The sequence below is a fragment of the Stutzerimonas stutzeri KOS6 genome, from assembly GCF_000307775.2.
GTDB classification, from domain to species: Bacteria; Pseudomonadota; Gammaproteobacteria; order Pseudomonadales; family Pseudomonadaceae; genus Stutzerimonas; species Stutzerimonas stutzeri_B.
Map to the genome: position 1 here is coordinate 41,470 of NZ_KK020677.1, position 88,750 is coordinate 130,219.

General features: G+C 64.8%; 85 protein-coding genes, 1 pseudogene and 2 riboswitches. Of the genes and pseudogenes, 57 read left to right on the forward strand and 29 right to left on the reverse strand.

The genetic code is table 11. From position 1 onward, the window contains the following. The 7 genes and pseudogenes from B597_RS40650 to B597_RS40680 all read left to right on the forward strand — a co-directional run. Window positions 1–650, forward strand: a pseudogene (locus B597_RS40650) (tyrosine-type recombinase/integrase); the annotation flags it as partial. Further along, window positions 643–2,652, forward strand: coding sequence for a hypothetical protein (locus B597_RS40655; RefSeq protein ID WP_003293111.1), 2,010 nt, complete (start codon window positions 643–645; stop codon window positions 2,650–2,652). The pseudogene B597_RS40650 and the gene B597_RS40655, both read left to right, overlap by 8 nt. A gap of 3 nt (window positions 2,653–2,655) precedes the next feature. Next, the gene (locus B597_RS40660) at window positions 2,656–3,069 is read left to right on the forward strand and encodes a hypothetical protein (protein ID WP_003293109.1); all 414 of its coding nucleotides are present in this window, start codon (window positions 2,656–2,658) and stop codon (window positions 3,067–3,069) included. Beyond that, window positions 3,069–3,509, forward strand: a complete 441-nt coding sequence (locus B597_RS40665; RefSeq protein ID WP_003293107.1) for a VPA1267 family protein — start codon at window positions 3,069–3,071, stop codon at window positions 3,507–3,509. Before B597_RS40660 ends, B597_RS40665 begins: the two co-directional genes overlap by 1 nt. Continuing rightward, window positions 3,506–5,827, forward strand: coding sequence for an ATP-dependent DNA helicase (locus B597_RS40670; RefSeq protein WP_024162378.1), 2,322 nt, complete (start codon window positions 3,506–3,508; stop codon window positions 5,825–5,827). Before B597_RS40665 ends, B597_RS40670 begins: the two co-directional genes overlap by 4 nt. 258 nt (window positions 5,828–6,085) lie before the next feature. Further along, entirely contained in the window at window positions 6,086–6,970 is an 885-nt protein-coding gene (locus B597_RS40675) for a sugar nucleotide-binding protein (protein WP_003293106.1), read from the forward strand. After that, window positions 6,963–7,892 carry an NAD-dependent epimerase/dehydratase family protein gene (locus B597_RS40680; RefSeq protein ID WP_024162379.1) on the forward strand — a complete coding sequence of 310 codons (930 nt, stop codon included), beginning with the start codon at window positions 6,963–6,965 and terminating at the stop codon, window positions 7,890–7,892. The genes B597_RS40675 and B597_RS40680 overlap by 8 nt, the downstream gene beginning before the upstream one ends. A 73-nt stretch (window positions 7,893–7,965) precedes the next feature. On the opposite strand, the gene B597_RS40685 is transcribed toward B597_RS40680, so the two are convergent. Further along, on the reverse strand, window positions 7,966–8,634 hold the full coding sequence (locus B597_RS40685) for an OmpW/AlkL family protein (protein ID WP_003293103.1): 669 nt from the start codon (window positions 8,632–8,634) through the stop codon (window positions 7,966–7,968). Window positions 8,635–8,818: 184 nt separating this feature from the next. On the opposite strand from B597_RS40685, the gene B597_RS40690 reads away from it, so the two are divergent. From B597_RS40690 to B597_RS40715, 6 genes are read left to right on the forward strand one after another with little or no spacing between them, the layout of a single operon-like run. Then, window positions 8,819–9,604, forward strand: coding sequence for a DUF3450 domain-containing protein (locus B597_RS40690; RefSeq protein ID WP_003293101.1), 786 nt, complete (start codon window positions 8,819–8,821; stop codon window positions 9,602–9,604). Continuing rightward, a complete protein-coding gene (locus B597_RS40695; RefSeq protein ID WP_003293100.1) occupies window positions 9,601–10,947 on the forward strand; it encodes a MotA/TolQ/ExbB proton channel family protein in 1,347 nt (448 codons plus the stop codon). Before B597_RS40690 ends, B597_RS40695 begins: the two co-directional genes overlap by 4 nt. Next, complete coding sequence (locus B597_RS40700; RefSeq protein WP_003293098.1) at window positions 10,940–11,485, forward strand: MotA/TolQ/ExbB proton channel family protein; 546 nt, start codon at window positions 10,940–10,942, stop codon at window positions 11,483–11,485. Before B597_RS40695 ends, B597_RS40700 begins: the two co-directional genes overlap by 8 nt. Window positions 11,486–11,496: 11 nt before the next feature. Further along, on the forward strand, window positions 11,497–11,910 hold the full coding sequence (locus B597_RS40705; protein ID WP_024162380.1) for an ExbD/TolR family protein: 414 nt from the start codon (window positions 11,497–11,499) through the stop codon (window positions 11,908–11,910). Then, window positions 11,910–12,623, forward strand: coding sequence for an energy transducer TonB (locus B597_RS40710; protein WP_003293095.1), 714 nt, complete (start codon window positions 11,910–11,912; stop codon window positions 12,621–12,623). Before B597_RS40705 ends, B597_RS40710 begins: the two co-directional genes overlap by 1 nt. Before the next feature lies 1 nt (window position 12,624). Further along, on the forward strand, window positions 12,625–13,716 hold the full coding sequence (locus B597_RS40715; RefSeq protein ID WP_003293092.1) for a tetratricopeptide repeat protein: 1,092 nt from the start codon (window positions 12,625–12,627) through the stop codon (window positions 13,714–13,716). Window positions 13,717–13,757: 41 nt separating this feature from the next. Here B597_RS40715 and B597_RS40720 read toward each other — a convergent pair whose 3' ends face one another. Genes B597_RS40720 through B597_RS40735 form a run of 4 tightly spaced genes read right to left on the reverse strand, consistent with a single transcriptional unit; the run spans window position 13,758 to window position 16,891 of the window. Then, a complete protein-coding gene (locus tag B597_RS40720) occupies window positions 13,758–14,270 on the reverse strand; it encodes a DUF3299 domain-containing protein (protein WP_003293090.1) in 513 nt (170 codons plus the stop codon). Window positions 14,271–14,278: 8 nt separating this feature from the next. Then, a complete protein-coding gene (locus B597_RS40725) occupies window positions 14,279–15,544 on the reverse strand; it encodes an ABC transporter permease (protein ID WP_003293088.1) in 1,266 nt (421 codons plus the stop codon). Window positions 15,545–15,548: 4 nt separating this feature from the next. Further along, window positions 15,549–16,253: an ABC transporter ATP-binding protein gene (locus B597_RS40730; protein ID WP_003293086.1), complete on the reverse strand. Its 705-nt coding sequence runs from the start codon at window positions 16,251–16,253 to the stop codon at window positions 15,549–15,551. A gap of 17 nt (window positions 16,254–16,270) precedes the next feature. After that, window positions 16,271–16,891, reverse strand: a complete 621-nt coding sequence (locus B597_RS40735) for a DUF2796 domain-containing protein (RefSeq protein ID WP_003293085.1) — start codon at window positions 16,889–16,891, stop codon at window positions 16,271–16,273. Window positions 16,892–16,983: 92 nt separating this feature from the next. Between B597_RS40735 and B597_RS40740 the strand changes: the two genes are divergently transcribed. Beyond that, window positions 16,984–17,334 carry a hypothetical protein gene (locus B597_RS40740; protein ID WP_003293084.1) on the forward strand — a complete coding sequence of 117 codons (351 nt, stop codon included), beginning with the start codon at window positions 16,984–16,986 and terminating at the stop codon, window positions 17,332–17,334. 27 nt (window positions 17,335–17,361) lie between these two features. Here B597_RS40740 and trxA read toward each other — a convergent pair whose 3' ends face one another. After that, window positions 17,362–18,231 carry a thioredoxin gene (gene trxA, locus B597_RS40745; RefSeq protein ID WP_003293083.1) on the reverse strand — a complete coding sequence of 290 codons (870 nt, stop codon included), beginning with the start codon at window positions 18,229–18,231 and terminating at the stop codon, window positions 17,362–17,364. Window positions 18,232–18,437: 206 nt separating this feature from the next. Here trxA and yedE point away from each other — a divergent pair, with 206 nt between their 5' ends. Together yedE and yedF are read left to right on the forward strand one after the other, a co-directional pair. After that, window positions 18,438–19,664 (forward strand): selenium metabolism membrane protein YedE/FdhT, encoded by a 1,227-nt coding sequence (gene yedE, locus B597_RS40750; RefSeq protein WP_003293081.1) that lies wholly within the window; start codon window positions 18,438–18,440, stop codon window positions 19,662–19,664. Next, window positions 19,633–19,872 carry a sulfurtransferase-like selenium metabolism protein YedF gene (gene yedF, locus B597_RS40755; RefSeq protein ID WP_003293080.1) on the forward strand — a complete coding sequence of 80 codons (240 nt, stop codon included), beginning with the start codon at window positions 19,633–19,635 and terminating at the stop codon, window positions 19,870–19,872. The genes yedE and yedF overlap by 32 nt, the downstream gene beginning before the upstream one ends. A 30-nt stretch (window positions 19,873–19,902) precedes the next feature. On the opposite strand, the gene thpR is transcribed toward yedF, so the two are convergent. From thpR to B597_RS40770, 3 genes are all read right to left on the reverse strand, one after another. Further along, the gene (gene thpR / locus B597_RS40760) at window positions 19,903–20,424 is read right to left on the reverse strand and encodes an RNA 2',3'-cyclic phosphodiesterase (RefSeq protein ID WP_024162382.1); all 522 of its coding nucleotides are present in this window, start codon (window positions 20,422–20,424) and stop codon (window positions 19,903–19,905) included. 63 nt (window positions 20,425–20,487) lie between these two features. Then, complete coding sequence (locus tag B597_RS40765) at window positions 20,488–21,138, reverse strand: class I SAM-dependent methyltransferase (RefSeq protein WP_003293077.1); 651 nt, start codon at window positions 21,136–21,138, stop codon at window positions 20,488–20,490. Continuing rightward, window positions 21,138–21,563, reverse strand: a complete 426-nt coding sequence (locus tag B597_RS40770) for a YbaY family lipoprotein (protein WP_003293075.1) — start codon at window positions 21,561–21,563, stop codon at window positions 21,138–21,140. Before B597_RS40770 ends, B597_RS40765 begins: the two co-directional genes overlap by 1 nt. Window positions 21,564–21,676: 113 nt before the next feature. Between B597_RS40770 and nrdR the strand changes: the two genes are divergently transcribed. From nrdR to B597_RS40830, 12 genes are all read left to right on the forward strand, one after another. Then, complete coding sequence (gene nrdR / locus B597_RS40775) at window positions 21,677–22,144, forward strand: transcriptional regulator NrdR (protein WP_003293074.1); 468 nt, start codon at window positions 21,677–21,679, stop codon at window positions 22,142–22,144. Then, window positions 22,141–23,244 carry a bifunctional diaminohydroxyphosphoribosylaminopyrimidine deaminase/5-amino-6-(5-phosphoribosylamino)uracil reductase RibD gene (gene ribD, locus B597_RS40780; RefSeq protein WP_024162383.1) on the forward strand — a complete coding sequence of 368 codons (1,104 nt, stop codon included), beginning with the start codon at window positions 22,141–22,143 and terminating at the stop codon, window positions 23,242–23,244. Before nrdR ends, ribD begins: the two co-directional genes overlap by 4 nt. Window positions 23,245–23,370: 126 nt before the next feature. Continuing rightward, a riboswitch (FMN riboswitch) is annotated at window positions 23,371–23,657 on the forward strand. Window positions 23,658–23,778: 121 nt separating this feature from the next. Further along, a complete protein-coding gene (locus tag B597_RS40785; protein ID WP_003292238.1) occupies window positions 23,779–24,441 on the forward strand; it encodes a riboflavin synthase in 663 nt (220 codons plus the stop codon). A gap of 11 nt (window positions 24,442–24,452) precedes the next feature. Beyond that, the gene (gene ribBA / locus B597_RS40790) at window positions 24,453–25,532 is read left to right on the forward strand and encodes a bifunctional 3,4-dihydroxy-2-butanone-4-phosphate synthase/GTP cyclohydrolase II (protein ID WP_003292239.1); all 1,080 of its coding nucleotides are present in this window, start codon (window positions 24,453–24,455) and stop codon (window positions 25,530–25,532) included. A gap of 58 nt (window positions 25,533–25,590) precedes the next feature. Further along, window positions 25,591–26,067, forward strand: coding sequence for a 6,7-dimethyl-8-ribityllumazine synthase (ribE, locus tag B597_RS40795; RefSeq protein WP_003289143.1), 477 nt, complete (start codon window positions 25,591–25,593; stop codon window positions 26,065–26,067). Beyond that, window positions 26,064–26,549 (forward strand): transcription antitermination factor NusB, encoded by a 486-nt coding sequence (nusB, locus tag B597_RS40800; protein WP_003292240.1) that lies wholly within the window; start codon window positions 26,064–26,066, stop codon window positions 26,547–26,549. Before ribE ends, nusB begins: the two co-directional genes overlap by 4 nt. Window positions 26,550–26,561: 12 nt before the next feature. Next, window positions 26,562–27,524: a thiamine-phosphate kinase gene (gene thiL / locus B597_RS40805; RefSeq protein ID WP_031323696.1), complete on the forward strand. Its 963-nt coding sequence runs from the start codon at window positions 26,562–26,564 to the stop codon at window positions 27,522–27,524. A gap of 53 nt (window positions 27,525–27,577) precedes the next feature. Continuing rightward, complete coding sequence (locus B597_RS40810; protein WP_003292242.1) at window positions 27,578–28,075, forward strand: phosphatidylglycerophosphatase A family protein; 498 nt, start codon at window positions 27,578–27,580, stop codon at window positions 28,073–28,075. An 85-nt stretch (window positions 28,076–28,160) separates the two neighbouring features. Then, the gene (locus B597_RS40815; protein ID WP_003292243.1) at window positions 28,161–28,808 is read left to right on the forward strand and encodes a retropepsin-like aspartic protease family protein; all 648 of its coding nucleotides are present in this window, start codon (window positions 28,161–28,163) and stop codon (window positions 28,806–28,808) included. 110 nt (window positions 28,809–28,918) lie between these two features. Beyond that, window positions 28,919–29,536, forward strand: a complete 618-nt coding sequence (gene ribA / locus B597_RS40820; protein ID WP_003292245.1) for a GTP cyclohydrolase II — start codon at window positions 28,919–28,921, stop codon at window positions 29,534–29,536. Further along, window positions 29,533–29,940 carry a hypothetical protein gene (locus B597_RS40825; RefSeq protein ID WP_003292246.1) on the forward strand — a complete coding sequence of 136 codons (408 nt, stop codon included), beginning with the start codon at window positions 29,533–29,535 and terminating at the stop codon, window positions 29,938–29,940. The genes ribA and B597_RS40825 overlap by 4 nt, the downstream gene beginning before the upstream one ends. Then, window positions 29,940–30,740, forward strand: coding sequence for a cobalamin-binding protein (locus tag B597_RS40830; protein WP_024162384.1), 801 nt, complete (start codon window positions 29,940–29,942; stop codon window positions 30,738–30,740). The genes B597_RS40825 and B597_RS40830 overlap by 1 nt, the downstream gene beginning before the upstream one ends. Window positions 30,741–30,762: 22 nt before the next feature. Here B597_RS40830 and B597_RS40835 read toward each other — a convergent pair whose 3' ends face one another. The 4 genes from B597_RS40835 to B597_RS40850 form a co-directional block, all read right to left on the reverse strand. Further along, window positions 30,763–32,628 (reverse strand): TonB-dependent receptor domain-containing protein, encoded by a 1,866-nt coding sequence (locus tag B597_RS40835; RefSeq protein ID WP_003292248.1) that lies wholly within the window; start codon window positions 32,626–32,628, stop codon window positions 30,763–30,765. Window positions 32,629–32,724: 96 nt separating this feature from the next. Continuing rightward, window positions 32,725–32,941, reverse strand: a riboswitch (cobalamin riboswitch). 308 nt (window positions 32,942–33,249) lie between these two features. Beyond that, the gene (locus B597_RS40840) at window positions 33,250–36,903 is read right to left on the reverse strand and encodes an AAA family ATPase (protein WP_003292249.1); all 3,654 of its coding nucleotides are present in this window, start codon (window positions 36,901–36,903) and stop codon (window positions 33,250–33,252) included. Continuing rightward, window positions 36,900–38,135: an exonuclease SbcCD subunit D C-terminal domain-containing protein gene (locus tag B597_RS40845; protein ID WP_003292250.1), complete on the reverse strand. Its 1,236-nt coding sequence runs from the start codon at window positions 38,133–38,135 to the stop codon at window positions 36,900–36,902. The genes B597_RS40840 and B597_RS40845 overlap by 4 nt, the downstream gene beginning before the upstream one ends. A gap of 292 nt (window positions 38,136–38,427) precedes the next feature. Continuing rightward, window positions 38,428–39,300 carry a helix-turn-helix transcriptional regulator gene (locus tag B597_RS40850; RefSeq protein ID WP_003292251.1) on the reverse strand — a complete coding sequence of 291 codons (873 nt, stop codon included), beginning with the start codon at window positions 39,298–39,300 and terminating at the stop codon, window positions 38,428–38,430. A 321-nt stretch (window positions 39,301–39,621) separates the two neighbouring features. Between B597_RS40850 and B597_RS40855 the strand changes: the two genes are divergently transcribed. Next, window positions 39,622–39,837, forward strand: a complete 216-nt coding sequence (locus B597_RS40855) for a hypothetical protein (protein WP_003292252.1) — start codon at window positions 39,622–39,624, stop codon at window positions 39,835–39,837. 6 nt (window positions 39,838–39,843) lie between these two features. Here the strand turns inward: B597_RS40855 and B597_RS40860 are convergent, their stop codons facing one another. Genes B597_RS40860 through B597_RS40875 form a run of 4 tightly spaced genes read right to left on the reverse strand, consistent with a single transcriptional unit; the run spans window position 39,844 to window position 42,441 of the window. Continuing rightward, entirely contained in the window at window positions 39,844–41,157 is a 1,314-nt protein-coding gene (locus B597_RS40860) for a sensor histidine kinase (RefSeq protein ID WP_003292253.1), read from the reverse strand. Continuing rightward, window positions 41,154–41,819: a response regulator transcription factor gene (locus B597_RS40865; protein WP_003292254.1), complete on the reverse strand. Its 666-nt coding sequence runs from the start codon at window positions 41,817–41,819 to the stop codon at window positions 41,154–41,156. Before B597_RS40865 ends, B597_RS40860 begins: the two co-directional genes overlap by 4 nt. Continuing rightward, window positions 41,819–42,124 (reverse strand): PepSY domain-containing protein, encoded by a 306-nt coding sequence (locus B597_RS40870; protein WP_003292255.1) that lies wholly within the window; start codon window positions 42,122–42,124, stop codon window positions 41,819–41,821. Before B597_RS40870 ends, B597_RS40865 begins: the two co-directional genes overlap by 1 nt. Window positions 42,125–42,132: 8 nt before the next feature. Further along, on the reverse strand, window positions 42,133–42,441 hold the full coding sequence (locus B597_RS40875; RefSeq protein WP_003292256.1) for a PepSY domain-containing protein: 309 nt from the start codon (window positions 42,439–42,441) through the stop codon (window positions 42,133–42,135). A gap of 175 nt (window positions 42,442–42,616) precedes the next feature. Here B597_RS40875 and B597_RS40880 point away from each other — a divergent pair, with 175 nt between their 5' ends. From B597_RS40880 to B597_RS40895, 4 genes are all read left to right on the forward strand, one after another. After that, window positions 42,617–42,973 carry a copper-binding protein gene (locus B597_RS40880; protein WP_003292257.1) on the forward strand — a complete coding sequence of 119 codons (357 nt, stop codon included), beginning with the start codon at window positions 42,617–42,619 and terminating at the stop codon, window positions 42,971–42,973. Between the two features lie 105 nt (window positions 42,974–43,078). Continuing rightward, a complete protein-coding gene (locus B597_RS40885; RefSeq protein WP_003292258.1) occupies window positions 43,079–43,342 on the forward strand; it encodes a PepSY domain-containing protein in 264 nt (87 codons plus the stop codon). 104 nt (window positions 43,343–43,446) lie between these two features. Then, a complete protein-coding gene (locus tag B597_RS40890; protein WP_024162385.1) occupies window positions 43,447–44,331 on the forward strand; it encodes a pseudouridine synthase in 885 nt (294 codons plus the stop codon). Window positions 44,332–44,398: 67 nt separating this feature from the next. Further along, complete coding sequence (locus tag B597_RS40895) at window positions 44,399–45,229, forward strand: DNA-formamidopyrimidine glycosylase family protein (RefSeq protein ID WP_003292260.1); 831 nt, start codon at window positions 44,399–44,401, stop codon at window positions 45,227–45,229. A gap of 50 nt (window positions 45,230–45,279) precedes the next feature. Here B597_RS40895 and B597_RS40900 read toward each other — a convergent pair whose 3' ends face one another. Both B597_RS40900 and B597_RS40905 read right to left on the reverse strand, forming a co-directional pair. Further along, window positions 45,280–46,050, reverse strand: coding sequence for a 3-hydroxybutyrate dehydrogenase (locus B597_RS40900; RefSeq protein ID WP_003292261.1), 771 nt, complete (start codon window positions 46,048–46,050; stop codon window positions 45,280–45,282). A 135-nt stretch (window positions 46,051–46,185) separates the two neighbouring features. Continuing rightward, window positions 46,186–47,577, reverse strand: a complete 1,392-nt coding sequence (locus tag B597_RS40905) for a GntP family permease (protein WP_003292262.1) — start codon at window positions 47,575–47,577, stop codon at window positions 46,186–46,188. A gap of 459 nt (window positions 47,578–48,036) precedes the next feature. Between B597_RS40905 and B597_RS40910 the strand changes: the two genes are divergently transcribed. After that, complete coding sequence (locus B597_RS40910) at window positions 48,037–48,450, forward strand: DUF192 domain-containing protein (protein ID WP_003292263.1); 414 nt, start codon at window positions 48,037–48,039, stop codon at window positions 48,448–48,450. A 246-nt stretch (window positions 48,451–48,696) separates the two neighbouring features. Here the strand turns inward: B597_RS40910 and B597_RS40915 are convergent, their stop codons facing one another. Further along, complete coding sequence (locus tag B597_RS40915) at window positions 48,697–49,167, reverse strand: Lrp/AsnC family transcriptional regulator (RefSeq protein ID WP_003292265.1); 471 nt, start codon at window positions 49,165–49,167, stop codon at window positions 48,697–48,699. 205 nt (window positions 49,168–49,372) lie between these two features. Between B597_RS40915 and B597_RS40920 the strand changes: the two genes are divergently transcribed. The 8 genes from B597_RS40920 to B597_RS40955 all read left to right on the forward strand — a co-directional run bounded on the left by B597_RS40920 (window position 49,373) and on the right by B597_RS40955 (window position 61,136). After that, window positions 49,373–52,858 (forward strand): indolepyruvate ferredoxin oxidoreductase family protein, encoded by a 3,486-nt coding sequence (locus B597_RS40920; protein WP_003292266.1) that lies wholly within the window; start codon window positions 49,373–49,375, stop codon window positions 52,856–52,858. A gap of 204 nt (window positions 52,859–53,062) precedes the next feature. After that, window positions 53,063–54,157, forward strand: a complete 1,095-nt coding sequence (locus B597_RS40925; protein WP_024162386.1) for a Glu/Leu/Phe/Val dehydrogenase dimerization domain-containing protein — start codon at window positions 53,063–53,065, stop codon at window positions 54,155–54,157. A gap of 432 nt (window positions 54,158–54,589) precedes the next feature. Further along, window positions 54,590–55,690 (forward strand): 4-hydroxyphenylpyruvate dioxygenase, encoded by a 1,101-nt coding sequence (hppD, locus tag B597_RS40930; protein WP_003292268.1) that lies wholly within the window; start codon window positions 54,590–54,592, stop codon window positions 55,688–55,690. A 156-nt stretch (window positions 55,691–55,846) separates the two neighbouring features. Then, the gene (locus B597_RS40935) at window positions 55,847–56,986 is read left to right on the forward strand and encodes a homogentisate 1,2-dioxygenase (protein WP_003292269.1); all 1,140 of its coding nucleotides are present in this window, start codon (window positions 55,847–55,849) and stop codon (window positions 56,984–56,986) included. Further along, window positions 56,986–57,969 (forward strand): fumarylacetoacetate hydrolase family protein, encoded by a 984-nt coding sequence (locus B597_RS40940; protein WP_003292270.1) that lies wholly within the window; start codon window positions 56,986–56,988, stop codon window positions 57,967–57,969. Before B597_RS40935 ends, B597_RS40940 begins: the two co-directional genes overlap by 1 nt. 120 nt (window positions 57,970–58,089) lie before the next feature. Continuing rightward, window positions 58,090–58,740 carry a maleylacetoacetate isomerase gene (maiA, locus tag B597_RS40945; RefSeq protein WP_003292272.1) on the forward strand — a complete coding sequence of 217 codons (651 nt, stop codon included), beginning with the start codon at window positions 58,090–58,092 and terminating at the stop codon, window positions 58,738–58,740. A gap of 81 nt (window positions 58,741–58,821) precedes the next feature. Then, the gene (locus B597_RS40950) at window positions 58,822–60,282 is read left to right on the forward strand and encodes a sodium-dependent transporter (RefSeq protein WP_003292273.1); all 1,461 of its coding nucleotides are present in this window, start codon (window positions 58,822–58,824) and stop codon (window positions 60,280–60,282) included. 170 nt (window positions 60,283–60,452) lie between these two features. After that, on the forward strand, window positions 60,453–61,136 hold the full coding sequence (locus tag B597_RS40955) for a type 1 glutamine amidotransferase domain-containing protein (protein WP_003292274.1): 684 nt from the start codon (window positions 60,453–60,455) through the stop codon (window positions 61,134–61,136). A 9-nt stretch (window positions 61,137–61,145) separates the two neighbouring features. On the opposite strand, the gene B597_RS40960 is transcribed toward B597_RS40955, so the two are convergent. After that, window positions 61,146–61,958: a S6 modification regulatory phosphodiesterase RimA gene (locus tag B597_RS40960; RefSeq protein ID WP_003292275.1), complete on the reverse strand. Its 813-nt coding sequence runs from the start codon at window positions 61,956–61,958 to the stop codon at window positions 61,146–61,148. Between the two features lie 192 nt (window positions 61,959–62,150). On the opposite strand from B597_RS40960, the gene B597_RS40965 reads away from it, so the two are divergent. Continuing rightward, window positions 62,151–63,476 (forward strand): RNA helicase RhlE1, encoded by a 1,326-nt coding sequence (locus B597_RS40965; protein ID WP_003292276.1) that lies wholly within the window; start codon window positions 62,151–62,153, stop codon window positions 63,474–63,476. Window positions 63,477–63,593: 117 nt separating this feature from the next. After that, entirely contained in the window at window positions 63,594–64,214 is a 621-nt protein-coding gene (locus B597_RS40970; protein ID WP_003292277.1) for a glutathione S-transferase family protein, read from the forward strand. 141 nt (window positions 64,215–64,355) lie between these two features. Here the strand turns inward: B597_RS40970 and B597_RS40975 are convergent, their stop codons facing one another. Both B597_RS40975 and B597_RS40980 read right to left on the reverse strand, forming a co-directional pair. Next, complete coding sequence (locus tag B597_RS40975) at window positions 64,356–64,943, reverse strand: LysE family translocator (protein WP_003292278.1); 588 nt, start codon at window positions 64,941–64,943, stop codon at window positions 64,356–64,358. Window positions 64,944–65,058: 115 nt separating this feature from the next. Next, window positions 65,059–65,898 carry an AraC family transcriptional regulator gene (locus tag B597_RS40980; protein ID WP_003292279.1) on the reverse strand — a complete coding sequence of 280 codons (840 nt, stop codon included), beginning with the start codon at window positions 65,896–65,898 and terminating at the stop codon, window positions 65,059–65,061. A gap of 210 nt (window positions 65,899–66,108) precedes the next feature. Here B597_RS40980 and adhP point away from each other — a divergent pair, with 210 nt between their 5' ends. Beyond that, complete coding sequence (adhP, locus tag B597_RS40985) at window positions 66,109–67,131, forward strand: alcohol dehydrogenase AdhP (RefSeq protein ID WP_003292280.1); 1,023 nt, start codon at window positions 66,109–66,111, stop codon at window positions 67,129–67,131. A gap of 24 nt (window positions 67,132–67,155) precedes the next feature. Here the strand turns inward: adhP and B597_RS40990 are convergent, their stop codons facing one another. Continuing rightward, a complete protein-coding gene (locus B597_RS40990; protein ID WP_024162387.1) occupies window positions 67,156–68,409 on the reverse strand; it encodes a TIGR03862 family flavoprotein in 1,254 nt (417 codons plus the stop codon). A gap of 54 nt (window positions 68,410–68,463) precedes the next feature. After that, entirely contained in the window at window positions 68,464–69,384 is a 921-nt protein-coding gene (locus B597_RS40995; protein WP_003292283.1) for a histone deacetylase family protein, read from the reverse strand. 71 nt (window positions 69,385–69,455) lie between these two features. Here B597_RS40995 and B597_RS41000 point away from each other — a divergent pair, with 71 nt between their 5' ends. Genes B597_RS41000 through B597_RS41010 form a run of 3 tightly spaced genes read left to right on the forward strand, consistent with a single transcriptional unit; the run spans window position 69,456 to window position 71,549 of the window. Beyond that, on the forward strand, window positions 69,456–70,046 hold the full coding sequence (locus B597_RS41000; RefSeq protein WP_003292284.1) for a GNAT family N-acetyltransferase: 591 nt from the start codon (window positions 69,456–69,458) through the stop codon (window positions 70,044–70,046). A 40-nt stretch (window positions 70,047–70,086) separates the two neighbouring features. Further along, on the forward strand, window positions 70,087–70,956 hold the full coding sequence (tesB, locus tag B597_RS41005) for an acyl-CoA thioesterase II (RefSeq protein ID WP_003292285.1): 870 nt from the start codon (window positions 70,087–70,089) through the stop codon (window positions 70,954–70,956). After that, on the forward strand, window positions 70,953–71,549 hold the full coding sequence (locus B597_RS41010; RefSeq protein ID WP_003292286.1) for an HAD family hydrolase: 597 nt from the start codon (window positions 70,953–70,955) through the stop codon (window positions 71,547–71,549). Before tesB ends, B597_RS41010 begins: the two co-directional genes overlap by 4 nt. 376 nt (window positions 71,550–71,925) lie before the next feature. Here B597_RS41010 and B597_RS41015 read toward each other — a convergent pair whose 3' ends face one another. After that, window positions 71,926–72,360, reverse strand: a complete 435-nt coding sequence (locus B597_RS41015) for a DUF411 domain-containing protein (protein ID WP_003292287.1) — start codon at window positions 72,358–72,360, stop codon at window positions 71,926–71,928. 184 nt (window positions 72,361–72,544) lie between these two features. Between B597_RS41015 and B597_RS41020 the strand changes: the two genes are divergently transcribed. After that, window positions 72,545–73,081, forward strand: coding sequence for a DUF4345 domain-containing protein (locus B597_RS41020; RefSeq protein ID WP_003292288.1), 537 nt, complete (start codon window positions 72,545–72,547; stop codon window positions 73,079–73,081). Between the two features lie 6 nt (window positions 73,082–73,087). Here B597_RS41020 and B597_RS41025 read toward each other — a convergent pair whose 3' ends face one another. The 3 genes from B597_RS41025 to B597_RS41035 form a co-directional block, all read right to left on the reverse strand. Then, a complete protein-coding gene (locus tag B597_RS41025; RefSeq protein ID WP_003292289.1) occupies window positions 73,088–73,777 on the reverse strand; it encodes a Crp/Fnr family transcriptional regulator in 690 nt (229 codons plus the stop codon). Between the two features lie 330 nt (window positions 73,778–74,107). Next, window positions 74,108–74,716 (reverse strand): two-component system response regulator NarL, encoded by a 609-nt coding sequence (gene narL, locus B597_RS41030; protein WP_003292290.1) that lies wholly within the window; start codon window positions 74,714–74,716, stop codon window positions 74,108–74,110. Further along, window positions 74,694–76,643 (reverse strand): ATP-binding protein, encoded by a 1,950-nt coding sequence (locus B597_RS41035; RefSeq protein WP_003292291.1) that lies wholly within the window; start codon window positions 76,641–76,643, stop codon window positions 74,694–74,696. The genes narL and B597_RS41035 overlap by 23 nt, the downstream gene beginning before the upstream one ends. Before the next feature lie 294 nt (window positions 76,644–76,937). Here B597_RS41035 and B597_RS41040 point away from each other — a divergent pair, with 294 nt between their 5' ends. The 8 genes from B597_RS41040 (at window position 76,938) to B597_RS41075 (ending at window position 88,598) form a co-directional block, all read left to right on the forward strand. Beyond that, complete coding sequence (locus tag B597_RS41040) at window positions 76,938–78,539, forward strand: MFS transporter (protein WP_003292292.1); 1,602 nt, start codon at window positions 76,938–76,940, stop codon at window positions 78,537–78,539. Between the two features lie 15 nt (window positions 78,540–78,554). Continuing rightward, window positions 78,555–79,013, forward strand: a complete 459-nt coding sequence (locus tag B597_RS41045; protein ID WP_003292293.1) for a universal stress protein — start codon at window positions 78,555–78,557, stop codon at window positions 79,011–79,013. A 14-nt stretch (window positions 79,014–79,027) separates the two neighbouring features. Then, the gene (locus tag B597_RS41050; RefSeq protein WP_003292294.1) at window positions 79,028–80,515 is read left to right on the forward strand and encodes an MFS transporter; all 1,488 of its coding nucleotides are present in this window, start codon (window positions 79,028–79,030) and stop codon (window positions 80,513–80,515) included. Between the two features lie 104 nt (window positions 80,516–80,619). After that, window positions 80,620–84,375 (forward strand): nitrate reductase subunit alpha, encoded by a 3,756-nt coding sequence (locus tag B597_RS41055; protein ID WP_003292296.1) that lies wholly within the window; start codon window positions 80,620–80,622, stop codon window positions 84,373–84,375. A 100-nt stretch (window positions 84,376–84,475) separates the two neighbouring features. Beyond that, a complete protein-coding gene (narH, locus tag B597_RS41060) occupies window positions 84,476–86,014 on the forward strand; it encodes a nitrate reductase subunit beta (RefSeq protein WP_003292297.1) in 1,539 nt (512 codons plus the stop codon). 3 nt (window positions 86,015–86,017) lie between these two features. Beyond that, a complete protein-coding gene (narJ, locus tag B597_RS41065) occupies window positions 86,018–86,773 on the forward strand; it encodes a nitrate reductase molybdenum cofactor assembly chaperone (protein ID WP_003292298.1) in 756 nt (251 codons plus the stop codon). Continuing rightward, a complete protein-coding gene (narI, locus tag B597_RS41070) occupies window positions 86,766–87,557 on the forward strand; it encodes a respiratory nitrate reductase subunit gamma (RefSeq protein WP_003292299.1) in 792 nt (263 codons plus the stop codon). The genes narJ and narI overlap by 8 nt, the downstream gene beginning before the upstream one ends. 81 nt (window positions 87,558–87,638) lie before the next feature. Beyond that, on the forward strand, window positions 87,639–88,598 hold the full coding sequence (locus B597_RS41075; RefSeq protein ID WP_003292300.1) for a peptidylprolyl isomerase: 960 nt from the start codon (window positions 87,639–87,641) through the stop codon (window positions 88,596–88,598). Window positions 88,599–88,750: the final 152 nt, after the last annotated feature.

Genomic DNA, 88,750 nt, shown 5'->3' on the forward strand with positions numbered 1-88,750 from the left:
CCCTAGAGGAGTTGCTCTCAGGTGATTTCTTACATGCGCCGACTTCAGCGATCACATACGCAATGAATACCGTTAAGTCTCAGGTGGCTGTAATTAGCGAGCGGACAGGCGCTATTACTCACATGAACCCTACTCGCTTCCGATACACCCTCGGAACTAACCTCGCCAGAGAGGGCAAAGGGGAATACGTCATCGCCGAGGCGCTAGATCACTCAGATACTCAAAACGCGAGCGTGTACGTTAGAAACATCCCTGAATTCGTCGAGCAAATCGACAAGGCTGTGGCCTTGCAGCTTGCACCTCTCGCCCAGGCGTTCAGAGGGGTGCTTGTGGTCAATGAGGCTGCTGCTCATAGAGGAGGGGATCCCACCAGCCGGATATACAGTTCGGGTGGCAATGTCGGCAGCTGTGGAAGCTTTGGCTTCTGTGGTGCACTGGCTCCTGTCGCCTGCTACACATGCGCCCACTTCCAGCCGTGGCTGGAAGGCCCTCATGAACTCGTGCTGGATCAGCTGATCAGCGAGCGAGACAGCGTTCTTCAGGCAACAGGTGACCCAAAGGTCGCTTCTGTGAACGATCGGCTCATTCTAGCGGTTAGTGATGTTGTCACTCGCTGTAACGCGATGAAGAGCGAGCCTGTGCATGTCTAACGTCTTCCTATTCGTCCCCAAAACCCAGCTAACCTGCCGCGAGAACCTCAACGAGTTCGTGCTCAGGTGCCGAGATCAGCTCACAGTCTTCGGTGAGGATCTCAATTGGCACAGCCACGCCTGGCCTGGTGTCGGTAACTTCACTAAGAAAGGAGCGCCTTCTCGCGGCTACACAGAAGCTCAGCTGTTGAGCGCCGACATCATGTCCTTCGCTAAGGCATATGTGCGCTATCAACAGGGGCATAACCCCAACAAGCTGAAGAACGAGTTCAAGGCTATCCGCTGTATTGAGGAGGCGCTCTTAACGGTCAAGGGATGTGCAGACATCACGCTGACAGATCTGAGTGTGCTGGATGAGGCCGGCAGGGTCGCTGCGGCGTATGGATCCTCCAGCTATCAGGCGAGCATCAATCTGGTGAAGCTGGTTGAGTTCCTTAACGAGAGCGGGATCATTGCAGCCCCGCTTGTTTGGAAGAACCCCATCAGAAAGCCGCAGGAAATTCATCGCACGGACGCGATTGCAAAGCAGAAGCGCGAAGAAAAGATGCCCCCAGAAGGCGCTCTAGAGGCCATGGCGGAGATGTTCTTTAACGACCTACAAGCGCCAAGGGATCGCTTCACAACGTCGATTTTCGCCTTGTGTGCCAGCGCGCCGTCGCGAATTACCGAGGTTCAAGAGCTACCGTTGAACTGCCTCCACCGGGAGCGTGATCCTAAGACCGGGATGGAACGAGTCGGACTCCGATTCTATGCCGGTAAAGGCTATGAGTCCGATATCAAGTGGATTCCGACCGTCATGATTGAGGTCGTCGAAGAAGCTGTTCGACGTCTCACTGAATTGTCGGCGCCAGGCCGGAAACTGGCTCAGTGGCTAGAGGCTCATCCTGATAAATTTTATCGACATGAGGACTGTCCCAATGTCGGCGAGCATCACCCATTAACGCCCGTCCAGGCATTGGCTGCTCTGGGGCTTTTGCCGGGGAATTCCCCTCAGAGTGCTTTGAAGCAAATGCTGAAGTCTTATGCGCCGTTCAAGGAGTTCTACGCCAAAAACGGCTTCGTCACTTTGGCATTTCTGAATGAGTTTGTTCACAGCAGGTTACCGAAAGGCTGGCCATGGCTGAATAAAGAGCGCCACATCAAGTATAGCGAAGCGCTTTGCTGCTATAGGCGGAACGAGTTACGAGACGATCTATCCACGAGCCGCGTTATTGTTTGGGCCCCTGGGAAAAGTACGTTCACCACGGACATCAACTACATCGACGGCCAAGAGCGCAGCATCTGGGAGCGCTACGGCTACAAGAACGTCGACGGAACCCCCATCTCGATGGCTTCGCACCAGATCAGGCACTTCCTGAACACCATCGCTAATCGAGGCGACATGGGGCAGTTGGCCATTGCCAAGTGGTCGGGCCGCAAAAACATTCACCAGAACGCTACCTACAACCACATGAGCGACGAAGAGCACGTCGAGATGGCTAGGGACGCTGGGATCGGCACTGCTCTGGGAAAGGTTAGGCAGAACTTACCAGTAACACTGGCTGATCTCGAAGCGGTTGGCGATGGCGTAGCCCACGTCACCATCTTCGGTTTCTGTGTGCATGACTACTCAATGCTTCCCTGCCAGAAGCACCGGGACTGCTTGAACTGCACCGAGCATGCTTGTGTGAAGGGCGAGGCCGTTAAGCTGGAGCGTTTGAAGGCGCATCGTGATGCAATTTGGGATCAGCTTGTTAAGGCCCAGAGTGCAAATGAGGACGGAATCTACGGGGCTGATCGGTGGAGCGCACACCAGATCAAAACACTTGAAAGGGTTGATCAGCTCATCGCAATCCTGGAATCGAAAGAGACCCTTGATGGGACGATCATCCGCCTGAACAGTGATCAAGAGTTCAGTCCGCTTAAGCGCGCTATTGCTGCTCGCTCAGCCGCCCCAAGCCTGCCAGCACCTAAGGAGGCCGAGCCAGGCATGGACGAGCTTCGTGCTCTGCTGGGGGTTTAATCAATGGCCAAACATCTGAGCGCGAAAGATCTTGATCTGATTGTGAAGCTGATCGATGGCTGGGAAGGGAAGCTGGGGTGGGAGGCTCTTTGCGATGCTGTTGAGCCGCTGATTGGGTCTCGGCCCACCCGTCAGACACTGAACTCACACGAGCGAATCAAGAGCGCTTTCACCCACCAGAAGGCCCGCTTGAAATCAGGGTTCGTTTCAACGAAGCGTCCACCAAGCCTCAGTATTGCCGAACAAAGGATTCGCCGGCTGGAGGCTGAGAACTACAGGCTGGAGCGTGAGAACGCCCGGCTGTTGGAGCAATTCATGCGTTGGCAGTACAACGCCCACAAGCACAACGTCTCGCAAGAGAAGCTGGACGCTCCGCTGCCGTTTGTTGACCGTAACTCATCGGAGAAGAAGTCCTAATGGCCAACGGACAGCAGATCGCCGAAGAAAACCTGGCCGCGTTCCTCGCCTGGTCGACCTCCAAGTCTGATGGCGACTTCCTTGAGTACGTGCATCGCGGCAAGCTGAAGCGTTCTGAGATCGCTGCTGAGTGCGGGTTCGGCAAGAGCGCGCTGACGCAGAACCCCGCAATTCGCCAGGCGCTAGAGGCGCTGGAGAACGAGCTGCGAGCTGCCGGGGTTCTAGCCCCTCTCGTGGCCTCTCTGCCTGCTGGACAGAAGGTCGAGCCTCCACTGCGTGACGGCGATGCCAAGCAGCGGCGGCAAGACGGCCAGCGCCTGAACTCATTGGAGCAAGAAAATGCAGCCCTGCGTGCCGAGCTCCAGGCTGCAAAGCAGATGCTCACTCGCTACACGCTTATGACCGAGTTCTTAGAAGAAACCGGCAGGATGCCCCGGTGAACGCCGTTGTCCCCAACTTGATCAATATCAGCGTGCGAGTCACCAGCATTCGCTCTGTTAATCGCAAGGGGTGCATTGCATACGGTCACCGTATGGACATCCAGAAGGGCATTAATGACCGCTCCAGCCCTGTGGTCATCAAGGTTGCGGATGCCATCGCCAGGCGTTCTGATATCTCTGTAGGTGGAATATTCGATGTATACGGCGAGGCCAGTACTGTCCTGAGGAAGCATGGCGCCTTCGCGATCAACGAGATGACGGTTGATGCTCAAGATATCCGGCTTGTCCGCCCTAGTGGATCCCAGCTCATCCAGTGGATAGGCGATAACGTCAAGGGCGTGGGGGAGGTTAAGGCCACGCGGCTTTGGGATGCCCTCGGAGAGCGGCTGTACAACGCACTGGATGAGGCCGATCACTGCGCTATCTCGATGATCATCCCCACCGAGGAAGTGCGGGAAGGGATGTTCTCGCGCTGGAGTGAGGACGGTGACGCCAAGACACTCCGCTTCGTTCAGGACAAGAAAATCCCCCTGGTGCTCGCCAGGAAGGCTATTCGCTTCCACAAAAAGAACACCATCGCTGCCTTGCTCGCAGACCCGTATCGCCTTCTCAGCTTTGCAGGCGATTGGGCTGTGGTGGATAGCGTCGCCAGGGATAGCTTTGGCCTGACCCTGGATGATCCTCGCAGGATCACTGCGGCGCTGGAAGAAGCCCTGTACCGGGCTTCTGAGAAGGGACACACCTGTAGCTCATTGGCAGACCTCCATTCCACTGTCCGCCAGTTGATCAAGCCTCATGCTGCGCCTAGTGAAGCGCTAGCCAAAGCCCTAATGGATGGGGGCGCAGCTGGGCAGTTTGTGTTTCAGGATCTGGCGCTGTTGGGCCCAATGCTCTTCGCTCCGGGATCCTGGCTCATGGAGCGTCGTTGCGCCGAGTTCATCCGGGATTTGATAGTCACCCCATCACTTCAACCCCAGCTGTTCCCTGTGGATGTCAGTGAAGTCATCGCGCAGTTTGAGGAAGGGGAGAGGGCGTTCCTGGGGCTACCGTCGTTCGGTCTGAACCAAGCTCAGCGCGACGCCGTGAATACGTCGTTTTCGACGCGCTTCAGCGTGATCACCGGTGGTGCTGGCGTCGGCAAGACAACCGTGCTTAAGGCCCTGTATAGGGCCTTGGATACGACTGGCCTCCCACGCTTCCAGATGGCGCTTTCTGGCCGGGCTACTGCACGGATGATCGAGGCTACTGGCGAGGAAGCGACGACCATTGCCGGGTTCTTGAAGAGGGTGACCGAGAAGGACATGGGGCCAGCGCCAATCATTGTCATCGACGAGGCATCAATGCTTGATCTGGTCACCTTCTTCCGGTTGGTTCAGAAGCTGCCGCCCGATTGCCAGGTGATTCTCGTGGGTGATCCATACCAATTGCCCCCAATCGGAGCCGGGCTGATCCTACACGTGCTGTGCAGGCTTGCTGGAGTGCCGACGACTGAGTTGGTTGAGGTAAAGCGCCAAGCTAAGGAATCCTCAATTCCTGTTGCGGCGCGACGCATCCGGGAAGGGTTGCGTCCTTCGTTCAGTGCCGACGAGCACGATGATGTGGTGTTCCTGCCATGCCCTGACGCAGAGATACTTTCGACAGTAATCAGGCTGTACGAGCAAGACGCGGGGAACACCCAGATTCTCTCGGCTACCAAGTCTTGCGGCTTTGCTGGCGTGGATGCGATCAATCGGGTCTGCCACGGCAAATACGCGGATCACAGCCAGCCACTGCTCGCTGAGAATCCAGAAACAGGTGAGATCGAGGCGACAGGCCTATGTGCTGGCGATCTGGTGATGTTCACGGCCAACGATTGGGCGCGGAACCTCCAGAACGGCTCGCTTGGGCAGCTCAACGTGGTCTTTGATAGCCCACGAGAAGTGAACATCGGGAGTGATGAGAACCCTCGCATCGTCTCTGCGCTGGGCAGAGCCACCTTTGAGGGCGTGCAACACTACATCTTAGATACCGATGTCGACTCGCTGGAACTCGCCTATTCCATCACCGTCCACAAAGCTCAGGGCTCTCAGTTTAGGCGCGTGATCATTCCCGTCCGGAAGTCGCGTATTCTGGACAGAACCTTTGTTTACACAGCAGCTACTCGCGCCCAAGTGCAGGTCATCTTCGTGGGGGATTTCGAAGCGGTAGAAGAGGCTATTGAGCTACCTCCCAAGGCCTTCTTACGGCAGGTTGGTTTGCAAGCCCTGCTAGAAGCTGAGCTCTCCAGGCCTGCTGCGCAGTCAAAGACGGAGATCGAAAGTCGCAGCAAGCCAGGGTAGTGGCTCGCGTCCTTACCGCTCGTCGGAATTAATCATCTCTCTGTGTGGTGCTCGAACGCAAAGTCACCCAGGGTATTTTGTAAAGTTTATGGGTGCTAAACTGTAACTATATGGCAAAAATTTACAGAAATTTTTACGAAAGTGTCCATAGTTCAATGGGGCGCAGCATGCTAGGTGCCAAAGAATACGCCCTCCCACTCACTCACTCGGTCACCCATTTGGGTTTCCGGTGTTTATAACCGTTCTAGGTTTTTGCGAATGCGAATGCGCCTGATGCTGTTGGGCGGCGGCAATGCCCTGGGCCAGGCGCTCATCCGCCTCGGTGCCGAGGAAGACATCGGCTTCCTCGCGCCGCGTCCGCCGGCCCAGGGCTGGGATGCCGCCAGCCTGACTCAACTTCTCGACGACAGCCGCCCGGATGTCGTGATCAACCTTGCCTACTACTACGACTGGTTCCAGAGTGGGCAGGCCAACGAGTCCGTGCTCACGGCCCAGGAGCGCGCCGTCGAGCGGCTTGCCGAGCTTTGTCAGCATCATGATTTCGTCCTGTTGCAGCCGTCGAGCTACCGGGTATTCGACGGTGCGCGTACTACCGCCTACAGCGAAAAGGACGAAGTGGCACCATTGGATGCGCGGGGCAGGGCGCTTTGGCGTCTTGAGCAAAGCGTGCGCGCGCTATGCCCGCGGCATGTGCTGCTGCGTTTCGGCTGGCTGCTTGATGACAGCCGCGACGGTGTTCTGGGGCGTGTGCTGCAACGGCTCGAGCAGAGCGAGCCAATCCTTCTGGCGGACGATCGACGCGGCAACCCGACGCCCGTGGACGATGCCGCCCGGGTGATTCTCGCGGTGCTCAAGCAGCTCGATTGCCAGGCGCCCCTGTGGGGTACCTATCATTATGGCGGGCACGAAGCCTCCACGCCTTTGCTGGTCGCCCAGGCATTGCTTGGCGAGGCCGGCAAGTATCGCGATGTGGCGACAGCCAAGCTGACGGCGGTAGCCCATGCCGACTGCTCGGATGCTGCGGCCGAACCGCAGCATGGGGTGCTCGCCTGTAAGAAGATTTTCACCACTTTCGGTATCAAGCCGCGTGCTTGGCGCACTGGCCTGCCGAGCCTGCTGGAGCGCTACTACCGTCATGGCTGATGCCCCGATCCTGGTGACCGGCGGAGCCGGCTTCATTGGCTCCAACCTGGTCGATGCTCTACTGGCGCGTGGCGATGCCGTGCGTGTGCTGGACAACCTTTCGACCGGCAAACGCGAGAATCTGCCGCGGGACGCTCGCGTCGAGCTGATCATCGGTGATGTGGCCGATGCCGACTGCGTGCGTCGTGCCGTGCAGGGGTGTCGTGCAGTGGTGCATCTGGCTGCGGTGGCATCGGTGCAGGCGTCGGTGGACGATCCCTTCGCGACTCATCAGAGCAATCTGATCGGCACGCTGAATCTGTGCGAGGCGATGCGCGAGGCTGGCGTGCGTCGGGTACTGTTCGCCTCGAGCGCGGCTGTCTATGGCAATAACGGCGAAGGCCTGGCCATTGACGAGGACACGCCGAAGGCGCCGTTGACGCCTTACGCCGCGGATAAGCTGGCCAGCGAGCATTACCTGGATTTCTACCGCCGCCAGCATGGGCTCGAGCCGGTGGTCTTCCGCTTCTTCAATATCTTCGGGCCGCGACAGGATCCGTCTTCGCCATATTCCGGGGTGATCAGCATCTTCACCGAGCGGGCGCAGAAGCGTTTGCCGATAGCGGTGTTCGGTGATGGCGAGCAGACCCGGGATTTCGTCTACGTCGGCGACTTGGTCGAGGTGCTGGTGCAGGCGCTCGAGTCGCCCGAAGTAGCAGAAGGGGCGGTCAATGTCGGGCTGAATCAGGCTACTTCGCTGAATCAGCTGCTCGAAGCCATCAGCGATGTGCTGGGGGGGCTGCCCGAGGTGAGTTACCAGGCGGCGCGCTCGGGGGACATCCGCCATTCGCGGGCGAACAATGCGCGGCTGTTGCAGCGCTATGGTCTGCCGCAGCCGCCGACCGGCATGCGTGAAGGGTTGGCGAAGCTGCTGGGTTTGTAGGTTACGAACTCTGAAAACACAAAAGGCGCCCTGGGCGCCTTTTGTTTGTCTGCGATCCGGCTGGGCTGGTTCGTCAGAACTTGTAGCCGAGACCGACCATGTAGACGAAGGGGTCTACGTCCACGTCGACTTTGATTTTGGTATTGCCGGAGTAAGTCGTACCAGTGGTGTCGATATCGATATAACGAACCTGGGCGTTCAGCATGACGTTATCGGTCAGCATGTAGTCCATACCGACTTGGGCAGCCAGGCCCCAGGAGTCTTTCATATCGAGACCGCGGAGTTGCAAGGCAGAATTTTCAGCCTCGCTGGTCAGTTTGTCATCGAAGAACCAAGTGTAGTTGATACCGGCGCCAACATAGGGCTGGAACGCGGAGTTCTTCTCGAGCGGGTAGTAAACGACGCTCAGGGTCGGCGGCAAGTGTTTGACCTCGCCGAGCTTGAGGCCGCCCAGGCCTTTAGTGCCTACGTCGTGGCTGAACGGAGTGGCGGCCAGCAGTTCAATACCGATCTTGTCCGTCAGCATGTAAGCAAAGTTCAGCCCCAGCTGAGTATCGCTATCCAAGGTCGCGCCCGTGCCAGCCAATGCTGTGCCGCCAGCTTTTATGTTGCCGCTATCCTCGTGCGGATCAACGGTAACCGCACCCGCGCGGACAATGATGTCCCCTGCCTCGAAAGCCTGGGCGAAGGGTGCGGCCAGCGCCAGGGCCAGCGCGGAAGCGGTGAACAGGGTCTTGCGCATGATGATGCTCCGTTTGTTGGAATGCGATTGGGCGCCATGGTAGGGAGTGAGCGCCGGGGCTTTTTGATCCAGCTCAATGAAAGCCGTCTCGCCAGCTGCGACGTAATGCCCGGGTTGCTTTGCGTCAATTCACAGATGATAATGTTTCTCTTTTGAGTTAACGACCGTCTGCAAGGACCCTTCCATGCCTTCCTTCATTTCCCGCCTGTTGGCGGTTGCGGTGCTGCCATGCTGGTTGCAGCTGTATGCCGGGGTGCTGTCTGCGGCCCCGCTGGATGCTGCACTCGATGAGAGCGAGCGCCTGTCTGCCGAGGCCAAAGCTTCGCAAGCACGGATCGAGCAGCTCGACGACGCCACGCGCGAGATGCTCAACGAGTACCGCAGCGCGCTGCAGCAGGCCGAAGCGCTGAAGGCCTACAACAAGCAGCTGGAAGAGCTGACCGCGGCGCAACGCAAGGAGCTGGTCGGGTTCCAGCGTCAACTGGACAGCATCGAGCGCACCCAGGAGGCGGTGACACCACAGATGAGTCGTATGGTCGAGGTGCTCGGCGAGTTCATCGCGGCCGACCTGCCGTTCCTGCCTGACGAGCGCGCCGACCGCCTGGCGGGTCTGCAGGATCTGCTCCCGCGTGCCGACGTCAGCCTGGCGGAAAAGTACCGGCGCATCCTCGAGGCCTACCAGATCGAAAGCGACTACGGCCGCACGCTGGAAGCCTGGCGCGGCGAGCTGGCCGGCGATGCTGGCTCGCGCAGCGTCGAATTTTTCCGGCTGGGTCGGGTGATGCTCTATTACCAGACTCTCGATGCCCACGAGAGCGGTTGGTGGAATCCGCAGACGCGCAGTTGGGAGGTGCTCGACGGCAGCGCCCGGCGGCCGCTGACGCAGGCCATAGCCATTGCCCGCCAGCAACAGGCGCCGGCCTATCTGCAACTGCCCGTGAAGACCCAGGCCGAGGAGGCCGTGCAATGAGCCGTATGTTTCCCCTCTTCCTAGTCGCGCTATTGCCGTTCACGGTGCATGCGGCAGAGCCGCTCAGTCCCGACCAGTTGCTCGAGCGTATTCGCAGCGACCGCGCGGCGGAAGTCAGCGCCATGCAGGCCCGCGAACAGGCTTTTCTCGCGGACCGCAGCGAGCAGCAGCAACTCCTGTCCCGCGCACGTGCCGCGCTGGCCGAGCAGAAGGCCGAGGCCGAACGGTTGAAAGCCGATTTCGACCGCCAGGAAGCCGAACTGCTTGAGCAGGAAAAGCTGTTGACGCAGCGTGTCGGCCATCTGGGTGAGCTGTTCGGTGTGGTGCGCCAGAGCGCGGGCGACATCGCCGGCCAGTGGCAGGACAGCCTACTCAATGCCCAGTATCCCGCGCGCTTGGGGCAGCTGCGCAGCCTGGCGGAAAGCCGCACGCTGCCGTCGGCCGAGGACCTGGACGCGTTCTGGATGACGCTGCTGGAAGACCTGGCCGCCAGCGGGCGTGTGGAGCGCGTCCAGCTGCCGATAGTGGCCGCCGACGGAACGCGCAGCGAGCAGCCGGTATTGCGTGTAGGCAGTTTCTCCGCTTTCACGGGCGATGCTTTCCTGCGCTACGACGCCGATGCCGGCGAGTTGCTGGTGCCGGCACGTCAGCCGTCCGGCCAGGGACTGGTCGAGGACTACCTGCAAAGCTCCGATGCCCTGGCCACGCTACCCGTGGACCCGAGCCGCGGCACCTTGCTCGCCCAACTGCAGCGCCAGCCGGAACTGTGGGACCGGATCAAGCAGGGTGGTCTGGTGGGCGGCGTGATCCTGGTGCTCGGCGCGCTCGGCCTGCTGCTGGCGATCTGGCGAATGGTCTACCTCGGCGGCATCGGTCGCAAGGTCGGCAGCCAGATGCGCGAACTGAACCATCCGCGCGACGACAACCCGCTCGGCCGCATCATTGGCGTGCTCGGACCGAAGCCTCAGCTGTCGGACCTGGAGACGCTGGAACTCAAGCTGGACGAAGCCATCCTTCAGGAAACGCCACCACTGGAGCGTGGCCAGCCGTTGCTCAAGCTGCTCGCCGCAGTGGCCCCGCTGCTCGGTCTGCTGGGTACGGTCACCGGCATGATCATCACTTTCCAGGCGATCACCCAGAGTGGTGGTGGCGACTCGCGACTGATGGCCGACGGCATTTCGCAAGCGCTGGTGACCACGGTGCTGGGCCTGGTTGTGGCGATTCCGCTGCTGTTCCTGCACAGCCTGCTGGCCAGTCGCAGCAAGGCGTTGATCCAGTTGCTGGAGCAGCAGAGCGCAGGACTGATCGCGCTGCATCTGTCTGGAGCGCCTCGCCGTGACTGATCTGCGCGCCCACTGGCTGGGACTGGTCGACAGCGGATATGCGCTGCTCGACTTCATGGCCGCGGGCGGTGTGGTGATGTGGGCGCTGGCCGGCCTGTGCGTGCTGTATTGGACACTTGTCTTCGAGCGCCTGTGGTTCATGCGGCGGGTCTTCCCGCACTGGGTCGAGTCACGCCGCCAGGCCTGGGCACAGATGGCCGATGAGCCTGGCAGCTGGCAGCGGGCGGTGCGCGCGGCCTGGCTGGCGCAGGCGCAGCAGCAGCTGTCCGGGCCACTACGGCTGAGCAAGACCCTGGTAGCGATGTATCCGCTGCTCGGCTTGCTCGGTACGGTCAGCGGCATGATCGCCGTCTTCGATGTGCTGGCGCTCAGTGGCACCGGCAACCCCCGCGGCATGGCCGCCGGGGTCTGGCAGGCCACCCTGCCGACCATGGCCGGCATGGTGCTGGCCATCACAGGATTGTTCAGTCTGGCGCGCCTCGAGCGGATTGCGCGCCAGTCTCTCGACCGGCTGGCCGACCAGCTGCGTCACGACTGAGGATTAGCGGGATGCGTATGCGCCGTCACCATTACCAGCAGGAAGAGGACACCGGCATCGACCTTACGCCGATGCTCGATGTGGTCTTCATCATGCTGATCTTCTTCATCGTCACCAGCTCCTTCATCAAGGAGTCCGGGGTCGAGGTCCAGCGTCCGCAGGCGGACACAGCCAGCGCCCAGGACAAGGGCAATATTCTCATCGCCGTCACCGCCGACGGCCAGGTCTGGATCGACAAGCAGGCGGTGGACGTGCGCAGCGTGCGAGCGCATGTGGAGCGCCTGCGGGTGGACCAGCCGGAGGGCGCAGTGGTCGTGCAGGCTGACCAGGATGCCCGCACCGGTCTGGTCGTCCAGGTCATGGACCAGGCCCGGCAGGCCGGCGTGCAGGACGTCGCGCTGGCCGCCAGCACGGGGTCGCGCTGATGCAACCGCGGCTGGTCCGTTTCAGTCTGGCCTTCATCGCTGCCTGTCTGGTGGCATTGCTGCTGTTCGCCCTGATGCTGAGCATGGTCAATTCACCGCGCAGCAAGATTCAGGAGGACCCCTTGGCGATTGCCAACTTCGTGCGCATGGACGGGCGCAACGAGGACACCGCCACGCGTTCCCGCCAGCAGGTGCCGCAACCGCCGCAGCCGAAGACGCCGCAACCGCCTACGCCGCCGACGCCGAACATGGCGTCCCCCGATGCCAACCTGCCGAAGCTCGATCTCGACCTGCCGCGCATCGATGCCGGCATATCGGTGGCGACCGCGCCGGCGCCGAGCCTGTCCGGCCTGACGGCGGCGCAAAGTGCCCCGGCCGCTGCGCCGGCACCGGCCAGCGCTGCAGTCGAAGCGGCGGGCAAGCCTGGCGGCCCCGAGCAGGAGGTCATGCCGCTCAATGACGTGCGCCCGGAATACCCCTACCGCGCGCGGCAGCAGGGCATCGAAGGGCATATCAAGCTGGCCTTCACCATCAACCCGCAGGGGCGGGTGGAGAACATCCGCGTGCTGGAAGCCTCACCCCGTAACGTGTTCGACCGCGAGGCGCGGCGCGCCGCATCCCGCTGGCGTTTCGCGCCACGTACCGAAAACGGCGCGCCGGTATCCCGCGAGGCCGTGAAAACCCTGCACTTCCGCCTGCAAGGAGAACGCTGAGATGCTTCGTCTGCTGCTTGTGCTGTCCCTGTTTCTCGGTGCTTCGGCACAGGCTGCCCAGACCATCGCTCCGGCGGTGTTCGTCGCGCTCGAACGCGCGCAGAGCGCGCAGAGCAAGGGTGACTACAGTGCAGCGCGCAAGGCACTGGACAGTGTCAGCGCCAAGGCCGGCAGCAGTGAAGAGGCCTTGCTCTGGCGTAGCCGCGGCTACCTGGCCTGGGCCGAAGGCAATAATCGCCAGGCGCTGGAGTGGCTGGACAAGGCCGTGGCCAGCGGCAAGCTGGATGAAGAATTGCTGGCGGGCGAGCGGATGAACCTGGCGCGGCTGAACCTGGCCGAGGGGCGCTACGCCAAAGTGGTCAGTCTGCTCGGCTCGGCCAATCAGGCCGACGAGCAGGTGCTGCAAATGCTGGTGCAGGCTTACCAGGGCCTTGGCCAGCACGCCAAGGCGCTGCCGCTGGCCGAGCGTTATGTGCAGGCCAATCCGCAGGCGGGCGATACCTGGCTGCAGTTTCTGGTTGCCGGCAACGCCGAGCTCAAGCGTTATCAGGCTGCCGAACGCTGGCAGCAGCGACTGCTGTTGCGCGATCCCGATCAGGTCAAGGCCTGGCGTCAGCTGGCCGGCCTGCAGCAACTGGCCGGCGCGGAAGATCGCGCGCTGGCGACGCTACGCACAGCGCACGCGAAGGGCTTGCGCTTCAGTGAAGCGGAACTGGACAACCTGGTCGCCCTGGCCAGTGCTGCCGGCCAGCCCTGGCAGGGGGCCAAATTGCTCGAAGGCATGCTGGCGTCACGCTTGCTGCCGGATAGTGCCAGCCGCCAGGAGCGCATGGGCATGCTTTGGTGGCAGGCGCGCGAGCGCACCGAGGCCGCGAAGATCTATCGCCAGCTGGCGACTCAGACCGGCAGCGCGAAGTTCTGGATGAATGTGGCGCAGCTCGAGCTGGAACAGGCTCGCTGGCAGGCCGGGCTTGATGCGCTGAAGCGGGCCGAGCGGGCCGGCGCCGAACGCCGTCGCGTGCGCGAATGGCGCGAGTGGGCCGAAGGCGAGCTCAGTTTCGAGCGTGAGAAGCAGATCGCCAGCGCGCATTGATCGGGCTGGCAATGCGTAATGGCCGCGCTGCCGTCTTGCGATTAGTGCAACTCATAGGGATAGATCTTCTGCGCCTGCATGCGGTAACCCGCTTCCGCCAGTTCGCTGCTGGCGTGTTCCACGCTCAGCGGCCCCTCGATCCAGAACGGCTCATATAGCGCATCGACCCGAACGCCCAGTTCGCTGGTGGCATGCACGATCTGGTTGGAAGGCGGTGGCGGCACATGAATGCAGGCACCGAAGTAGGGTACCAGCAGGAATTCGATGACGCGGCCTTCCTCGGTCATATCCAGCGGCACGATATAGCCCGGCAGCTTGACCATCTGGCCATCGAGTGCTTCGACGACAGGCGCGGCTGGCGACTGTTGCGCGGCAGCCGGCCCGGCCTCGGCAGCGAGCGCATCGGCCAGCTGCGACATGTCATGCATGGCCAGGGGTGGCGGCGTTGGCGGGGCGCCTTCAGGGATCAGCTCCGCCCATTGCAGCTCGCGGACATCCGCGCCATGCACGGGAAGTGCGCAGAGCAGCAGCAGGGTGATCAGCAGGCGCGCCATCGGGTTCCTCACAGTCGAATCGACAGGCCGTCGGCCAGCGATTGGCGATAGGCCCGCCAGGCCGGCACGCTGCCCATCAGCAGTGCAGCCAGCAGGATAGCGCCGAGCAGACTCCACTCATAGGTGCTCGGCCAGGCCAGTGGCAAGTACAGACCGTACAGGCTCTGCAAGGACGACTGCGCCGCGGCGATGCCGACATACAGCAGCACCAGCCCAAGCAGCACGCCGGCCAGGGCCAGGCCGAACGCCTCGATGATCAACAGCGCTGCGATATGCCAGGGGCGAGCGCCCACCGAGCGGAGGATCGCCATCTCCCGTCGGCGCTCATTGAGGCTGGTGAGGATCGCCGTGAGCATGCCGATCAGGCCGGTCAGCACGACGAACAGCGAAACCACGAACAGCGCCTTCTCGGCCGTGCCCATCAGGCTCCAGAGCTCCTGCAGGGCAACGCCGGGGAGAATCGCCAGCAGCGGCTCGCCACGGTACTGGTTGATTTCCCGTTGCAGCGCAAATGTCGCGATCTTGCTGTTCAGGCCAAGCAGAAAGGCGGTGATTTGCTGCGGCTGAAGATCGAGTTGGCGCGCATGCTCGGCGTCGATCCGTGCTGCGCCGCGCGCCGGCATGCCGTTCTGCCAGTCGACGTGCAGCGCTTCCATGCCGGCCAGGCTGATGTGCAGAGTGCGGTCGACGGGCGTGCCGGTGCGCTGCAGCACGCCGACCACGCGGAACGGCTTGTCATCGTGCTGCACCAGGCTGACGCGGGCGACACCGTGGGCCAGCACGATGCTGTCGTCGAGCTGGTAGCCCAGCGCGCTCGCCACTTCGGCACCGAGCACCACTTCGAACGGATCGCGTTCGAACGCGCGGCCTTCGGCCAGTTGCAACGGCTGCTTGCGGCCGTAGCGGTAATGCTCGAAATAGGCGGTGCTGGTGCCCATCACGCGAAAGCCGCGATGGGAATCGCCCAGGGAAATCGGAATCGCCCAGTCGACTCGCGGGTGTTCAGCGAAGTGCTGGTAGCTGTCCCAGCGAATATTGTTGGTCGCATTGCCGATGCGAAACACCGAGTACAGCAACAGATTGACCGAGCCGGAGCGCGCGCCGACCACCAGATCGGTGCCGCTGATGGTGCTGGCGAAGCTGGCGCGGGTTTCGTTGCGCACCCGTTCGACGGCGAGCAGCAGGCACACCGACAGTGCGATGGCGAATACCGTCAGCAGGGCGGTGAAGCGGCGATTGTTCAGGCTCGCCAGGGCCAGGCGCAGGAGATACATCGCTTTACTCCGCTACGTGCGCGGCGCGATTGAGCTCGGCCTGCGACAGGTGACGGTCGAACAGCGGCGCGAGGCTCTGATCATGGCTGACGAACAGCAGGCTCGCCCCGGCTGCACGACACTCGGAGAACAGTAGCTGCAGGAAGGTTTCGCGACTATCCGCATCCAAGGCGGAGGTCGGCTCATCGGCGATGACCAGTTCCGGCTGGCCGATCAATGCGCGGGCAGCGGCAACGCGCTGCTGCTGGCCGATGGAAAGTGCGTCGGCACGACGTGCGAACAACTCAGGTGTCAGTCCCAGATGCTCCAGCAGGCTGGCCGCAGCGGCATCCGTGCTGCCGTGACGCTTGCGCGCACGTTCGGCACGCAGGCGTGAGAAGTGGCAGGGCAGGGCCACATTTTCACGTACCGAGAGAAATGGCAGCAGATTGAATTGCTGGAAGATGTAGCCGGTGTGATCGACGCGCAAGCGGTCACGCGCACCGCCCGAAAGGCTGCCGAGATCGCGGTCGAGCAGGCGGATGCTGCCGCGGCTGGCCTTCTGCACGCCGCCGATCAGCCCGAGCAGGGTGGTCTTGCCGCTGCCCGACGGCCCCTTTAGAAACAGGCTCTCGCCGTGTTCGAGGCGAAAGGACGGGATATCCAGCAGTTCGGCCTGGCGCGGCCAGGCGAAGCCAAGGCCTTCGATTGCAAGTAACGGAGCGGTCATCGAGGTCCAGTGTCGTTTCAGAATGGCAGATGCGAGCGCGCCGGGGTCAGCTCCACGCCACGCTGGCCGTTGGGGCCGATCAGTTGTACCTGAATCTTCTCCGTGCCGGGGAAGCTTTCGAATATGTCCTTGAGGTCCAGCTGCTGCAGCGCTTCGGGGCTGCTGCAGTCGAACTGGTAGTGCGCCTCGATATCGCTGTGGCCGCTATCGTTGTGTGCGTGTTCGTCCGTGGGCGCCTGGCCGTGTTCGTCACGGCGCTGATAACCTGCATGGGTAGAGCCGAGCAGTTCCCCGTGAAACTGTTGCTCACTTAGCGTACAGCCGGCGGCAGGCGGCAGCCCGAACAATGCCTGGGGCTGTTCCAGCCGCGAGCGGGTGTCGGCGATCTTTGCCTCATCCGCTGCGCTGGCTGGTGCATGTTCGAAACCGAGTAGATTCATCGCCGGGCTGATCAACTCCAACTCCAGTCGACTACCATCCAGCGCGGCGTTGAGGGTTGCCGCACCGTGCTCGTGGGCGGCCAGGCTGGCGGCGTTTTCAGGCTCGTGGTGGTGGTGCTCTTCATGTGCCTGGCTGTAGCTCAAGGGCAGCAGAAGCACGGGCACGGCAAGCAGCAGGTGGCGCATGGTCGGCTCCATTTGTGGGTTTGTTACGTTATAACAAGTTTTGCGCGGCGCTGACCAGCCCGTGTCGCTCGTGTGAGTGAAATGCGCACAACCGAGGAGGCAGCATGATTCGAGTTCGCGGACGTGTAGGAGATTGGCCGGTCGATCTGCAGATCGAACTGGATGAACAGGACTGGTCGAACCTGGCGCGCAGCGTGAGTGTCGTCGAGGCGACGACGAGTCCGCCGCTGTCGAGTGCCTCACCCGCTGCCGACGCGCTCTGGCACAGCGCCCGGGAACGGCTGCGCTGCGCCGGCAAGCTGGACGGCCCGCAGTTGTTCGCCGAGCTGGAAGCGCTCGCCGGCGACGCGCAGCTGGCCAAGCGACTGCTGGTGCGCCTGCGTCATTGTGACGAGGTACGAGTCGAACACGGTCCTGACTCGGCTTGCTATCACTGGGTCGGCGAGCCGTCCTGAGCCGCTCGCCTTTGCAAAGCCGGGCGGTCAGTAGATCGCCTGATACAGCTTGCGACGATAGAGCGTCACCAGCGGATGGTCGTTGCCCAGCAGATCGAAGACCTGTAGCAGTGTCTTGTGCGGCTGCCCATCGGCGTAGCCGCGGTTGCGCACGAACAGCCTGAGCAGGCCGTCCAGCGCCGCCTCGTATTGCTGGCGAGCCAGTTGCTGGATGGCCAGTTGGAAAGCCGCCTCGTCATCCTCGCTGTTCTGCGCCAGGCGGCTCTTCAGGGTGGCCGCATCCGGCAGGTCGTTGGCCTGGCGCAGGAAGGTCAGCTGCGCGCGCGCACCGGCCAGTGCCTGCTTGTGCTCGTCGCCTTTCACCGCATTGAGCAGCGTTTCCGCCTCGCCCAGTTCACCCCGTTCGGCCAGGCAGCGGGCATAGAGAATCAGACCGGCTGCATTCTCGTTGTCTTCGCTAAGCAGTTGCTGCAGCTGCGCCTCGGCCTCGGCGAAACGGCCTTCGGCAAAGGCGGCCTGGGCGCTTTCCAGCAGGTTGCCCTGTGGCGTCTCAGGGGCCTGCACGTGGGGCTCGAGCATGGCGCGGATGGCCGATTCCGGTTGCGCACCGGCGAAACCGTCCACCGGCTGGCCGTCCTTGAACAGCACCACGGTCGGCAGACTGCGGATGCCGAAGCGGGCGACGACCTCCTGCTCGATGTCGCAGTTGACCTTGGCCAGCAGCAGTTCGCCCTGGTATTCCTCGGTGATCTTCGCCAGCAGCGGCATCAGCGCCTTGCACGGCGCGCACCATTCGGCCCAGAAGTCGACCAGCACCGGCTTGTGAAACGAATTCTCGAGTACCAGCTGTTCGAAGCTGGCGGAGGTGGCATCGAAGATATAGGGCGTCTGGCTCATCGGGATTCTCGTGGACGACGAATGTCAGGAAAGGCGTGCATGGTATGTGGGGTCGCCTGGCGCGGGAAGCAAGGGCTCGCATGACGGTTGCCGTTGGTCTATGGTTGCGCCCGCCAGGTGTCGCGGCTGCTTGCCCGCTCATTGAGGCACAACCCTTTTCCTAGACCGGTGCGGCGTTTGCAGTCGCGCGTCATAAGGAGCTTCACATGTCTGTTCTCTCCGACTTCCGGGAGCGCTACCTCGTGCGCTTCTGGTCGCCGTTGCCCGCGCTTGTCGCGCTGGGCGTCGCTTCCGCTTACTACTTCGCCATTACCGGCACCTTCTGGGCCGTCACCGGTGAGTTCACCCGCTGGGGTGGCCATGTCATCGCCTGGTTCGGTTTCCGGCCCGAGGAGTGGAGTTACTTCAAGCTGATCGGCTTGTCCGGCACGCCGCTCGATCGTATCGATGGCGTGATGATCATCGGTATGTTGCTTGGCGCACTGTGTGCGGCGTTGTGGGCAAACAACGTCAGCCTGCGCTGGCCAACCAGCAAGCGCCGCCTGCTACAGGGGCTGCTCGGCGGGGTTATCGCCGGATTCGGCGCGCGGCTGGCGATGGGCTGCAACCTGGCGGCCTTCTTTACCGGGATTCCGATGTTCTCGCTGCATGCCTGGGCGTTCATGCTGGCCACGGTCGGCGGCGCCTGGCTCGGTGTGAAGATCTGTCTGTTGCCCTGGCTGCGCACGCCGCTGAAAGTGGGCAGTCAGGCTAGTTCGCTGTTCGACGACGTGGAGGGCACGCGGCGGCGGGCGACGATTCAGGCCCGGATCGGTACGGCGGTCGCGGTGCTCGCGATCGCTTTTGCGGCGTGGCGCTTCGATGTTTCGTTGGTGCTGGGCATGGCGGTGCTGTTCGGTCTGCTGTTCGGCGGACTGATCGAACGCGCGCAGATCTGCTTCACCAGTGCCGCACGTGACCTCTGGACTACCGGCCGCACCCGCGCGGCCTACGGCATTCTTCTGGGCATGGCCGTGGCCAGCCTCGGTACCTTCGGCGCCATTGCCCTGGGCGCCAGCCCGAAGATTTTCTGGATGGGCCCGAATGCGATCATCGGCGGGGTGCTGTTCGGCATCGGCATCGTCGTTGCCGGCGGCTGCGAAACCGGCTGGATGTACCGTGCCATGGAAGGGCAGATGCATTTCTGGGTGGTCGGTATCGGTAATGTCATCGGCGGCACGCTGGTGGCGGTTTACTGGGACGAGCTCGGCACGTCGCTGGCGCTGCCCTATCCCAAGGTCAACCTGCTGGAAAGCTTCGGCCCGGCCAGCGGATTGCTGCTGACTTTCGTCGGCCTGGCGGTGGCCATGTTGCTGGTGCACCTCAATGCGCGTCGTTTCCAACCGAACAGGAGTCCTGCCCGTGAGCCAGGCCAAACCGAATCTCTCGCTTGATCTGCGTGGCGAGCATTGCCCGTACAACGCCATCGCTACCCTGGAAACCTTGCAAACCATGCAGCCGGGTGAGTTGCTCGAAGTGGTGACCGATTGCTCGCAGTCGGTGCACGGCATCCCGGAGGACACCAAGGCCAAGGGTTACCACTGCCTGGCGGTGGAGCAGCACGGTGCGCTGTTTCGATTTCTGATCGAAGTGCCGCATTGAGTTGCAGTGCCATGGCGGCCTGATCGGTCGCTACGGTACCAGCAGCGGCCAGCTTCCCAGTTCGTCATAGCGCGGCCCATCGGCTGTATTGCGCGAGAGGTAGAGGACGAAGCGTTCGGCGCGCCAGGCGAAATCCGGTGCCGGGGCGGATGGCCGGCTGCGCGCCTGGCGCGCCAGCGTCAGATGCGGCAGGAACGGCCGGCTGTCGAGCACCACACCGAGCGCGGCCAGCCGCTCGTCCAGCGCTTCGACCAGGCTCAGCAGCGCCGCTGGCGTGGCGCTCGGCTGCAGGCAGACGAAGCCCTTGCCGATGCTGGCCAGGCGGTCCAGCACGAGGTCGAACGCTGTTCCCTGCAGCGTGTCGGCGATGGCCAGCAGCGCGTCGAGTCGGTCCTTCGGCTGTGCGCCAAGAAATGCCAGCGTCATGTGCAAATTGTCTTGCGGCACCGCTCGTCCGTCGAATGCCTGCTCGTCACGCCACGCGCAGATTGCGGCGGCCTGCTCGGGCGGACAGGGCAGGGCGAAAAACAGGCGCAGGGTATCGTCGAACATGTCTGGCTCTCCGCTCGTAGCGGCACATACCGATGGAAACTGCTTCGCGATTTCAACCTGCCTCTAACGCGTCGCGTGATAGAGGCTGACTTGACGAAACTCCGCCGGCTCGGCCAGGTCCGGCCAGGTACAGGCATCCAGTACGTCCAGCCGCCGATAGCGCGGATGGGCGAAATCGCGCACCCGCGAATCGGCCACCAGCGCCTCACGGCCGCGGCTGAGGAAATCATCCAGCAGCGGCAGGTTGGCACGGTCGTAGAGCACGTCGGCAACGATGATCAGGTCGTAGCGATCGGCTTCGCCGAAGAAGTCCTGCGAATAGCGTAGCTCGACGTCATTCAGTGCGGCGTTTTCCCGGCAGGCCGCCAGTGCCAGCGGATCGAGATCGCAGGCGACCACTTCGGCGGCACCGGCCCTGGCCGCGGCGATGGCGGCGACACCCGAGCCCGCACCGAAATCCAGGACACGCTTGCCGCTGACCCACTCGGGGCGTTCCGCCAGCCAGCGCGCCAGTGCCAGGCCGCTGGCCCAGCAGAAGCACCAGTAGGGTGGTTCTTCGAGGATCCGCCGGGTTTCCTCCGGACTGAAGGCGCGATCCATGTTGGCCGCATCGATCAGCCAGAGCCGCAGGTCAGTGCCTGGCAGCGGATCGGCGACCAGGCGCGCGTCGCCCAGCAATTCCCCCAGTGCCGCCTGCAATTTCATCGGCACCATCACGGCGCGGGGACCAGCTGCAGTGGTCCGAGCGCCTGGCTGGCCGGGCTGGAAATGTTTCGCGCAGGCAGGCGCATGATCAGCTGGCCGGCCCGCGTGACGCGGCCGCGCAGCTCCACGCGCTGGCCGGCCGGAAACGCATCCGGGTTGAACTGCAGGATGAACGGCAACTCGCTGCCACGGCCTTTGAGCTGTACGTTGCTCAGCAGGCGATCCGGCTGATCGCGGCGATCGACTTCGAGCAGCGCCAGTTCGACATCGCTACCGGCCGGTGCACCAAGCAGACTTCCGCTCAGCTCGTTGAGCAGCTTCGAGTGGGGGGCGCTGCTCAGTTCGACAGGTGCCACCGACGGTTCGCCGGGCTGGCTGCTGCAGCCTCCGAGCAGCGTCAGCAGGGCGGGCAGAACGAGAAGACGTGGCGACACGGAAGAGCTCCTGAACGACGAAATGCGGGCTTGTATAGCAGCAAAACCGTCGCCTTGTCTTGCCGGTCGGATGCGCTACCATGGCCGTCCCGACGTACGACCGATTCCAGCCCATGCATTGTCCCTTCTGCGGTGCCCACGACACCAAGGTCATCGATTCCCGTCTGGTCGCCGAGGGCGATCAGGTCCGCCGTCGCCGCGAGTGCCTGGCCTGTGGCGAGCGTTTCACGACGTTCGAAACCGCCGAGCTGGTGATGCCGCGGCTGATCAAGTCCGACGGCAGCCGCCAGCCGTTCGACGAGCAGAAACTGCGCGCCGGCATGCAGCGTGCGCTGGAAAAACGCCCTGTAAGTGTCGAGCGCCTCGAGGCAGCCATCGCCCATATCAAGCATCAGCTGCGTGCCACTGGCGAGCGCGAGATCAAGTCGCGGGTGCTCGGCGAACTGGTGATGGCCGAGTTGCAGAAGCTCGACGAAGTCGCCTACATCCGCTTCGCCTCGGTATACCGCCGCTTCCAGGACCTCAACGAGTTCCGCGAGGAAATCGAGAGGCTGTCCCGCGAGCCCGCGAAGAGCGAATGAACAGCGCCGATCACGCCTGGATGGCCCGCGCCCTGCAACTGGCGCGCAAGGGACTCTATTCGACGCATCCGAACCCGCGGGTCGGTTGTGTCATCGTCGCCGACGGCGAGCGGGTCGGCGAAGGCTGGCACGTGCGCGCCGGTGAGCCGCATGCCGAAGTCCACGCGCTGCGCCAGGCCGGCGAACGCGCCCGCGGCGCCACCGCCTACGTCACCCTCGAACCCTGCAGCCACCATGGCCGCACGCCGCCGTGTGCCGAGGCGCTGGTCAGGGCCGGTGTCGGACGTGTGGTCGCGGCGATGCAGGACCCCAATCCGCAGGTCGCCGGACGCGGCCTGGAGCTGCTGCGCAGCGTCGGCATCGAAGTCGCCAGCGGCGTGCTGGAAGTCGAGGCGCGCGAACTCAACTGCGGCTTCATCAAACGCATGGAAAGCGGCCTGCCGTTCGTTCGCGCCAAGCTGGCGATGAGCCTTGACGGCCGCACCGCGATGGCCAGCGGCGAGAGCCAGTGGATCACCGGGCCGGCGGCGCGTGCCGAGGTGCAGCGTCTGCGGGCTCGTTCCAGTGTGGTGCTGACTGGCGCCGACACCGTGCTGATGGACACCGCGCGGCTGACCGTGCGGGGCGACGAACTGGGGCTGGACGCGGAAACGACCGCGTTGGCCCTGCAGCGCCCGCCACAGCGGGTGCTGGTCGATGGGCGACTGCGCGTGCCGCTGGATGCTCCGTTCTTTCAGGCCGGCGCGGCGTTGGTCGCCACCACAGTGGCAGGCTGCGAGGATGCCTATCGCACTGCTGGCCACGAGGCGCTGGTGCTGGGGCGCGAGCGGGTCGACCTGCCGGCTCTGCTGCGCGAACTGGCTGCGCGTGGGGCCAACGAGGTGCTGGTCGAGGCCGGGCCGCGGCTGGTCGGGGCGTTCGCCAGCCTCGGGTTGATCGATGAGTACCGGATATTCATGGCTGCCAAGCTCCTCGGCTCCTCGGCACGGCCTCTGCTGGAGTTGCCTCTGGAGCGGATGAGCGAGGCCCGCGAACTGAAGATCGTCGACATCCGTGCGGTGGGTGACGACTGGAAGATCGTGGCGCGCCCGACCAACTGATCGCAACGCGCGTCGGCTGCGCCTGCCGATAGCCTGGGTCATGCATTCCCATAGCTGCTATCGGGCTATAACAAGCTGCTCCGCGCCGCTATTTGTGTTAAAAACGCTGCCGGGCCGCAAGCGGCCCAACGTTCTCAGGGCGGGGTGCGATTCCCCACCGGCGGTAATGACGCAACTGAAAAGGGAGAAAGCGTAGCGAGCGCAGGGCAAGGCGTAATCCGACGAGAAAGCAGGCTTTACGGCGGTCAACGAGACTGCGGTAAATGAGCATTCAGATGAGGACTACAACGCCGCATGCTCTGCACGCAGTAGCTTTCAATCGCGTCTAGCCCGCGAGCGCTTGCCTAGGCAAGGTCAGCAGACCCGGTGTGATTCCGGGGCCGACGGTATAGTCCGGATGAGAGAGAGCGGGATATCCCGATGGGCGCCATCCGTGCGTCCGTCATGCATCCCTATCGATCCGTAGCGCCCTGTTTTTCTGAAAACAGGAGTTCGTCATATGCAGTGTCTTATCAGCCTTCCACGGGAGGCCACATGTTCACCGGAATAATCGAAGCCATCGGCACCATTCGTGCCCTGACGCCCAAGGGCGGTGACGTTCGCGTGCTGGTCGAAACCGGCAAGCTGGATCTGGGCGACGTCAAACTGGGCGACAGCATCGCGGTCAATGGCGTCTGCCTGACTGCGGTCGAGCTGCCGGGCAACGGCTTCTGGGCCGATGTCAGCCGCGAAACCCTGGCGCGTACCGCCTTCATCGACCTCAAGGCCGGCAGCCGGGTCAACCTGGAAAAGGCTCTTACGCCCACCAGCCGTCTCGGCGGTCATCTGGTCAGCGGCCACGTCGACGGCGTCGGCGAGGTCGTATCGCGCGAGGATAATGCCCGCGCCGTGCAGTTCCGCATCCGTGCCCCGCGCGAGCTGGCCAAGTACATCGCGCTCAAGGGCTCGATCACCGTCGACGGCACCAGCCTGACGGTCAATTCGGTCGATGGCGCCGAGTTCGAGCTGACCATCGTGCCGCACACCCTTGGCGAAACCATCATGGCCGACTACCGCCCGGGCCGTAAGGTCAATCTGGAGGTCGACCTGCTGGCACGCTACCTGGAGCGCCTGCTGCTCGGCGACAAGGCCGCAGAACCCAAGGCTTCCAGCCTGACCGAAGGTTTTCTCGCCGAACACGGCTACCTGAAGAATTGAGGAGACGCCCAATGGCGCTCAACACCGCTGAAGAACTGATCGAAGACATCCGCGCCGGCAAGATGGTCATCCTCATGGATGACGAGGACCGCGAGAACGAAGGCGACATCATCATCGCCTCCGAATGCGTCACCGCCGAACACATCAACTTCATGGCGCGCTTCGCCCGCGGCCTGATCTGCATGCCCATGACCCGCGAGCGCTGCGAGCTGCTCAAGCTGCCGCTGATGGCACCGCGCAACGGTTCGGGCTTCGGCACCAAGTTCACCGTCTCCATCGAAGCGGCCGAAGGCGTGACCACCGGCATTTCCGCCGCCGACCGTGCGCGTACCGTGCAGGCAGCGGTGGCGAAGAACGTCAAGGCCGAGGACATCGTCAGCCCCGGCCATATCTTCCCGCTGATGGCCCAGCCCGGTGGTGTGCTGGCGCGTGCCGGCCACACCGAGGCCGCCTGTGATCTGGCGCGCATGGCCGGTCTTGAGCCGTCCGGGGTGATCTGCGAAGTCATGAACGACGACGGCACCATGGCGCGCCGTCCGGAGCTGGAACTCTTCGCCGAACAGCACGGGCTGAAGATCGGCACCATCGCCGACCTGATCCACTACCGCATGATCCACGAACGCACGGTCGAGCGGGTTTCCGAGCAACCGCTGGATACCGAGCTGGGCCAGTTCAAGCTGGTCACCTATCGCGACGGCGTCGAGGACACCGTGCACATGGCGCTGACCCGCGGAGACATTTGCCCCGAGGAGCCGACGCTGGTGCGCGTGCATAACATGGAGCCGCTGCGCGATCTGCTGCTGGTCACCGTGCCGGGCCGCTGGAGCCTGCGCGCCGCGATGAGCGAGGTGGCCAAGGCCGGCAAGGGCGTGGTGCTGCTGCTCGGCAATCCGCTGACCGGCCCGCAGTTGCTGTCGCAGCTGACCCGCCAGCAGCCGCCGACCCCGGCTACCTACAGCACCGTCGGCGCGGGCTCGCAGATCCTCCGCGATCTGGGCGTACGCAAGATGCGCCTGATGAGCTCGCCGATGAAGTTCAACGCGATATCCGGCTTTGATCTGGAAGTTGTAGAATACCTCCCGGCCGAATAATCAGAGGCGCCGCGTAGTTCGCGGCGCCTTCGTTCTTTAAAGAGATGAGAAAGCACCCATGCCCCTGAAGACCATCGAAGGAACCTTCATCGCCCCGCAGGGCAAATACGCCCTGGTCGTAGGCCGCTTCAACAGTTTCGTCGTCGAAAGCCTGGTCAGCGGCGCGGTCGACGCGCTGGTTCGCCACGGCGTCAGCGAGAACGACATCACCATCATCCGTGCACCGGGTGCCTTCGAGATTCCGCTGGTCGCGCAGAAAGTCGCGCAGCAGGGTGAATACGATGCGATCGTCGCCCTGGGCGCCGTCATCCGTGGCGGCACCCCGCATTTCGAATACGTCGCCGGCGAATGCACCAAGGGCCTGGCCCAGGTTTCCATGGAGTTCGGTGTGCCGGTCGCCTTCGGCGTGCTGACCGTCGATTCCATCGAGCAGGCCATCGAGCGCTCCGGCACCAAGGCCGGCAACAAGGGCGCCGAAGCCGCACTCTCCGCGCTGGAAATGGTCAGCCTGCTGTCGCAGCTGGAGGCGAAGTGAGCCTGAATCACGACGATAGCCAGGACGCACCGCAGCCCAAGGCCAAAGGCAAGATCGCCACGCGCCGGGTTGCCCGCAGCCTGGCGATGCAGGCGCTGTATCAGTGGCACATGGCCGGTCAGAGCCTGAACGAGATCGAAGCGCAGTTCCGCGTCGACAACGATTTCTCCGGCGTGGACGGCAGTTATTTCCATGAGCTGCTGACCGGTGTCGCGCGGAGCAAGAGCGAAGTCGACGGTGCCATCGCGCCGAATCTCGACCGTCCGCTGGAGGAACTCGATCCGGTGGAACTGGCGATCCTGCGCCTGTCCACCTACGAGCTGATGCAGCGCATCGACGTGCCTTATCGTGTGGTGATCAACGAAGGCATCGAGCTGGCCAAGGTCTATGGCGCCACCGACGGGCACAAGTTCGTCAACGGCGTGCTGGACAAGCTGGCCCCTTCGCTGCGCAGCGCCGAAGTGCGCAACCACAAGCGTTGAGGGCTGCTCGCCTTGTTGGGTGAGTTCGAGCTGATCCGTCACTACTTCGCCGCCGCCGCTTGCGCCAGGGCTGGCGGCGAAGTCGTTCTCGGCATCGGCGACGATTGTGCCCTGCTGCAGATCCCGGCCGGCGAGCAACTGGCCGTCTCTACCGATACCCTGGTCGCCGGGGTGCATTTCCCCGATCCCTGCGATCCCTTCCTGCTCGGCCAGCGTTCGTTGGCCGTGGCCGCCAGCGATCTTGCCGCGATGGGCGCCACACCCATCGGCTTCACCCTCGCGCTGACCCTGCCGGGCGGAGATCCACTCTGGCTGGCGGAACTCGCCCGCGGACTGGATGCCATGGCGCTCGACTGCAGCCTGCGTCTGATTGGCGGCGACACCACCCGTGGCCCGCTGAGCCTGACCGTCACCGTATTCGGTCGAGTCCCTGCCGGTCAGGCACTGACTCGTGCCGGTGCTCAGATTGGCGATCTGCTCTGCGTGGGCGGTGTGCTCGGCGAGGCGGCCGGGGCATTGCCCCTGGTGCTGCGCCAGGCCGAAGCCGAGGCAGACATCGCCGAACATCTGCTGGCGCGCTACTGGTCACCACAACCGCAACTGGCCCTGGGTGAGGCGCTACGCGGCAGGGCGACGGCGGCGCTGGATATCTCCGACGGGCTGCTGGCCGATTGCGGCCATGTCGCCGTGGCTTCGGGGGTCGCCCTGCACATCGAGCGCGAGCGGTTGCCGCTGTCCGCGCCGTTGCGCCGTTTCGCCGGTGAATCCGAAGCATTGCGCTGTGCGCTGGCTGGCGGGGATGACTACTTGCTGGCGTTCACCCTGCCGCCTGCCGAGGTGGCACCGCTGCAGGCCGCCGGCTGGCCGGTGCATGTCATCGGCCGGGTGACGGCCGGGCAGGGCGTGCAGTTGATCGATGCGGCAGGTAACGAGGTGGCCGTGTCCGAACGTGGCTACAACCATTTCAATGCATGAGGGTTGTTGCAGGCCTGTAGCCGCACGCCTCCGATCCGAGAAGGAACGCTGTTTTGACTGACTCCTTGCCGGTCGCGGCCAAGCCGCAAACCCTGGTCTGGTCCAATCCCTGGCATAACCTGGCGTTCGGCTTCGGCTCCGGGCTGATGCCCAGGGCGCCGGGTACCTGGGGCTCGCTGGTGGCGCTGCCGTTCGTGCCGCTGTGGCAGTCGCTGCCGGGCTGGGGCTATCTGCTGATGCTCGGCGTGACCATGCTGTTCGGTATCTGGCTGTGCGGCAAGGTGGCGTGCGAACTCGGCGTGCACGACCACGAAGGGATCGTCTGGGATGAGTTCGTCGGCATCTGGATTACCTTCTGGCTGGTGCCGGAAGGCTGGTACTGGATGCTGCTCGGTTTCGTGGTGTTTCGCGTGATGGACATCGCCAAGCCCTGGCCGATCAGCTGGGTCGATCGGCATATCCATGGCGGGGTGGGGATCATGCTCGACGATATCCTCGCCGGCGTCGCGGCCTGGGCGGTCATGCAGGGGCTGGTCGCGCTGTTGGTTTGATTGTGCGTCCGGTCGCTGCAGGCGGCCGGCCATTGAAGCATGATCGGCGTCCGGCTCAGGGCCTGATGTCGAGGAAGAAATAGCCATGCGTAGCGTCTCCGTACTGTTCGCCAGCCTGTTGCTGCTGCCTGCACTCGCGCAGGCCGCGTCCATGGTGCAAGTGGTCGGGCTGTTCCCTGGCGCTGCGGTGGTCAATGTCGACGGTCAACGCAAGCTGGTCAGGGTCGGCCAGACCGGCCCCGGCGGCGTCCAGGTGGTGAGTGCCGATGCCAGTGGTGCGGTGCTGCGCGTCGACGGCGTCGAGCGCCATTACAACCTGAGCCGCGAATACAGCGGCGCCTACGCGGCGCCAAGCAAGGCCCAGCTGAGCGTGGCCAAGGGCAGCGGCGGCCATTACTGGATTGCCGGTGCGATCAACGGCCAGCCGATCCAGTTTCTCGTCGATACCGGCGCCACCTCGGTGGCGATCAACGAACATCAGGCCCGTCGCCTGGGCATCGACTACCGCGTCAACGGTCGGCCCATGGTGGTGAGCACCGCCAGCGGTACGGCGAAGGCCTGGCGCGTGCATCTCAACAGCGTCAAGGTCGGCGCGATCGAGGTGATCGGCGTGGAAGCGGTCGTCGTCGAGGGCGGTTCGCCCACTGACGCGCTGCTCGGCATGAGTTTCCTCGGCCGTGTCAGCTGGCGCGAGGAGCAGGGCGTGCTGGTGCTGGAGTCGAAAACCTCCTGAGCGGCTTCCTGGCGGCACGATAGGCGCGGTCGACGGCCAAACTCTCCAGCCAGATTCGCCTTTAGTTGGTGTTACAATGTCCGCTTTTCTGCCGCCTGGGATTTCCGCCCGTGTCTGTCGTGTTCGTCGCCGCTTCTCAACTGCCGACGCCGTTCGGCGTGTTCACCATGCATGGTTTTCTCGATCAGGACACTGGCAAGGAGCATGTCGCGCTGACCCTGGGCGACGTGGCCGACGGCCAGCCGGTACTGGGGCGCCTGCATTCCGAGTGCCTGACCGGCGATGCGTTGTTCAGCCTGCGCTGTGACTGCGGCTTCCAGCTGGAAGCGGCGTTGCGCGCGATTGCCGATGAAGGCCGTGGCGTGTTGCTCTACCTGCGCCAGGAGGGCCGTGGCATTGGCCTGCTGAACAAGATTCGCGCCTATGAACTGCAGGATGCCGGTGCCGATACCGTCGAGGCCAACGAGCGCCTGGGCTTCGCCCCGGACATGCGTGATTACGCCATCTGTCTGCCGATGCTCGAGCACCTGGGCATCGGCGAGATCAAGCTGATGACCAACAACCCGCGCAAGGTCAAGGCGCTGCAGGGCTTCGGCATTCGCGTGGCCGAGCGCAAGCCGCTGCAGATCGCGCACAACCCGCACAACCGCAAGTACCTCGCCACCAAGGCCGGCAAGCTCGGCCACATGCTCGGCGAGATCCACCAGGGCGAAGCCGAGCAGTCGTGACGCGAGCCGCCGCCCTTCGCCAGCTTGCGCGTGACGGCTGGCTGCATACGCTGCTGATGGTACTGCCGGCACTGGTGCTCGGCCGCACCTCAGTGGTGTTCGCCGATTGGGGGCTGCCACTCTTCGCTGCAGGCCTGGTCTCGCTGTTCTTCAGCCTGCGGGCCTTCACCCGGTTCAAACATGCGCTGATCGCCACCGAGCAGGCACTGAACGGCCCGGCAGAGTGCGATGCCTGGAATGATCTGCGTCGCGTGCGCCGTCGCGGCCTGCTGATCGCCTCGTTACCGGCCTGGTTCGGCGCTGCGGGTGCGCTATTCGGCATGGAGCCGGTTGCCCGCCTGCTGCTGGTGTTCGGCAGTCTGGTGCTGCTGGTGCTCTATCGCATTCCGCGGCAACTGCATTGATCCGCCGCCTGCTGCTCGCCGCCCTGGTGTGCCTGGTGACACAGCCGGCGCTCGCCACGCAGCGGGTGGTGAGTCTGGCGCCATCGCTCAGCGAAATCATGCTCGAACTCGATGCCGCCGACCGGCTGGTCGGCGTGCTGGATGGCGGCGAACGTCCGCCGGCGCTGCAGTCGGTGCCTTCGGTCGGCCGCTACGGCCAGGTGGAGATGGAAACCCTGCTCAGCCTGCGTCCCGATCTGGTCCTGCTCTGGCCGGACAGCGTGCCGCGGAGCCAGCGTGAGCAGCTGCGCCAATTCGGTATTCCCGTCCTGGTCGTCGAGCAAACCCGCCTCGAAGGGCTGGCCGAGCAGTTCGTTGTGGTGGGTAATGCCGTAGGCCGCGCCGAACAAGGCGAACGACTGGCCGAGCGCTTTCGTTCAGGCCTCGCCGAGTTGCGCAGCAATTACACGCGGGCCGAGCCGCTGCGGGTGTTCTACCAGATATGGAATCGCCCGCTGTATACCCTGGGTGGCCGGCAGATCATCAGCGAAGCGATCGAGGTATGCGGCGGACAGAACGTCTTCGCCGACCTGACCCTGGCGGCACCGCAGGTCAGCATCGAGGCCGTACTCGCCCGCGATCCGGAGGTGATCCTGGCCGGAACTGGCGCGCAACTGGACGAGTGGAAGGCCTGGCCGCAGCTCAGCGCCGTGCGCGATGGGCGACTGCTGGAAGTGCCTGACAAGGGGCTGGAGCGGCCGAGCTTCCAGATGCTCGGGGCGATCGGGAAACTCTGCGAGGTGATGGCGGCAGCGCCCTGAGCGGGCGCGCCGGTAGATGCGATTAGAGCGAGGGCGTCCAGGTGACGGCGAGCAGCGCCGTGCGGCCTTCGATGTTGTACCCGTAGCGGCCGTTGGCGGTGCTGTAGGTCGCTTCGGCGTAGTCCTTGTCGAACAGGTTATCCAGCTTCAGGTCGAGTTTGAGCTCCTGATTGGCACGCCAGCTGCCACGCAACCCCACTAAGCCATACCCGCCCATTTCGATTTCGTTGTCCGCGTCGTCGTAGCGACCGCTGACGGCTCTCCAGCTGGCGCCTACCGAAAACGCGCCAAGTTGACGGTCCAGGTCCAGGCTCAGCGTGCGCTTGGCGCGACGGGCGAGTGTATGACCGCTATCGCGATCGCGAGGGTCGATGAGGCCGGCGGCGAGGCTGGCCTGCCAACCGAACAGATCCTGCTGGAGAGTGGCCTCCAGGCCATTGATCCGCGCGGTCTGGACATTCTGAGGAATCCAGAAAGCGTCCGAGACGATGGCGTCCTCAATGTCAGTGCGGTACAGCGACAATTCCAGCGAGCCGCTTTCGCTATAGCGGTTGCGCCACTGGAGCTCGTAGCTCTTGGATTTTTCAGGTGCAAGGTCAGGATTCCCGTACCACGAGTCATACAGTTCGTTGAATGTTGGGGCGCGGAATCCCTCGCTGTAGGACACGACCACGTCGTTACGGGTATCCAGCGGTACGGTAAGCGCCGCGTTCCAAGTGTTTTCGCTGCCGTACTGCTCGTTCTTGTCGTGGCGCAGGCCAATCTCTGTAGAGAACGCGTTGCCGGTATAGCGGTGCTGGATGAAGGCTGCCTGATTCCAACGGGAGTCCTGGGCAAAGGCGCTCGAACTGTGCAGTTGGTCCTCATGCCAATCGGCGCCGAGCAACAACTGATGAGCTGGGGCGAGTTGAAGCGTGTTTACCCAGCTGGCCGAGTCACGATAGGTCGAGTAGCGGTAAAACATATAGGCAGGAGCCTGTGGGGTGTCGTTTCCGGTGTCCCGCTTATCCTCGCTGTGTCCGACTTCGAGGCGGCTGTTCCAGGCATCATTAAGCTCGGCAGCAACGAACCCGGAGGTGCTGCTCAGCTGGAAATCCGTGGTCGGTTTGGATATGCCGCCCAGGTCGTCGAATTCGTTCTCACCCCGCTGATCAATTGCGCTCATGCCGACTTCGACAGAATCATTGAAGCGGTGCGCAAGGTTCAGGCTAAGCGAGCGATTGCGGTAAGCGTCGTCATCGCCATTGGCGCCGAAGCTATCGCGCGTGGCGTCGATACTTTGGGTTTCATCCAGCGCGGCCCCCAAGTTGAAGCGAGTCTGGCCATTGCCTCCGGAGAGGTCCAGGCTGCGTTCGAAGGTGCCGTTGCTTCCCACGCCGAAGCGGCCCTCAGGTGCAAGACCCTGACCGCTGCTTTGGCGAGTGAAGATCTGCACCACCCCGCCGATAGCATCCGAGCCATATAGCGCAGACCGCGGGCCGCGCACGACTTCGATCCGTTCGATCTGATCGGGGCTGAGGAATTCGAGGCTGTTGGTGCCACTGGACGCTGCAGCGATACGCTGACCGTCGACCAGAACCAGGGTCTGGGTGCTGGCCGTGCCGCGCATGAACAGGCTGGTAAGACTCCCCGCTCCGCCGGTACGGGCGACGCTTACGCCCGGCACGCGCTCCAGTAGCTCGGCAACGCTGCGTACCTGCAACCGCTCGATATCGTCTCGGTTGAAAACGGTGGTGGCCGCCGGGGTCTGGCTGCGGCGCTGCGGTTCGCGGTTCGCGGAAACCACCGTATCGGACAGCTTCAGCGCTTCGTCGCGCGTCAGCTCAACAGCAAACACCTGCATGCCTGGCAACAGCGCCACGGCGAGAGCAAGTCGGGATAGTTTCATTCTTGGAATTCCTCAAAAGATCGCAGACTTTTGAGGAGGGCAGGAACAAGCGCGGGGATGACGGGCAGCAGCGCTTGACGGTGCTGCCCTCCGCAACACCAGTCGAATCCGCCAGGCCGGTCTCCGGGCTTTCGACGCGCATCACGCTCACCTTCCCGTGCCGGAACACAGTGGCTGTCGAGCGGACGGCGATCCCAAGGATCGCGGTCGATTACCGTTGCGGGGGCAGCGCCGGCCTTGCTCTTGCGAGCGCACCGGCTTCCCGTTTAATGCCGACCTTGCGGTCGTGCACACCTGGGCGGATAAGAAAAACGCGCGAACCTTACGGCCGGGCGCGCTGAAACACAAGCGGACGAAAGCGCGCAATGACCTGCCACATCGGCGTGGCGGCCCGTCATTGGGCCCCCCACAGGGATCGCAAGCGGTCTCCCACACCGGCGGCCAGCCACGCAGAGTCCGTAGGAGGCGCGCCCTCGCGGCGATGCAGGCCGCAGGCCTGCCCAGAGCCCCAGCGCATGTTCGAGATGGACTGTCGCAAGTTTGGGGCACGAACATGTTGGGCTTCGTCGCTTCGCTCCTCGGGCTGCACGTCCCGCCAAACTGCGCTCTGTAAACGATCAGCTACACCATGCCGCCGACGATCCGCAGCGCACTCTGGCCGTTGCCCTGGCGCTGCACCTGGATCTGCACCGGGATGCGCTCGTGCATTTCCGCCACATGACTGATCACCGCCACCTTGCGGCCCTGGGCCTGCAGCGAATCCAGCGCGTCCATGGCGATCTGCAGCGACTCGGGGTCGAGGCTGCCGAAGCCCTCGTCGATGAACAGCGACTCGATCTTCAGCTTGCTCGACGCCATCGAGGCCAGGCCCAGCGCCAGCGCCAGCGAGACGAGGAAGGTTTCGCCGCCGGACAGCGAGTGTACCGAGCGCAGCTCGTCGCCCATCTCGGTATCCATCACCAGCAGCCCCAGTGGGCTGCCGCCGCGCTTGAGCCGATAGCGCCGGGCCAGCTGGCGCAACTGCACATTGGCGTGCTGCACCAGCAGGTCGAGGTTGTAGGCCTGGGCGATCTTGCGGAAGGCACCGCCGTCGCTGGAGCCGATCAGCGCGGCGATGCGCCCCCAGCGCTGGTGCTCGGCCCGCGCGGCATCGATCTGGGCGAGCAACGCCTGGCTCTGGCTGCGACGTTTGTCATCGTCGATCAGCCTGGCGCGGGTTTCAGCGCAGCGCTGATCGGCTTGCTCGCACTGCTGCAGTTGCCCGGCATGGCGCTGCTGCAGCTGTTCGGCGTCCGGCGTTTCGGCCTGCTGCTGTTCATGTATCTTCAGGCGGCTGAGGCAGCCGTCGAGCCGTTCGTGGCAACGGGTCAGGGCTTCGCCGTTCTGCTGCAGGCGCTGGCGCGCCTCGGCGAGCAACGGGTCATCCATATGCAGCAGCTGGGCGAGGGTGGCGTCGTCCAGCTGCGGATGGCGGGTGCGCCAGCTCGTAAGCTCGGTCGCCAGCGCGTCGCGTTCCTGCTCCAGTTCGGTGTGACGCTGGCGGCAGTTCTGCTGCTCGCCGTGCAGGCGCGTCAGCGCCAGCTGGCCCTCGTTGAGCTGCCGGTCGATTTCTGCCTGGCTTTGGCGGGTGGTCTGGATGGCCATGTCGAGCTGCTGTTGCCAGGTGCTGGCGCTGGTCTGTTCGCCAAGGCTGGTACGCAGCGCCTGCTGGCAGGCCAGCAGCAGCTTCTCGCGCTCGGCGAGTCGTGTACTGCAGCCCGCCTGTTTCTCCTGGCGATGGTGCTGCTGCAACTGCTCATCGCCAAGGCGCTGATCGCACTGGCGCAGTTCCTCAGCCAGTTCGGCCTGCTCCTGCAGCTGCTGCAGGCGGGTGGCGATGCTGGCGTCCAGCTGCATGAAGGTCTGCGCGGGGTTGTCGCGCCAGCGCTGCACCTGCTCGGCCGGCAGCAGTTCGGCGAAGGCTTGCAGCTCTTCGTCAAGCTGGTGGCTATCACGGGCGAGGGCATCGCGCTGGCGGGCGAGCCGCTGGGTCGCCTCGATACAGGCTTCGCGTGCCGCTTGCCAGGCCTGCTGCAGGGTTTCGCTGCGCTGTTGCAGGGCGAGTAGCTGCTGCTGACGCTGGCTGGCGCTGCCGATCTGCTCCTTCAGGGTTGCCAGTTGATCCTCCAGCCACTGCGAACGCTGCGCTTCCGGCTGCTGGAGCAGATGGGCGTGGGCAGGCAGGGTGAGCAGGCGTGGAGCCAGTGCCTGCAATTGAGCGTCGACTTCGCCCTGGCGCTGTTGCGTCTGGCGCAACTGGGTGCTGAGCGCGACGTGGCGATCACGCAGCTCCTGCAGACGCTGATCCTGTGCCTGCAGCGCCTGCTGCGCGCGCGCGGCCTCGCTGTCGTCGTGCCGGTCGAGACTGGCGACCAGCGCATCGGTATGCTGCCAGGGATGTTCATCGCTGCCGCAGACCGGGCAGGGCTCGCCGGGGACCAGCGCCGCGCGCAGCGCCTCGACATTCTCGCTGCGCGCCAGGCGCTGACGTTCGAGCAGCGCGAGGGTGACCCTGAGCGCCTGCTCGGCGATATCGCGTTCGCTGCGGACCTGTTTGCCCAGCGGCACCAGGCTTTCCAGTTCGGCCTGCTGGCGGCGGTGGGCATCGGCCAGCTCGCGCTGGCTGGCGGTGAGCGTGAGCTGCTGTGACCAGAGTTGTTGCAGCGTATCGGTTTCGCGCTCGGCCTGGCGCCATTCGTCGAGTTGGCGATGCAGCCGGGCCAGCTGTTCGGCCAGCCCGACGTCGCTGTCGCGCTCGCCTTGCAGGCTGTCCAGCGCCTCGCGCGCGAGGCTTTGCCGGGTTTCGGCAGCCTTGGCCTGTGCTTCCAGCGCCGGGAGTTCACTCTGGCCCTGTTGCAGGCGCGCGGCCAGTTGCACGGCCTGTTGCAGGCGCGGACGGTAACCGCCCCAGGCTGCACAGAGCGGTTGCAGTGTTGCACTCGCTTCGAGTTGCCGCGTCAGTGTGGCGAGCTGGTCGGCGGCGCGCTGTTGCCGTTCGCCGAGCTGCTTGAGCGTTGCCTCACCGGCGCTGGCCACGGCATCGGCCTGGGCGCTTTCTTCGCGGACCGACGTGAGGTCGGCATTCAGATGGCCGAGGCGTTCCTCTTCGCGGCGTGCCTGGGCCAGCCTGGGCTCGGCATCCTGGCGGGCCTGCTCGGCCGCACGCAGGTGGTTGCCGGCTGTTTCGCATTGGCCCTGCAATTCGTCGAGGCGCTGCTGCAGGGTAGTCGCTTCGCGCTGCAGGCTGTTCAGGCTGGCTGCGGCCTTGCCCAGCAGGGGTTCGAGTTCCTGCTGACGCAGAAAACGATGGCGCTGCGGCGCGAGCCGTTCGAACAGGTCGAGAATGCGCCTGGCCTCGCTCAGGCTTTCGCGCTCGTCTTCGGCGTCCTGCAGCTGCTGGCGGGCGGCGTCGCGCTCGTTTTCCAGGCGCTGCAGTTCGCTGAGCCATTGCCGCTGCGCTTCCAGCTCCTTGAGCTGCTGCTGCAGCTTCTTCAGTTCGTCGAGCTGGGCCTGATGTTCGCGCTCCAGTACGTCACGCTGCTCGGGCTCCAGCGGCTGCAGGCCGCCGGCCTGCTGTTCCAGGCGCGAGAGGTCTTCTTTCGCCTGCTTGGCGGCCTCGAAGGCAGCCTGGCCGAGGCGGCTGTAGAGGCCAGTGTCGGTGAGCTTTTCCAGCAGGGTGCCGCGCTCGTCATCCTTTGCTTTGAGGAAAGCGCTAAATTCACTTTGCGCGAGGAGAACGGCCCTAGTGAACTGGGGCAGGGTCAGGCCCAGGCGCGCTTCCAGCAGTTCCTTGAACTCGCCCTTCTTGCCGCTGGTCAGCAGCGTACCGCTGTCCAGGTCGGTGAGGCTCTGGCTGCTGGCCTGTAGCTTGCCGTTGATCTTCTCCTTGGCGCGCCTGACCTCCCAGCGTGCGCGGTAGCGGTGACCGTCGACTCCGATGAAATCCACCTCGGCGAAACCTGCGCCGCAGCCGCGGCGCAGCAGGTTGCGCTCGTCCGTATTGCCGATCTCGTCGCTGCCGTCGGGGACTTTTCCTTGGGTGGCGACGCCCTCCAGCCGTGGCGTGCTGCCGAACAGAGCCAGGCACAGGGCGTCGAGAATGGTGCTCTTGCCGGCGCCTGTAGGCCCGGTAATGGCGAACAGGCCGGCGCTGGCCAACGGTTCGGCGGTGAAATCGATGACCTGCTCGCCGGCCAGCGATGCCAGGTTCTTCAGACGGATGGCGAGGATTTTCATCGATCGTTCTCCTCACCAGTGAACTCGACCCGCTGCAGCAGCGTGGCGAAATCCTCCAGCGCCTGTTGATCCGCCGGGTTGCCGTACTGCTCTTCCCAGGCGCGGGCGAACAGCTCCTGCGGGCTGATCTGGTCGAGGCCGAGCAGCACCTCCGATTCCGTCTCGCCACGCCGGCCTGCGTATTCGCTGGCGATGCGCACCAGTCGGCAGGCCTTGCCGGTTATCGCGGTTTCGATGCGCTGGCGCAAGTCCGGCAGCGGTTCGTCGAGCTGTACTCGCACCTCCAGCCAGGGCAGGTTGTCGTCGAACAGGCCGGTGGGTGGCAGTGCCTCCAGCTCGGCGATGACTTCGGCCAGCGGCGCACGGCCGATACGGATCATCTCGACTGCGCGCGGCACCGGCAGACTGTCGACCTGTTTCAGTTCCTGGCCATCGAGTTCGACCAGCAGTACCTGATGCGGATAGTTCACCTCGGCGAAGGACAGCGGCAGCGGCGAGCCGCTGTAGCGGATGCGTGCCTGTCCGGCGACCTGCTGCGGCTTGTGCAGATGACCGAGGGCGACATAGGCGACGGACTCGGGAAACAGGCTGGCCGGCAGCGCCTCGGCATTACCGATGACAATGTTGCGCTCGGATTCCTCCGACACCGCGCCACCGGCCATGTGCGCGTGGCTCATGGCGAGCAGCGCCTGGCCTGGCTGGCGCACGGCCTCGGCGGCGGCGATCAGCCGCTCGTGGACCTGGCGGATACCGCCCATATAGTCGTCGCCCAGTTCCATTCCGGTGACTTCGGCCGGGCGCAGGAAGGGCAGGGTCAGGCACCAGGCGGCGGCGTTGCCTTCGGCGTCATGCAGCGGCACCAGCAGCCGCTGGTGGTCCAGCTGGCCGTCGGCAACCCAGCTGATGCGGCCGACGGCATGGGCGTTGAGGCGCTTCATCAGCGGTGCCGGCAGTTCGATGCGTCCGCCCGAGTCGTGGTTGCCGGCGATCATCACGATGTCCAGCCGGGGCAGTTTTTCGTGGGCGCGGACGATGAAGTCGTAAAGGCGTTCCTGGGCCTTGAGCGGCGGGTTCACGGTGTCGAAGACGTCACCGGCGATAAGCAGGGCGTCGGCGCGCTGGGCGACCAGCTGGTCGAGCAGCCAGGCGAGGAAGGCGGCGTGTTCGTGGTCGCGGTCCTGGCCGTGGAGGGTCTGGCCAAGGTGCCAGTCGGAGGTGTGGATCAGGCGCATGGACTCAGGCTCTTTGTTTGCGGGCGCAGGGGTAAATCGCTGTGGGGTTGGGCAACTGCGTCGGGTGTACCGCTTGTGGGAGCAGACTTGACCGCGGAGCTGGTTGATTTTCGAGTTTGCAGGTGGCCGCTGCTTGTCGTGCAGGTTTCGCCCAGCAGGGCGAAACCTGAGCTAAATGCCGAGGAAAGCGCGGCGCACCCATCGTGAGCTCCGTGCCCGCTCTCTTCGCGGTCAAGACCGTTCCCACGCGGGTGCAGCGGCCATTCGCGGTCAAGACCACCTCCACACCCCCTCACGAGTACAGCCACCCCTTCAACGCCTGCAGGTTCCCCACCTGCAACTGCTGCGCCGCCGCATTGGCCTGCACGGTATTCGGGTCGATGCCGAACCGCTGCAGCACGTACTGCACCAGCGCGCCACGGGTCTCGACTGGCAGCTGGCCGTCGACCATGCCGAAGTCCACCTCGATGATCGCCTTCTGCGCCGGGCTCAGTCGTGCATCCGGCTCGATCAGTACGGTAACCGCGGCATTCCACGCGTCGTCCTGCTCGCGGGTGTGCAGGCTGGCGTCCATCAGGTCCGGCTCACCGCGGAAGCGGCTGAGTACGAAGTCGCGGTACTCGCGGTTCTTCTCGCAATAGGCGCGCACGTGCCAGCGCATGCCGGTATAGACCAGCGTATGCGGCGCCATCACGCGGATCTCCACCTCCGGGTTGGCCAGCGAGACGTACTCGCTTTCCAGGCGCAGCCCCTCGCGGCAGGCCTGCAGGAGCGGGCGCAGCACTTCGGGGCGGATGCTGCGGTCCGGCACTTGCAGCACTTCGGTGTGGGCGTAGGCCAGCGCCAGGCCCTCGATGTGCGGGGCGCGGACACGGTTCTGGTCGAGCAGGTGCAGATAGGCGCTGGCGCTGCCGTCGATGAACAGCGGCTGGAATGCCCTGGTCGGCTTGTAGCCCTTCAGGTGGCGGTCATAGGTCAGGTTCTTCGGCGCATGCTCGTTGAGGTAGGTATTGATATCCTTCGACGCTTGCTGGCGGCTGATGCCGAAACTTTGCATCAAGTGACCGGTGGTCAGGCGGCCCTCCCACCAGGCGATGGTTTCGATCAGGCGGTAGCGCAGTGCCAGGTCCCAGCGTATCTGGCTGATCGATTGCTTGCGTTTCATCAGGGTGCACCTGTGCGCAGGAGCTGCATGACTATGTCGAGCACATCGACGTGTCGTGCAACGCTACATATGTTCCCGCTGTGATACAACTCGTGCGACGCGATGGCGGATCGACATCGACCTGGGGGCAATGCCCAGCCGATAGGCGCTGGCGGGGCAAATGACGATGTTGCGCTTTGCCTGGTTGGCGTACGCCAGGGACGACCCTGGATGACGGGTGTTTTTCACGCTTTGCCGAGCGGTGCATGGTTCCCGATGGACGGCTGGAATCTACGAGCGATGGGCCGGGTCCCTTGTTTCAGACCATCACTAGAGCTGCCCATGAAGACTCTGTCCCGTTATCTGGCTGACACCTTCACCTCGCAATACCGCACGCGTGTCGAGCCGCAGGAAGATGGCCGGCTGGTGGTGCATGTCGGCTATCCGATCAATGGCACCCATGCCACGCGGATCATGGCCGGCTACCAGGTGCAGAACACGCTGCTCGTGGAAACCATTCTGGAAGACATGCGTAACGAACTGGCCCGCCCGCATTGACGTCGCTCAGCGCGCCGCGGGCAGGTCGATGCTCACGCGCAACCCGCCCAACGGGCTTTCCTCGAGTTTCCACTCGCCACGCCAGGCGCTCAGGATATCGCTGACGATGCCCAGCCCCAAGCCGTGACCCTCGGCTGTCTCGTCCAGACGGATACCGCGACTGATCACCTTTTCCCGCTGCTGTGGCGCGATACCGGGGCCGTCATCGTCGACCCGCAGGGTGAAGCCGTCGCTGCGGCGTTCGATGGTCAGCACGACCTGGTGCTTCGCCCACTTGCAGGCGTTGTCCAGCAGATTGCCCAGCAGCTCCAGCATGTCTTCGCGGTCACGCGGCAGGCGGCATCGGGGCGGCGCATGCCAGCTCAGCTCGAGCCCGCTGCGGTGGATCATCGCCAGTGTCTCGAGCAGTGCCGGCAATTCGGTGTCGCAGTCGAAATGCGCGCCGGGCACGTCGCCGGCCAGGCGTGCACGGCCCAGTTCGCGGCTGATGCGCTGTTGAATCTGGTTCAACTGTTCGCGCAGGCTCGCCTGCAGTTCCGGGTGGGCGCTCAGCTCGTCGCGCTGGATCAGGCTGCCCAGCACGGCCAGTGGCGTCTTCAGCGCATGGCCGAGATTGCCCAGCGCATGTCGTGAGCGTTGCAGGGTCTCGTCGGTATGTGTCAGCAGGCGGTTGATCTGTTCCACCAGCGGCTGCAGTTCCTGCGGCGCCTGCTGGTCGAGCTGCTGGCGCTGGCCCTGTTGCAGCTGAACGATCTGCTGGCGGGCGCGCTCCAGCGGCCTCAGCGCCAGGCCCATTGCGTAACGCTGCAGCAGCAAAAGCGCGAGCAGGGCGAAACCGACCAGACCCAGGCCGCTCAGCCGCACTCGGGCGAAACTGTCGAGGATCGGCGTGTAGTCCTGGGCCACGCTGATGATGATCGGCTGGCCGTCGCGTTGGTATTCGGCGCGGTAGCCCAGCAGGTGCTGCCCCTGTGGGCCGTCCAGCAACTCGTCGGCCAGCCCCGGCTGTTGCGGCCATTGCGGGGTCGCGTCCCACAGCGAGCGCGAGCGCCAGGTCCGTCCGGGGAGCTCGATCTTGAAGTAGTGACCGGAGAACGGACGCTGGTAGCGCGGGTTGAGGCGCTGAAGATCCAGCTTGTCGCCAGACGAGCCTTTGACCACCGCAATCAGCAGCCCCTCGGTTTCCTCTCGCAGATCGGTTTCCAGGCTGCGTCTTAGACTCGCCTCGAACAGCCAGAGGCTGGTCTGCACCAGCACCAGTGCCACCACCAGCAGGGTCGCGATCAGCGCCAGGCTCAGGCTGCGCTGGATGGATTTCACGGCTGGTTGCCGAAGCGATAGCCCTGACCGCGGCGGGTTTCGATCAGTTCGCGGCCGAGCTTGCCGCGCAGGCGATTGACATGCACCTCGATGACGTTCGAGTCGCGCTCGGTTTCAGCGTCGTACAGATGCTCGGTCAGCTGGGTCTTCGACAGCAACTGCCCCGGATGCAGCATGAAGTAGCGCAGCAGGCGGAATTCACCGGCGGTAAGCGCTATTTCCTGACCATCCTTGCGGCAGCTCTGGCGCGATTCGTCCAGTTCCAGGCCGCCTGCCTGCAGCAATGGCTGGTTGGCCAGGCCGTGGGCGCGCCGCAGCAGCGCCTGGATGCGCAGCTGCAATTCTTCGGGGTGAAAGGGTTTGGTCAGGTAGTCATCGGCGCCGGCCTTGAGGCCGTCGATGCGTTCGGCCCAGGAGCCGCGTGCGGTAAGAATCAGCACCGGTGTGCTGACCCCGGCGGCGCGCCAGGCGCGCAGCACTTCCAGCCCCGGTTTGCCAGGCAGGCCGAGGTCGAGAATGATCAGGTCGTAGGGCTCGCTGACGCCCTGGTATTCGGCGTCGCGACCATCGGCCAGCCAGTCGGTGGCGTAGCCGTGACGGCCGAGACCGCTCATCAGTTCGTCGGCCAGGGGAACGTTGTCTTCGACCAGGAGCAGGCGCATCAGTCTTCTTCATCCTTGAGCAGGCGCCCGTCGCGGGCATCCAGTTCCAGTTCGCGGGCGACGCCCTCGGTCGTGAGCAATTCGATTTCGTAAACGTAGATGTCGTCTTCTTCCTCCAGCTCGGCTTCCAGCAGGCTGGCCCCCGGATAACGTTCCAGGGCGCGCTGCAGCAAGGTTTCCAGCGGCATGATGAGGCCCTCGCGGCGCAGCCGCAGGGCCTCGTCCTGATCCAGGTCGCGGCTCACCGCCGGGGTGGCGGCAAGCAGCAGGGTCAGTGGAAGCGTTACGAGAAGGGGGGCACGCATGGGTGGCCTCAGTCGTCCTGATGATCCTTCAGCACTTCGCCGGTCTTGGCGTCGAGCTCCAGGTCCCATTGCACACCTTTGTCGTCGCGCAATTCAAGCTGGTAGATATAGCGGCCGTATTCTTCTTCCAGCTCGGACTCTTCGACGGTCGCGCCGGGATGCTTGGCCAGAGCGGCTTCGTTGAGTTTCTCGAACGACTGGATGGTGCCGGCATCACGCAGGCGCAGCGCTTCGTCCGGCCCGATGTCCTTGGCCAGGGCCAGGTTGGCGCCCAGGGCGAGGGTGGCGGCGGTGAACAGCGTAGTCAGGGTTTTCATGGTGTTGATTTCCTGTGGTTGGTTTCGACGGTTCACAGGTTACGAGGCCCGGCTTAAACGAAACTGAATGCGCTGCGCCACGCCGAATGCATCATTCGGGCGAGGGCGGACGCCTGTGCGGCGGCTAAGCTTCGCTGCATCGTTCATTCGCAGCCGGTCGAACCGCGGGGATGCCATGAAAATCCTTATCGCTGTGCTCGTTGCAGTGCTCTGGGCGGCTGCTTCCTCCCTGGCCGAAGATCTTCTCAAACCCACCACCACGCCGCCGCCGGTGGACGAGGTTTCGCCCGGCGATGGCCTTGAAGCCGAGGCGGCCTTCGACGCCACCGGGGTGATCCGCGCCATCGACGTGCAGCAGGGGCGGGTCACCATCGCCCACGGTCCGGTGCCGGCGCTGAAATGGCCGGCCATGGTCATGCCGTTCAAGGCGAGTCGGCAGCAACTCGCTGGCCTGGCGGTCGGCGACGCAGTGGATTTCCGCTTCACCGATGGCGAGATGGACCCGCGCATCGTCGTCATTCGCCGCCGCTGACCGGACACGCGCAGGTGCTGAACCAATCGCGCGTCGCTGCGCTCGAAATCAGGGCAGGGCCATCGCCATGGCTCGACCCGATTGGTTCACAGAAGGAAAGCCGAGATGTACAACAAGACACTGACCGCCGCACTCGCTGTTGCAGTCCTGGTCTCCGGTGCTGCCATTGCCGCCGACAAGCCGGGTGCCGACTGGATCAGCCTCGAACAGGCCGTGGAGAAGGCCAGGGCCGCCGGCTATACCGAGTTGCACGGCATCGAGGCCGATGGAGACGGCTGGGAAGGCGAGGGCATGAAGCAGGATGGCAAGAAGTATGAGTTCAAGGTCGACGGCCGCACCGGCGAAGTGGTCAGGGACAAGGAAGACTGAACACCGCTCTGCCACCATGCGCTGGTCGCGCCCTGTGGCCAGCGCACGCTTTGCGCACTGAGCGAGTATCATCGGCGGCCCAGCCTGTCCGCGCGCTTCGCATCATGTCCGCTCCGAGTCCCCGTCCCAGCACCCTGCACCTGCCTCCCGGCGACTGGTCGAGCGTACTCGACTGCCTGTGCGCTCGGTTTCCGGCAATCGACCGTGCCACCTGGCTCGAGCGCATGGCCCGCGGGCGGGTGCTCGATGCGGACATGGTGCCGATCGATGCTAACCAGCCGTACCGGGTCGGCATGCGCGTGCATTACTTTCGCGAGGTGCCGGACGAGACGCCGGTGCCGTTCGAGGAGCGCATCCTGCATGTCGACGAGCATCTGGTGGTGGCGGACAAGCCACATTTTCTTTCCGTGATGCCGGCTGGCGAGTATGTCAACGAAACCCTGCTGGCGCGGCTGTGCAAGCGGCTGGGCAACACCGATCTGGTGCCCATTCATCGCATTGACCGCCTCACCGCGGGCCTGGTGCTGTTCTCGGCCAATCGGGAAAGCCGCGGCGCATACCAGGCGCTGTTCCGCCAGCGCGAGATCGCCAAGCGCTACGAAGCGATCTGCCCGGCGCTGCCGCACCTCGACTTTCCGCTGCGCCGAAGTCTTTGCATGGTCCCGGCTGAGCCGTTCTTCCTGATGCGCGAAGGCGAGGGCGAGCCGAACAGCGAGACGCTGATCGAGGTGCTCGAGCGGCGTGGCGACCTGTGGCGCTACGGGCTTTCCCCCATCAGTGGCAAAAAACACCAGCTACGCCTGCACATGGCCACCCTCGGCGCCGGTATCTGCAACGACCCGTTCTATCCCGAGCTGCTCGAGCGCCGCGAGCGTGAGGCCGACGACTACGCGCGGCCACTCAAGCTGCTGGCGCGCGGCTTGCGCTTTCGCGATCCTGTGAGCGGGGCGCTGCGCGAATTCGAGAGCACACTGCAACTGGACTGGTAACGGCGGGCGCACCTTCGCGGCGTTGGCGAGTCTCAAGTCGAAGACAGGCCAGCTATTGGTGCAGCCAATGCCCGAAGGTCCTTCCATCGTCATCCTGCGTGAAGAAGCGGCGGCGTTCGCCGGGCGCAGCATCGAGCGTGCCGAGGGCAGCGCCAAGATCGACACGTCCCGGCTGGCCGGCCAGGTGGTACGTGGCTGCCACAGCTGGGGCAAGCATTTCCTGATCGAGCTGGAGGACGTCTCCGTCCGCATCCATCTGCTGCTGTTCGGCAGCTACCGCATCAATGAGCGCAAGGACGCCGTAGCGCGGCTGAGCCTGGGCTTTGCCAACGGCGAGCTGAACTTCTACGCCTGCTCGGTGCAGTTGATCGAAGGGCCGCTGGATGCGACGTACGACTGGAGCATGGACCTGATGAGCGACGCCTGGAGTCCGCGTACCACGCTCAGGCGTCTGCGCGAGCGGCCACGGTTGTTGGTCTGCGATGCGCTGCTCGACCAGACGCTGTTCGCCGGCTCCGGCAACATCATCAAGAACGAGGTGCTCTATCGCATTCGCGTCCATCCGCTGTCGCTGATCGGCGAACTCTCGGCGGCCAAGCTGCGCGAGCTGGTCCGAGAGGCACGCACCTACAGCTTCGAGTTTCTCGAATGGAAGCGCGCCGGTGTGCTCAAGGCGCACTGGCTGGCCCACGGCAAGACCACCTGCGTGCGCTGCCGGATTCCGCTGGTCAAGGCCAAGGCGCTGGGGCGCAGTCGGCGAAGGGCGTTCTTTTGCGAGCGATGCCAGAAGCGCTACGGCGAAGCGGCGCTGGATAACGTCGAGGCGCCGTGCATCGCCGAGGAAGGCCAGGGGCAGGGAGATGACCGGCAAGAAACCGGCGACAGCTCACCCGGTTGAAGGCGACGTCCTGGCGCATACGGGCCCTGCTCCGAGCGCCTGCATCGCCGCTATCGCGCGGCCCAGCCGCCATCCATGTTCCAGGCGGCGCCGCGCACCTGGTCGCCGGCTTCGCTGCAGAGGAACAGTGCCATCGCCCCCAGTTGTGCGGGGGTGACGAAGTCCAGCGAGGGTTGCTTCTCCGCCAGCAGTTCGTGGCGCGCACGCTGCTCGTCGCCGTCCTGTCGCGCGCGCTCGTCGATCTGCTGCTGTACCAGCGGCGTCAGCACCCAGCCAGGGCAGATGGCATTGCAGGTGATCGGCGTGGTGGCGGTTTCCAGCGCCACCACCTTGGTCAGTCCGACCAGGCCGTGCTTGGCGGCGACGTAGGCGGATTTCTGCTCCGAGCCCACCAGCCCGTGAACCGAGGCGACGTTGATGATCCGCCCCCAGCCGCGCTGGCGCATGCCGGGCAGGGCCAGGCGAATGGTGTGGAACGCCGAGGACAGGTTGATGGCGATGATGGCGTCCCAGCGCTCCGGCGGAAACTCCTCCACCGGCGCCACGTGCTGGATGCCGGCATTATTGACCAGGATGTCGACGCCACCGAACTCGCGTTCGGCGTAGGCGAACAGCTCGGCGATCTGCCCGGGATCGGAAACGTCCGCACCATGATGACCGACCTTGCGGCCGTGCCGGCCGACTTCGGCCTGCGCTGCCGATGCGTCGCCGAAACCGTTGAGGATCAGGTCGGCGCCGGCCTCGGCCAGCTTCAGTGCGATGCCCAGCCCGATGCCGCTGGTGGAGCCGGTGACCAGTGCGGTCTTGCCTGTGAGGTTCATGGGTTTCTCCCGCTTGGCGCCCGCCCGGGGCGGCGCCTTGGTTTTTTTGTGGACGGAAGGCACTCGCTGACGGCGTGGCGTTCGCCTGTGTCGCGCGCGGCACGAGCCGACTCGCGAGCCCGAGGCGCGCACGTATCAGACGATGCCGGTAGCGTAGTACACGCCGATCACGAAGAAGGCCGCGGCCGTGGCGATCAGGGTGATGGCGAAGATGTCCTTGTAGGATTCGCGGTGGGTCAGCCCGGTGACCGCCAGCAACGTGATCACCGCGCCGTTGTGCGGCAGGGTGTCGAGCCCGCCGGAGGCCATCGAGGCGACCCGGTGCAGCACTTCCAGCGGAATCTGCGCGGCGTTGGCGGCAGCGACGAAGCTGTCGGCCATCGCCGCCAGGGCGATGCTCATGCCGCCGGAGGCCGAGCCGGTGATGCCGGCCAGCAGGTTGACGGTGATGGCTTCGTTGATCAGCGGATTGGGAATCGCCGAGAGCGCATCGGCGACCACGATGAAGCCCGGCAGCGAGGCGATCACCGCGCCGAAGCCGAATTCCGACGCGGTGTTCATTGCCGCCAGCAGCGAGCCACCGACCGCCGTGCGGCTGCCCTCGGCCAGCTTGCCGCGCAGGGTGCCGAAGCTGGTCGCCAGCACCAGCGCGATGCCCAGCAGCAGTGCTGCCTCCACCGCCCAGATCGCGGTGAGCTTGCCCACCTCGGTGACCAGCGGGGCGCTCATGCCCGGCAGTTGCAGCGTGTGGCTGGTGCCGTAGAACTCGGGAATCCAGCGGGTGAACAGGAGGTTGGCGACCAGCACCAGCAGCAGCGGTGACAGCGCCAACCAGGGGTTGGGCTGGGCGATATCGGCTGGCGTTTCCGGCTCGTTGCGCAGGTTGGTACCGTAGCCTTCGCCGGCGGCGATGGCCTTGCCGAGCTGCCACTTGAGATAGAGCATGCCCAGGCCGAAGACGAAGAGGGTGCCGATCAGGCCGAGCCAGGGCGCGGCCCAGGTGGTGGTGTTGAAGAAGGTGGTGGGGATGATGTTCTGGATCTGCGGCGTGCCGGGAATGGCGGTCATGGTGAAGGTGAACGCGCCGAGGGCGATGGTCGCCGGGATCAGCCGCTTGGGCATGTTGCTCTGGCGGAACATCTCCGCGGCGAACGGGTATACGGCGAACACCACGACGAACAGCGACACGCCGCCGTAGGTCAGCAACGCGCAGACCAGCACGATCACCAGCATCGCCTGGCTGGTGCCGAGCAGGCGGATCGCCGCGGCGACGATGGAGCGCGAAAAGCCGGACATCTCGATCAGCTTGCCGAACACCGCGCCGAGCAGGAATACCGGGAAGTACAGCTTGATGAAGCCGACCATCTTCTCCATGAAGATGCCGGTGAAGGCGGGGGCCACGGCCGACGGATCGGTGAGCAGCACCGCACCCATCGCGGCGATGGGGGCAAAGAGGATGACACTGTAGCCGCGGTAGGCGGCGAGCATCAGCAGGGCCAATGCAGCAAGGGCGATGACGACGCTCATCGGGACGATCTCCTGGCCCCGCGCGGCACGACCGAAAGCTGCCGAGGGCGTTCGGGGACTCGCTGCTGCACGGCAGGCACATTGTTTTTCTTGTTTCGGCTGCGGACAGTGCCGCACGGTGATTTAGCGAGTTCCGTGCCAGTTACGCAACTATCTGAATCAAAAGGATTTTATTTAACGTGTCCAGATTCGTGGATGGCGCATGTGTCCGACTATGTGGACATCGCTGTCCAGTAATCCAGACATCATGCGGTCTGGAATGCGCCAGCATCGCTACTGCGGTGCACATCGGGCCCTGCCGGGTTGGAAAGGGCGAACGGCGAGCAATGCCGGCGTGCAGCCGCCGGCTACCGGCTGCGGCTATTCTGTTGAGCCCGTCGGGGTTCGCCCTGGTTTTCGCCATTTTTGCGCCGGTTGGCGTGGGGGCTGTTCCGTTGCGCTTAATCTGGAGGTGGGTCGATGCGAGTTGTCCTTTTGCTGTCACTGGTGGCTGTCGCGATCCCGGCCCAGGCGGCCGAGCCGCTGCTGCTGCGCATGGGTGAGCATCGGCTGACGGCCGAATATGCGACTACTGCCGATCAGCGCCAGCTTGGCCTCATGTGGCGTACCGAGTTGGCTGCCGACAGCGGCATGCTGTTCCGCTTCGGCGAGGTACGCCGACACTGCCTGTGGATGAAAGACACGCCGCTGCCGTTGTCGGCGGCATTTCTCGATGAGGGCGGGGTGATTGTCGATGTCATCGACCTGGAGCCGCTGAGCACCGAGATTCGTTGTTCGCAGCGGCCCGCGCGTTATGCGCTGGAGGTGAACCAGGGCTGGTTCGACAAGCGGGATATAGGACGAGGTGCGCGGCTGGAGGGAATACCGGAGTAACTTGGACAACGGCTTTGCCTTGCTCCACCGGTTTGGTCGAGGGGACGGGATGGGTAGTTGTCTGGGGTATCTGCGGGGTGCTGGGGGAACGCGTGGAAAATGCTTCGCAGTTTTCCACCCTACGCGTTTGCGGGTAACGCGTGGAAAGTGACGTGTCGATCCCGCAGGCGCGCCATCGCCGCGTAGGGTGGATAACGGCTCCGCCTTATCCACCAGCTGGCGCGAAGCCCACCGTGGTCACGAGCCTCAATCCAGCGGCAACTCCGTTGTCCGCTTCACCTCGCTCATGGCGATGTGCGAATGCGCCTCCTGCACGTGCGGCCGTTGCAGCAGGTGGTCACGCAGGAAGCGCTCATAACTGTCGATGTCCCTGGTCACCACCTTGAGCAGATAGTCCGACTCGCCGGCCATGGTGTGGCATTCGAGCACTTCGGGGTAGCCCACCACTGCCCGCTCGAACTCGTCGAGATTGCTGCGCCCGTGTGCCGAGAGCTTGATGTTGACGAACACCGTCATGTTCAGCCCGAGCTTCTTCGGGTTGAGCAGGGCGACCTTGCGCTCGATCAGCCCGTCTTCCTGCATGCGGTGAATGCGCCGCCAGCAGGGCGATTGCGACAGTTCGACCTTTTCGGCGATCTCCGCCGCGGACAGATCGGCGTTGTGCTGCAGCAGCAGAAGGATCTTGCGGTCGATGCTGCTCAGTGGCGGCGTCTGCATGGTTGTTCCCGTCTTCTTGTCATTCGTGAATGGTTCATGCACGCAAGTGCTGTTCTACCGCAAAAGTAGAAAGAAAATCTCTCCCCGTCACGGCCAGACTCTTAATCGACACGCGACAGCGGGGCGATCCCCTGCTGATCGCTGGCGTGGAGAGACGGCGTGCGGTTTCTCCATGACTCCGATAACAACAAATCAGGAGCGCCCCATGTCTCTGGCCGAGATCCGTCTGGACGACAAGTACCGGCTTGCAACCGGTCATCTGTACCTCACCGGCACCCAGGCGCTGACCCGCTTGCCGATGTTGCAGCATCAGCGTGACCAGGCCCGTGGTTTGAATACCGGTGGCTTCATCTCCGGCTATCGCGGCTCGCCACTGGGCGGGCTGGACAAGAGCCTCTGGGAAGCCCGCGACTACCTCAAGCAACACGCCATCCACTTCCAGCCGGGCGTCAACGAAGAGTTGGCCGCCACCGCGGTGTGGGGCAGCCAGCAGACCAACCTGTTCCCCGGCGCCAAATACGACGGCGTGTTCGCCATGTGGTACGGCAAGGGGCCGGGCGTCGACCGTGCCGGCGATGTGTTCAAGCATGCGAATGCGGCGGGCGTCTCGCCCCATGGCGGTGTGTTGTTGCTGGCCGGCGATGACCACGGCTGCAAATCCTCGACGCTGCCGCACCAGAGCGAGCATGCCTTCATCGCCGCCTCGATCCCGGTGCTGAACCCGGCCAACGTCCAGGAGATCCTCGACTACGGCATCATCGGCTGGGAGCTGTCGCGCTACTCCGGCTGCTGGGTCGCGCTCAAGACCATCGCCGAAAACGTCGACTCCTCGGCCGTGGTGGAAGTCGATCCGCTGCGCATGCAGACGCGTATCCCGGACGATTTCGAGCTTCCCGAGGACGGCGTGCACATCCGCTGGCCGGACCCGCCACTGGCACAGGAAAAACGCCTCAACCTGTACAAGATCTACGCCGCGCGTGCCTTCGCCCGGGCCAACAACCTGAACCGGGTGATGCTCGATTCGCCCAACCCGCGCCTGGGCATCATCACCACCGGCAAGTCCTATCTCGATGTGCGCCAGGCGCTGGATGACCTGGGCCTTGATGAAGCGCTGTGCGCCCGGGTCGGTCTGCGCGTGCTCAAGGTCGGCATGAGCTGGCCGCTGGAGCCGGTCTCGGTGCACGAGTTCGCCCAGGGGCTGGACGAGATTCTGGTGGTCGAGGAGAAGCGCAGCATCCTCGAGGACCAGCTCACCGGGCAGCTCTACAACTGGCCGGTGGACAAGCGCCCGCGGGTGGTTGGCGAGTTCGACGAGCAGGGCAGCTCGCTGCTGCCGAACCTCTCCGAACTGACCCCGGCGATGATTGCCCGGGTGATCGCCAAGCGCCTCGCGCCGATCTACACCAGCGACAGCATCCAGGCTCGCCTGGCCTTCCTCGACGCCAAGGAAAAGGCCCTGGCCGCGCGCAGCTACAGCACCGTGCGCACGCCGCACTACTGCTCAGGCTGCCCGCACAACAGCTCGACCAAGGTGCCCGAGGGCAGCCGCGCCTCGGCCGGCATCGGCTGTCACTACATGGTGCAGTGGATGGACCGGCGCACCGAGACCTTCACCCAGATGGGCGGCGAGGGCGTCAACTGGATCGGCCAGGCGCCGTTCACCGATACCCCGCACATGTTCCAGAACCTCGGCGACGGCACCTACTTCCACTCCGGCAGCCTGGCCGTGCGTGCGGCAGTGGCGGCCGGGGTCAATATCACCTTCAAGATCCTCTATAACGATGCGGTGGCCATGACGGGCGGCCAGCCCATCGACGGCGAGCTGCGCGTCGACCAGCTCAGCCGCCAGATCGCAGACGAAGGCGTCAAACGCATCGCCCTGGTCAGCGACGAGCCGGACAAGTACCCGAGCCGCGATACCTTTGCGCCGATCACCAGCTTCCACCACCGCCGCGAACTGGATGCGGTGCAGCGCGAGCTGCGCGAGTTCAAGGGCGTCTCGGTGATCATCTACGACCAGACCTGTGCCACCGAGAAGCGTCGTCGGCGCAAGCGCGGCAAGCTGGAAGACCCGGCCAAGCGCGCCTTCATCAACCCGGCGGTGTGCGAGGGCTGTGGCGACTGCGGCGAGAAGTCCAACTGCCTGGCCGTGCTGCCGCTGGAAACCGAGCTGGGGCGCAAGCGCGAGATCGACCAGAACGCCTGCAACAAGGATTTCTCCTGCGTCGAGGGTTTCTGCCCGAGCTTCGTCACCGTGCATGGCGGCGGGCTGCGCAAGCCCGAGGCTGTAGCTGGCGGGATCGAAGCGGCGACGTTGCCCGAGCCCCGGCATCCTTCGCTGGAGCGGCCGTGGAACGTGCTGATCCCCGGCGTTGGCGGCAGTGGCGTGACCACCCTTGGCGCGCTGCTCGGCATGGCCGCGCACCTGGAAGGCAAGGGCTGCACCGTGCTCGACCAGGCCGGCCTGGCGCAGAAGTTCGGCCCGGTGACCACCCACGTGCGCATCGCTGCGAGGCAGAGCGATATCTACGCCGTGCGCATCGCCGCAGGCGAAGCCGACCTGCTACTCGGCTGCGATCTGGTGGTGGCGGCCGGTGATGAATCGCTGACCCGCCTCAACGAGCGGATCAGCAACGCCGTGGTGAACAGCCACGAGTCCGCCACCGCCGAGTTCACCCGCAACCCCGATGCCCAGGTGCCCGGCGCGGCGATGCGTCAGGCCATCAGCGACGCGGTCGGCGCTGACAAGACCCATTTCGTCGATGCCACCCGCCTGGCCACGCGGCTCCTGGGCGACAGCATCGCCACCAACCTGTTCCTGCTCGGCTTCGCCTATCAGCAGGGGCTTTTGCCGATCAGCGCCGAGGCCATCGAGAAGGCCATCGAACTCAACGGCGTGTCGGCCAAGCTCAACCTGCAAGCCTTCCGCTGGGGCCGCCGCGCGGTGCTCGAACGCGAGGCCGTGGAGCAACTGGCGCGCCCGGTTGAGGCCGCCGGGTCTAGCCTGGCCGGACCGATTTGCAAGACCCTGGAAGAGATCGTCGACTGGCGCGTGGACTTCCTCACCCGCTACCAGAACGCCGGGCTGGCGCGCCGCTATCGCCAGCGGGTCGAGCGGGTGCGTGAGGCCGATAGCGCCGATGATCTGGCGCTGTCCAAGGCCGTCGCCCGCTACTACTTCAAGCTCTTGGCCTACAAGGACGAGTACGAGGTGGCGCGCCTCTACAGCGAGCCGGAGTTCCGCCAGCAGCTCGAGGCGCAGTTCGAGGGCGACTACCGGTTGCAGTTCCACCTCGCCCCGGCCTGGCTGGCCAAGCGTGACCCCGTCACCGGCGAGCCGCGCAAGCGCGAGCTGGGGCCGTGGATGCTCAATGTGTTCGGCGTGCTGGCCAAGTTGCGCTTCCTGCGCGGCACGCCGCTCGATCCGTTCGGTTATGGCCACGACCGCCGCGTCGAGCGCCAGCTGATCAGCGAGTACGAGAACACCGTGGACGAGCTGCTGGCCCAGCTCAAGCCGACCAACTACCGCACCGCCGTGGCCATCGCCGCGCTGCCGGAACAGATCCGCGGCTACGGCCCGGTGAAGGAGCGCTCCATCGCCAAGGCCCGCCAGCAGGAGAAGCTGCTGCGGGACCAATTGGCCAAAGGCGACGAGGTGCAGAGCGTGCGGCTGTTCCAGCCGGCGGCGTAGCTGGCGCAGCTCGGCGGGCGCAGGGCTCGGTTGCCCGGGGCTGCTCCTGGTGGGCTGAAGCCCACCCTACGAAATGCAGCCTCGTGCTCTCGTAGGGTGGGCCTCAGCCCACCGCCAGGGCGCGCCGCCCGGGCCGGGCTGACACTCGATAAGAAGGCCCTGCCCATGGCAGGCCACCAGACCAACAGGAACGAGGTAAGCCAAATGTCCGTCTTCGCTCATCCCGACTTCGATCGCCACGAACAGGTGGTCTTCTGCCATGACCAGGCGTCGGGCCTGAAAGCCATCATCGCCATCCACGACACACGCCTCGGTCCGGCGCTGGGCGGTTGCCGGATGTTTCCCTATGCCAGCGACGATGACGCCCTGCGCGATGTGCTGCGTCTGTCGCGCGGGATGACGCTGAAATCCTCGCTGGCCGGCCTCAGGCTCGGTGGCGGCAAGGCGGTGATCATCGGCGACCCGCATTCCGGCAAGAGCCAGGCGCTGTTGCACGCCATGGGTGACTTCGTCGACAGCCTCGGCGGGCGCTACATCACCGCTGCCGATTCGGGCACCGGTGATGCCGAGATGCAGGCCTTCGCCCAGCGCACCCGGCATGTCATCGGTGCCACGCCGCGCACGACCCTCGACGGCAGCATTGCCAGCGGCGACCCGTCGCCGTCCACGGCCCAGGGCGTATTCGTCGGCCTGCGCGAAGCGGTGCGTCAGCGCCTCGGTCGTGACGATCTGACCGGATTGAAAGTAGCGATCCAGGGAGTCGGCCATGTCGGCCTGGGCCTGGCGCGTAAGCTCAAGGCGGCCGGCGCCCGGTTGTGGGTGGCCGACGTGTTCGATGCCAATCTGCGGCAGGCGACGGATGAGCTGGGTGCCCAAGTGGTCCGCCCCCAGGATATCTACGGCCTCGATGTGGATGTGTTCGCGCCCTGCGCCATGGGCGGCATTCTCAACGAGCAGACCCTGGAAGTGCTGCGCGCGCCGGTGATCGCCGGGGCAGCGAACAACCAGTTGGCCACGCCGGCGATCGGTGTCGAGCTACAGCGGCGCAACCAGCTCTATGCGCCGGACTACGCAATCAACGCCGGCGGCATCATCGATGTCTACTACCAGCGCTGCGGTGGCAGCGCCGCGCAGATCAATACCCACGTGAACGCCATCGGCGAAACCCTGCGCGAGATCTTCACCCGCAGCCTCGCCAGCGGCGAGCCGACCTCGGTGATCGCCGACCGCCTGGCGCTGGAACGCCTGCAGGCCGGCGGCGAGTCGCGGCCCGAAGCGTTCCAGCGCCAGGCTTCCTGACAGGCGCCGGCAGCCGCGCGGGCAAGGCTTCGCCTGCGCAGGTGATCGATGTCTTTGCTCGTAGTGTGAAAAACGCGCGAAGCGCTTTTCCAGCGCCGCCGGCCAGCAGCAGACGAAGCTCAGGCCGAACAGGCTCGGCCCTACGGTTTGGCGGCGGGCCCGGAAGCACCACCTGTAGGGCCGAATTCATCCGGCCGTTCGAAGACTGCGGCACCCTGCCGCACCGGGTTGTCAGTTTTTCGTTACGCCTGGCAAGCCGCCGAGCCAGGCGCTTGGCCGCAAATGGTGCTGTAAGGAAAAGCTGACAGACAACCCCGGTGTCATCGACCTGGCGCGCTCCTGAACGGGATTGTTCGCCGCCCTGTGCTGGAGTGTGATGAACGCAGCCAAGCCGTGCAACGGCAGTCCTCACAACAATAATCAGGAGGCGAGATGAACGCCGTGAACAAGATCGAGCAGCACAACCCCATCGGTACCGACGGCTTCGAGTTCGTCGAATTCACCGCGCCGAATGTCGAAGGCATCGAACAGCTGCGTACGCTGTTCACCCAGATGGGCTTCACCGAAACCGCCAAGCACCGCTCCAAGGCGGTCTGGCTGTTCCAGCAGCACGACATCAACATCGTGCTCAACGGCAGCCCCACCGGGCATGTGCGCGCCTTCGCCGAGAAGCACGGCCCGAGCGCCTGCGCCATGGCCTTCCGGGTGAAGAATGCCGCGCAGGCCGCCGCCTACGTCGAATCCCAGGGCGCCAGGCTGGTCGGCAGCCACGCCAACTTCGGCGAGCTGAACATCCCCTGCGTCGAAGGCATCGGCGGCTCGCTGTTGTATCTCGTCGACCGCTACGGTGACAAGAGCATCTACGACGTCGACTTCGAGTACATCGAAGGGCGCACGCCGAACGACAACGCCGTCGGCCTGATGTGCATCGACCACCTGACCCACAACGTCATGCGTGGGCAGATGGATGTCTGGTCCGGCTTCTACGAGCGCATCGCCAACTTCCGCGAGATTCGCTACTTCGACATCGAAGGCAAGCTCACCGGCCTGTTCTCCCGTGCCATGACCGCGCCCTGCGGCAAGATCCGCATCCCGATCAACGAGTCGGCCGACGACAAGTCGCAGATCGAGGAATTCATCCGCGAGTACCACGGCGAGGGCATCCAGCACATCGCGCTGTCCACCGACGACATCTACGAGACCGTCCGCCGCCTGCGTGCCAACGGTGTGGACTTCATGACCACCCCGGATACCTACTACGAGAAGGTCGACAGCCGCGTGCCGGGGCATGGCGAGCCACTCGACCAGCTGCGCGAGCTGAGCCTGCTGATCGATGGCGCGCCGGGCGTCGGTACGTCGGGCGATGACGGCATCCTCCTGCAGATCTTCACCAACACGGTGATCGGCCCGATCTTCTTCGAGATCATCCAGCGCAAGGGCAACCAGGGCTTCGGCGAAGGCAACTTCAAGGCGCTGTTCGAATCCATCGAGGAAGACCAACTGCGCCGCGGCGTGATCAAGGCGGGCGAGTAAGGCCGCGCGAGGACCGTGGGGTGGAAGACTGTGGAGCATCTTCCACGCGTCCGTGTCGGGCCGACCAACGCGTGGATGTGCTTCGCGACATCCACCCTACGCATCGGCAGCCACGGCAGCGCCATTCAGATCACGCGGTATCACGAGGAGAGCCACATGAGCCGCAACTGGATCAGTTTCCCCATCCGCGAGGGTGAGAGTTCGCGTCAGGCGCACTGCGATTTTCCGCAGGGCACCTACGAGCGCGAAATGGGCCGCGAAGGCTTCTTCGGCCCGGCTTCGCACCTGCATCACAAGCATCCGCCGACCGGCTGGATCGACTGGGAAGGCCCGCTGCGCCCGCACGCCTTCAACTTCAATCACATCCCCAGCGAAGGCGACTGCCCGCTGCAGGCGCCGCTGGCGCTGCACAATGCCGACGTCAAGCTGCGCCTGTGGAAGACCAACGGCGCCATGCGCCACCTGGTGCGCAACGGTGACGGTGACGAACTGCTGTTCATCCACGAGGGCGCCGGGCATCTGTACTGCGACTTCGGCCACCTGGAGTTTCGCGACGGCGACTACCTGATGATCCCGCGCGGCACCGCCTGGCGCATCGAGGCGACGCAGCCGGTGTTCATGCTGCTGATCGAGAACACCGACGGCGCCTACCAGTTGCCGGAAAAAGGCCTGGTCGGCCCGCACGCCATCTTCGATGCCGCGGTGCTCGACCATCCGCGCCTGGACGACGCCTTCCGCGCGCAGCAGGACGAGAACCCCTGGCAGATCCGCATCAAGCGGCGAGAGCAGATCACTACCGTGACCTACCCGTACAACCCGCTGGACGTGGTCGGCTGGCACGGCGACAACACCGTGGTACGGCTCAACTGGCGCGACATCCGCCCGCTGATGAGCCATCGCTACCACCTGCCGCCGTCGGCGCACACCACCTTCGTTGCCAACGGTTTCGTGGTCTGCACCTTCACGCCGCGGCCGGTGGAATCCGATCCGGGTGCGCTGAAGGTGCCGTTCTTCCACAACAACGACGACTACGACGAAGTGCTGTTCTACCACCGCGGCAACTTCTTCAGCCGCGACAACATTGAGCAGGGCATGGTGACCTTCCACCCCTGCGGCTTCCCCCACGGGCCGCATCCGAAGGCGCTGAAGAAGGCCAGCACCGACCCGGCGACCTTTGCCGACGAGGTGGCGGTGATGATCGACACCCGCCGCGCGCTGGAAGTCGGCGAGGCCGCCGCCGCCGTCGATGTCCCCGAATACGTCAACTCCTGGCGTGCGCCGGGCAAGGAATCCTGATGAAACTCTCAACCCTCAACCAGGGCCGCGACGGCGTGCTCGTCGTCGTTTCCCGTGATCTCGCCCAGGCGGTGAAAGTGCCGCAGATCGCCGCCACGTTGCAGGCTGCGCTGGATGACTGGAACTACTGCAAGCCGAAGCTGGAGGCGGTCTACCAGCGCCTCAACGACGGGCTGGAGGAGGGCGCATTCGCCTTCGACCAGGCCGCCTGCCACAGCCCGCTGCCGCGCGCCTATCACTGGGCCGACGGCAGCGCCTACGTCAATCACGTCGAGCTGGTGCGCAAGGCGCGCGGCGCCGAGATGCCGGAATCCTTCTGGCACGATCCGCTGATGTACCAGGGCGGCGCCGATGCCTTTATCCCGCCGCACAGCCCTATCCGCCTGGCTGACGAGGCTTGGGGCATCGACCTGGAAGGCGAGCTGGCGGTGATCACCGACGACGTGCCGATGGGCGCGACGCCGACCGAGGCCGCTATGCATATCCAACTGCTGGTGCTGGTCAACGATGTGTCGCTGCGCAACCTGATCCCTGGCGAGCTGGCCAAGGGCTTCGGCTTCTACCAGAGCAAGCCGTCGTCGAGCTTCTCGCCGGTGGCGGTGACGCCGGACGAGCTGGGCGAGAGCTGGCGCGACGGCAAGGTGCATCGGCCTTTGGTCTCGCATATCAACGGCGAGCTGTTCGGCCAGCCGGATGCCGGCACCGACATGACCTTCAACTTCCCGACCCTGGTCGCCCACGCCGCGCGCACCCGTCCGCTGGGCGCCGGCACCATCATCGGCTCGGGCACGGTGTCGAACTACGACCGCAGCGCCGGCTCTTCCTGCCTGGCCGAGAAGCGCATGCTCGAGGTGATCGAGCACGGCGAGGCGAAGACGCCGTTCCTCAAGTTCGGCGACCGGGTGCGCATCGAGATGTTCGACGCCAGTGGGCAGAGCATCTTCGGCGCCATCGACCAGCAGGTAGCGAAATATGACGCATAGGGTGGATCACGCTTTATCGATCCACCATTGGCTGGCATGGCCAGTGCGACATTTTCTGGGGAGCCGTGTCGGTGGAAAACGCTTCGCGTTTTTCCACCCTGCGGCTCAGGGTGATTCCAAATGTTGAAACTCTATGGCTACTGGCGCTCCAGTGCCGCCTACCGGGTGCGCATCGCGCTGAACCTCAAGGGCCTGGCCTATCGCCAGGTGCCGGTGCATCTGGTCGAGGATGGCGGCCAGCAGCATGCGGCCGATTACCGCGCCCTCAACCCGCAGCAATTGGTGCCGTTGCTGGTCGATGAAGTCAACGGCGGGGCGCGCATCGGCCAGTCGCTGGCGATCCTGGAGTACCTCGAAGAGGTGTTTCCGGTGCCGGCGCTGCTGCCGGCCGATCCGGTCGAGCGCGCCCAGATGCGCTCGCTGGCCATGCACATCGCCTGCGAGATCCATCCGCTGAACAACCTGCGCGTGCTGCAGTACCTCTCCGCCGAACTGGGCGTCGCCGACGAGGCGAAGCGTGCCTGGTACCGGCATTGGGTCGCTCAGGGGCTGGCGGCGGTGGAGCAGGGGCTGGAAAGCTTCGGTGGCAGGCTTTCGCTGACCACCCGGCCAGGCTATCTGGAGGCGTGCCTGATTCCGCAGGTATACAATGCGCGCCGTTTTGCCTGTGACCTCGCGGCGTATCCACGCATTCTCGAGATGGTTGCGCGCTGCGAGACGCTTCCGGCCTTCCAGCAGGCCGCGCCGGAGGTGCAGCCCGACGCCCGATGAACGACTGAATCCGCCTTGCACGCCGCCGCGCCCTGCGCGACGGTCCCGATCCCGTCACAGATAACAACAAACAGGTGACGTATGACTCGTGAAAAACCGAAGAACCTCTGGCTGTCGCGCTGGGGCTTCGTCCTCGCGGCAACCGGCTCCGCCGTGGGCCTGGGCAATATCTGGAAATTCCCCTACATCACCGGCGAATTCGGCGGCGGTGCCTTCGTCCTGATGTACCTGCTGTGCATCCTGGCCATCGGCGTGCCGGTGATGATGTGCGAGATCGCCATCGGTCGTCGTGGCCGTGGCAGCCCGATCGACGCCATCGGCCGGGTGGTCCGCGAGAACAACGGCAACCCGCTGTGGAAGGCGGTCGGCGGCATGGCCATGACCGCCGGCTTCCTGATCCTCTGCTTCTATGTGGTGGTCGCCGGCTGGGCCTTCGCCTACACGCTGAAGATGCTCGACGGCTCGCTGACCGCGACCAGCGTCGAGGCGCTCGGTGGCGTGTTCGAGGCGCACAATGCCAACCCGTGGGAACTCGGCGGCTGGAGCCTGCTGGTGGCATTGCTGACGCTGTGGATCGTCGCCAAGGGCGTGCAGAAGGGCATCGAGAACGCGGTGCGCTGGATGATGCCGGGGCTGGCCGTGCTGCTGCTGATCCTCGTCGGTTACGCGGTGACCAGCGGCGGCTTCGATCAGGGCTTCGCCTTCCTGTTCAGCTTCGATACCTCGAAGATCACCGGCGAGGCGCTGCTGGCGGCACTCGGCCACGCGTTCTTCACCCTCAGCCTGGCGTCCGGCGCGATCCTGACCTACGGCTCGTACATCCCGGACGATCAGTCCATCGCCCGTACCACCTTCATGGTCGCCATCGCCGACACCTGCGTGGCGCTGCTGGCGGGCCTGGCGATCTTCCCGATCATCTTCGCCAACGGCATGGACCCGACCGCCGGCCCCGGCCTGATCTTCATGAGCCTGCCGCTGGCCTTCCAGCAGATGCCGTTCGGCACCGCCTTCGGCGTGCTGTTCTTCGCCATGGTATCGATCGCCGCGCTGACCTCGGCGATCTCCATGATCGAGGCCACCGTCGCCTACCTCAACGAGAAGCACGGCATTTCGCGGATAAAGGCGGCCATCGGTTCCGGCGTGGTGCTGCTGGTGATCAGCCTGCTGGCGATGCTTTCGTTCAACCTGCTGTCGGGCTGGACGCCGCTGGGCAAGAACTTCTTCGACTGGCTGGATTACCTGACCTCGCGCTGGATGATGCCGCTGGGCGGGATCTTCACCGTGCTGCTGGCCGGCTACGCGCTGCGCAGCGAGATCATGCGCGACGAGCTGAACCTGCCGCCGCTGGGCTACGCGCTGTGGCTGTTCATGGTTCGCTACGTCTGCCCGGTGCTGATCCTCATGGTGTTCCTGCATGCCCTTGGCTGGCTGGGCTTCGACCCGCTGCAGCGCTGGTACTGGATCGGCGGAGCGATCGGTGCGCTCAGCGTGCTCGGCGAACTGCTGCGGCCGCGCGTCATGCCCGCGCTGGCCGGGCGCTGAAGCGATTCATGACGCCAGCCTAGAGCCCGGCTGGCAGCAGCTCAAGGCACCCCCGAGGCCGGACCTCGGGGCGCTGCAGGCCGCGGGTCGTGGACGTGATCGAGCAGCGGAGCATTGTGTGCGCGACGGCAGTCTGAACTGTTCACGTCGCGCATCAACAAGGAGGCTCCATGAAAATTCTCATCGTGCTCACGTCCCATGACCGGTTGGGTGATACCGGCCAACCGACCGGTTTCTGGCTGGAGGAGTTCGCCGCGCCGTATTACGTTTTCCTCGACGCCGGGGCGCAGGTAGTACTGGCATCGCCGCGCGGTGGCGAGCCGCCGCTCGATCCCAAGAGCGATCAGCCCGACGCCCAGACCGAGGCGACCGAGCGCTTCAATCGCGATGGCGAAGCGCAGACGCTACTGGCCAACACTTACCGTCTGGATCAGGTTTCGGCCGCGGATTTCGACGCGGTGTTCTACCCGGGCGGCCATGGCCCGCTGTGGGACCTGGTGAACGACCCGACCTCCATCGCGCTGCTCGAGTCCTTCGTCAAGGCCGACAAGCCGGTGGCTGCGGTCTGCCATGCACCGGCGGCGCTGAGCGAGGTGCGCGGCAAGGATGGCGAGTACCTGGTCAAGGGCAAGCGCGTCACCGGATTCAGCAACGGCGAAGAAGAGGCCGTGGCGCTGACCGACGTGGTGCCGTTCCTGCTCGAGGATCGCCTGCGCGAGCGCGGCGCGCGCTACTGCAAGGGAGCGGACTGGGCGCCCTTCGTGCAGGTCGACGGCCTGCTGATCACCGGACAGAACCCGGCTTCGTCGCAGGCGGCGGCGCAGGCGCTGCTCGGCTTGCTGCGCCAGGCCTGAATCGCCTTTTCACTGCGGCCAGCCGAGCGATTCCGGCTGGGCGCAGGCTTCGAACAGTGGCCGGCTGAACAGAAAGCCCTGCATCAGATGAATGCCCAGGTCGCGCAGGGCGCTGCACTCATCCGCGGTTTCGATGCCTTCGGCGATCACCTGGATGTCCAGCTCCGCGCACATGCCCACTGCGGCGCGGACGATGGCCTGGCGCGCGCGGCTCTGGTCGATGCCGCGGATCAGGTCCATGTCCAGCTTGATGATGTCCGGCTGGAAATCGGCCAGCAGGTTGAGGCCGGCGAACCCCGCACCGAAGTCGTCGATGGCGGTGAGAAAACCGATGCGCTGGTACTCGCGCAGCACCGTGGCGAGCCATTTGGCATCGTTGACGCGTTCCCCTTCTACCGTCTCGAAGATGATCCGATCGACCGGGAAGTCGTGGGCGCGGGCCGCTTCCAGCGTCGAGCGGATGCACAGCTCCGGTCGGTAGATGGCGTTGGGCATGAAATTGATCGACAGCCGGCCGGGCATCGCCAGCCGCGCTGCCTGCCGGATGGCCTTCACGCGGCAAGCCTGGTCGAAGCGAAAGCGATTGTCCTCGGTTACCTGCGAAAGCACGGTGGGTGCCGGTTCGCCGGCAGGACCGCGAACCAGCGCCTCGTGGGCGAAAATCTGCCGTGCCTGCAGGTCGACGATCGGCTGGAAGGCGTAGCTGAAACCGAATCCCAGGCGTTCGCCGCTGGCGCAACTGGGGCAGGCGCCGTGCTCGCTGGCGTCATGGCAGGCGTAGGCCCCTGGCGCAGGATTGCTGCTGGTCTTGCTTGAGTTCATGAGACGCACTCGTCTGCGGGCGGATTGCAAGGATAACGGCCGCATGGCCCGAATCTGCAGTCCAGTGGTGTGTTCTGGCCGTGTTCGCAGACGGCGACGCGCTGGGTGCATCGCAATCAGCCGCCGAGCGTGGCCTTGCTGCTGCTAGAATCGGCGCTTTTCATCGCGCCGAACCGGCGCTGCGAGCCTATCATGACCTTCGCCACCCTGGGCCTGATCGATCCGCTGCTGCGGACCCTGGAAACCCTCGACTACCGCAAGCCGACGCCGGTCCAGGCCGAGGCCATTCCCGCCGTGCTCAAGGGCCGCGACCTGATGGCGGCGGCGCAGACCGGCACCGGCAAGACCGCCGGTTTCGCCCTGCCGCTGTTGCAGCGGCTGACCCTGGAAGGGGCCAGGGTGGCGAGCAATTCGGTGCGCGCGCTGGTGCTGGTGCCGACCCGCGAACTGGCCGAGCAAGTCCACGAAAGCTTCCGCGCCTACGGCCAGGACCTGCCGCTGCGTACCTATGCGGTGTATGGCGGGGTCAGCATCAACCCGCAGATGATGGCGCTGCGCAAGGGCATCGACGTGCTGGTGGCCACGCCCGGCCGGCTGCTCGATCTCTACCGGCAGAACGCCGTGGGCTTCAATCAGCTGCAGGCGCTGGTGCTGGACGAGGCCGATCGCATGCTCGACCTCGGTTTCGCCGATGAGCTGGACCAGCTGTTCTCAGCCCTGCCGAAAAAGCGCCAGACCCTGCTGTTCTCCGCGACCTTTTCCGAGCCGATCCGGCAGATGGCCCGCGAGCTGCTGCGTGATCCGCTGTCCATTGAGGTCAGCCCGCGCAATGCCGCGGCGAAGACGGTCAGGCAATGGCTGGTGCCGGTGGACAAGAAGCGCAAGAGCGAGCTGTTCCAGCATCTGCTGGCGCAGAAGCGCTGGGGCCAGGTGCTGGTGTTCGTCAAGACGCGCAAGGGCGTCGACCAACTGGTGGACGAGCTGCAGGCCGCGGGTATCGCCAGCGATGCGATCCACGGCGACAAGCCGCAGGCCTCGCGCCTGCGCGCGCTGGAACGCTTCAAGGCGGGCGAGGTGCAGGTGCTGGTGGCGACCGACGTCGCCGCGCGCGGGCTGGATATCCACGATCTGCCGCAGGTGGTCAACTTCGACCTGCCGATCGTCGCCGAGGACTACGTGCACCGCATCGGCCGTACCGGCCGCGCCGGCGCCACGGGTGAGGCGGTTTCGCTGGTCAGTGCCGATGAGGTCGATCAGCTTGCGGCCATCGAAACCCTGATCAACCAGGTGCTGCCGCGCCACGACGAGCTGGGTTTCGTGCCGGACCATCGCGTGCCGACCACCACGCTGGGCGGGCAGATCATCAAGAAGCCGAAGAAACCGAAAAAGCCCAAGGACGGCGGCGGCAAGGGCAAGATTCATCTGGGCAACTGGTTCGACGAGAGTGAAAAGCCCAACGCCAGGCCGATTCGCAAGGTGCCGAGCCTGGGCGGCGGCAAGCCGGCGAAGAAGCGTTGATCTGTCATCCTGGGCTGTAGCAACAGGACGAGTGCGCTACGCGCACCGGATACACTGCAGCAATCCCGTTCAGATCACCGGGGTTCATGTTCGACGCAAGCAGATAGGGGACATTGCATGTTGAAGCTCTGGGGACGAAGCAACTCGACCAACGTGAAGAAGGCACTCTGGTGCCTCGAAGAACTTGGTATTTCCTACACCCGTATCGATGCCGGTGGTGCCTTCGGCATCGTCGGCGAACCGGCCTATGTCGCGAAGAACCCGAACCGTCTGGTGCCCTGTCTGGAGGACGGCGAGCTGGTGCTCTGGGAATCCAATGCGATCGTTCGCTATCTGGCCGCGCAATACGGTGAGCCGCTGCTGTGGAACGCCGACCCGCGCCAGCGCGCGGAGGCGGACAAGTGGATGGACTGGGTGACCTCGTCCCTGGCGGCACCGTTTCGGGTGGTGTTCTGGAACATGGTGCGGACTCCGCCCGAGAAGCGCGACATGGCAGCGGTAGCGGCCGCGCTGGCGGAGTGTGGCGATCTGCTCGCCATCGCCGACGCGGCCCTGGCCGAGCAGCCGTACCTGTCCGGCGCGAGTCTCGGCATGGGCGATATTCCGCTCGGTTGCTTCGCCTATGCCTGGTTCGAAATGCCTATCGAGCGCCCCGATCTCCCGCATCTTCACGCCTGGTACCAGCGGCTACGGCAGCGCGAGGCCTACCAGCGCGCCGTGATGACGCCACTGACCTAGCGGCCCGCGACTTGCCGGCAGGGTGGAAAACGGCACAGCCTTTTCACCGGCTGACCCATTGACCGGTCCGGCTCCATTGCCTTCGGTCGAATGCCATATGCCCGTCTTTTTCAAGGCGCCGGAGCCGTAAGCGTCCGCGTTCTACACGCTCAGCACGGCCGAGACGACCAGTAGCAGCGCCATGGCGTAATTGAACCAGCGCATCCGCGCAGCCGAGTGCAGCAGCTTCGCCGCGCCAGCGCCGAGCAGCGCCCAGACCGCCAGGCAGGGCAGGGCGATCAGGAAGAACAGCAGGGCATGGACCGCGTAGCGATCCACGTCGGCGTCGGCGCCGCTGAATACGCTGATCACTGCCAATGCCATCAACCATGTCTTCGGATTGACCAGTTGCAGCCCGGCGGCGCCGAGCGCGCCAAGCTGGCGCGTTGCCGCGCTGGCCTCGAGCGGTTCGGTCGGGCTGTTGGCGATCTGCCAGGCCAGGTAAAGCAGCCAGGCCACGCCGAGCCAGGACATTACCTGCTGCAGCTGCGGGTGCCCCAATAGCCATGCGCCGAAACCCAGTCCCGCCAGCAGCACCATAAGCGCCGCGGTCGCGCAGGCACCGAGGATGATGGGCACGGCAGCTGCAACACCGAAGCGCGAGCTGTTGCTCAGCACCAGAATGTTGGTTGGCCCCGGCGTAATGGATGCGACGAAGGCGAACAGCATGAAGGGCAGCAGCTGGCTCATGACGGTCGCCTCGTCGTGGCGGTCGGGCCATGGGCGAATGTGGGTGTGGTGGCGATACAGAACATGACAGGGGCTCCGGTCGGTTGCGGATGACCGAATGTTCGCTTCCCCCGGCTCAGCCGTCTGGAAGATTCGAGCAGCGCCTGCGGTAATGCGCCGGCGTCAGGCCGTAGGCGCGCCGGAACCAGCGGCCCATATGGCTCTGGTCGGCGAAGCCGAGACCTGTCGCGACCAGCGCCGGCGACTGTCCGGCCGCAAGCAGTTGGCGGGCCTTGGCCAGGCGCAGCTGGACCAGATAGGCGTGCGGCGCGAGCCCGAAGGCGGCCTTGAACGCCCGCGACAGGCGAAAGCGATCGACATCGGTGGCCCGCGCCAGATCGTCCAGGCCGATGTCCTGATCCAGGTGCGCATGCAGATAGTCGCGCGCCCGCCGTGCCACGGCGGGCAGGCGCGGGTCGGCCGCAAGGTGCGGTCGCCATGCCAGGTGCCGCGCCAGTTTGCCGAGCAGCGTGTCCAGTGCGGCCTGGCGAACGATACGCAGATCCCGGCTTTGCAGGGCCTGGAAGGCATCGGCGATCACCGTCACCAGTGCGGGCTCGCTTTCCAGTGTTTTGGCGAATGCCGGCTGGCACTGGTTGGGCGCATCCTCGAACAGCGCGCGCAGTTCGCGCTCGACCCAGTGCGGGTCGAGGTACAACATCGAGTAGGTGAAGCCGCCGGGTGTCGGCGCGTGGCCATCATGAAGCTCGCCGGGTTCGAGCAGAAAGACCTGGCCGGGCGTGCTGCTGTGCAGTGCCCGGCGGCAATGGAACTGCTGAACGCCCTGTTCGGTGAAGCCGATCAGGTAGCTTTCATGAAAATGCGGGTCGTAGGCATGGCCTTCGAAATGCGCACGGATCGTCTCGATGCCGGTTTCGGCATCCTTGTTCAGATCGATCCAGTCATTGGTCCCCATGGCGGCTCCATGAGCGGCGTGGTGCGGCGTCGGCGCAGTATCGCCCACTCTGTGCAGGACGTCTGGAACATTCGTGCAGCGTCGGGCTGCTCCGACGGCTACCGTTCTTCGACCGGCGGTCACGAACTGCCGGCTGTCATTGATCTGGGTCTAGGCTTGCAGCGGGCCGCGTGATGCAGACTCGAAACTCCCGACTGAAGGAGCAAGCCCATGACCCAGACCATGAAAGCGGCAGTGGTACACGCCTTTGGCGAGCCGCTGCGCCTCGAGGAAGTCAAGGTGCCGATGCCCGGCCCCGGACAGATCCTGGTGAAGATCGCCGCTTGCGGCGTATGTCACACCGACCTGCACGCGGCCGAAGGCGATTGGCCGGTGAAGCCCGCGCTGCCGTTCATTCCCGGTCACGAAGGGGTGGGCCATGTGGCCGCGGTGGGCGCCGGCGTCACGCGCGTGAAGGAGGGTGATCGTGTCGGAGTGCCCTGGCTGTATAGCGCCTGCGGCTGCTGCGAGCATTGCCTGACCGGCTGGGAAACCCTCTGCGAGGGGCAGCAGAACACCGGCTACTCGGTGAACGGCAGTTACGCCGAGTACGTACTGGCGGACCCGAACTACGTCGGTATCCTGCCGAGCAATGTCGAGTTCGATGAGATCGCGCCGATCCTCTGTGCCGGCGTCACCGTCTACAAGGGGCTGAAGGTCACCGAAGCACGCCCCGGCCAGTGGGTGGTGATTTCCGGCATCGGCGGTCTTGGCCATGTCGCGGTGCAGTACGCCAAGGCCATGGGCCTGCACGTGGTTGCGGTGGATGTCGACGACGCCAAGCTGGAACTGGCTAGGCGGCTGGGCGCCAGCCTGACCATCAATGCCCGCACGGAAAATCCGGTGGAGGTGGTGCAGCGCGACATCGGCGGCGCCCACGGAGTGCTGGTCACCGCGGTATCGAACAGCGCCTTCGGGCAGGCCATCGGCATGGCCCGGCGAGGCGGAACCGTGGCGCTGGTCGGCCTGCCGCCGGGCGATTTTCCGACGCCGATCTTCGATGTGGTGCTCAAGGCGATCAGCATCACCGGGTCCATCGTCGGTACCCGTGCCGACCTGCAGGAGGCGCTGGATTTCGCCAGTGAGGGGCTGGTCAAGGCGACGATCCACAGCGACAGCCTGGACAACGTCAACCAGATATTTGGCGACATGCGTGCCGGCCGTATCGAAGGCCGGGTGGTGATGAAGATGTAGAGAGACCGCGTGGCCGGGGCTTGCTCAGTCCTGCGCGGTTGCCGGCCCGCCGCTCTTCAGCCAGCGCAGCATGCCCTCGGCCGCGGCCTTCCCGGTGGCGAAACAGGCCGTGAGCAGATAGCCGCCGGTCGGCGCTTCCCAGTCGAGCATCTCGCCTGCGCAGAACACGCCGGGCAACTGGCGCAACATCAGGTTGTCATCGAAGGCCTCGAACGGCACTCCACCTGCGCTGCTGATGGCTTCGTCCAGCGGTCGCGGGCGCTGCAGGCGGATGGGCAGTGCCTTGATCGCGGCAGCCAGGGTCTGCGGGTCCTGGAAGGTCGCGGCATCGGTCAGCTCGCGCAACAGCGCCGCCTTGGCTCCATCGAGCTTCAGCTGGCGGTGCAGGTGCTTGGCCATCGACTGCGATCCGCGTGGCCTGGCCAGCGCGTCGGCGATCTGCGCCGCCGAGCGATCCGGCAGCAGGTCGAGTAGCACCGTGGCGGCGCCGTCACGGTTGATCGTTTTGCGGATCGGCGCCGAGAGCGCATAGACCAGGCTGCCCTCGATACCGGTCGCGGTAAGCACGAATTCGCCCTTGCGCGGGGCTTCGCCGGGTAGCGCCAGGCTGACCGTCTTCAGCGGCGCGCCGGCGAACTTGTCCCGCAGATGGGCACTCCAGCCTTCTACCTCGAAGCCGCAATTGGCCGGCTGCAGCGGTGCGATGGTAATGCCGCGGTTCTGCAGCAACGGCACCCAGGCGCCATCGGAGCCCAGCCGTGCCCAGCTGCCGCCGCCCAGGGCGAGCAGGGTGGCGTCCGCCTGCAGGCTGTAGTCGCCTTGCGGCCCGCCGATGCGCAGCGCGCCCTGTTCGTCCCAGCCCAGCCAGCGCTGCCGGGTATGGAGCTGCACGCCGCTTTCGCGCAGGCGCCTGAGCCAGGCTCGCAGCAGCGGCGCGGCCTTCATGTCGGTTGGGAACACCCGGCCGGAACTGCCGATGAAGGTGTCGATACCCAGCCCGTGAATCCATTCGCGCAGTGCACCCGGGGAGAAGGCGTCGAGCAGTGGCCGCATCTCGCCAGCGCGTTCGGCGTAGCGGCTGACGAACGCGGGGTAGTCCTCGGCGTGGGTGATGTTCATGCCGCCGACGCCTGCCAGCAGGAACTTGCGGCCCAGCGAGGGCATGGCGTCGAAGAGGTCGACGGCAACGCCCGCCTGGCTGAGCACCTCGGCGGCCATCAGGCCGGCCGGGCCGCCGCCGATGATGGCGACGTGGAAAGAGGGGGCGGGCGGGGTCATGGCAGCAGGCCTGGCGAACGTGACGGGGCGGGCATTGTAGCCGCTGCCGGATGCTCAGCCGAGCCCGTGGCGCTGCCAGGCTGCCGCCGCGCTGACATGCAGCGTGGCGTGGCGCCGGGCGAGCAGGGCGCGGTCCTTGTCGTAGCCGCCGCCGATCAGGCCGACCAGCGGGATGTCGCGGCCCAGGCAGTGATCGAGCACGGCGCTGTCGCGGGCGGCGAGGCCCGCGTCGGTGAGCGAGAGCAGGCCGAGGGCGTCGTCGCGGTGAACGTCGACTCCGGCGTCGTAGAGCACCAGGTCCGGCTGATAGATGGGCAGCAGGTAGTTCAGCGTATCGTGTACCACCTTCAGATAGGCGTCATCGTCCATGCCGGGTGGCAGCGGGATGTCCCAGTCGCTATGGGCCTTGCGCGTGGGAAAGTTCTTCTCGCAGTGCAGCGAGACGGTCACCGCGTCAGGCACGTTCTCCAGAATGCGCGCGGTGCCGTCGCCCTGATGCACGTCGCAGTCGAAGATCAGCACCCGGCCGACGCGTCCGCTTTCCAGCAGATAAAGGGCGATCACTGCCAGGTCGTTGAAGATGCAGAACCCGGAGGCGTGGTCGCGATGTGCATGGTGCGTGCCGCCGGCCAGGTGACAGGCCAGGCCGTGCTGCAGTGCCTGTTCTGCCGCCAGCAGCGAGCCGCCCACGGCGCGCACCGTGCGTTGCGCCAGTTCCGGGCTCCAGGGCAGTCCCAGGCGGCGCAGCTCGTCGCGGCCCATCTCGCCGCTGCAGTAGCGCTCGACGTAATCGCGGTCATGCGCCAGGGCGAGAATGTCACGACTGCACATCTGCGGGCGCAATAGCGCCGCGTCCGTGGTCATACCCAGGGCGACCAGATGGTCGCGCAGCAGACGAAATTTTTCCATGGGAAAGCGGTGGCCCGGCGGCAGGGGCGGGCTGTAATCGTCGTGGAATACCAGGGGAAGCGACATGAACCACGCGCGCTCTATGGGTGTGCCCCGCAGTATGCAGGCTGGCCGCCGGAGCGCTCAAGGGAGGAGGGATGGTCGATCGAATCGCACTCGAAACCACGCGGCTGCGGTTGCGCAACTGGCACGATGAAGACCTGGAGGCGCTGACGCGACTCTGCACCGATCCGGAAGTGATGCGCTACCAGCCTTCGCTGATGTCGCGCGATGAGAGCGCGGCGCTGATGGTGCGCAGTCGCCTGGGTTTTCTCCGCCATGGTTTCGGTCTCTGGGTTGTGGAGCGCAAGGACGATGGTGCCTTCATCGGCTATTGCGGGCTTGCCGGGTGCTCCCTGCCGTTGCCCGAGCCCTCGCTGGAACTGCTCTGGCGGGTGGCCTGCGAGCACTGGGGCCAGGGACTGGCTCACGAGGCGGCGCAGGCGGTGTTGCGCTACGCCTTCGAGACCCTGGAGCTGGCAGAGCTGGTCGTCTGTACGGCGCAGATCAATGAGCCGGCCCGCCAGTTGATCGAAGGGCTCGGCATGCGTGCGGAGCCGGCCACGAACATCTTGCATCCCGGGCTTCCTGCCGCCCATCCCCTGCGCCAGCAGCTGCTCTACCGGGCGCAGCGGGACGATTGGCGGCAATGCAGCCTGTTGCTGGAGCGTTGCCGGCGAAATACGTAACATGGCGCGCCTGTACGCCCTCCCTATCAAGGACGCTGAAATGACCCAGATACTCGACGCCCTGGTCAACCTGCTGACCCTGGAACGTATCGAGGAGAACCTGTTCCGCGGCACCAGCCAGGACCTCGGCTTTCCCCAGTTGTTCGGCGGCCAGGTGCTTGGCCAGGTGATTTCCGCCGCGAGTCAGACCGTGACGCCGGAGCGCCATGTGCACTCGCTGCATGGCTATTTCCTGCGCCCGGGCGATTCGCACCAGCCGGTGGTCTACGACGTCGATCGGGTGCGCGACGGCGGCAGCTTCACCACCCGCCGGGTCAGCGCGATCCAGAAGGGCCAGACCATCTTCACCGGCATCGCCTCGTTCCAGGCGCTGGAGAGTGGCTACGAACACCAGCTGTCGATGCCGGACGTGGCGGGGCCGGACGACCTGCCCAACGAGTGGGAGCTGCTGCACAAGCTCTCGCCGATGGTGCCGGAGCGGGTGATGGAGAAGCTGCGCCGTCCCAAACCCATCGAGATCCGCCCGGTCACGCTGGTCGATCCGGCCAATCCGCAGCCCATCGAGCCGGTGCGCCACCTGTGGTTCCGCGCCGATGGCGCGCTGCCCGACAGCCCGGCACTGCACAAATACCTGCTGGCCTATGCCTCGGATTTCAGCTTTATCGGCACCGCCCTGCAGCCACACGGCGTCAGCTCGTGGAGCAAGTTCATCCAGCTGGCCAGCCTTGACCACGCCATCTGGTTCCATCGAGAAGTGAAGCTGGACGACTGGCTGCTGTACTCCATCGACAGCCCGTGGGCCGGCAACGCGCGGGGCTTCGCTCGTGGCAGCATCTTCAACCGCCAGGGCGAGCTGGTCGCTTCGGTAGCGCAGGAAGGACTGATCCGCGTGCGCGAGGACTGGATGTGAAGGTCGCCGACGTCCGCCACTGGGTATTCGACATGGACGGCACCCTGACCATCGCCGTCCATGATTTCGCCGCCATCCGCCGTGCGCTGGAGATTCCCGAAGAGGACGACATCCTGCATCACCTGGCTGCGTTGCCGGCTGATGAAGCGGCGGCCAAGCGTGCCTGGTTGCTCGAGCACGAGCGTGAACTGGCCTATGCGGCGCGTCCGGCAGACGGTGCCCGCGAGCTGTTGCATGCACTGCGCGACCGCGGCTGCCGCCTGGGAGTACTCACCCGCAATGCCCATGAACTGGCGCTGGTGACCCTGCAAGCAGTGGGCATGGGGGATTGCTTCCTGCCCGAGGACATCCTCGGGCGCGACGAGGCACCGCCCAAGCCGCATCCGGGCGGGTTGCTGCAGCTGGCCGAGCGCTGGGGCGTGGCGCCTGCGGCGATGCTGATGGTCGGCGACTATCGCTTCGATCTGGAATGCGCCAGGGCGGCGGGGACCCGCGGCGTGCTGGTCAACATGCCGGAGAACCCGTGGCCGGAACTCAGCGATCTGTATGCGCGTGACTGTCATGCGCTGCACGGGTTGCTCTTCGGAGCCTGAATTACGCATGGCGTTTCGCTGGAAGAGCTCTGGCCTCCGGCTTCGTCGGGTGCGCACTGGTGGGCTGAAGCCCACCCTACAGGCGGGTGACTGTCGTGCGCTGCCGGGTTGCTCTTCGGAGCCTGAATTACGCATGGCGTTTCGCTGGATGGGCTCTGGCTCCCGGCTTTGTCGGGTGCGCACTGGTAGGCTGAAGCCCACCCTACAGGCGGGTGACTGTCATGCGCTGCACGGGTTGCTCTTCGGAGCCTGAATTGCGCATGGCGTTTCGCTGGATGGGCTCTGGCTCCCGGCTTCGTCGGGTGCGCACTGGTGGGCTGAAGCACATCCTACAAGCTGGCCCCCGGCTTCGTCGGACGCCCACCCTGCAGGCGATTCAGTTGCCCGGGTAGTCGGACAACACCCGCTCCTGGCCCAGCTGGCTGACGCCGATCACCTGAAACGCATCCGTGCGCTCGCCCATTTCCATGCCCGGCGAGCCGATCGGCATGCCGGGTACCGCGGCACCGATCAGATCCGGCTGGGCGCGCAGCTTGAGAATGTCGGCCGCCGGCACATGCCCCTCGACGAACTTGCCCTCGATCACGCCGGTGTGGCACGAGCCCAGGCGATGAGGAACACCGTGTTCCATCTTCACCGAGGTCATGTCGTCAACCACGTGGTCGGTCACCGCAAAGCCGTTGTCTTCCAGGTGATCGATCCAGGCCGTGCAGCATCCGCAATTGGGATCGCGATAGACATCGATGGCGATGGGTTCGGCAGCCTGGGCGATGCCGGCGAGAAGGGCGGGAAGGAGCAGAAGACGGCGCATTTGAACCTCCAACGAGCGAGAACGACAGGATACGCCGGCTTGCCACCGGACCCAAGGTGCGGCCCGTGCCTGGACATTACCTGGCGCGACTGCGGCCGTTCGGTGTGATGCCGACGCAGAACAAACCAGCCATGGCCACAGTCCCATGGCTACGACGCTCGGTTGCACATCTGGAGAGTTTTCGATGCGGTTTGCCCGTTTCGTTCTGCTTGCGCAGGCGCTGGTGATGGCCAGCCTCAGCCTGGCCTATTGGCTGCGCCCCTACGAGATGGCCAACCTGAATGGCATGTTGCTGATGGAGAGCGCTTCGGTCAGCCACATGCGGGTCTATTACGGTGGCCTGCAGCTGGGCCTGGCGTTGTTCCTGATCTGGGCTGCGCGGGCACCCGAACGGGCCAGGCCGGCGCTGATGATGCTGATGATGACCATGGCGGCCCTGGTGCTGGGACGGCTGGTTTCGCTCTGGCTGGATGGTGGTGCGCTGGGCAGTTTCGACCTGGCCTCGCTGGGCTACCGGGTGCTGGCGGCCATACTCGCCGGGGCTGCCTGGCATTTCGTTCGTGAACCTTGCGAGCCCGAGCCGGAGCGCCTCGAGCCGGCCACCCGCAGGCTGGCCAGCGAGCCACCGAAGCCCTTCCAGCTCGGCGATGCGCCGTCAGCGGTCGAGCCGCCGAGCGAAGTGGCGGCGCAACCGTTTCGGCGCGATGATCCAGCGCGCTAGGCGGAGTCAGGCGGCCGCTTCGAGGTAGGCCGAGAGGCTGTGCGGATCGAGTATCCGGATACGCCGGCGCTGTACCGCGATCAGGCCGGCATCGGTCAGCCGGTGCAGGGTGCGCGAAAGAGTTTCCGGCTGGATGCCCAGCTGCGAGGCGATCAGGCGCTTGGGCAGGTCCAGGTCGATCACCCCGCTGCGCGCCGCCTGCAGCTCCTGGAACAGATAACGCACCACTCGTTGGCAGACATTGGACGAGGTGAGGTTGTCGATCTGGTGCAGCCGCTGGTTCAGCCGGGCGCTCAGGCAACTGAGCAACTGCATGCACAGCCGCGGCTGGGTTTCCAGCAGGCGCAGGTAATGGCTGTTCTGTACGTTGAGTACCAGGCTTTCCTTGAGGGTGGTGGCGCTCAGAGGGTGTTCGGCCCGTGCATTGAACAGCATTGTCTCGGCGAAGGCTTCGCCGGGGCGAACGACTTCGATGACTTTCTCCTGACCTTCGCACGTGACCCGGTGCAGCTTGACCTGGCCGCTGATCAACACGTGGAAGTGCTCTGCCCGGTCGCCCTGGTGGAACAGCGTGCAGCCCGCCGGCAGGCGCTTGACCGTGGTGTGCGTGGCGATGTCCTGCAGGGCCGTTTCCGTCAGCCCGACGAACAGCGGATGACGACGCAACGTATTGAATACTGTGGAGCCTGTGAGCATGGCCACCCTCCCTTCCGATGACGGCATGCTAGGTGGCACGCAGCCTCCATCCCATCTCCCCTTGGCCATACCTCTTTCTGGGCAGCGGAGGTAGCAGGCGCTCAGCGCGCGCTGCCGGCCAGGCCTTCGTAATCCAGAGTCAATTGCTCGAACTTGCGCAGAACACGGGCGCTCCTTGTGTCCGGGCGGATGCGATGCTGGCGCGGCGGTCAGTCGGCGAGGAGCGGACGATAGGGCGTTCGCGTGCAATGGCCTTGATGATCGTCAAGCGCATGGCCGCGCTTCTCCGGGTTGTGCGCCGGCACACAGAAGCGCAGTGAGATCGGCTTGTCAGCCCTTGGCTTCGTTCTCCAGCACCCAGACCGCCGCCTCGACACGCGAGCGCAGGCCCAGCTTGTGCAGCAGGTTTTTCACGTGGACCTTGACCGTGCCTTCGGTGATGCCCAGCTTGCGCGCGATCATCTTGTTGCTCTGGCCTTTGGCGATCAGCCGCAGCACTTCCTTTTCGCGTTTGGTCAGGCTGGAGAACTGCACCTGCCCGGTGGGCTTGGGACGCACCCGGATCGCCTCGGCGAGCACCTGCGTCAGTTCCGGGCTGAGCGCCATGCGGCCGGTGGCGGCGAGGCGGATCTGCTCGATCAGCTGTTCGGCATCCATGTCCTTGAGCAGGTAGCCGTCGGCGCCGTTGCGCAGGGCTTCGAGCACGTGGCTCTGCTCGTCGGAGACAGTGAACATGATGATCCGCGCGTCGATGTCGGCATCGCGCATGCGCCGTGTGGTCTCCAGGCCATCGATGCCCGGCATGTTGAGGTCCATCAGGATCAGGTCGGGTTCGACCGCCTGGGCCAGCTGGATCGCGTCTTCTCCGTTGCCGGCTTCGCCGACCACCTCCAGGTCGTCCTCCAGTTCCAGCAGGTCACGCAGACCCCGACGCATCATGGGATGGTCGTCGACCAGCAGGATTCGTGTGGTTGTCCCTTCGTTCATGCGGGGCAGGCTCCTGTTTCAGGGGAATATGGCGATAGGCGGGTGGAAAACGCAGGTGTACCCGGGTGCCGCCGCCGGGGCGCAGGCCGATGCTGATGGTGCCGTTCAGGCTGCTGGCACGCTCCTGCAGAATGATCAGGCCGTAGTGGCCGGCTCGCTGTTCTTCCGGGCGAATGCCGATGCCGTCGTCCTCGACCTTCACGTGGATGGTGCCGTTGCCGTCCTGCGTCAGGTTCAGCCAGCAATGGTTCGCCTCGGCGTGCTTGACCACGTTGCTCAGCGCCTCGCGGACGATCTGCAGGCCATGCACCTCCTCGTTGGGGGTGAGCGGGCAGTGGTCCAGACGATAGTCGATGTCGATCTGCAGGCCGGAATTGGCACCGAACTCCTCGACCGTCGCCTGCAGCGCCGGTCGCAGGCCCGGCTCGTTGACCTTGATGCGGAAGGTGGTCAGCAGTTCGCGCAGCTGGCGGTAGGCGGCGTTGAGCCCCTGGTCGATCTGCTGCACGCTGTCGTCCAGCTGCGTCTGGCTGCTGTCCTTCTGCATCAGTCGCTTGAGCCTCGCCAGCTGCAGCTTCTGCGCGGACAGCGCCTGGGCCAGCGAGTCGTGCAGTTCGCGGGCGATCACCGCGCGTTCCTCCATCAGCGCCAGGCGGGCCTGTTTCTGGCCGAGCTGCGCCAGGCTCAGCGATGCGGCGAACAGGTCGGCCAGGGTCGTCAGTAGCAGCGTCTGCCAGGCTTCCAGGGGGGCGCCAGGCGGATGGGCAACGCGCAGCGAACCCAGGTCATCCTGCCCCGAGCGCAACTCGAAGGTGACCAGTTCTTCCCCGCTCGGCAACCGGGCAGACTGGTTGACCAGGCAGGCGTCGCACTGTGGCAGCTTGCAGTACTCCGGTGGCAGCAGATCGCGTGACGTCATCGCGGTGTGGCTGCCCGCCTCGGCGGAGCGATTCAGGCACAGCGAGATCGGCCCGGTGCCAAGGATCTGCTGCACCTTGTGAAGCAGCGATCCCATCATGTGGGCCGGGTCGTCCGGCTGGCTGTAGAGCATTCGGGCGCTGTTGAACAGCAGTTGCAGTGTGGCGTTGCTGCGAGTCAGGGCAGCGGTCTTCTCGTCGACCTTCTGCTCCATGTCCGCATAGAGACTGGCCAGCTCCTGACTCATCTGGTTGAGCGTGCGTGCCAGCAGGCTCAGTTCGGTTTCGCCGGGGATCTGCACCTGGCCGCTGAAGTCCCCTTTGCCGACGTCGCGGGCCATCTTGGTCAGGCTGCGCAGCGGCGTGGCCAGGTTGTTGTGCAGGCCGTAGATCAGCACGAAGGCAATCAGCACGATGATGAACAGGGTTCCCGCCTGCATGGCCCGGATGACGCCGAGCTTGCCCTCGGATGCTTCCTGCAGCGTGCGCACGAAGCCATCCAGTTCGCTGACGAACGCCGGAGCCTCCCGACGGTATTCCTGCAGCCGTGCCGGTTGCGCATCTAGGAGAGGGCGCATGCGTGCCTGCCAATGCTGCAGCACACCGGCGTGCAGGGCCGGCAGTTGGGTACTGCCGTGGCGGTGCAGGGCCGAGCGCAGAGAGGCCGAAAGCAAGGTCTGTTCGAGGGTGGCGATGCGCTCTTCGAGCAGCCTCTGTGGGCCCTGCTCCGCGGTGAAGGCCAGTCGGTAGGCCTGCATGCGCAGGCTGCCGGCCTGGTTGATCGCTTCGGCGTCGCCTTCCAGGGCATCCGCCAGATAGAGGCTGGCAAGCATGCTGACCAGGGAAAAACCGATGATCACCACGAAGGCCACGAGGGTGTTGAACACGATCGAGTGGCGGGTGGAGAGCTGCTCGTTTTCGGGTAGGGACATGGTCGAATCGTCGCTCGGGCGGTAGCGCATTCTGCGCTCAGTCATGAGCGCTGGCCATGCTGCGGGATGTACTCCCAATGCATTCGGCTTCCTCCGAGGGCCTCTCGAGGCATTCGTTTCGGATTATTAAGCTATTGATATTGTTATATTTTTTACGTTCAAAACGGAGTACCCCATTGGAGGTATGAGGCGGGCATCAAACAAAATGCCACCGGCCGTGTATTGACCCGGGTCAAATTCGGATCGATCCCCCCCGCTTAGCGTGCGAGCCATTCCTGATCCCGCTGCGTATGCCAGCGGGGTCCTGCGCCAAGAGGATCGACCATGAGCAATATCGAAAAGTGGGACGTGGAGGACCAGACATTCTGGGACACCACCGGCAAGCGGATCGCCAATCGCAATCTGTGGATCTCCATTCCGAGCCTGCTGATGGGCTTCGCCATCTGGCTGATGTGGGGCATCGTCACGGTGCAGATGCTCAACCTGGGCTTTCCCTTCTCGCCCGCCGAGCTGTTCACCCTGACCGCGATCTCCGGCCTTACCGGTGCCACGCTGCGCATTCCGGCGTCGTTCATGATCCGCATCGCCGGTGGACGCAACACCATCTTCCTGACCACCGCGCTGCTGATGATTCCCGCCGCTGGCGCTGGTATCGCCCTGCAGAGTCAGGACACGCCGCTCTGGGTATTCCAGTTTCTGGCCTTCCTCTCCGGCATCGGCGGCGGCAACTTTGCCTGCTCGATGAGCAACATCAGCAGCTTCTTCCCGAAGAACCAGCAAGGTCTGGCGCTGGGGCTGAACGCCGGGCTCGGCAACTTCGGCGTGACCACCATGCAGATCCTGATTCCGCTGGTGATGACCGCCGGCGTGTTCGGCGCGCTGGCCGGTGCACCGATGGAGCTGCTCAAGGACAGCGGAACACTGATCGGCAAGATCGCGGCCGGCACCGATACCTGGATCCAGAACGCCGGCTGGGTCTGGTTGCTGTTCCTGGTGCCACTGGCCTTCGCCGGCTGGTTCGGCATGAACAACCTGCTGGTGATTTCGCCCACGCCGGGTTACCCGCTGAACGCCTTCGGAAAGATTCTCGGCCTTTACGCGGTGGCCTTCATCGCCGCGGCGATCGGCCTGTATCTCTACCTGCCCGCACCGACCGGTCTCGGCGTACTGAACATGTGGGGCGTGATGCTGCTCACCATCGGCGCGACGCTCGGCATGCTGCGCCTGCTGCCGGGCAGCATCAGCCCGAACATCAAGCGCCAGTTCACGATCTTCCGCGACAAGCACACCTGGTCGATGAGCATCCTCTACATCCTGACCTTCGGCTCATTCATCGGCTTCTCCATGGCGCTGCCGCTGTCGATCACAGTGATCTTCGGCTTCATGAACGAAGTCGGTGCCGACGGTGTGGTGACCCGTGTCGCCAACCCCAATGCACCGAGTGCGCTGACCTACGCCTGGATCGGCCCGTTCATCGGTGCCCTGATCCGTCCGCTGGGCGGCTGGATCTCCGACAAGGTCGGCGGCTCCATCGTCACCCAGGTGATCTCGGTGGTGATGGTCGCTGCTTCGGTCGCCGCCGGCTATGTGATGCAGCAGGCCTATGGCTCGGCTCAGCCGGAAGAGTACTTCTTCCTGTTCCTGGTGCTGTTCCTGGTGCTGTTCGCGGCCAGCGGCATCGGCAACGGCTCCACCTTCCGCACCATCGGCGTGATCTACGACCGCGAGAAGGCCGGCCCGGTACTCGGCTGGACCTCCGCCGTTGCCGCCTACGGCTCCTTCGTCGCGCCGATCGTGATCGGCGAACAGGTCAAGGCCGGTACTCCCGAGGTGGCCATGTACGGCTTCGCGGTGTTCTACGCGCTGTGCCTGATCCTCAACTGGTGGTTCTACCTGCGCCGCAACGCCTACGTGAAGAACCCCTGAGTCCGGAGAGCCGCCATGAAAATCATGATTGCCTACGACAACTCGCGTAACGCCAGGAAAGCCCTGGACGCCACCCTCGAGATGTTCGGTCCGCTGAAGCCACTGGTCATGCTGATCGGCGTGGTGGAAGAAACCCGCGACACCAGCGATTCGGCGGTCGAGCTCTACGAGCGCGCACGTCGCGAATTCCAGGCCTTCCTGCAGGAGGCGGCGGCCAAGGTCAGCGCCTTCGGCCTGGACGTCGATGTGATCCTCGCCGAAGGCGACGCCCGCAAGATGATTCTCAAGGCCGCCGAGCACAAGAAGCCCGACCTGCTGGTGATCGCGCGGCATTCCAACGAACCGGACGGCGGCTTCATCTCCCGCTCGCTGAATCTGCTGGTCGACGAGCTCGACTACATGACCTTCGGTAGCGTCAGCGCCTTCCTGGCCCGCCGGGCGCCTTGCCCGGTCCTGATTCAAGCCTGCCCCTGAGTGAGGAGCTCAACATGAGAGTTTCTACGCTGTTCGAATGGAAGCGCCCCGAGATCCGGGCCCTGCATCTGACCTGGATCGCCTTCTATATCTGCTTCTTCGTCTGGTTCGGCATGGCGCCGCTGGCCTCGAGCATGCTGAAAAGCGTGAACTGGCTGACGCCCGAGGACCTCAAGCTGTTCGCCATCGCCAACGTCGCGCTGACCATTCCGGCGCGCATCCTGGTCGGCATGGCGCTCGACCACTGGGGCCCGCGCCGGGTGTTCTCGGTGCTGCTGGTGGTGATGGCTGCGCCCGCGCTGTTCTTCGCCTTCGGTGACAGCCGCGTCCAGCTGCTGGTGTCGCGGCTGATCCTCAGCTCCATCGGTGCCAGCTTCGTGGTCGGCATCCACATGACCGCCATGTGGTTCAAGCCCAGGGACATCGGCTTCGCCGAGGGTTTCTACGCCGGCTGGGGCAACTTCGGTTCCGCCGCGGCGGCCATGAGCCTGCCGGCCATCGCCATCCATGCCTTCGGTGGTCCGGAAGGCTGGCGCTGGGCGATCGCCAGCTCGGCGATCATCATGGCCGTCTACGGCGTTTACTACTGGTTCGCGCTCACCGACGGCCCGGTTGGTACCGTGCACCGCAAGCCGCACAAGGCCAGCGCGCTGGAGGTCAGCACCTGGGCGGACATGATCAAGCTGATCATCTGGACCATTCCCATGGTCGGCGTGCTCGGCATCCTGGTCTGGCGCATCGAGAAGCTGGGTTACCTCGGTTCCACCGGCGCGCTGATCAGCTATGCGGTGATCGCGCTGGTGGTGATCTTCCAGGTGGTGCAGATCCTGCGGGTCAACGTGCCGATCCTGAAGAAGGGTGTGCCGGAGGACGACAAGTACCCCTTCAACACCGTGGCCGCGCTCAATTCCACCTACTTCGCCAACTTCGGTGCGGAACTGGCGGTGGTGTCGATGCTGCCGATGTTCTTCGAACTGACCTGGGGCCTGACCCCGACCACCGCGGGCATCATCGCCGCCTCCTTCGCCTTCGTGAACCTGGTGGCGCGGCCCATGGGCGGGCTGGTTTCCGACCGCTTCGGCAACCGCCGCTTCGTCATGCTCGCCTACATGCTCGGCATCGCCGTCGGCTTCTTCCTGATGGGGCTGATGAACGCGTCCTGGCCGCTGATCGTCGCCGTCGCCATCACCGTGGCCTGCTCGATGTTCGTCCAGGGCGCCGAGGGCGCGACCTTCGGCATCATTCCCTCGATCAAGCGCCGGGTCACCGGGCAGATCTCCGGCATGGCCGGGGCCTACGGCAACGTCGGTGCCGTCTGCTACCTGACCCTCTACACCTTCGTGACCCCCTCGCAGTTCTTCATGGTGATTGCCGCCGGTGCGTTCGTCAGCTTCGGGCTCTGCCTGCTCTGGCTGAAGGAGCCCGAGGGGGCGTTCTCCGACGAGTACTACGTGTCCAGCGTCGACCGCGAGCTGGAGGCCCGCCAGAAGCTCGCGTCCTGAGGTTGCACCGAACGAATGCGCCAGCCACCCGGCTGGCGCAAGCCGAGATTGATAAGCCGACCGGTCGGGCCAGTGGTTCGCAACCGGAGTGAGGAGAGAAACCAATGAGCCACTTGCTCGATCAACTGCGCTTCTTCAACAGGAAGCAAGGCGAGTTCGCCGATGGTCATGGCGAAACCCGCATCGAATCCCGCGACTGGGAGAACGTCTACCGCTCCCGTTGGCAGTACGACAAGATCGTGCGTTCCACCCACGGGGTGAACTGCACCGGTTCCTGCTCCTGGAAGATCTACGTCAAGAACGGCCTGATCACCTGGGAAACCCAGCAGACCGACTACCCGCGTACCCGCAACGACCTGCCCAACCACGAGCCGCGCGGCTGCCCGCGCGGCGCCAGCTACAGCTGGTACATCTACAGCGCCAACCGCCTGAAGTACCCCAAGGTGCGCAAGCCGCTGCTCAAGCTGTGGCGTGAGGCGCGGCGCAACATGACCCCGGTGGACGCCTGGGCCAGCATCGTCGAGGACAAGGCCAAGACCGAGTCCTACAAGAGCAAGCGCGGCATGGGCGGCTTCATCCGCTCCAGCTGGGACGAAGTCAACGAGATCATCGCCGCCGCCAACGTCTACACCGTCAAGCAGTACGGCCCGGACCGCGTGGTCGGCTTCTCGCCGATCCCGGCCATGTCGATGGTTTCCTACGCGGCCGGTAGCCGCTACCTGTCGCTGATCGGCGGCGTGTGCCTGAGCTTCTACGACTGGTACTGCGACCTGCCGCCGGCCTCGCCACAGGTGTGGGGCGAGCAGACCGACGTGCCGGAATCGGCCGACTGGTACAACTCCAACTACATCATCGCCTGGGGCTCCAACGTCCCGCAGACCCGTACGCCGGACGCGCACTTCTTCACCGAGGTCCGCTACAAGGGCACCAAGACCGTGGCGATCACGCCGGACTACGCCGAAGTCGCCAAGCTGACCGACCTCTGGCTCAACCCCAAGCAGGGCACCGACGCCGCGCTGGCCCAGGCCTTCGCCCACGTCATCTTCAAGGAATTCCACCTCGAAAAGCCGAGCGCCTACTTCCGTGACTACGCCAAGCGCTACACCGATCTCCCGGTGCTGGTGCGTCTGAACGAGAAGGACGGCAGCTACATCGCCGACCGCTTCCTGCGCGCTTCGGATCTCGCCGACAACCTCGGCCAGGAGAACAACCCCGAGTGGAAGACCATCGCCGTCGACGGCAGCACCGGCGAGCTGGTTTCGCCGCTCGGCTCCATCGGTTACCGCTGGGGCGAGAAGGGCAAGTGGAACATCGAAGCCCGCGAAGGCAAGGACGGCCGTGACGTCGACCTCGCCCTGACCCAGATCGATGGCGGCGAGACGGCCGAGGTCGCCTTCCCGTACTTCGGCGGCATCCTCCACGAGCACTTCCAGCACGCCGAAGGCGAGAGCATCCAGCTGCGCCGCGTGCCGGTACGCAGCATCACCCTGGCCGACGGCAGCACCACCAAGGTCGCCACCGTGTTCGACCTGATGGCCGCCAACCTGGGTATCGACCGTGGCCTGGGTGGCGCCAACGTCGCTTCCAGCTACGACGATGCCAGCGTCCCAGGCACTCCGGCCTGGCAGGAAGTCATCACCGGCGTGGCCCGCGAAAAGGCGATCCAGATCGCCCGTGAATTCGCCGACAACGCCGACAAGACCCATGGCCGTTCCATGATCATCGTCGGTGCGGCGATGAACCACTGGTACCACATGGACATGAACTACCGCGGCCTGATCAACATGCTGATGTTGTGCGGCTGCGTGGGGCAGACCGGTGGTGGCTGGGCGCACTACGTGGGTCAGGAAAAGCTGCGTCCGCAGTGCGGCTGGCTGCCGCTGGCCTTCGGCCTCGACTGGCACCGTCCGCCGCGCCAGATGAACGGCACCAGCTTCTTCTACAACCACAGCTCGCAGTGGCGCCACGAGAAGATGAGCATTCACGAAGTGCTCTCGCCGCTGGCCGACAAGTCGCAGTTCCCCGAGCACATGCTCGACTACAACATCCGCGCCGAACGCGCCGGCTGGCTGCCGAGCGCGCCGCAGCTCAACCGCAACCCGCTGCAGATCTGCCGTGAAGCCGAAGCCGCCGGCATGTCGCCGGTCGACTACGTCACCCAGTCGCTCAAGGACGGTTCGCTGAAGTTCGCCTGTGAGCAGCCGGACAACCCGGATAACTTCCCGCGCAACATGTTCATCTGGCGCTCCAACCTGCTGGGCAGCTCGGGCAAGGGCCACGAGTACATGCTCAAGTACCTGCTGGGCACCAGGAACGGCGTGATGAACGAGGACCTCGGCAAGCGCGACGGCTTCAAGCCGCTCGAAGCCGAATGGCAGGACGACGGCGCCATCGGCAAGCTCGACCTGGTCACCACCCTCGACTTCCGCATGTCCTCGACCTGCGTGTACTCCGACATCGTCCTGCCGACCGCGACCTGGTACGAGAAGGACGACATGAACACTTCGGACATGCACCCCTTCATCCACCCGCTGTCGGCGGCCATCGACCCGGCCTGGGAAGCGCGTTCGGACTGGGAAATCTACAAGGGCATCGCCAAGTCTTTCTCGAAGATGGCCGAAGGTCATCTGGGCGTGGAGAAGGATCTGGTCACCGTGCCGCTGCTGCACGACAGCCCCGGCGAACTGGCCCAGCCGTTCGGCGGCACCGACTGGAAGACCGCGGGCGTCGATCCGCAGCCGGGCAAGAACTGCCCGAACATGACCGTGGTCGAGCGCGACTATCCGGCCACCTACAAGAAATTCAGCTCCCTCGGCCCGCTGCTGGACAAGCTCGGCAACGGCGGCAAGGGCATCAGCTGGAACACCCAGGATGAAGTCGATTTCCTCGGCGAGCTGAACTACAAGGTGCGCGACGAGGGCGTCAGCCAAGGGCGTCCGCAGATCGAGTCGGCCATCGACGCGGCCGAGGTCATCCTCAGCCTGGCGCCGGAGACCAACGGTCACGTCGCGGTGAAGGCCTGGGCCGCGCTGTCGGAATTCACCGGCCGCGACCACAGCCACCTGGCACTGCCCAAGGAGCACGAGGCGATCCGCTTCCGTGACATCCAGGCGCAGCCGCGCAAGATCATCTCCAGCCCGACCTGGTCAGGCCTGGAAGACGAGCATGTGTCGTACAACGCCGGCTACACCAACGTCCACGAGTACATCCCGTGGCGCACCATCACCGGCCGCCAGCAGTTCTTCCAGGATCACCCCTGGATGCAGGCCTTCGGCGAGCAGCTGATGAGCTACCGGCCGCCGATCAACACTCGCACCATCGATTACGTGAAGGGCAAGAAGAGCAACGGCAACCCCGAGATCGTCCTGAACTGGATCACTCCGCACCAGAAGTGGGGCATCCACAGCACCTACTCGGACAACCTGATCATGCTCACCCTCAGCCGTGGCGGCCCGATCGTGTGGATGTCCGAAGTCGATGCCAAGAAGGCCGGCATCGAGGACAACGACTGGATCGAGTGCTTCAACGCCAACGGTGCCCTGACTGCCCGTGCGGTAGTCAGCCAGCGCGTGATGGAAGGCATGGTGATGATGTACCACGCCCAGGAACGCATCGTGAACGTGCCGGGCGCCGAGAGCACCAAGACCCGCGGCGGCCACCACAACTCGGTGACCCGCGTGGTGCTCAAGCCCACCCACATGATCGGCGGCTACGCCCAGCAGGCGTACGGCTTCAACTACTACGGCACCGTGGGTTGCAACCGCGACGAGTTCGTCGTGGTGCGCAAGATGAACAAGGTCGACTGGCTCGATGGCCCGAATGGGCATGAGCTGCCGCAACCCCTGCCGCAAGATATCTGAGGAATAAGGCCATGAAGATTCGTTCACCCAAGGTGGCAGCGCATGGTCCCCGGACCCTGCCCGCTCTGAAGATCAAGGCGCCGGTTGTGGAGGTCGCACAATGAAAATTCGTTCACAAGTAGGCATGGTCCTGAACCTGGACAAGTGCATCGGCTGCCACACCTGCTCGATCACCTGCAAGAACGTCTGGACCAGCCGCGAAGGCATGGAATACGCCTGGTTCAACAACGTCGAGACCAAGCCCGGCATCGGCTACCCGAAGGAGTGGGAAAACCAGGACAAGTGGAAGGGCGGCTGGGTGCGCAACGGCGATGGCACCATCAACCCGCGCATCGGCGGCAAGTTCCGCGTGCTGGCGAACATCTTCGCCAACCCGGACCTGCCGACCATCGACGACTACTACGAGCCGTTCGACTTCGACTACCAGAACCTGCACACCGCGCCAATCTCCGATCACCAGCCGGTTGCACGTCCGCGCTCGCTGATCTCCGGCCAGCGCATGGAAAAGATCGAGTGGGGCCCTAACTGGGAAGAAATTCTCGGCACCGAGTTCGCCAAGCGTCGCAAGGACAAGAACTTCGACAAGGTACAGGCCGACATCTACGGCCAGTACGAAAACACCTTCATGATGTACCTGCCGCGCCTGTGCGAGCACTGCCTGAACCCGACCTGCGCCGCGTCCTGCCCGAGCGGTGCGATCTACAAGCGCGAGGAGGACGGCATCGTCCTCATCGACCAGGAAAAGTGCCGCGGCTGGCGCATGTGCATCAGCGGCTGCCCGTACAAGAAGATCTACTTCAACTGGAAGAGCGGCAAATCCGAGAAGTGCATCTTCTGCTTCCCGCGCATCGAGGCCGGCATGCCGACCGTCTGCGCCGAGACATGCGTAGGCCGCATCCGCTACCTCGGCGTGCTGCTGTACGACGCCGACCGCATCCATGAAGTGGCCAGCACCGTCAACGAGCAGGACCTGTACGCCAAGCAACTGGAGATCTTCCTCGATCCGTTCGATCCGAAGGTCATCGAGCAGGCGCTCAACGACGGCGTACCGATGTCGGTGATCGAAGCCGCGCAGAAGTCGCCGGTTTACAAGATGGCGGTGGACTGGAAGCTGGCCCTGCCGCTGCACCCGGAATACCGCACCCTGCCGATGGTCTGGTACGTGCCGCCGCTCTCGCCGATCCAGAACGCCGCCAGCGCCGGTCACGTCAGCATGGACGGCGTGCTGCCGGATGTCGACAGCCTGCGCATCCCGCTGCGTTACCTGGCCAACCTGCTCACCGCAGGTGACGAGGAGCCGGTCAAGCTGGCGCTCAAGCGCATGCTCGCCATGCGCGCCTACAAGCGCGCCGAGCAGGTCGATGGCGTGCAGGACCTCGAGGTGCTGGAGAGCGTCGGTCTGTCGGTGGCCCAGGTCGAGGACATGTACCGCTACCTGGCCATCGCCAACTACGAAGACCGTTACGTGATCCCGACCGCGCACCGCGAAGAGGCCATGAGCGACGCCTTCGCCGAGCGTTCCGGTTGCGGCTTCAGCTTCGGCAGCGGCTGCTCGGGCGCCTCGGACACCAACATGTTCGGTGCGAAGAAGGCCAACCGCCGCGACATCATCAAGACCGTCCAGCTGTGGGAGGACTGAGCCATGCGCATCCTTAAAGTGATTTCCCTGCTGCTGGACTACCCCGACCAGCGCCTGCGCGACGGCCATGCCGAACTGGCCCAGGCCATCGGCTCGGCCCGCGAGATCAGCCCGGAGCAGCGCATCGCGCTGCGCCGCCTGCTCGACGAGCTGAGCGAAGGCGACCTGATGGACGTGCAGGAGCGCTACACCGACCTGTTCGACCGCGGCCGTTCGCTGTCGCTGCTCCTGTTCGAGCACGTGCATGGCGAGTCCCGCGACCGCGGCCAGGCCATGGTCGACCTGATGGCGCAGTACACCGAAGCCGGTTTCGACATCGGTGTACGCGAGCTGCCGGACTACATCCCGCTGTACCTCGAATACCTCGCCACCCGCGACGACCTCGAGGCCCGCGAGGGGCTGGCCGACGTGTCGCACCTGCTGGCCCTGCTGGCGGCGCGTCTGCAGGAACGCGAAAGCCCGCATGCCGCGTGCTTCCGTGCGCTGCTGCAGATCGCCGGCGAGCCGGTGCAGGAAACCCTGGCCGGCCTGCAGGAGCAGGTCGCCGCCGAGGAACGCGACGACTCGCTGGAAGCGCTGGACAAGATCTGGGAGGAGGAACAGGTCAATTTCCTCCAGGCCGAGCAGCAGGATCGCTGCCCATCCATGCCGAGCGGGCCGGGCAAGGCCCGCGAGGAAAGCCCGGTGCCGCTGCACTGGACCGATTTCAAGCATGACGGGCAGGCCGCCGCGCTCGTCCAGGAGGTGCGCAATGTCTAACTTCAATTTCCTGCTGTTCGGGGTCTACCCCTACATCGCCCTGGCCATCTGCCTGATCGGCAGCTGGGCACGTTTCGACCTGTCGCAGTACAGCTGGAAGGCCGGCTCGAGCCAGATGCTGTCGAACAACCGCATGCGCCTGGCAAGCAACCTGTTCCACGTCGGCATCATCTTCATCCTGGCCGGGCACTTCGTCGGCCTGCTGATGCCCGAGGCGCTGTATCACCACTTCATCAGCAGCGGTCAGAAGCAGATCGTGGCGATGGTCTCCGGCGGCTTCTTCGGCATCCTCTGCCTGATCGGCCTGGTGATGCTGATCCGTCGTCGGCTGACCGATGCCCGCGTGCGGGCCACCTCCAGCACCAGCGACATCATGATCCTCTTCGTGCTGCTGGCGCAGCTGGTGCTGGGGCTGCTGACCATCGTCGCCTCCACCGGCCATCTGGACGGTTCGGTGATGGTGCTGCTGGGCACCTGGGCGCAGAGCCTGGTCACCCTGCAGCCGGTCAAGGCGGCCGGCGCCATCGAGTCGGTCAGCGTCATCTACAAGCTGCACGTGTTCCTCGGCATGACCCTGTTCGTGCTGTTCCCCTTCACCCGTCTGGTGCACATCGTCAGTGCCCCGGTGTGGTACCTGGGCCGGCGCTACCAGATCGTCCGGCAGAAGGGCGTCAAGCCGGCCATGCCGCGCCCGCAGCGCCCGCGCACCTACGAAGCCCCGGCCCGCGAAACCGTGGCGCCGAAAGCTGTGCCTGCCACGGCAAAGAGCAAGGCCCCGGTATGACTCCCGCCGGCTGACGCCCCGTGCGTCAGCCGTCCTGGCCGATCGGATCGAAGGTTCAAGCGTCTTATCGAGGTAATCGTCATGGGTTGTGGATGTGGTGGAAGCACCGGTGGAAGCGGCGGCTGCGGTGGCGGCGCGCGTCCGGAAATCGAAGTACCGGTAGATGCTCCTCTGTTTGAGGAGCTACCGCACGAGGAAGGCAGCGAGCCGGCTGTTGAACAGGCGTCCGCTGAATCATTGCTGATTGCCAGCAGCGAACAGGAGTGGCCGCGGGTGCGGGTCAATGGGGTGGCGATCGCCGCCCAGGCCATCGCCCAGGAGTTGCAGTATCACCCCGCCGAGAGCCGCGACGAGGCGGTCTTTCTAGCGACCCAGGCACTGGTGGTGCGCGAGCTGTTGCAGCAGCGCATCGCCGAACTCGGCCTGGTGGTGCGTGCTGAATCCGGCGAAAGCGAGGAAGAGGCGGCCACCCGCACGCTGATCGAGCAGGAAGTGCCACTACCGCTGGCCGACGAGGCGGCCTGCCAGCAGTACTACAACGGCAACCGGCAGCGCTTCTTCAGCGCGCCGTTGCTGGCCGCGCGGCACATCCTGCTGGCCTGCCCGGCGGATGACGCCGAGGCGCGCAGCCTGGCGCGGGAACAGGCGCTGGGCCTGTTGCAGCAACTGCAGGCGGCGCCGCAACGCTTCGCCGAGCTGGCGCTGCAGCATTCGGCCTGCCCGTCCAAGGAACAGGGCGGCGCGCTGGGGCAGATCAGCAAGGGCCAGACGGTGCCGGAGTTCGAACGCCAGCTGTTCCGTCTGCCGGTAGGCCTCAGCCAGCAACCGCTGGAGAGCCGCTACGGCTATCACCTGGTGTTTGTCGACCAGCGTATAGAAGGCGAGCAACTACCTTACGAGGCAGTCGCCGGCTCGATTCGTGCCGAGCTCAACCAGCGTGTCTGGCAGATCGGCGTCAGCCAGTACCTGCAGAATCTGGTGGGTGCGGCGAATATCGAAGGCATCCACCTGCAGGGCGCGGAAACGCCACTGATGCAGTAACGGAAACGCAGGGTGGATGACGCATCACCCATCCACCGCGCGGGTTGGCGATGGATGAACGCAGGGGCACTCGCGCCACCTTCACCGGCTCGCTCCACCGAGCGGGCCATGGTGGATGAAAAACGCGTCATCCACCCTACGAGCTGGTGCAG

Excerpts from the sequence above, each read along its gene's own strand:
- B597_RS40655 (WP_003293111.1), top strand. The coding sequence starts at position 643 with ATGTCTAACGTCTTCCTATTCGTCCCCAAAACCCAGCTAACCTGCCGC.
- B597_RS40660 (WP_003293109.1), top strand. The coding sequence starts at position 2,656 with ATGGCCAAACATCTGAGCGCGAAAGATCTTGATCTGATTGTGAAGCTG.
- B597_RS40665 (WP_003293107.1), top strand. The coding sequence starts at position 3,069 with ATGGCCAACGGACAGCAGATCGCCGAAGAAAACCTGGCCGCGTTCCTC.
- B597_RS40675 (WP_003293106.1), top strand. The coding sequence starts at position 6,086 with ATGCGAATGCGCCTGATGCTGTTGGGCGGCGGCAATGCCCTGGGCCAG.
- B597_RS40680 (WP_024162379.1), top strand. The coding sequence starts at position 6,963 with ATGGCTGATGCCCCGATCCTGGTGACCGGCGGAGCCGGCTTCATTGGC.
- B597_RS40685 (WP_003293103.1), bottom strand. The coding sequence starts at position 8,634 with ATGCGCAAGACCCTGTTCACCGCTTCCGCGCTGGCCCTGGCGCTGGCC.
- B597_RS40690 (WP_003293101.1), top strand. The coding sequence starts at position 8,819 with ATGCCTTCCTTCATTTCCCGCCTGTTGGCGGTTGCGGTGCTGCCATGC.
- B597_RS40695 (WP_003293100.1), top strand. The coding sequence starts at position 9,601 with ATGAGCCGTATGTTTCCCCTCTTCCTAGTCGCGCTATTGCCGTTCACG.
- B597_RS40705 (WP_024162380.1), top strand. The coding sequence starts at position 11,497 with ATGCGTATGCGCCGTCACCATTACCAGCAGGAAGAGGACACCGGCATC.
- B597_RS40710 (WP_003293095.1), top strand. The coding sequence starts at position 11,910 with ATGCAACCGCGGCTGGTCCGTTTCAGTCTGGCCTTCATCGCTGCCTGT.
- B597_RS40715 (WP_003293092.1), top strand. The coding sequence starts at position 12,625 with ATGCTTCGTCTGCTGCTTGTGCTGTCCCTGTTTCTCGGTGCTTCGGCA.
- B597_RS40720 (WP_003293090.1), bottom strand. The coding sequence starts at position 14,270 with ATGGCGCGCCTGCTGATCACCCTGCTGCTGCTCTGCGCACTTCCCGTG.
- B597_RS40725 (WP_003293088.1), bottom strand. The coding sequence starts at position 15,544 with ATGTATCTCCTGCGCCTGGCCCTGGCGAGCCTGAACAATCGCCGCTTC.
- B597_RS40730 (WP_003293086.1), bottom strand. The coding sequence starts at position 16,253 with ATGACCGCTCCGTTACTTGCAATCGAAGGCCTTGGCTTCGCCTGGCCG.
- B597_RS40735 (WP_003293085.1), bottom strand. The coding sequence starts at position 16,891 with ATGGAGCCGACCATGCGCCACCTGCTGCTTGCCGTGCCCGTGCTTCTG.
- B597_RS40740 (WP_003293084.1), top strand. The coding sequence starts at position 16,984 with ATGATTCGAGTTCGCGGACGTGTAGGAGATTGGCCGGTCGATCTGCAG.
- trxA (WP_003293083.1), bottom strand. The coding sequence starts at position 18,231 with ATGAGCCAGACGCCCTATATCTTCGATGCCACCTCCGCCAGCTTCGAA.
- yedE (WP_003293081.1), top strand. The coding sequence starts at position 18,438 with ATGTCTGTTCTCTCCGACTTCCGGGAGCGCTACCTCGTGCGCTTCTGG.
- thpR (WP_024162382.1), bottom strand. The coding sequence starts at position 20,424 with ATGTTCGACGATACCCTGCGCCTGTTTTTCGCCCTGCCCTGTCCGCCC.
- B597_RS40765 (WP_003293077.1), bottom strand. The coding sequence starts at position 21,138 with ATGGTGCCGATGAAATTGCAGGCGGCACTGGGGGAATTGCTGGGCGAC.
- nrdR (WP_003293074.1), top strand. The coding sequence starts at position 21,677 with ATGCATTGTCCCTTCTGCGGTGCCCACGACACCAAGGTCATCGATTCC.
- ribD (WP_024162383.1), top strand. The coding sequence starts at position 22,141 with ATGAACAGCGCCGATCACGCCTGGATGGCCCGCGCCCTGCAACTGGCG.
- B597_RS40785 (WP_003292238.1), top strand. The coding sequence starts at position 23,779 with ATGTTCACCGGAATAATCGAAGCCATCGGCACCATTCGTGCCCTGACG.
- ribBA (WP_003292239.1), top strand. The coding sequence starts at position 24,453 with ATGGCGCTCAACACCGCTGAAGAACTGATCGAAGACATCCGCGCCGGC.
- ribE (WP_003289143.1), top strand. The coding sequence starts at position 25,591 with ATGCCCCTGAAGACCATCGAAGGAACCTTCATCGCCCCGCAGGGCAAA.
- B597_RS40815 (WP_003292243.1), top strand. The coding sequence starts at position 28,161 with ATGCGTAGCGTCTCCGTACTGTTCGCCAGCCTGTTGCTGCTGCCTGCA.
- B597_RS40835 (WP_003292248.1), bottom strand. The coding sequence starts at position 32,628 with ATGAAACTATCCCGACTTGCTCTCGCCGTGGCGCTGTTGCCAGGCATG.
- B597_RS40840 (WP_003292249.1), bottom strand. The coding sequence starts at position 36,903 with ATGAAAATCCTCGCCATCCGTCTGAAGAACCTGGCATCGCTGGCCGGC.
- B597_RS40845 (WP_003292250.1), bottom strand. The coding sequence starts at position 38,135 with ATGCGCCTGATCCACACCTCCGACTGGCACCTTGGCCAGACCCTCCAC.
- B597_RS40850 (WP_003292251.1), bottom strand. The coding sequence starts at position 39,300 with ATGAAACGCAAGCAATCGATCAGCCAGATACGCTGGGACCTGGCACTG.
- B597_RS40855 (WP_003292252.1), top strand. The coding sequence starts at position 39,622 with ATGAAGACTCTGTCCCGTTATCTGGCTGACACCTTCACCTCGCAATAC.
- B597_RS40865 (WP_003292254.1), bottom strand. The coding sequence starts at position 41,819 with ATGCGCCTGCTCCTGGTCGAAGACAACGTTCCCCTGGCCGACGAACTG.
- B597_RS40870 (WP_003292255.1), bottom strand. The coding sequence starts at position 42,124 with ATGCGTGCCCCCCTTCTCGTAACGCTTCCACTGACCCTGCTGCTTGCC.
- B597_RS40875 (WP_003292256.1), bottom strand. The coding sequence starts at position 42,441 with ATGAAAACCCTGACTACGCTGTTCACCGCCGCCACCCTCGCCCTGGGC.
- B597_RS40880 (WP_003292257.1), top strand. The coding sequence starts at position 42,617 with ATGAAAATCCTTATCGCTGTGCTCGTTGCAGTGCTCTGGGCGGCTGCT.
- B597_RS40885 (WP_003292258.1), top strand. The coding sequence starts at position 43,079 with ATGTACAACAAGACACTGACCGCCGCACTCGCTGTTGCAGTCCTGGTC.
- B597_RS40890 (WP_024162385.1), top strand. The coding sequence starts at position 43,447 with ATGTCCGCTCCGAGTCCCCGTCCCAGCACCCTGCACCTGCCTCCCGGC.
- B597_RS40895 (WP_003292260.1), top strand. The coding sequence starts at position 44,399 with ATGCCCGAAGGTCCTTCCATCGTCATCCTGCGTGAAGAAGCGGCGGCG.
- B597_RS40900 (WP_003292261.1), bottom strand. The coding sequence starts at position 46,050 with ATGAACCTCACAGGCAAGACCGCACTGGTCACCGGCTCCACCAGCGGC.
- B597_RS40905 (WP_003292262.1), bottom strand. The coding sequence starts at position 47,577 with ATGAGCGTCGTCATCGCCCTTGCTGCATTGGCCCTGCTGATGCTCGCC.
- B597_RS40910 (WP_003292263.1), top strand. The coding sequence starts at position 48,037 with ATGCGAGTTGTCCTTTTGCTGTCACTGGTGGCTGTCGCGATCCCGGCC.
- B597_RS40915 (WP_003292265.1), bottom strand. The coding sequence starts at position 49,167 with ATGCAGACGCCGCCACTGAGCAGCATCGACCGCAAGATCCTTCTGCTG.
- B597_RS40920 (WP_003292266.1), top strand. The coding sequence starts at position 49,373 with ATGTCTCTGGCCGAGATCCGTCTGGACGACAAGTACCGGCTTGCAACC.
- B597_RS40925 (WP_024162386.1), top strand. The coding sequence starts at position 53,063 with ATGTCCGTCTTCGCTCATCCCGACTTCGATCGCCACGAACAGGTGGTC.
- hppD (WP_003292268.1), top strand. The coding sequence starts at position 54,590 with ATGAACGCCGTGAACAAGATCGAGCAGCACAACCCCATCGGTACCGAC.
- B597_RS40935 (WP_003292269.1), top strand. The coding sequence starts at position 55,847 with ATGAGCCGCAACTGGATCAGTTTCCCCATCCGCGAGGGTGAGAGTTCG.
- B597_RS40940 (WP_003292270.1), top strand. The coding sequence starts at position 56,986 with ATGAAACTCTCAACCCTCAACCAGGGCCGCGACGGCGTGCTCGTCGTC.
- maiA (WP_003292272.1), top strand. The coding sequence starts at position 58,090 with ATGTTGAAACTCTATGGCTACTGGCGCTCCAGTGCCGCCTACCGGGTG.
- B597_RS40950 (WP_003292273.1), top strand. The coding sequence starts at position 58,822 with ATGACTCGTGAAAAACCGAAGAACCTCTGGCTGTCGCGCTGGGGCTTC.
- B597_RS40955 (WP_003292274.1), top strand. The coding sequence starts at position 60,453 with ATGAAAATTCTCATCGTGCTCACGTCCCATGACCGGTTGGGTGATACC.
- B597_RS40960 (WP_003292275.1), bottom strand. The coding sequence starts at position 61,958 with ATGAACTCAAGCAAGACCAGCAGCAATCCTGCGCCAGGGGCCTACGCC.
- B597_RS40965 (WP_003292276.1), top strand. The coding sequence starts at position 62,151 with ATGACCTTCGCCACCCTGGGCCTGATCGATCCGCTGCTGCGGACCCTG.
- B597_RS40970 (WP_003292277.1), top strand. The coding sequence starts at position 63,594 with ATGTTGAAGCTCTGGGGACGAAGCAACTCGACCAACGTGAAGAAGGCA.
- B597_RS40975 (WP_003292278.1), bottom strand. The coding sequence starts at position 64,943 with ATGAGCCAGCTGCTGCCCTTCATGCTGTTCGCCTTCGTCGCATCCATT.
- B597_RS40980 (WP_003292279.1), bottom strand. The coding sequence starts at position 65,898 with ATGGGGACCAATGACTGGATCGATCTGAACAAGGATGCCGAAACCGGC.
- adhP (WP_003292280.1), top strand. The coding sequence starts at position 66,109 with ATGACCCAGACCATGAAAGCGGCAGTGGTACACGCCTTTGGCGAGCCG.
- B597_RS40990 (WP_024162387.1), bottom strand. The coding sequence starts at position 68,409 with ATGACCCCGCCCGCCCCCTCTTTCCACGTCGCCATCATCGGCGGCGGC.
- B597_RS40995 (WP_003292283.1), bottom strand. The coding sequence starts at position 69,384 with ATGTCGCTTCCCCTGGTATTCCACGACGATTACAGCCCGCCCCTGCCG.
- B597_RS41000 (WP_003292284.1), top strand. The coding sequence starts at position 69,456 with ATGGTCGATCGAATCGCACTCGAAACCACGCGGCTGCGGTTGCGCAAC.
- tesB (WP_003292285.1), top strand. The coding sequence starts at position 70,087 with ATGACCCAGATACTCGACGCCCTGGTCAACCTGCTGACCCTGGAACGT.
- B597_RS41015 (WP_003292287.1), bottom strand. The coding sequence starts at position 72,360 with ATGCGCCGTCTTCTGCTCCTTCCCGCCCTTCTCGCCGGCATCGCCCAG.
- B597_RS41020 (WP_003292288.1), top strand. The coding sequence starts at position 72,545 with ATGCGGTTTGCCCGTTTCGTTCTGCTTGCGCAGGCGCTGGTGATGGCC.
- B597_RS41025 (WP_003292289.1), bottom strand. The coding sequence starts at position 73,777 with ATGCTCACAGGCTCCACAGTATTCAATACGTTGCGTCGTCATCCGCTG.
- narL (WP_003292290.1), bottom strand. The coding sequence starts at position 74,716 with ATGATGCGTCGGGGTCTGCGTGACCTGCTGGAACTGGAGGACGACCTG.
- B597_RS41035 (WP_003292291.1), bottom strand. The coding sequence starts at position 76,643 with ATGCGCTACCGCCCGAGCGACGATTCGACCATGTCCCTACCCGAAAAC.
- B597_RS41040 (WP_003292292.1), top strand. The coding sequence starts at position 76,938 with ATGAGCAATATCGAAAAGTGGGACGTGGAGGACCAGACATTCTGGGAC.
- B597_RS41045 (WP_003292293.1), top strand. The coding sequence starts at position 78,555 with ATGAAAATCATGATTGCCTACGACAACTCGCGTAACGCCAGGAAAGCC.
- B597_RS41050 (WP_003292294.1), top strand. The coding sequence starts at position 79,028 with ATGAGAGTTTCTACGCTGTTCGAATGGAAGCGCCCCGAGATCCGGGCC.
- B597_RS41055 (WP_003292296.1), top strand. The coding sequence starts at position 80,620 with ATGAGCCACTTGCTCGATCAACTGCGCTTCTTCAACAGGAAGCAAGGC.
- narH (WP_003292297.1), top strand. The coding sequence starts at position 84,476 with ATGAAAATTCGTTCACAAGTAGGCATGGTCCTGAACCTGGACAAGTGC.
- narJ (WP_003292298.1), top strand. The coding sequence starts at position 86,018 with ATGCGCATCCTTAAAGTGATTTCCCTGCTGCTGGACTACCCCGACCAG.
- narI (WP_003292299.1), top strand. The coding sequence starts at position 86,766 with ATGTCTAACTTCAATTTCCTGCTGTTCGGGGTCTACCCCTACATCGCC.
- B597_RS41075 (WP_003292300.1), top strand. The coding sequence starts at position 87,639 with ATGGGTTGTGGATGTGGTGGAAGCACCGGTGGAAGCGGCGGCTGCGGT.